Below are 113,706 nucleotides of genomic sequence, written 5' to 3'. Positions count from 1 at the left end.
GCCGGTCGGCACGATCACGACGGCGGACGATCGCGTGTTCGTGCGTCCCACCGGCGCGTTCAAGGACGTGCAGGCGCTCGCGGACATGCCGATCACCGTGAACAACCGCACGTTCCGGCTCGGCGACGTTGCCAAGATCACGCGCGGCTACGACGATCCGCCGGTCACGCAGATGCGGACCAACGGCCACGCCGTGCTCGGCATCGGCGTGACGATGCAAAAGGGCGGCGACGTGATCGATCTCGGCAAGGCGCTCGACGCCAGGACCGCCGAACTCCAGGCAGGCCTGCCGGCCGGCGTGAAGCTGAGCGCGGTGTCGAGCATGCCGCACGCAGTCAAGCACTCGGTGGACGACTTCGTCGAGGCGGTGGGCGAAGCCGTCGCCATCGTGCTCGTGGTCAGCCTCGTGTCGCTCGGCTTGCGCACCGGGATGGTGGTCGTCATCACGATTCCGATCGTGCTGGCCGTGACCGCGCTGTGCATGCATGTGTTCGGCATCGGGCTCGACAAGGTGTCGCTGGGCACGCTGGTGCTCGCGCTCGGGCTGCTGGTGGACGACGCGATCATCGCCGTCGAAATGATGGCGGTGAAGCTCGAGCAAGGCTGGACGCGAACGCGTGCGGCGGCGTTCGCGTACACGAGCACGGCGTTCCCGATGCTCACCGGAACGCTCGTGACGGTATCGGGCTTCCTGCCGATCGCGCTCGCGAAGTCGAGCACCGGCGAATACACGCGCTCGATCTTCGAGGTGTCGGCCATTTCGCTGATCGTGTCGTGGTTTGCAGCCGTCGTGCTGGTGCCGCTGCTCGGCTACCACATGCTGCCCGAGCTCAAGCACGGCGACGGGCATGCGCACGGGCAGGACGTGTACGACACGGGTTTCTACCGGCGCCTGTCCGGCTGGATCTCGGCCTGCATCGAGCGCCGCTGGGTCGTGCTCGGCGTGACCGCGGTGCTGTTCGCGATCGCGATGGCCGCCTTCACGCGCGTGCCGCAGCAGTTCTTCCCGAACTCGGAGCGCCCCGAACTGCTGGTCGACCTGCGCTTGCCGGAAGGCGCGTCGTTCGACGCGACGCTGCGCGAGGCCACGCGGCTCGAGAAGACGCTCGCCGGCCGACCCGAAATCGATCACGTCGTCGACTTCGTCGGCACCGGCGCGCCGCGCTTCTATCTGCCGCTCGATCAACAGCTTCAGCAGCCGAACTTCGCACAGTTCGTCATCACGGCAAAGGACGTCGAAGCGCGCGAGCGGCTGTCGCATTGGCTCGAGTCGACGCTCGCAACCCGTTTCCCGACCCTGCGCACCCGTGTGGCGCGGCTTGAAAACGGGCCGCCAGTCGGCTTCCCGATCAAGTTCCGCGTGAGCGGCGACGACATCGCGACGGCACGCGCTATCGCCGAGAAGGTGGCGGACAAGGTGCGCGCCGACCCGCGCACGCGCAACGTGCAGTTCGACTGGGACGAGCCGGCCGAGCGCTCGGTGTCGTTCGAAATCGATCAGCTCAAGGCGCGCCAGCTCGGCGTGACGTCGGAAGACGTGTCGAGCTTCCTCGCGATGACGCTGTCCGGCTACACGGTCACGCAATATCGCGAGCGCGACAAGCTGATCAACGTCGACCTGCGGGCGCCGAAGAGCGAGCGCGTCGACCCGTCGAAGCTCGCCGGCATCGCGATTCCGACGCCGCACGGCCCGGTGCCGCTCGGCGCGATCGGCCACGTGCGCGACACGCTCGAATACGGCGTGATCTGGGAACGCGACCGCCAGCCGACGATCACCGTGCAGGCCGACGTGCGCGGCGACGCAGCGAGCATCGGCGTCACGCGCGACATCGACGGTGCGCTGGCGACGCTGCGCGCGACGCTCCCGACCGGCTACCGGATCGACATCGGCGGCGCGGCGGAGGAAAGCATGAAGGGCCAGACGTCCATCAACGCCCAGATGCCGCTGATGATCATCGCGGTGCTGACGCTGCTGATGATTCAGCTCAAGCGCTTCTCGCGCACCTTCATCGTCGTGCTGACCGCGCCGCTCGGCCTGATCGGCGTGGTCGCCGCGCTGCTGCTGTTCGGCAAGCCGTTCGGCTTCGTCGCGCTGCTCGGCGTGATCGCGATGTTCGGGATCATCATGCGCAACTCCGTGATCCTGGTCGATCAGATCGACCAGGACATCGCAGCCGGACAGCCGCGCTTCACGGCGATCGTCGGCGCGACGGTGCGGCGCTTCCGGCCGATCATGCTGACCGCCGCCGCCGCCGTGCTCGCCCTGATCCCGCTGCTGCGCTCGGGCTTCTTCGGCCCGATGGCCACGGCGCTGATGGGCGGCATCACGGTCGCGACGGGACTGACCATCTTCTTCCTGCCCGCCCTTTATGCGACGTGCTTCAAGGTGCGACGCGACGAACGCGAGTCGACCGCCACGGCCGTCGCGTCCCCGGAGACATGTCAATGAAACTTACCCGTATGACCGCGGCGCTCGCCGCGAGCGCGGCGCTCGGCCTGTCCGGCTGCGCGATGGCCCCGAGCAGCACACCGCCCGCGATGCCGTCGCCGGCTCACTACGGCGAGACGCCGCAGCCGCCGCGGACCGCCGAAGCGGCGGGCGTCGCGCAGCAATTCGACGTCGGCGCCGCGCCGGTTCCGCAGTGGTGGCGGCTCTATCGCTCCGGCGCGCTCGACGCGCTGGTCGACGAAGGGCTGAGCGCGAATCCGACGCTTGCCGCGACCGAAAAGACGCTCGCCGCCGCGCAGCAGGAACTGCGCGCGCAGGTCGGCGCATCGACGCTGCCGTCGCTCGACGCGAATGCGCAGGTGGCCCGCACCCGCACGCCGGACATCTCCGGCACGGGCGCGCAGACCCTGCGCTACAACGTGTTCGTCGGTCAGTTGCAGGCGCATTACATGTTCGATCTGTTCGGCGCCACGCGCTATGCGAACGCGGCAAGCGCCGCGCGCGTCGACGTGCGCGCTTGCGAGCTCGAGGCGGCGCGGCGCGCGCTGGCAGCCAACATCGTCGGCACCGCCATCTCCGCTGCGGCGCTCGACCGACAGATCCTGCTGACCGAGCGGCTCGTCACCATCGCGGCATCGTCCGCGCACGACGATGCGCAGCGCTACGCGCTCGGCGCGATCTCGCACGCGCAGGCGCTGGCGTCGACGCAGAACGCGGCATCGCTCGCCGCGACGCTGCCGGCGCTACGCCAGCAGCGCGCGACAACCGTTCACGCGCTCGCGATCCTGCTCGGCCGCACGCCCGACGCCGTGCCACCGATCCCCACATTCGACAGCCTGTCCCTGCCGGAGCACGTGCCGGTCGTCGTGCCGTCCGACCTGCTGAAGGCGCGCCCCGACATCCGCGCGGCCGAAGCCGCGGTAAAAGCCGCCGCGGCGGATGCGGGCGAAGCGACCGCGCAGCTGTTCCCGAGTTTATCGCTCACGGCGACGTTGGGACGCGGCGGCTTCAGCTGGCCGGCGCTGCTGTCGGGGGCGGGCGGGCTGTGGGCAGTCGGCGCAGGCCTGTCGCAGCCGCTCTTCCACGGCGGCGCGCTGCTGGCCCATCGGCGTGCGACGCTCGATTCGTACGACGCGGCGGTGCTGCAGTACAAGTCGGCGGTGCTGTCCGCGTTCGGCGACGTCGCGGATTCGCTCGCCGCACTCGACAACGACGCGCAGACGCTGGCCGCGAACGAAATCGCGGCGCGGGCGGCTGGCGCGGCCTTCGACGAAACGGCGCAGCGCCGCACACTGGGCGCCGTTCCGGTGTCCGCGCAGCAGGCGAGCGAGCGGCAATATCTGACCGCGGAGCTCGACGCGGTCCGTGCCGCGAGCCGGCGAATGACCGATACGGCGGCACTGCTGCAGGCAATGGGCGAGTTGCCGCCCGACGCCCGCACGGCAGTCGCGGCCCGGCAATAACGGCTGCTTGCGTCGACGGGTCGGCTGCGCGTGCCGCCGGCCCGGACCTCGGCGCCCGACGCCCGGCGCCGGACGCCCGACGCACCGCGAGTACCGCGGCGCCGAGCACTCCTTTACTCCGCATGATCGATTCCCGATGAAACCCGAAAACCTGGTCGCCTGCCACGAATGCGACCTGCTGTTTTGGCGGCCGCCGCGCCTGCGCGCGCTGGCCGCGCACTGCCCGAGGTGCCGTGCCCGCGTGGGCGGCAGCGCGCACGGCCGTCCGGCGCTGGACCGGCGGTGCGCGGTCGCGCTCGCCGCGCTGTTCACGTTGTTCATCGCGCAGGCCTTTCCCATCGTCGGCCTCGACGCAGCCGGCATCGCATCGCACGCGACGCTGGCCGACGCGGTGGCCGCGTTGCACTTGCACGGGCAACCGGCCGTGGCGGCGATCGTGTTCTGCACGACGATGTTGTTCCCGCTGCTGGAACTCGCCGCGTGGCTGTACGTGCTCGTACCGTTGCGCGCGGGCCGCGTACCGCCCTGCTTCGCGCCGGTCCTGCGCAACATGCAGCGGCTGCGTCCATGGAGCATGGTCGAGGTGTTCCTGCTCGGCATCCTGGTCACGATCGTCAAGATGACGAGCGTCGCGCACGTGATACCGGGCCCCGCGCTGTTTGCGTTCGGCGCCCTCACCGTGATGCTCGGCGTTCTCGCGTCGTTCGACCCGGGCGGCCTGTGGGAAGCACGCGACGAAATCAACGCGCTGCGCGACGGCGGTATGTCTGCCGCGGTGTCGCGCCGGCGGCACACGCCGCGACGCGCTGCACCGGTGGCGCCCGACACAGCAGACGCAATGGACGCTACGGACGCGACCAGCGCGACCGGGCACCACCGCCCGGCAAGCGTCACGGCCCGCGCCGCGGGGCTGCTCGCATGTCATACCTGCACACGCGTGCAGCAGCCGCATATCGAGGCCGCCGGCGCGCGCTGCACGCGCTGCGGGTCGACGCTGCACGAACGCCGCCCGCGCAGCGCCGCACGCACGGGCGCGCTCGTGATCGCGGCCGCGCTTCTCTACATTCCGGCGAACCTGCTGCCCATCATGCACGCGACATCGCTCGGCCGCACCGAGGACGACACCATTCTCGCCGGCGTCGCGTACTTCTGGACGTCCGGCGACTGGCCGCTCGCCGTCGTCGTGTTCGTCGCGAGCGTGCTCGTGCCGATGCTCAAGCTCGCGATTCTCGCGTTGCAGGCCATTGCCGCACATCGCGGCACGCCATGGCGCCCGCTGGAACGCGCGCGGCTCCATCGACTGGTGGAGCGCGTGGGCCGCTGGTCGATGCTCGACGTGTTCGTCGTCGCGCTGACGATCGCGCTCGTGCATTTCGGGTCGTTCGCCGAGATCACGCCCGGCCCCGGCGCGCTGGCGTTCGGCGCCGTGGTCGTACTCACCATGTGCGCGTCGATGCAGTTCGATCCGCGACTCATCTGGGACGGCGTGCACCGCCCAGCCGCCAGCCCTCGATCCTGAACGAGCGCAAGCCCGTCGCAACTCTACGACTATTCATACGATGCTTCCCCTCGATTTGCCTGAACCCGGGATCCGGCCGCGCAGCCGCTGGATCCCGTCCCTCGTCTGGATCGTTCCGCTCGTGTGCGCGTTGATCGGGCTGTCGCTCGTGTACCGCAACATTGCCGCGACCGGCCCGACGATCACCGTCACGTTCGCGAACGCAGAAGGCCTCGAAGCCGGAAAGACCAAGGTCCGTTACAAGGACGTCGATATCGGCTCGGTGCAGGCCATCACGCTCACGCCCGACTTCAAGCGCGTGGTCGTGCGCATCCAGCTCACCAAGGAAGCCGCGCGGTTCGCGAACCGCGATACGCGATTCTGGGTCGTTCGGCCGCGTGTCGGCGCCACCGGAATCTCCGGGCTCGGCACGCTGCTCTCCGGCGCGTACATCGGCGCGGACCTCGGCCGCTCGCCGCATGAGCAGACCGACTTCGCCGGCCTCGAGACGCCGCCCGCCGTCACCGCGGACCAGCAGGGCCGCCGCTACCTGCTGCACGGCGATTCGCTCGGCTCGATCGATATCGGCTCGCCGGTGTTCTACCGGCACCTGCAGGTCGGCCAGGTGGTTGGCTTCTCGCTCGACAAGGATGGCACGGGCGTCGACGTGCAAGCGTTCGTGACGGCGCCGTACGACAAATACGTCGGCACCAACACGCGCTGGTGGCATGCAAGCGGCGTGGATCTGCGGCTCGATTCGAACGGCCTGAAGCTGAACACGCAGTCGCTCGCGACGGTGGTCGTCGGCGGTCTCGCGTTTCAGTCGCCGCCCGAGCAAGCCGATGCACCGCCAGCGGCCGACAACGCGTCGTTCCGGCTCGCGCCGGACCAAGCCGAGGCGATGCGCGACCCCGACGGCACGCCGCTGATGGTCGTCATGCGCTTCGACCAATCGCTGCGCGGGCTGTCCGTCGGCGCGCCGGTCGATTTGCGCGGCATTGCGCTCGGTCAGGTCACGAACATCGGGATCGAATACAACGAGCACTCGCGCACGTTCAGCATGAAGGTCACGATGGCGCTGTATCCGTCGAGACTGAGCCGGCACAGCGACACCGCGCTACCGGCCCCCGATACGGCCGGCGGCCACGACCTCCTCGAGCACCTGGTGCTGCAGGGGCTGCGCGGGCAACTGCGCACCGGCAGCCTGCTCACTGGCCAGTTGTACGTGGCGCTCGACATGTTCCCGAAGGCGCCGCGTGCGAGCGTGGACGTGCACCGTACGCCGGTCGAGCTGCCGACCGTTCCGAACACGCTCGACGAACTGCAGGTTCAGCTCGCCGACATCGCACGGAAGCTCGACAAGGTTCCGTTCGACCAGATCGGCAACAGTCTGAACGGTGCGCTCGAGCATGCGAACCAGCTGTTCGGACACCTCGACGAGCAGGTCGTGCCGCAGGCGCGCGACACGCTGGCGGCGGCGCAGCGCACGTTCGACGCCGCACAGGCGACGCTGCGGCAGGATTCGCCGATGCAATCGGACGTTCATGACGCGATGCAATCGCTCACGCATACGCTCCAGTCGCTCAATACGCTGGCCGACTATCTCGAGCGGCATCCGGAAGCGCTGCTCTTCGGCAAGAAAGGAGAACCGAAATGACGCAGCATTCGTTTCGCACGATCCGGATGCCGATCCGCATCGCAACGTGCGTCGCGCTGGCCGTGCTCAGCGCCTGTGCGTCGCCGCCCGTACGGTTCCATACGCTCGGGATCGCGGAAGGCGCGGGCGGCGAAACCGGCGCCTCGCGTTCCGCATGGCTGATCGACATTCAGAGCGTGCACGTCGCGGCGCCAGCGGACGGCAACCGGCTCGCGGTGCAGCGCGGCCCCGAACGGGTCGACATTCTGGAACAGGAGCGCTGGGTTTCGCCGCTCGGCGACGAGATGCGCGGCGGACTGTCGACGCGCGTCACGTCCCGGCTGAACACGATCGACGTTCACCGCGTCGCCCATCCGGATGGCACGCCGGTCTATCGGGTCGCCGTGGACGTCCAGCGTGTCGAATCGTGGCCGGCGTCGCACGTGCTGCTCGATGCGACATGGACGGTGGACGCCGGCTCCGGACAGCCGGCACTGACGTGCCGCAGCATCGTTCGGGCCGGTGCGTCGGCGGGCTACGACGCGCTCGTCGACGCGCATCGCCATGCGCTCGACACGCTCGCGCTCGGCATCGCCGCGGGCATTCGCGCGGCGGCCACGCACGCGCCGCCGCCCGCCGGATGCCGCGCGGGAATACTCGACCGACGGATCGCGCCACCCGTCGCCGCGCGCGGCGCGCCGGATCTGCTCGACGATTGAATCAGGCCGCGAACACGCACGCGGTCGGGTTGGGTTGGGCGATCGGCATCGCGCCGTGCCCTGCACGATCTAGCGACATCGTCAGGCGAAATCATCCCGACGAAAAACGAATCGGCGCTCCGGCGTTCCCGCATCGATCCCGCGTTTCGTGCGGCGCGGTGTTGCGCCGCTTCGATCATTTCCACCTGCATGGACAACCCACGATGAAACCCGCCCGACTCACGCGCGAGCAACGCAGGCTCGACACCCGCGAACGGCTCATCGCCACCGCCCGCGCGCTATTCATCGCGAAAGGCTTTGCCGAGACGAGCGTCGAACATATCGCCGAGGGCGCCGGGTACACGCGCGGCGCGTTCTATGCGCACTTCGAACACAAGCGCGAACTGTTGATCGAGATCCTTCGCCGCGACCATGATCGAATGATCACGAAAATTCCGGCGGCGACGCCGGAGCGCGGAGGTTCCTGCACCGCAGCCGACTACGCGAACATTACCGCCGGGTGGGAATGCTTCCCGCTATGGGTCGAGGTCCATCTGTACGCGCTGCGCGATGCCACGTTTCGGCACATCGTCGACGGCCTGCACGCCGAACCGGCTGCGCTACCAGAGATGGCAAGCGGTGCGGCGGGCGCCGCCGATCGGATGCCGTCCGCGACCAGCTGGGCGGCCGCGCTAGGCGTCGCGCTGCTGAGCGTCAGCGCGCAGAATGCCCGGCGCGACGATTCAACATAGCGTCAGAAAGAGCCACTCGGCAGGGATTCACCAAAAAGCCGCCACATCCCGGCCCCAACTGCCGTGTCACCGTTCATCCGCAATTGACCCACCCGGGGGCCTGGCAGCGGGCGACGGCACTACATCACTGCGCCGTCTCGACCGCTTCCACCACCGGCAGCGGCCGGCTTGCGATCTTCTCGGCTTCCGCGCGCTTGAGCCCCAACGTATGCAGAAGCGTCGCCGCCGTGCGTTCCGGGAAATGCTCTCCGTTGAAGCCGAGTTCCTTCAGCACATCGGCCGCCGGCGCGCCCGGCGCGACGAAGTTGAGCTCGGCCGCAATCGCGGTCAGCACCGTACCGCCAACCGAGAGGAAGCCGATGAACGGGTCGGCGACCACGAAGCGTTTCTCGGCGATGCCGCGCTCGATGTCCCGCAGCAGGCGCTGGCCCAGCCCGAGCGTCAGGACCCGCGCCGAAAAACCCTCGCGTATCAGGAAGTGTCCCCACACCGGCTCGCGCCGCGCACGCATCAGCGTATGCCGCACCGACACGGAAACGATTTCCGCCGGATCGGACAAGCCGCTGGCCACGCGATCGAGCGAATCCGCGAATTCCTCGAATACCGATTCCACGAGGGTCGCGTAGATCGCCTCCTTCGATTCGAAGTGGTTGTAGAACGAGCCGAAGCCGACGTCCGCGGCCTCGGTGATTTCGTTGATGGCGACGCCTTCCATGCCCTTTTGCGCCATCAGCCTGAGCGCGGCGTCCAGCAGGCGGGCCCGGGTCTCGCGCTTGCGGCGCGCGCCGCGCGGCTCGCGCTCTTCGGCGACCGCGACCTCGGATTTGGCTGGTTCCGGCGCGTTGGCGGCTTCCGGAGCGGAGCGCTTCGGTGTCCGGCGATTCGGTGTATTCGGCATGACGTTTCCGATCCTTGTTCGTGCGCCCAAGTATAGATTCAAATGTCTACATTGACAAAGTTATCATTCATGACTTTAATGTCACAAAGGACGGCTGAACACGGCCGCGAGAACCGATCGACAAACGAATGGAGAAACGGTGGAGACACATCTGCACACGGGCGCCAGCGCGTCCATCCACATCAATTCGGGCTCCTCGCCGGTAGGCGGGTTGCCGCCGACGCTCGAAGGACCGATCGAAGAATTCGGGCCAGTCGGCACCGCAACGTGCCATGTGCGGGCCAGTCATGGCACCCGCGACGACGACGCGCATCGCCCCCATCCGCGATCGACGGTCGACCTCGCGACATTCACGGGCCGGTCAGACATGTCGCGCGACGGTGCGATTGCCTGCCTGCCGTTGCGCGGACAGCCCCTCGATGCGACGGCGCCCGCCTTCGCGATTGCCGTTCGACCTGCCTGACTGCCATCCGCCATGAAACTGACCACCACCCAGCCGGCCCGACATCCCCACCCGACGACGAAGGCATCGGCGCTCGCCTATCTGATCTTCGATCGTCCGGACCTCGACGAGGCCGAGCACTTTCTCAACGACTTCGGTCTTCGAACGGTGCGGCGGGACGACACGCAATTGCTCCTGCGCGGAACGGGCACCGCACACTTCTGTTATGTCGTTCGCCAGGCGCCGAAGGCTCGCTTCGTCGGCTTCGGATTGCGGGTCGACAGTCGGGCCGATCTGGAGGCGCTCGCCAGCGTCCCCGGCGCGTCGAAGGTCGAAGCATCGGATTGGCCCGGCGGCGGCAACCGCGTGCGCCTCACCGATCCGTCAGGTTTTCGGGTCGACGCGATTGCGGGCCAGACACGGGCCGACACGCTGCCGCATCGCGCGCCCCTGCCGTTCAACTCGGTCGACGCGCCCGTGCGAATCAACGACACGCAGCGGCCGCCGACGAGCGCACCTGAAGTCATTCGGCTCGGGCATGTCGTGCTCGAGCTTGCCGACTTCCAGGCAACCTGCGCGTGGTACACGCAGCATTTCGGGTTCATCCCCAGCGATGTCCAGGTGCTGCCGGACGGCTCCCCGGCGGTCGCATTCATGCGGCTCGATCTGGGCGACAGGCCGGCCGATCACCATACGCTCGCGCTCGCCCAGGGATTCGTGCCGACTTATAGCCATAGCGCGTACGAACTGATCGACGCGGATGCCGTTGGCATGGGCCAGCGCATGCTCCGCGACAGCGGGTGGACGCATGCGTGGGGCATCGGCCGACACATTCTCGGCAGCCAGATCTTCGACTACTGGCAGGACCCTTGGGGCGACAAGCACGAACACTATTGCGACGGTGACTTGTTCACGGCCAACGAGCCGACGGGCGTGCATGCGGTCAGCCGCGAAGCGATGGCGCAGTGGGGCCCGACGATGCCGCGCAGTTTCACGAAGCCCCGGTTCACGCCGTCGAGCCTCGCGGCGCTGTTTCGCAACCTGCGCTGCAGTCCCGATCTGACGCTGAGCAAGCTGCTGACCTTGGCGAAGCTGTTCGCCTGACCCCAACCGCCCATTCGACTCACGAGAGATCCATCCATGTCACTGCTTGTCCTGCACTTCCGGCATAACGGCCGCGCCCAATGGGGGGTGGCCGCCAACGGCGCCGTCACGCCGATTCCCGGCGACTTCGAAACCACCGCGAGCTTTCTCGCGGCGAATCCGGTCGAACGACTCGCCGCGCTCGACGGATCGACGATTCCGGAGACAGAGGTGGAGTGGCTGCCCCCGGTGACAGCCAACCAGCAATTCGTTTGCCAGGGCGCGAATTATCGTCAGCACATGATCGAATCGGGCATGGATCCGGACGCGAAGAAGTTCAACATGATTTTCACGAAGGCGACGAGCTGCATCGTCGCCGCCGACTCACAGGTCGTGAAACCGCGACACGTCCGGTTTCTCGACTACGAAATCGAGCTCGGCCTCATCCTCAAACGCGACATCACGTCCCACCGGCAGATCACGGACGAGAACCTGCACGATTACGTCGCCGGCAGCGTGATCGTCAACGACTATTCCGCGCGCGATGTCCAGATCCCGCAGATGCAGTTCTACAAGGGCAAGAGTTTCCGGACGTTTGGGCCGGTCGGCCCCTATCTGTGCCTGCTCGAACGGCGTGACTTTCCGAAGCTGAAGGCGCTCGACCTGACGTTGACCGTCAACGGCGTGGTGCGTCAGCGGGACTCGACCTCGAACCTCGTCTATGGTCCGGCGGAAACGTTGACCGAGTTGTCGGGCGTGCACGACCTTCGCGCCGGCGACCTGCTCGCGACCGGCACGCCGGCCGGCTGCGCACTCAGCATCCCGTCGCCGCTCAAGCAGCGGGCCGTGGCGCTATTTCCCGAATCCGTCAAATGGAAGATGTTCATGAAGGTGCAGGCGGGACGCGCGCAGTACCTGAAGGCCGGAGATATCGTCGAAGCCCGGATCGCGAGCCGCGACGGAACGATCGATCTGGGCGTGCAGCGTAACAAGATCGTGGACGAAGCAGCATGAACGGCATCGCGACCCGGTACGACGTGCTGGCGATCGAAGCGCAGGGCCTTGCGCCAGACCTCCCTGCCAGCACATACGAGATGATTTGCGCCGGCGCGGCCATCGATCCGTCCGCCCCCGCGCTGTCCTTTTTTCTGACCGCCGACTCGCATCGCGACGCAGAGCGCTGGACCTATCGCGAGCTGGTTCGTGACATCACGCGCACGGCCAACCTGTTCACGCGCCTCGGCGTGAGTTCGCGTTCCGTGATCGCTTATGTGCTGCCCAATCTTCCCGAAACGCATTTCGTGATCTGGGGCGGGCAGGCGGCCGGCATCGTATGTGCGATCAATCCGTTGCTCGAAGGCGAAGCGATCGGCAATCTGCTCAAATCGGCCGGCGCCAGCGTACTCGTGACGCTCGCGCCATTTCCCGGGACCGATCTCTGGCAGAAAGTCGCGGAGATCCTTCACCAGGTCGAGTCGCTGCGGCATCTCGTGCTGGTCGATCCGGCCGATCGTGTGCGGGGCACCGCGCAAGCAGCGGCCCGCATGCTCCAGCGTGACGCGCGCCATAAGCTGCACGGCGACGATGGTTTGCGCGGCGCGGTGCCTGCGCATATCCAGATCCACGACTTCGGTACGGAAATGGCCCGGGAATCCGGTACGGTGCTCGACAACGTGCGCCGCATTCAACCTGGCGACATGTCGTCGTTCTTCTGTACCGGGGGCACCACGGGGTTGCCGAAAATCGCGATGCGCAGCCACGGCAACGAAGTGGCGAATGCATGGAGCGCCGGCCGGTTCTTCGGCGACAGCATCGGCCCCGGCAAAACGACGTTCTGCGGATTGCCGCTCTTTCACGTCAATGCCGCGATGGTGACCGGCCTGCTGCCTTTTTCTCGCGGCGCCCATGTCGTGCTCGGCACGCCGCAAGGTTACCGAGGTGACGGTGTCGTCAAACGTTTCTGGGAAATCGTCGAACATCATCACATCAATTTCTTCAGTGGCGTCCCGACACTCTACGCGTCGCTGCTCGACATTCCTGCCGACGGTCATGTTATCGACTCGCTCGAATACGGCCTGTGCGGTGCGGCGCCGATGCCGGTCGGCGTCTTCAGGGCCTTCCAGGAAAAAACGGGCATCCGGATTCTCGAAGGCTACGGTCTGACCGAGGGCACCTGCGTGAGCAGCGTCAACCCGCCGACCGGCGAGCGCCGGCTGGGATCGATCGGGCTTCGCATCCCGTTCCAGGCGATGAAAGCTGTCGTCGTGGACGACGCGGGACGGTATCTGCGCGATTGCGCGGTGAACGAAGAGGGGCTGCTCGCCATCTCCGGCCCGAACGTTTTCACCGGCTACCTGCGTGCCGATCAGAACAGGGCGCTGTGGCTCGATCTCGGCGACGGCAAGCGCTGGCTCAACACCGGCGACCTCGGCCGCTGCGACGTCGACGGTTACTTTTGGCTGACCGGCCGCAAGAAGGAACTGATCATTCGCGGCGGGCACAACATCGACCCCGCGGCGATCGAGGAACCGCTTCATCGACATCCGGCGGTCCAGCTCGCCGCGGCAATCGGGCGTCCCGATGCGCATGCCGGCGAGCTGCCGGTTGCGTATGTTCAGCTCAAGCCGGGGATGAGCGCGACCGAGCACGATCTGACGGCGTTCATGCAACAGGAGATCGCCGAACGCGCCGCACTGCCCAAGCACGTCCGAATCGTGGAAGCGATCCCGCTCACGGGCGTCGGCAAGATCTTCAAACCGGAACTCAAGCGCCGCGAGACGCGTGACGCGCTGCGCGCGGCATTGGCCCAGGGCGGCGCCCCCGGTGCATCGATCGACGTCACGACCGATCAATCGGGCGGAATGTCCGTGTCGGTCGAGCTGAGCGAGCCCGGGCTCGAGCCTGCGGCGCGCGTGGTGCTGGGGCGTTTTCCGTTTGCGTTCTCGATCTCGATCGCCGCGCAGCCGACACGGTCATCGTGACCGACAGAAACAGATCCGCGGCGATGGAGGAGCGCGGCTAGCCTGGATGGCAGCAACGTCTCAAGCAGATCGCCTCATTCAATAAGGTATCCAAATTAGTTGTTATTCATAGAGACGGATCGAGACAGAGGAGACACAAGATGAATTTCAGGTGGACGACGAGTTTCGCAGGCGTGGCGATTTGTATCTGCTCGCCTTTGCTTGGCGACGATGTGCAGGCACAGACGGCCGGAAGCATTACGACATCGGTAGGATGGCTACACATCGCCCCGCAGGGCAGCGCAACGCCCCTGGTCGTGCAAAGTGTCGGCGGCGTCACGGTGAATCAGGAACTGACCGGTAGCAGCGCACATGCCAGTTCGACAGATACGCTCGGCATTACCAACGAGTACTACGTCACCGACAACTTCGGCGTCGCGATGCTTTTTGGCATGCCGCTGAAGGTCAATCTGATTGGCGACGGGACGTTGCAGAAGTACGGCACGCTCGGCACGACACGGCCGATGCCGCCCGCGATCGAACTTCGATACCACCTGTTTTCTGCCACATCAAAATTCCGGCCGTTCCTGGGCATTGGCGCGAACTATACGTGGTTCACCCAGGTTCGAGCCACCAACAGCCAGTTCGTCTCCGACAGCTTCGGGCCGGGCGGCTCGGCGCACGCGACACTCAGCGCTTCGTGGAACCCCGTGTTCGAGATCGGCGCGAATTACGCGGTGACAAGACACTGGTCTGTCGGAACCTCCGTCAGCTACATGCCGGTGAAGACCCACCTCACGTTATACGGACAGACCGCCACCGGCACGCAGATCGTTTCCAAATCGACGCTCCGGCTCAATCCCGTCAGCGTTTTCTTGAACGTCGCCTATACGTTCTGACGAGCACGCCCGGATGCCAGCCCCCCTCATCAAAGCAACACATAGGATCGAACGATGAAACGACAGGTTCTCAAGACCATTCTGTTTGCCTTGCCGAAGGTTCTGGACCTGACGGCACGCCGCTTTCCCGCCTACCGGGAACGTCTGAAGGAGCGCAATCTCGTCGCGTGGATCGGGCTCATGGATCAAAGCATGGGTCGCGTCATCGAGTTCAGGAATGGCCGCATTCGGTCGCGCGCCGGCAAGCACCCGCGGCCCGACGTGCGCATGGCCTTCAAGGATGTCGCCACCGCGCTGAAGTTTCTTTCCCCCAGCCCGGACCAGGGCGAAATCATCCACGCCGCCAAGAACTTCAAGGTCGTCACGGAGGGCGAGGACGAACTTCTGGTCTGGCTCATGCAAACCCTGAGCATGATGCGCACCGTCGGCCTGCCGATGGGCACGCCCATGCGCGACGGCACCCGACGCTACACCACCTGTACCAATGGCGGGCCGCTGTTCGTCTACGTCAAGGATGACCGCATCGTCCGCGTGACCCCGATCGAGCTGGACGATACGGATGCGTCGAGCTGGGTGATCGACGCACGTGGGCGCCGCTTCAGCCCGCCACGGCGTGGCTTGGTCGCGCCGCACGCGTTGACGCTCAAGTCGCTGGTCTACTCCGACAAGCGCATCCTTCACCCGATGAAACGGGTCGACTTCGACCCCGACGGCGAGCGCAATCCGCAGAACCGCGGCAAGTCCGGATACGTGCGCATCAGCTGGGACGAGGCCCTGGACATCGTCGCCAAGGAGATCAACCGGCAGAAGCGCGTTCACGGCCCCGGTTCCATCACCTTCCCGATGTCGTCTCACCATCAGTGGGGCAACGTGGGCTACTACCTCAGCGCGCTGACGCGCTTCGCCAACCTGATCGGCTTCACGCGGGTCGCCGCGAATCCGGACAGTTGGGAAGGCTGGTACTGGGGCGCCATGCACCATTTCGGCAACTCGATGCGCGTCGGCGTGCCCTCCGGCTATGGCGGCCTCGAGGACGCGCTCAAGGAAGCCGAAATGATCGTCTTCTGGTCGTGCGACCCGGAAAGTACCAACGGGGCCTACGCGGGATTCGAGGGAACGCCGCGCCGCCTGTGGGCCAAGGAGCTCGGCATCGAGTTCGTTCATATCGACCCGCACTGCAATCCGACCGCGCAGCTGCTGGGCGGCCGCTGGATCCCGGTCCGGCCGCAAACCGATGCCGCGCTGGCTACCGCCATCATGTACGTGTGGGCCGTGGAGGGCCTGTACGACAAGGACTACGTCGCGACGCGCACGACCGGTTTCGACGATTGGAAGGCCTACTTGCTGGGCGAAACCGACGGCACGCCCAAGACGCCCGAGTGGCAGGAGAGCGAGACCGGCGTGCCGGCCAAGGACGTCCGCGCGCTGGCGCGCCTGTGGGGAAACAGGAAAGTTCATCTCGCCGTCGGGATGACCGGCGCGGGATTCGGTGGCGCGGGCCGCGGGGCGACCGGCGCGCAATGGGCGCGCTGCATGATCATGATGATGGCCATGCAGGGCTGGGGCAAACCGGGGGTGAATTTCGGCTGCCTCGAAATCGGCGTCCCGCACGATCTCCAGTTCTACTTCCCCGGCTACGCGGACGGCGGCATTTCAGGCGACCTGGCGTGGACCGCCAACGCGGTGGACAACTACCAGCGCATGCCGCACATCCTCACCATGAATCCAGTCAAGCAGATGGTGCCGCGACAGCAGATGCCCGATGCGATTCTCAACGGTCATGCCACTGGGTATCTCTGGGACGGCATGTCCCAGGAAGCGCAGTTCGCGCCGTTCACCTACCCGATGCCCGGCTATTCGCCGATCCACATGATCTATCGCTATGGCGGATCGTCGTTCAGTACCGTGACGAATTCCGGACGCTGGACCGAGGCCTACCGGCACTCGAGTATCGAGTTCGTGGTCAATCAGTCGATCTGGATGGAAGGCGAGGCACAGTTCGCCGACATCATCCTGCCCGCGTGCACGTCGCTGGAGCGCTGGGACATCGGGGAATGGGCGAATTCGGGCGGCTACGCGCACCACGGGTACGGCACGGTCAACCATCGCGTGCTGACGATGCAGCACAAGTGCATCGAGCCTTTGGGCGAGTCCCGCTCCGACTACGACATCTTCACCGCCATCCTGATCCGGTTGGGCCTCGGTGGCATTTTCACCGAAGGCTGCAGTGATCTCGACTGGGTCAAGCGCGTGTTCGACTCGTCGGATCTGCCCGATCACATTTCGTGGCGCGAATTCTGCCGCAAGGGCTACTTCGTCGTGCCGCCCGAAAAACCCGAGCTTCGCCATCCCGTGGACATGCGTTGGTATGCGGACGACCGGAAGAAGGACCTGCCGGAACCTCATCCGCTGCCGTCGCAGTTCTCGGAAAAGTTCGGCAAGGGCCTGCAGACGCCAAGCGGCAAGCTGGAGTTCGTGCCCGAATTGCTGAAGCGGCACACGGCTGACAATCCCGAGCGGCCGCCGCTCAACCGATATATCCCCTCCTGGGAGGGTCTGCGCTCGGACCTGGCTCGACGCTATCCGCTGCAATTGATCGCCACCCACAGCCGCTACAGCTTTCATACCCATTGTGACGGCAAGAACTCCGCGGTGAACGGCATCGCCGATCATCGCGCGCTGATCGCGGGGCACCGATTCTGGCTGCTGAGACTCAATCCGGCCGACGCCGCCGCTCGACGCATTGCCCATCGCGATCTCGTCAAGGTGCACAACGATCGCGGCGCCGTGATCTGCGCGGCCGATGTCTCGCCGCTCGTGAACGCCGGCGTGGTGAAGTCCTACGAGGCGAGCGCCGAATTTCAGTTGATCGAAATCGACGGCGAGCAAGTCGAGATTGGCGGTTGCATGAACATGCTCACCCCTGACCGGCCGCAGACCGCCGGCACCAGCAGCATGAGCCCGAATTCCTGCCTGGTGCAGGTCGAGAAATGGCGCGGTGCCGAAGCGTTCATGCTCGGTCGCGCAGCGTGAGGAATGTCAAATGAGCAAGTGGAACCTGATTATCAAGGTCGGGCGTTGCGAGAACTGCCAGAACTGCGTGATCGCCGCGCAGGACGAGCACGTCGGCAACGACTTTCCCGGCTACGCCGCGCCCGCCTCGGCCAATGCCGAGAGCCCGATCCGCATCCTGCGTCGCGTACAGGGCGCCGCGCATATGGTCCAGACCACCTATTTGCCGGTCATGTGCAATCACTGCGACGACGCGCCCTGCATGCGTGTCGGCGGCGGCGCCGTTCGCAAGCGTGCCGACGGCATCGTCATCATTGATCCGGACAAGGCACGAGGCCGCAAGGACATCGTCAAGGCCTGCCCTTACAAGGCAATCGTCTGGAACGAAGAGTTGCAACTGCCCCAGATCTGGATCTTCGATGCGCATTTGCTCGACCAGGGTTGGCCCCGCCCGCGTTGTCAGCAGTCGTGCCCCACCGATGTCTTCGAGACGGTCAAGCTCGATGACACGGCGATGGCCCAGAAGGCCCGACGGGAGGGACTCAAGGTATTGCGACCCGACCTGAGCACGAAGCCCCGCGTGTGGTACAGCGGCCTCGAGCGCTGGGAAACGTGCTTCGTCGGCGGAAGTGTCAGTGTCCACGCAGGAGACGTGGTCGAGTGCGTCACGGATGCGGTCGTCGCGTTGTACTACGGTAATCTGCAGGTCGCCGAAACGGTGTCGGACGGTTTCGGTGATTTCCGCTTCGATGGCCTCGCCAAGGGCAGCGGCGCCTACAAAGTCAAAATCCGGCATGCGCTCGGCACCGCGTGGCGCGAGTGCGAATTGGGCGAGAGCGTGTACCTCGGAGAAATCAGGCTCAGTCGGTCGAAAAGCGCCGTGGCGATCGAGTGCTGATGATCCCCGGAAGGCTGAATGCGGTACTCGCTCGCACCGATTGATTTTTGAGACGAACGGTCTATTATTCGCCCATGGACGTTCGAACTGATCCGCCTCGCCGTCGCGGCAGGCCACCGAAGCAGCATGAAGACCTCGTCGCGACGCGCGACATGCTGTTGCGCTCCGGGCTGGAAGTGCTCACCGAGAAGGGCTTTTCGGCCACCGGGCTCGACGAGATCCTCGGGCGCGCCGGCGTGCCCAAGGGCTCGTTCTATCACTACTTCGACAGCAAGGAGGCGTTCGGCCTCGAACTGATCGATCGCTACGCGGACTTCTTCGCCCGCAAGCTCGACCGTCATTTCAGCCAGCCCGAGCCGTCGCCGCTGGCACGCGTGCGCGCGTTCGTCGACGATGCACGCGACGGCATGGCGCGCCATGAATACAGCCGCGGCTGCCTGATCGGCAACCTCGGCCAGGAAATGGGCGCACTGCCGGAGAGTTTCCGTGCGCGTCTGCGCGCGACGTTCGAGGACTGGCAACGCCGGCTGGCCGCGTGCCTCACCGCCGCCCAGCAAGCCGGCGAGCTCGCCGATTCGGCGGACCCCGCGGAGCTGGCCGCGTGCTTCTGGATCGGCTGGGAAGGCGCCGTGCTGCGCGCGAAGCTCGAACGCAGCGACGCGCCGCTTGCGCTGTTCGCGCAGTTTTTCTTCAATGGATTGCCTCGCCGCTGAATTTTTTTGCCATTAACTAGACGATCGGTCTAAAAAGGAGGACGCATGTTCCAGGGCATCGTGATCGACAAGGACGACACCGGCCAGCACGCGCGGCTGCAAACGCTGGACGACGCGCAGTTGCCCGCGGGCAACGTGACGATCCGGGTCGGTTATTCGACGTTGAACTACAAGGACGGGCTGGCGATCACCGGCAAGAGCCCGGTGGTCCGCAAGTTCCCGATGGTGCCGGGCATCGATCTGGTCGGCGAGGTCGAACACAGCACGCATCCGGATTACCGCGCGGGCGATCGCGTCGTGCTCAACGGCTGGGGCGTCGGCGAAACGCACTGGGGCGGCCTGGCCCAGAAAGCGCGCGTCGACGGCGACTGGCTGGTGCCGCTGCCGTCCGCGTTTTCGCCGCAACAGGCGATGGCCATCGGCACGGCGGGCTACACCGCGATGCTGTGCGTGATGGCGCTGGAACGGCATGGCGTGCGCCCGGACGATGGCGAGATCGTCGTGACCGGCGCGGCAGGCGGCGTCGGCAGCGTCGCCATCGCGCTGCTCGCGCGGCTCGGCTATCGCGTCGTCGCCGTGACCGGCCGCCCGGCCGATGCCGACTACCTGCGGCAACTCGGCGCGGCGGAGATTCTCGACCGGTCGCAATTCGGCGCACCGGGCAAGCCGCTCGGCAAGGAACGCTGGGCCGGCGCGGTCGACGTCGCGGGCAGTCACGTGCTCGCCAACGTGTGCGCGACCACGCGCTATCGTGGCGTGGTGACGGCCTGCGGCCTGGCCGCCGGCATGGACTTTCCCGCCACCGTCGCGCCGTTCATCCTGCGCGGCGTGACGCTCGTCGGCATCGACAGCGTGATGTGCCCGCGCGCCGAGCGGCTGGAGGCCTGGCGCCGGCTCGGGTCCGATCTCGATGTCGAGAAGCTGGGCGCGATCGGTCATCAGGTCGGCCTGGGCGACGCCATACCGCTTGCAGAGGAACTGATCGCCGGCAAGATACGCGGCCGCATCGTCGTGGATGTCAACGCATGACGCCGGCAACCCGTCGTTTCATGTCCGGGCGGCGGCTCGCGCGTCGCGTTCGCCCGTGTCACTTTATCCAGGAGACCTCATGACCGCTGCCAACCACGCGCCCGTCAGCCGCTTTCCGGTGCCGGCGCTCGACGACCTGCCCGACGACATTCGCGAACGGATTACTGCGGTCCAGGAAAAGTCGGGCTTCATCCCGAACGTATTCCTCACGCTCGCGCATCGCCCGGACGAGTTTCGCGCGTTCATGGCGTACCACGACGCGCTGATGGACAAGCCGGGCAACCTCACCAAGGCCGAACGGGAAATGATCGTCGTGGCCACCAGCGCCGTGAACCAGTGCCAATACTGCGTGATCGCGCACGGCGCGATCCTGCGCATTCGTGCGAAGGATCCGCTGATCGCCGACCAGGTCGCGACCAACTACCGCAAGGCCGACATCACCGTCCGGCAGAAGGCGATGCTCGACTTCGCGATGAAGGTTTCGCAAACCGCACACCTGGTGGGCGAAGCGGACTTCGACACGCTGAAGTCGCATGGCTTCACCGAAGAGGACATCTGGGACATCGCGGCGATCGCGGCGTTCTTCGGGATGTCGAATCGCATCGCGAACGTGACGAACATGCGGCCCAACGCGGAGTTCTACGCGCTGGGGCGTTGAGGGCGCGTGCCGGCCGCGGTCGGCGCAGCGCGATCCGCCGAGCCGGACGCGGGAACATCACGACACCGAACCGGATGTCGCGGTTCCGACATGCCAGCTCACGGCAAGCAGAGCAGGAGCAGGACGGGGGTCAGCGCTCGCTCCACTCCTTCAACGCCTCCAACCCGTCCGGCAGCGGCGCGTCCGGGAACATCGTCGACAGCGTCGCGTCCCGCCACCGTGCCGCCTCCTCCGCGCGCTGCGTTTCCGCCTGCTCGCACACGAACAGCGCATCGCTGCCGAGCAGCAGGCGCATCGGCACGTCGTCGCGACGCGACAGCTCGACGATCAGCGCCGCGATCCGTGCGGGATCGCCGACCTCGTGGCCGCCATACGAACCGAGCAGTTCGAGAACCTTCCCGACCGACGGCTCATAGTCGGGCAGCAGGCCGTCGACGTGGCGCTTCGCCTGCGCGGCCCATTCGGTGCGCATCCCGCCCGGCTCGAGCGTGCACACGCGCACGCCGAACGGCGCGACTTCCTTCGACAGCACGTCGCTGAACCCGCCGACCGCCCACTTCGCGGCCTGATATGCGGACAGGCCGGCCGTCGCCGTGCGCCCGCCAACCGACGACACCTGGAAGATGTGGCCCGCGCGTTGGGCTCGCATCGTCGGCAGCACCGCGCGCGTCAGGTTGACCACGCCGAACAGGTTCGTTTCGATCTGGTCGCGGAAGTCGTCGGCGCCCATCTGCTCGAACGGCGCCGTATGACCGTAGCCCGCGTTGTTCACCAGCACGTCGATGCGCCCGAACGCGTCGCGGGCGGCGGCCACCGCATGCGCGGCCGCCGCTGCGTCGGTCACGTCGAGCTCGATCGGCAGCAGCCGGTCGCCGTACCGCGCTTCCAGATCGGCGAGCCGCGCCGGATCGCGCGCGCCGGCCACCAGCCGGTCGCCCGCCGCCAGCACCGCTTCCGAGATTGCACGCCCCAGGCCGCGTGCGGCCCCTGTCACCAGCCAGACTTTCGACATTTCCATTTCTCCGTAAAGTTGAAACCGCCAAAATGAATGATTACTCACTCATTAATACGGGCGCTGAACCGGTCGTTTTGACCGTGCATCGCCCTGCCTGAAACCGCCTTCCATCGTCGCGGCGGCGCCCGGACCGAACGCGCCGCCCCTCATCTCTCTGCAACGTGCCGCTATCACACCGCGTGCAGCACGGCCCACAGCGCGCGAAACCCGGCTTCCCGGTACGCATCGGCCCGCGCCGGATCGCGTGCGATCGACTCCATCGCCGTTTCCGCGATCGACGTGAACAGCGCCGTGCAGAACGCATGCGCGTTGTCGGCGTCGAGCCCGCCCGCGGCGGCACTCTGCGCGCGCAGCAGCGCGGTGATCGCGCCGAAGCCTTCGGTGCCGGCCGCGCGATGCGCGTCGTCGATGCGGCCGCTCACCTCGAGCTGCCGCAGCGCGCGCTGCCCGTGCGGATCCGCGACGCCCCACGACACATAGCTGTTCCACACATGCCGCATGGCCTGCTCGGCCGGCGCGTGCTCGGGAAACCCGGTGATCATCGCGTCGCGCAAGTCGGCCTTCAGGCTCAGGTACAGCGCGTTCAGCAGCGCATCCTTGGTGTCGAAATAGGTGAACACCGTGCCTTCCGCGACGCCGGCGAGCCGCGCGATGCGCGCGGTGGTCGCACTCGCGCCATCCTCCGCGAGCGCGCGGGCGGCCGCGGTGAGGATGGCGTCGTGCTTGTCGGGACTGCGCGGTCGGGCCACGTTCGATTCCTTTAATGAGTGAGCGCTCAATCATAATCGCGCCGACGGCTGGAGCGCAAGCCCTGTTACATACGGGGGAACCCATCCGCAATCGGTCAAAAGCGTGCACTATTAGCGTTTCCACGTACTGGCGCGCCAACGCACCGGCGGCCGGCGCTTCGACGTTCGTTCCACGCTCACCCGTTTCAGACCGCGATCCACTCATGACGAATCAGCCCAACCAGACGGAAGCCGACCAGCCCGTCGACATGATCATCTTCGGCGGCGGCGGCGACCTGGCCGCCCGCAAGCTGTTGCCCGCGCTCTACATGGCGCACCTGCACTGCAACCTGCCGCCGCAGACGCGCATCATCGCGGTCGGCAGGCGCGACTGGGGCATCGACGGCTACCGCAAGTTCATGGACGAGCAGTCGCGCCCGTTCATCGACGAGAAGGCGTTCGACGCCGATGCATGGGCCCGCTTCCTCGACCTGTTCAAGTACGTGCTGATCGACGTGAACGCGCCGGAAGACTATGCGCGCCTCGCCGAAGCGGCGCGCCCCGACGCGATCCACGTGTTCTACCTGTCGACGTCGCCGGAGCTGTTCACGACGATCTGCGACAACCTGTCGGCCGCGCACCTCGTCGATGCGCGCTCGCGCGTCGTGCTCGAAAAGCCGCTCGGCCACGATCTCGCGTCGGCGCAGGCGATCAACGATGCGGTCGGCCGGCATTTCGCGGAATCGCAGATCTACCGGATCGATCATTACCTCGGCAAGGAAACCGTGCAGAACCTGATGGTGCTGCGCTTCGGCAACCCGATCTTCGGGCCGCTGTGGCAGGCGCCGAGCATCCGCAGCGTGCAGATCACGGTGGCGGAGACGGTCGGTGTCGGCAGCCGCGCGGGCTTCTACGACCATACCGGCGCGCTGCGCGACATGGTGCAGAACCACCTGCTGCAACTGCTGTGCATCGTCGCGATGGAGCCGCCGGTGTCGCTCGACCCGGACGCGGTGCGCGACGAGAAGCTGAAGGTGCTGCGCTCGCTGCGGCCGATGGCGCTGTCGGATGTCGCGCGCGATACCGTGCGCGGCCAGTACACGGCCGGCGCGGTCGACGGCCAGCCGGTCAAGGGCTATCTCGAGGAAGACAACGTGCCGGCTGACAGCCACGCGGAAACCTTCGTCGCGCTGCGCGCGCACATCAACAACTGGCGCTGGGCGAACGTGCCGTTCTTCCTGCGCACCGGCAAGCGGCTGCAGCGCCGCCAGTCGGAAATCGTGATCGAGTTCGCGGACATGCCGTTCTCGATCATCCCGACCGGCCCGCGCCACTACAGCAACCGCCTCGTGATCCAGCTGCAGCCGGAAGAATCAATCCAGCTGCAGATGCTCGCGAAGGAGCCGGGCAGCGGGATGAAGATGGTGCCCGTGAGCCTGAACCTCGACCTGCAGCAGGCGATTCCGGAACGGCGCGCGGAAGCCTACGAGCGGCTGCTGATCGACGTGATCCGCGGGCGTCTCACGCACTTCATGCGCCGCGACGAGCTCGAGGCCGCGTGGTCGTGGGTCGAGCCGATCCTCAACGGCTGGAAGCAGCTCGGCGATCGTCCGCGCCTCTACACGGCCGGCACGTTCGGGCCGGCGGCATCGTCGGCGCTGCTGGCGCGCGACAACATGTCGTGGTCCGAGGAAGCCTGACCACGGGATGACGGCAGGCCCGCGGCGCAAGCGCCGTGCGGCATGCCGGATCACACCGGGCGCCCGATCGGGTGCCCGCAGTCAGCCCCCGCCGCCTATCGCCCCTCCAGCGCTCCGCCGTTACAGCTGCTCCAGCCACGCAGCCTTCCGCCGCGCCGGCGCACCGCTGCCGCCGCTGCCGCCGCCCAGCACCTCGATCATGTAATCGACGAACGACGCGATCCGCGACGAAATCGCGGTGTTCCGGTAATACACCGCGTTGATCGGCTGTTCGACGTCGAGCGTCTGCCGCGCGAGCACCTGCACGAGCCGGCCGGCCTCGCGATCCTGCGCGGTCATGAAATCCGACAGGCACACGACGCCCGCGCCCTCCAACGCGAGCTGCCGCAGCGTCTCGCCGCTCGACGACCAGATGCCGGGCTCGATGCGGCACGGCTCGCCGTCCGCGCCGAGGATCGGCCAGACGTTCAGCGATTCGGGCTGCGTGAAGCCGAGCAGCGTGTGCCTGGCGAGATCCTCGACCTTGCGCGGCTGGCCGTGCGCTTCGAGGTATGCGGGGCTCGCGAGGATGCGCAGCCGGCTGTTGCCGATGCGCCGGCTGTGCAGCGTCGAATCCTTGAGCCGGCCGATGCGGATCGCGACGTCGGTGCGCCGCTCCAGCAGGTCGATGATCCCCTCGTTGCTGTTCAGCTCCAGTTCGACCTTCGGGAACCGTTCGCGGTAGCCATGCACGAGCGGCACGATCACGTGCAGCATGAACGGCGTCGCGGCATCGACGCGCAAGCGCCCCGACGGCATCTCGCGCCGCGCGAGCATCTGCTCCTCCGCGTTCTCGACCGATTCGATGATGGCGCGCGCATCCTGCAGGAACGCACGTCCTTCCTCGGTCAATTCGAGCCGGCGCGTGGTCCGGCGCAGCAGCGTGGTCTTGAGCTTCTCCTCGAGCCGCGCGAGCGTGCGGCTCGTGGCCGACACGGTGAGGTCGAGCTGCTGCGCGGCGGCGGTGATCGAACCGGAGTCGACCACGGCGGCAAAGGCCTGGAGTTCGTCGAGCGTGATCTTCATTGCTGGATTATTGATCCAAAATCAAAACAATTTGGTTTATAGACCCATTTTTCCGCAAAAGTAAAGACGGCACACTGCGCTCCATCGTCACCGGACCCTGGAGCACCGTCATGCCACTTGCCCTGCTTGCGCTGACCATCAGCGCGTTTGCCATCGGCACCACCGAATTCGTGATTGTCGGGCTGATCCCGACGATCGGCGCCGACCTCGGCGTCAGCCTGCCGTCGGCCGGCCTGCTCGTCAGCCTCTATGCGCTGAGCGTCGCGATCGGCGCGCCGCTCCTCACCGCGCTCACCGGCCGCGTGCCGCGCAAGACGCTGCTCGCCGCGCTGATGGCGCTGTTCACCATCGGCAACCTCGTGGCCTGGCAGGCGCCGGGCTACGAATCGCTGATCGTCGCGCGCGTGCTCACCGGCCTCGCCCACGGCGTGTTCTTCTCGGTCGGCTCGATCATCGCGACCACGCTCGTGCCGAAGGACAAGGCCGCCAGCGCAATCGCCACGATGTTCAGCGGGATGACCGTCGCGTTCGTCGCCGGCATTCCGCTCGGCACCTTCATCGGCCAGCACTTCGGCTGGCGCGCGACGTTCCTGATCGTCGCGCTGTTCGGCCTCGTCGCGTTCGTCGGCGCGGTCGCGTTCGTGCCGCGCGGCCTCCCGCGCACGCCGCCGGCGCCGCTCGCCCGCCAGTTCCGCGTGCTCGCCCAGCCGCGCCTGCTGCTCGTCTACGCGATGACGGCGGTCGGCTACGGCGGCTCGCTGATCGCGTTCACCTACATGGCGCCGCTGCTCGAACAGATCGCCGGCTTCACGCCGTCGCAGGTCAGTCTGGTGCTGGTCGGCTACGGCGTGTCGGTCGCGTTCGGCAACGTATGGGGCGGCAAGCTCGCCGACCGCGTCGGCCCCGTGAAGGCGCTCAAGCGGATCTTCCTGTTGCTCGCGATCGTGCTGCTCGCGCTGACCTTCACGGTGCACGTGAAGTGGCTCGCGGTGCTGACGATGCTCGCATGGGGCGCAGTCGCATTCGGCAACGTGCCGGGCCTGCAGGTGTACGTCGTCAAGCAGGCGCGCCACTTCGCACCGGACGCCACCGACGTCGCGTCGGGCTTCAACATCGCCGCGTTCAACCTCGGCGTCGCGGGCGGCTCGTCGCTCGGCGGCCTGATCGTCGCGAACGTCGGCCTCGGCCATACGCCGTGGATCGCCGCCGCCGTCACGCTCGGCGCCTTCGCGCTGACCGCGTTGAGCGGCCGCCTCGACCGCGGCCAGGGGCTGCCCGAGCGCACGGCCGAACCCGTCGAACTCGCCCATTGAACGTCACTTTCCCGCAGGAGCGCATCAGCATGAACGCATCGACCCAACGTCCGCCGTTCGCCGGCAGGACTTTCGAAGTTCGTTACGACGGCCTCACCGCCCTCAACGCGTATGACGAGGACGGCCTCCACATGCGCTACGAGATAACCGAAGGCGCGTACGCCGGCGCGAAGGGCGAAGTCGCGTACACGTGGCGGCACGTCGCCGGCGAGACCTACGCAATCTCGTGGCAGGAAGCCGACCGCGCAACCGTCGTGCACCTCGACGATTTCGCCGCCGGCACGTCGCACGCGTTCTTCACCGCGGCTTCGCTCGATTTCCACCGGCTCGAAGGCAGCCTGCGCGCACGCTGAACGGAGCGACCCGACCATGCCTACTTCACTCGACAAGCTCGCCAGCGGCGGCTTCAGCATCGGCATCGAACTGCCGCTCGACAACGACTGGTCGCTGGCGGGCGCCGCGAAGCGCCAGCACGACGGCCGCCGTCCCGGCGTGCCCGACCTGGAACTTCATGCAACGCTCGCGCGACTGGCCGACACGCTCGGCTTCCGCGCGCTCTGGGTGCGCGACGTGCCGGTGTACGACCCGTCGTTCGGCGATGCCGCGCAAGTGTTCGAGACCTTCTCGTATCTCGGCTACCTCGCCGGCATCACGCGCGACATCCTGCTCGGCACGGCAGCCGTCGTGCTGCCGCTGCGCGAACCGCTGCTGACGCTGAAATCGGCCGCGACGATCCAGGAGCTGAGCGACGGACGCCTACTGCTCGGCGTCGCGAGCGGCGACCGGCCGGTCGAATATCCGCTGTTCGGCCGCGACTTCGCGTCACGCGGCGCGAATTTCCGCGACCAGATCGCGCTGCTGCGCGACGGCGCGCGCGGGCACCTGCCGCCGGGCCTGGACGTGTTGCCGGCCGCGCGTTCGCCGGTGCCGCTGCTCGTCGCGGGCCTCGCGCAGCAGACGCCCGCATGGATCGGCGAACACATGGACGGCTGCCTCGCCTATCCGGGCACGCCGGCCGACCACCTGCAACGCGCCGCGAACTGGCGCGCGGTGGCCGGCGACAAGCCGTACGTGAGCTTCATCCACCTCGACCTCGCGGAAGATCCGCACGAACCGCTTCAGCGGCACCGCTTCGGCGCGCGCGCCGGGCGCGTCGCGCTGACGGAAGAGCTCGCGGCAATGCGCGACGCGGGCGTGCGGCACATCGGTCTGCATCTGCGCCGCAATGGCCGGCCGCTCGACGAGACGATGGCCGAGATTGCCGCGGACGTGCTGCCGGCGTTCCATCCGGCTAGCAACCCGCACACGTGCGTCGCATGAGGCCGGCCACGGCCCGTCGCGCGCCACGGCGGGCAACCGATCCTTGAATTTGAATCAAATATTTTTGACCTCTGAAGGCGTTTATCTCATCAGTCCCGAACGCCAGAATGACTTCCATACCGAACCCGTTCCACTTTCCCAGGAGCCCACGATGAGCAACGTTCCCGCATTCGGCCTCGGCACCTTCCGCCTGCAGGGCCAGGTCGTCATCGACTCGGTCCGCAATGGCCTCGACGTCGGCTACCGTGCGATCGACACCGCGCAGATCTACGGCAACGAAGCCGAAATCGGCGAAGCGATCGCCGCATCGGGCGTGCGCCGCGAAGACCTGTTCCTCACGACCAAGATCTGGGTCGACAACTACGCGCCCGAAAAACTGGCAGCCAGCCTCGAGGAAAGCCTGCGCAAGCTGCGCACCGACATCGTCGACCTGACGCTGATCCACTGGCCGGCGCCGGACAACGGCGTGTCGATCCAGGCGTTCATGACCGCGCTCGCCGACGCGAAGGCGAAGGGCCTCACGCGCCAGATCGGCATCTCGAACTTCAACATCGAACTGACGAAGGAAGCGATCGCGGCCGTCGGCAAGGATGCGATCGCGACGAACCAGATCGAACTGAGCCCGTACCTGCAGAACCGCAAGCTGGTCGAGTTCCTGAACGGCGAAGGCATCCACGTGACGTCGTACATGACGCTCGCCTACGGCAAAGTGCTCGGCGACCCGGTGATCGGCGCGATCGCGCAACGTCACGACGCGACGCCGGCGCAAGTCGCGCTCGCGTGGGCGCTGCAGCTCGGCTACTCGGTGATCCCGTCGTCGACGAAGCGCGAGAACCTCGCGAGCAACCTGCTCGCGCAGACGCTGCGCCTGACCGACGAAGACATGGCGCAGATCGCCGCGCTCGAGCGCAACGGCCGCGAAGTCGACCCGGCCGGCCTCGCGCCGAAGTGGGACTAACCGCACCGCACCCGTAATCGATTTGTCCGCGGCCAGTCGGCCGCGGCACCCGACAGGATCTGACCATGACCCACGACCCGCTTTTTCAACCGCTGCGATTCGGCGCGCTGACGCTGCCGAACCGTATCGTGATGCCGCCGATGACGCGTTCGCGCGCCAGCCAGCCCGGCGACGAAGCCAACGAACTGATGGCCGCGTATTACGCGCAGCGCGCGAGCGCCGGCCTGATCGTCAGCGAAGGCACCTACATCGCGCCACTCGGCAAGGGCTACGCGTGGACGCCCGGCATCCACACGCCGTCGCAGGTCGCCGGCTGGCGCCGCGTGACGGACGCCGTGCACGCCGCGCACGGCCGCATCTTCGCGCAGCTGTGGCACGTCGGCCGGTTGAGCCACACGAGCCTGCTCGACGGCGCGCAACCGGTGTCGTCGTCGCCGATCCAGGCGAAAGGCGTGAACGTGTTCATCGCCGGCGAGGACGGCAGCACGCCGGGCTTCGTGCAGGCGTCCGAGCCGCGCGCGCTGTCCGTCGACGAGATCCGCGGGATCGTCGATCAATACCGCGCCGCCGCCCGCCACGCGATCGAGGCCGGCTTCGACGGCGTCGAGCTGCACGGCGCGAACGGCTATCTCGTGAACCAGTTCATCGACTCGAACGCGAACACCCGCACCGACGCGTACGGCGGCTCGCTGGACAACCGGCTGCGCTTCCTGCGCGAAGTCGTGCAGGCGCTGATCGAAGGCACCGGCGACGCGTCGCGCGTCGGCGTCCGCCTCGCGCCGCTGACCACGCTGAACGGCTGCGCCGACGACGATCCGGAAACGACCTACCTCGCCGCCGCGAAGCTGCTCGGCGAACTCGGCATCGGCTACCTGCACATCGCGGAAGCCGACTGGGACGACGCGCCGCTGATGCCGGTCGAATTCAAGCGGCAACTGCGCGCCGTGTTCCCGGGCGTGCTGATCTACGCCGGCGCGTACACGGCCGAACGCGCGCGCGAAGCGATCGCCGCCGGCTGGGCCGACCTGATCGCATTCGGCCGCCCGTTCGTCGCGAACCCCGACCTGCCCGAGCGCCTGCGCACCGGCGCCGCGCTCGCGCCGCACGATCGCAACACGCTGTTCGGCGGTGGTGCGAAAGGCCTGACCGACTATCCGACGCTCACGCAGGCCGCGGCCTGAGCGGGCGGCCGCAACGACTCCGAGACTGCTCATGAGAATCACGCTTCCTTCCCGCCTGGGTTTCGGCACCGCGCCGCTGGGCAACATGTACCGGGACATCCCGCACGAAGAAGCGCTGGCCACCGTCGATGCCGCGTGGCGTGGCGGCATCCGCTACTTCGACGCCGCGCCGCTGTATGGCGCCGGCCTCGCCGAGCTGCGTCTCGGTGAAGCGCTCGCCGGACGGCCGCGCGACGAATATTCGCTTGGCACCAAGGTCGGCCGGCTCGTCCTCGACGAACACGAGGACGCGTCGCAACGCGATCTCGGCGAAAAAGGCGGGCTGTTCCGTCACGGGCTGCCGAACCGGATCGTCTACGACTACACCGCGGACGGCACGCTGCGCTCGATCGAGGCCAGCCTCGCACGGCTGCGCACCGACCGGCTCGACACCGTGTGGATTCACGATCCGGCCGTCGATTTTCACGGCGACGCATGGCGCGACGTGTTCGACGTCGCGATGTCGGGCGCGGCGAAGGCGCTCACGCGGCTGCGCGACGAGAAGGTCATCAAGGGCTGGGGGCTCGGCGTGAACCGCGTCGAGCCGTGCGAACTCGCACTCGAACGTTCGGATCCGGACGGCTTCCTGCTCGCCGGACGCTATACGCTGCTCGATCACGCGGGCGCGCTCGAACGGCTGATGCCGGAAAGCGCCGCGCGCGGGCTCGGGATCATCGTCGGCGGCCCGTACAACTCGGGCGTGCTGGCGGGCGGCACGCATTTCGAGTACCAGCCGGCCACGCAGGCGATGCTCGAGCGCGTCGCGCGGATTCGCGGGCTCTGCGAACGGTTCGGTGTCGACGTTCGCGCGGTGGCCTTGCAATTTTCGCTCGCGCATCCGGCCGTCGCGGCCGCGATCCCCGGCGCGAGCCGGCCCGAGCGCATCGACGAGAACCTGCGTCTCGCGGCGGCGCCGATCCCGGCCGCACTGTGGGCGGCGTTGAAGGCCGACCACCTGATCGCCGAGCACGCACCGACGCCGGCCGGCGCGGTTTGAAGCGGTTTGAAGCGGTCTGAAGCGGCGGACGCGGCCGTGGCGGCGCGCGGCCGTGGCGATTGCGCGCCGGCAATCGCGGCGGCTATCGTCGCGATTGCCATTTCCGAATTGCAGCCTGCGCAATCGGCGTCTAGCGTTTACGGGTTCGACTCCGCACGATCGTCACCCGACCTGAAAGGACGCGCCGCCATGCCAAGCCCTTCCCCGACACGCGACATGTTGCTGGCCTTCGCGGCCGGTCTTTCATTCGCGGCCTGCGCCGCGCCGGCCTATGCCGACGATGCCACCGGCCTCGCACCGCCCGCTCCCGCGACACCCGTGCTGTCGACGACCGCGACCGGCGTGCAGATCTACGCATGCGAATACGATGCCGACCACCGGCTCGCGTGGGCATTCCAGCGCCCGGAAGCAATGCTGTTCGATGCCGGCGGCACGCTCGTCGTGCGGCACGGCGCGGGGCCGTCATGGGAAGCGCTCGATGGCAGCCGCATCACCGGCAAGAAGCTCGTGGAAGCGCCGAGCGCGCGCGTCGGCAGCGTTCCTCAATTGCTGCTCGCCGCGACGCCGGCCGCAACGGGCACGAAGGCCACGACCGGAACGCTCGCCGGCGTGCGCTTCGTGCAGCGGCTCGACACCGCGGGCGGCACGCCGCCGGAAACCGCGTGCTCGACCGAACATGCGGTCGGCCGCTTTCCGTATTTCGCGCGCTACGTGTTCCTGAAGTAACGCACGACGACGGCGGCTACCCGAACCGGGGCGCCGCCGTAACATGCAACTTGATCAGTTATCCTGCATTTTTACGCTATCGCTTCGGCTGCCGCGCGATGCCTCAACCTCAGCGAATCCGCATCGACAGTTCGACATCGCCGCCGAACGGCACCGACAGATAGCCGTTCTGCGGCGTACGCACGTAGGCGAGGTAGTCGGGGCTGTATTCGGCATTGTCGGCGACGACGAACGCGCCGGCCCGCAGCCGCGGCTCGACCCGTTCGAGAATCTCCGGATACAACGCCTTCGCGCCGTCGAGCAGCAGCAGGTCGACCGTATCCGGCAGATCGCTGGCCAGCGTGCGCAACGCATCGCCTTCCCGAATCTCCACCAGATCGGCCAGCCCGGCCGCGGCCAGATTGGCGCGCGCCCGCGCGACCTTCGACGCTTCGAACTCGCTGGTGATCACGCGGCCGCCGCCGTTGTCGCGCAGCGCGGCGGCGAGGTGCAGCGTCGAGATGCCGAACGACGTGCCGAACTCGACGATCGAACGTGCGCCGCAGGCGCGCGCGAGCATGTACAGCAGCGTGCCCGTCTCGCGCGACACCGCGAGCGGATAGTCCTTCAGGCGTGCATAGAAGTCGGCGTAATCGGTCTTGCTGCGCATCAGCCGCATTTGCTCGTCGTGCGACACGTTGGCGAAGTCCGGGTTCGATGCGGGCGACGAGGCTTCGGCTTCGTCGAACAGGCGCGCGAGCAGCGACGCCAACGGGTCGTGAATCAGGGTGGTCATGCGAATCTCCGAAGTCAGGTTGAGTGCGTCAGTACGCCCGACTAGAATATGACGAATCATTCAGGTTTTACTATTCGCATTGGCAGACCCGTCATGACCGACCGCCGCAACGCCCCGATCGCCTCGCGCAAGCAGCCCAAGCAGGCCCGCTCGACCCGTCTCGTCGACGACGTGCTGCAGGCCGCTATTCAGGTTTTGGCGACCGAAGGGGCGCAGCGCTTCACGATGGCGCGCGTAGCCGAGCGCGCCGGCGTGAGTGTCGGCTCGCTGTACCAGTACTTCCCGAACAAGGCGGCCGTGCTGTTCCGGCTCCAGCACGACGAATGGCGGCAAACCTCCGAGATGCTGTGCGGGATGCTGCAGGACACGCGCCAGACGCCGCCCGAGCGGCTGCGTACGGCCGTCCACGCGTTCATCCGTTCGGAATGCGACGAGGCGTCGATGCGCATCGCACTCGACGACGCCGCGCCCCTCTATCGCGACGCCCCCGAGGCGCGGGAAGTGAAGACCGAAGGCAACCGGGTCTTCAGCGCATTCATGCGCGAAATGCTGCCCGACGTGCCCGACGCCACGCATGCGCTCGCGTGCGAGCTGGTCATGACGACGCTCACGACGGGCGGCAAGGCGTTCTCCGAAACGGAACGCACGCCTGAGGAAATCGACGCCTATTCGAACGCGATGGCCGACATGTTCTGTGTGTACCTCGCGCATCTCGCGCGGGGTTGACGGACAAGGAGCCGGGACAACGAGCCAGAACCGGCGCGGCATGCGCGCGGCGCCGGCATCATCAGGATGCGGGTTCCGCGCGGCCGCTTTTACGCGCCTGCCCGGCCTCGACGAAAGACATCCGTAAGCCTCGACGCATCCCCCGCCCCGCCGCCCGCGCATTCAAATAATCGCCTTAACGGATTCGAACTAGGCGTATACACGCGTTCCGCGACGACGAAGCCCCGTTGCACGCCGATATAAGCGCTGCGACATGCGCTGCATGCTCTTCTCCCAATGGGACGTGATGGGCCGTTCGCCTAACCTTCGCTACGGCAAAGCACACGTGACGAGGTCGACCGCACCACGCGTCGTACGACGCGACGCACTCGCGCCCGCTTCGAAGCGCGTCCGACGACACGGCTCACGCGTCATGCGTCCCCACGACGTTGCCGACAATTTCAACCAGATACGAGACACCCTGACGACGGTCCGCTACAGGCCGTTTCAGCATGCTGATAAAGGAGCAAGCTCATGAGTGATACCCCGGTGCAGCCGACGGTCGGCGTCGGTGCGGAACAACCCGACTTCGGCGTCAAGGGAGCCATCGACCGGTACTTCGACATTTCGTCGCGCGGCAGCACGCAGCGTCGCGAAATCGTCGCGGGCGTGACCACCTTCCTCGCGATGGTCTATTCCGTGTTCGTCGTGCCCGGGATGTTCGGCAAGGCCGGCTTCGACACGAGCGCGGTATTCGTCGCGGTCTGTCTGACCACCGCCTTCGGTTCGCTGCTGATGGGCCTGTGGGCGAAGCTGCCGATCGCGATCGGCTGCGCGATTTCGCTGACGGCGTTCACCGCGTTCGGTCTCGTGCTCGGCAAGGGCCTGCCGCCCACCGTCGCGCTTGGCGCCGTGTTCCTGATGGGCCTCGTGTTCACCGGCATCTCGGTCACCGGCGTGCGTTCGTGGATCCTGCGCAACCTGCCCGCGGGCGTCGCGCACGGCACGGGGATCGGCATCGGCCTGTTCCTGCTGCTGATCGCGTCGAACGACGTCGGCCTCGTGATCAAGAACCCGGGCGCCGGCCTGCCGGTCTCGCTCGGCCAGATCACCGCGTTCCCGGTCATCATGTCGGTCGTCGGCCTCGCGGCGATCTTCGGGCTCGAGAAGCGCCGCGTGCCGGGCGGCATCCTGCTCGTCGTGGTCGCGATCTCGCTGATCGGCCTCGTGTTCGACCCGGCCGTCAAATACCGCGGCATCTTCGCGCTGCCGTCGCTGAGCGCGCCGGGCCACGCATCGCTGATCGGCGCGATGGACATCAAGGGCGCGCTGTCGATGGCCGTGCTGCCGAGCGTGCTGGCGCTCGTGATGACCGCCGTGTTCGACGCGACCGGCACGATCCGCGCGGTCGCCGGCCAGGCGGGCCAGCTCGACGAGAACGGCCGCATCATCAACGGCGGCCGCGCGCTGACCGCCGATTCGATCAGCTCGATCTTCTCGGGCTTCCTCGGCGGTGCGCCGGCCGCGGCCTACATCGAGTCGAGCGTCGGCGTGGCCGCCGGCGCGAAGACGGGCCTCGCGGCCGCGGTGGTCGGCCTGCTGTTCCTGGTCGTGATGTTCTTCTCGCCGCTCGCGGGCCTCGTGCCGTCGTACGCCACCGCACCCGCGCTGATGTACGTCGGCCTGCTGATGCTCGGCAGCGTGAGCAAGCTGCACATGGACGACATGGTCGACGCGATGTCGGGCCTCGTGTGCGCGGTGTTTATCGTGCTGACCGCGAACATCGTGACGGGCATCATGCTCGGCTTCTCGACGCTCGTGATCGGCCGCATCGCCAGCGGCGAATTCCGCAAGCTCAACGTCGGCACCGTGCTCATCGCGGCCGTGCTCGTCACGTTCTACCTCGGCGGCTGGGCGATCTGAGCGCGGCTCATGCGCGACGTCGCTTGCGAAAAGGACGGCGCGCAGCGGGACGACACCGTCTCCTCCCACCATCGTCGTCGATGGTCTCCCGGCCTGGAAACGCCAGTTTCCGGGCTTTTTTTGCGGGTGCGCCACGGAGCTCCGGCGCCTCGCTCGGCCGGCACGGGGCGGCATGCGTCGCGTCCGTTCACGAATCCGCACGCGGTGCTACGATCGCGCTTTGTCCTCCGGAACCGTCTTGACGTCCTCACCCGCCTAAAGGCAGGTGATTCCCACACCTGGCGATGCACGTCCGCATCGGAGAATGTTCAGCGCAGCGTTGATATCTCGATCATGCTCGACACCACATTCACTACAGGCCCACTCCCTCATTCGCAGTCCCGCGATACCTTTCGGCCGCGTCGTGCTGTCTTTCGATCCGCACGACGAACAGGACTGGGTAGAACCGCTTTCGTCGACTTCCTCGAACGTGGCCCCGTGCGCCATCGCCTTGTAACGGAGCTTGTTTCGGAAGGACGACCAGGACGCGTCGTAGACGCTCTTCGCCATCCTGGTTCTGGCGAGCTTCGCGGCCGACACGTTGCCGACCGCGATGTAATCGAAACGCCGCACCAGATCGAGCGCGAGCTTATGCTGGAAATCGGCACGGGCATTCGCGACCTTGGCGTGCAGCTTCGCGATATGCCGCTTGTGCTTTCGCGCCCGTTGCGCTTTCGCCAGCTTTTCCGTCGCTCGTCGACCGAACTGGTCATTGGGCAGCTTCTCGCCGGTCGAAAGTGTGGCGAAGTCTTTCAGGCCAAGATCGATGCCGACACCAGAACGGATCGGGCGGGCCTGAACATCGGGCATCTCGATCACGATATTCAAGAACCAGTTGCCGCGCGCATCCTGCGCGAAGTTGGTCCCATCCTTGATCTTGCCTTCGGGAAGCGGTCGGCTGTTGAACACGCGAAACGTGTTGCCGGCGAAACGGAACGCGTCACCCTCGCGCTTCAGGTCACGGCCCTTCAGCGGCACCCAGCCCAGCGATTTCCTGCCGCGATAGCGCAGGTAGGGCCGACGGTGCTGACTGCGCGACTTCGCATATTGCTCGCACGTCGCGTTGACCGTGCCGGAGTGGATGCCGAGCGCCTTGCTGCTCCCCGTCGTCAGCACGTTCAGATCGAATCCCGTCGGCCACTTCTTGCTCCACTTGAGCGCGTGCTTCTGCGTGTCATTGCAGAAGTTCCAGACGTAATTCACCGCACGGCTCTGCTTGTTGAGCAGTCCGTTGAGCGACTTCACGCGGTAGCGGTAGACAAGAATCATGCCGGTGATCCTAACCCGTGGAAGAAGCTGCCTGTCAACCGCACGCCTTTCCTTCCCGCCATCCGCCCCGAAGGAAGTCCCCTTGGGGGAAATGGCGGGGTTTCTCGGAGCAAATTCTGATGAATCCGTTCGGCATCGTCTCCGAATCAGACACGCGGACCGCGGCGCACAAGCCGCCTTTCATCCCGTCGTTCGGCTTCGTCGAGGTTCATGAATCGCGGCCGATCGACGCGCCGCCGTCGCGCATCATCGACGCCGTGGCCACGCTCGACATGCGGGCCGATCCGGTCATCGACGCGCTGCTGGCCGTGCGCGAAACCCCGGCGGCTGTCGCCCGCGTGCTGCGCAATCGTGCGCCCCAAGCCCCGCGCGAGCGCTTCGGTTTCGACTCCTTCACGCTGCTGCATCGCGACGACACGTCGCTGTCGCTCGGCCTCGTCGGACGCTTCTGGCACCCGACGCCCGACGTGCGGACGATCGCCGACGCCGCGGCCTTCGTGCGGCACGACGATCCGCACGACGCCAAGCTGGTGCTGCGCTTCGAGGTGATCGGACTGCGCTCCGGCATGCGCCTGCTGCGCACCGAAACCTTCGTGCATTGTCCGAGCGCGCGCACGCGGCTGCTGTTCCTGCCGTACTGGCTCGCGATTCGGCTGGGAAGCGGCTGGATCCGGCGGCGCACGCTGGCGGCGGTCGAGACGGCGCTCGCCTGACGCCTGACAAAACCGGCGCGCCGTCCAGGCGCGCTACCCTATCGATCTTCGCGCCGGCGCCCCGGCCCACCGCCAGATCCGAGCCGCTCGATGACCCGCATCCGCAACCACCTGAACACCGCGCAGCTCCACGCGTTCGTCTCCGCCGCGCATCACAAGAGCCTGCGCGCCGCCGCGCGCGAGCTCGGCGTCACGCAGCCCGCGATCACGCATACGATCCGCGAACTCGAAACGGCGCTGAACGCGGAACTGCTCGTGCGCAGCGTGCGCGGCGTCGAGCTGACCGCGTGCGGCCATGCGCTGCTGCCGCGCGCCGAGCAATTGCTCGGCGACATGCGCCGCACCGTCGAGGCCGTCGAGCAGGTGAAAGGGGAAATGTCCGGGCGCGTCGCGGTCGGCACGATGCCGTCGATCGCGCTGACCGCGCTGCCGCACGCGGTCACCGCATTCCGCCGGTCGATGCCGAACGTCAGCCTGCATCTCGAGGAAGTGACGGTGCCCGACGCGCTCGCGCAGCTGCGCAACGGCACGCTCGATATCGCTGCAATGCACCATGTGCCCGCGCTCGACCGCGATTTCACGCAGGTGCCGCTGCTGTCGACCGAATTCACCGTCGTGATGCGCGAAGGCCACCCGCTCGCGCACGCGCGCCGGTTAGAGGAATTGCTCGACGCCGAGTGGATCGTGACGGTCGGCGCCGAGCAGTTCCCACACAGCGTGATGAGCGCGATGTTCGACGCGCGCGGGCTGCCGCTGCCGAAGCGCCTGCTGCGCTCGCCGATGTCGTTCGCGGTGACGCTCGGGCTGGTCGCGCGCTCCGACGTGATCGGCTGTTTCACACGCCCGCTGGCCGCGATGGTGGCGCCGCTCGGCATCCGCACGGCCGAGCTCGACGAAAGCATGCCGCGCTTCGACCTGTCGATCATCGCGCGCCGCGACCTGCTGCCGACGCCCGCCGTCTCGGAATTCGTCGGTTGCCTGCAGCGCGCGGTCAACGAAACGCTCGGCTGAACCGTTCCTAGGTCTGAAACGGTCGCGCGCCGCATGCGCGGGCGTCGGGTCCGGTATCGGGGCTTGTCCTAGGCGCCCTCCGGGTATTTTGTCTTGATAATCTTGCGCACGTCGCGCGCCCGCATCGGGCAGGCGAAACGGACAGTCCGATGCGAAACCGCGCCGGACCGAAGGCTTACGGCGCGGCACAACCGCGCACCCATCGAACAAAACGAGGAGTGACCGAGTGAAAAAGATTCTTGCGGCTGTGACCGTGGCCGTGCTCGCCGTTTCGGCCGGCACCGCGTACGCGAAGGACTGGACGACCGTGCGCTTCGGCGTCGACGCAAGCTACCCGCCTTTCGAATCGAAAGACGCGAGCGGCAAGGTGGTCGGTTTCGACGTCGATCTCGGCAACGAGATCTGCCGCCGCATGAACGCGAAGTGCGTGTGGATCGAAAACGACTTCGACGGGATGATCCCGGCACTGAAGGCACGCAAGTTCGACGGCGTCCTGTCGTCGATGTCGATGACGCCGGCGCGCCAGGAACAGATCGCGTTCTCCGAGAAGCTGTTCAACACGCCGACGCGCCTCGTCGCGAAGAAGGGCTCGGGCCTGATGCCGACCGCCGAATCGCTGAAGGGCAAGTCGGTCGGTGTCGAGCAGGGCACGATCCAGGAAACCTATGCGAAGACGTACTGGGCCGCGAAGGGCGTGAAGGTCGTGCCTTACCAGAACCAGGACCAGGTCTACGCCGACCTGATCGCGGGCCGTCTGGACGGCGCGCTGCAGGATGCGGTGCAGGCCGAGATCGGCTTCCTGAAGACCCCGCGCGGCGCGAACTTCGATTTCGCCGGCAAGGACATCGACGATCCGAAGACGCTCGGCAACGGCGCGGGCATCGGCCTGCGCAAGGAAGACACCGACCTGAAGGCGAAGATCGACAGCGCGATCACGGGCATGCGCAAGGACGGCACGTACCAGAAGATCGCGAAGAAGTACTTCGATTTCGACGTGTACGGCAAGTAATACCGCGTAAAAGCGCGCTTCTCATCCGCGCAGACGGGCTCCGCAAGGAGCCCGTTTTTTTTGCCCGCGTGTGACCAAACGCTGCGGGCGACGCGGGTGCGCAGGCCCGCCGGGCCGTTATTTTTTACGCGCCAACCCGATGATTCGCAAAGGGAAACGACGCGCCGCTCGCGTGGTTTGATAGGTTCGCGGAAGGCAACGTACAATCGATCTTCCACGCATACGGATCACTCGCGGCTGCGCCGCCCTCCCCTCATCATGCAAACGCAGACCCATCCGCTGATTTCCCCCGCCGTCGGCACCGAACGCCAGATCACGAGCTTCCACTACGGCCCGCGCGGCGGCAAGAAGGTCTACATCCAGTCGTCGCTGCACGCGGACGAACTGCCCGGCATGCTGGTCGCCGCGCTGCTGCGCCGCAAGATCGCCGCGCTCGAGACGGCCGGCAAGCTGCGCGGCGAAGTGGTCATTGTCCCGGTACCGAACCCGATCGGCCTGTCGCAGCACGTGTTCGGCGATCACCTCGGCCGCTTCGAGCTCGGCTCGATGCAGAACTTCAACCGCAATTTCTACGATCTCGCGGCGCTCGTGCTGCCGCGCATCGAAGGCCGCCTGACGAACGACGCGCAGCGCAACCTCGCCGCGGTACGCGCCGCGATGCGCGAGGCGCTCGACGAGCAGAAGCCGCGCACCGAACTGGACTCGCAGCGCCTCGCGCTGCAGAAGCTGTCGTTCGACGCCGACATCGTGCTCGACCTGCATTGCGACAGCGACGCGGTACTGCACCTCTACACGAACCCCGATCTGTGGGAAGACGTCGAGCCGCTGGCGCGCTACCTGGATGCGCAGGCGTCGCTGCTCGCGCTGAATTCGGTCGGCAATCCGTTCGACGAGATCCACAGCTTTTGCTGGTCGGATCTGCGCAACCGCTTCGGCGATCGTTTCCCGATCCCGAACGGCGCGATTTCCGTCACGGTCGAACTGCGCAGCGAGCGCGACGTGTCGTACGAGTTCGCCGAGAAGGACGCACTGGGGATCGTCGAATACCTGACGGAACGCGGCGTCATCGACGGCACGCCCGCGCCGCTGCCGCCGCTCTCGCATCCGGCCACGCCGCTCGCGGGCACCGATCCGCTCGTGGCCCCCGTGTCGGGCGTGATCGTGTTCCGCACGCCGGTCGGCGCGTGGATCGAGGCCGGCCAGGAAGTGGCCGACATCGTCGATCCGCTGACCGATCGCGTGATCACGCTGAAGAGCAGCGTGTCGGGCGTGCTGTACGCGCGCCAGATCGTGCGCTTCGCGACGGCCGGGATGGAAGTCGCGCGGATCGCCGGCGCGACGCCGATCCGCACCGGGTCGCTGCTGTCGGCCTGAGCGGCGGGGGCGGCCTGAGCCGCGAGCGCCCACGCGCCGCCTCGCGGCCCGCGCCAACGACATCGCCCGCTTGCGCGGGCGATGTGCTTTGGGGCCCGGCGGGAGGCCCGGCGCGGCAGCCGGGCGGCGGCTGGCTTGCGTCGGCGTTCAGAACGCCGGCACGATCGCGCCGCCGAACTTCTGGTCGATGAACTTGCGCACGTCGTCCGACTCATAGGCCGCGACGAGCTTCTTCACCCACGGCTTGTCCTTGTCCTGCGCGCGCACCGCGATCAGGTTCGCGTACGGCCCGCGCAGATCCTCGATCGCGATCGCATCCTTCGCCGGCGTGAGCCCGGCCTTCACCGCGTAGTCGGTGTTGATCGACGCGGCGTCGAGGTCGGGCAGCGCGCGCGGCAGTTGCGCGGCGTCGAGCTCGACGATCCTGATCTTCTTCGGATTCTCCGCGACGTCGAGCGGCGTCGCGTTCACGCCGTTCGAGCCGGCGCCCGCCTTCAGCTTGATCACCCCGTATTTCTGCAGCAGCAGCAGCGCGCGGTTGCCGTTCGACGGATCGTTCTGGATCCCGACCTTCGCGCCGGCCGGCAAGTCCTTCAGCGACTTGAGCTTCTTCGAATAGAAGCCCATCGGCGCCGTGTAGGTCAGCCCGACATTGACGATGCGGTAGCCGCGCTGCTTGATCTGGCTGTCGAGAAACGGCTGGTGCTGGAAGCCGTTCGCATCGAGGTCGCCCGCGTCGAGCGCGGCGTTCGGCTGCACGTAATCGTTGAATTCGATGACCTTGATCGCGAGGCCCTCGCGTGCGGCGACTTTCGTCACCTCGGTCCAGATCTGCGCGTCGGGGCCGCTCATCGTGCCGATCTTCAGCGTCTGCGGATCGGCGTGCGCGCCGGGCGCGGCAAAGGCCAGCGCCGCGGCAAGCGCGCCGAGGCCGGTCAGGATCGAACGTCGCATGGTGTCCTCTTGTCCCGTGTGGTTGTTCAAGCGCGCATCGTGGCACGGGGCCGGAACAGCACCAACCAAGCTTATTTCATGTGCATATTCCGGATCCCGATGGAATCTCAGGCGGAATCGGTATAACTCCCTGCTGTACAACCGGGCAGAATCCAGTGTCGCATCGGCGCCACACATTGGTCATATGACAGTCGCTGTCATATTCATTACGTGGCCCGCCGATAAAGTTGCCGCCGGTCCGTGAAAGCGCCCGCAGAGAGCGCCGGAACCGCAACTGGACACGCCATTCATTCGCTCGGAGAATCCTTTGAACAAGAAACTGTTGACCATCGCCATCCTCGCAGCAACGGCCGGCACGGCACACGCGCAAAGCAGCGTGACCCTGTACGGCGTGATCGACGCCGGTATCAGCTACGTGAACCACAGCAAGACCGCAAACGGCGGCAGCGGCAAGTTGTTCAAGTACGACGACGGCGTGGCCCAGGGCAGCCGTTGGGGCCTGCGCGGCACCGAAGACCTCGGTGGCGGCCTGAAGGCGATCTTCGTGCTCGAAAACGGCTTCAACAGCGGCAACGGCACGATCGGCCAAGGTGGCGCGATCTTCGGCCGCCAGGCTTACGTTGGCCTGAGCCAGTCGCAATTCGGTACGGTCACGCTCGGCCGTCAGTACTCGTTCTCGACCGACATCCTCGGTTCGAACTACTCGACGGGCGGCAACACGGTCGCGGGCAACTACGCGTACCACGTGAACGACGTCGACCAGCTCACGTCGAGCCGCATCAACAACTCGGTGAAGTTCCAGAGCGCAAACTACGCCGGCTTCACGTTCGGCGCGTTGTACGGCTTCTCGAACTCGACCGACTTCGCTGGCGCAGCGGGCACGGGCGCGACGAACACGGGCGGCTCGTCGCGTGCATACAGCTTCGGCGTGAACTACGCGAACGGCCCGTTCGCACTCGGCGCGGCCTACACGGACATCCGCTTCCCGAGCCAGTCGTCGCCGGCATTCTCGACGACGATCGCGAACATCAGCACGGGTAACATCCGCGACCTGCGCACGTACGGCGTCGGCGGCCGCTACATCTTCGGCCCGGCAACGGCATGGGCCCTGTGGACGCGCACGCAGTTCACCCCGGTCGCAGCCGGCGCATCGGGCACGTTCTACAACGCATACGAAGCGGGCCTGAAGTACGCGTTCACGCCGGCCCTGTCGGCAGCAGCGGGCTACACGTACACGAACGCCACGCAAAACGGCGGCTCGGCACACTGGAACCAGGGCAACCTGGGCCTGGACTACGCGCTCAGCAAGCGTACGGACGTGTACGGCCTGGTCGTCTACCAGAAGGCGTCGGGCAACAACGTGCAAGCGCAGATCGGCTCGAGCACGAGCTACTTCAACACGTCGGGCACGGGTTCGTCGAACCAGCTGGCCGCTCGCGTCGGCATCCGTCACAAGTTCTAAAGCATCCGCTTAACTCGCGGATCACGACGGCAAGAAGCGCCCCGCTCCACGCGGGGCGCTTTTTTATGGGCTTTTAAGTTTCGCTTAATTCTGGGCTGAGAGGATGCTTCCACCCCCCCTGTTGGCCGCCTGAGCATCGGCGGCTTTTTTTTTGAGAACCGCTACGGCACCGCCATCAACTGCCCACAAGACAGGATCGGAGGCCAAGATGATCGAAGATACCGTTTACAGCCATCTGCACGCGCTTCTGACGCGCCAGCATTCGCTACCGGTCCAGAGCTGCCGCGTGTCGGTGGAAATGCAGCGCCCGTGGGGCCGGCCGTACCGGCTCGTCGAATGGACGATGCATCTCGACGCGCCCGCGCGGCGCCAGATCGTGCCGGCCGAATCGACCGACGAAGAGATCGCCGAGGTCGTCGCTTCGCATGTGCCGGGCCGCCTGTACGGCGACGGCCGGCTGCAGTTCTGATTCCCTCTCCATACGCGTCGCTGTCCGCGTCGCAACCGGCCCGCACGCATCGTGCGGCACTCGGTCTCGTTTGACGCGGCAACGAAGTCTGCTACGCTGCGCGTTTTCGTCCACGCAACACACGATGGAAAACGCATTCAACGAACGCGGCGTGACGATCACGCGCAACGGCCTGTCGGCCGCGGGCCAAGTCTTTCCGCTGCGTGACATCCGCAACGTCGACGTCGTCAAGATCCCGAAGAATCGCCTCGTGCCGTGGCTGATCTCGCTGATCGGCGTGGCCGCCGCCATCGCCGGCGGCATCGGCGGATCGAGCGGCGCGCTGGTCGTCGGCGTGATGCTCGCCGTCGTCGGCTATCTCGCCTGGACCACGCAGGACATCACGTACCGGCTGATGGTCGAGATGCCCGACGGCAAGCGCGAAGCGCTGTCGAGCGTCGACCCCGAGTTCGTCGAGCGCGTCGCGCAGATCGTGCGCGAGGCACGCGCCGCGACGGCCGCCGGCTGATTTCCGCTGCGCGCGCCCACCACCTACTATGAAATGAGCGGCACGCCGCCGCATCGTTCGAGGAGGTGGGCATGAACCCCCAATCGCTGTCCGGCATGCTGCGCGCGCAGGAGTTGCTGCTCGTCTCGATGATTCGCACGCTGCCGCCCGACACACGCCGCGCGCTCGTCGACCTCTACGCCGAACAGCTCGCGTTCGCCGAACAGACCGGCTTCGAAGGCCACGGCGATCGCGCGACGCACGATGCGTTCCTTGCGCATGCGCGCAACCTGCTGATTCGCATCGAAGCGCTGGCCTAGCGCCTGTCTTTCCCGAATTCATCCCCGCGCGGCTCGCCCGACTCGCGCCGACGGCGCGTGTCCGCACTCGCCGTTTTCCGTTCTTGTATTGATAATGATTCTCATTTACACTGGGAGAACCATTAGTTTCCTTTCAATTCGCCGTTCGGCGCCTGTCGCGCGCGAACGGGCCAGCCAGGTGAACCCGTCACCCAGCCAGCCTTCGGGCTCGTTATCGTCAATGGGAGACCACCTGTGCATTGCTATCCGCTGGCGCGGCGGCCGATTTGTGCCGCGCTGTTCGGCCTATTCGGCCTGTCCGCCGCCCCCGCTTACGCCGATTCCACCGCTAACGCCGCTAATGCCACTTATGTCGATTCGTCATCGAAAGGCGCCAACCCGCGGTCTGCCGTCCTCGTCGCCGGATCCGCGCGCGGCGATGCGGCGCTGCTCGACCCCGTCACCGTCACGGCCACCCGTACCGCCACTGCCGCGAGCCGCACGGCCGCGTCCGTGTCGGTGATCACCGACGACGATCTCGAGGAACAGCAGGCCACCAACATCAAGGACGCGCTGCGCTACGAGCCGGGCGTCACGGTGCGCCGCACCGCGTATCGCCCCGGCAGCGCCGCGCTCGGCGGCGGCCGCGACGGCGATTCGAGCATCAACATTCGCGGCCTCGAAGGCAATCGCGTGCTGCTGATGGAAGACGGCATCCGCCTGCCGAACGCGTTCTCGTTCGGACCGCTCGAAGCCGGGCGCGGCGACTATTCGGATCTCGACACGCTCAAGCGCATCGAGATCCTGCGCGGGCCGGCATCGGCGCTGTACGGCAGCGACGGGTTGACCGGCGCGGTGAACTTCATCACGAAGGATCCGCGCGACCTGCTGTCGATCTACGGCAAGCCCACCTACTTCTCGTTCCGGCCGAGCTACGACTCGGCCGATCGCAGCGTCGGCGCGACGGTGTCGGCCGCGGCCGGCAACGACCGCGTGCAGGGAATGATCATTGCCGACGGCCGGCGCGGCCACGAAGTCGACACGCGCGGCAGCAACAATTCGGCGAGCACGCTGCGCACGACGTCGAACCCGCAGGACGTCTATTCGGAATCACTGCTCGGCAAACTCGTGCTGACGCCCACCGCGCGCGACACGATCAAGTTCACGGCCGAAACCGTGCAACGCCGCGTGAGCACCGACGTGCTGTCCGCGATCAACCGGCCGGACACGCTCGGCCTCTCGACCCACGACCGGCTCGAGCGCAACCGCTTCAGCGTCGACTATGACTTCCGCGACGATGCGTTGCGCTGGTTCCAGACCGCGCACGTGCAGTTCTACTACCAGGACGCGAAGCAGGATCAGTACGCGTTCGAGACGCGCGGCAGGCAGCCTTCGCGCTCCCGCGACAACGAGTACCAGGAGCGCACGTTCGGCGGTTCGGCGTTCGCCGAAAGCGGCTTCTCGACCGGCCCGCTCGCGCACAAGTTGCTGTATGGCGTCGACGGCAGCCTGTCGCGCGTGACGAACCTGCGCGACGGCACGGTGCCGGGCGTCGGCGAGTCGTTCCCGAACAAGGCGTTTCCTGATACCGACTACACGCTGTTCGGCGCGTTCGTGCAGGACCGGATCGGTTACGGCCGCCTGCTCGTCACGCCGGGGCTGCGCTTCGATACGTACCGGCTGAGCGCGTCGCAGAACGATCCGTTGTTCACCGGCACCGCGGTGTCGACGAGCGCGAACGAAGTGTCGCCGCGCGTCGCGGTGCTCTACGAGATCACCCCCGCGCTGATTCCATATGCGCAATACGCGCACGGCTTTCGCGCACCGACACCCGACCAGGTGAACAGCAGCTTCTCGAACCCGGTGTACGGCTACACGTCGATCGGCAATCCGAACCTGAAGCCGGAGACCAGCGACACGTTCGAAGCGGGCCTGCGCGGCAAGGCCGGCACCGGCTACGGCATCGTGCGCTACAGCGCGGCCGCGTTCACCGGCCGCTACCGCGACTTCATCTCGCGCACGACGATCTCGGGCAGCGGCCGCCCGGTCGACCCGTTCGTGTTCCAGTACGTGAACTTCGCCGACGCGCGCATCCACGGCCTCGAAGGCCGCGCCGAATGGGTCATGCCCAACGGCATCACACTGAAGACGGCGATGGCGTTCACCCGCGGCTCGACCCGAAACGACGGCGCGGCGAGCCAGCCGCTGAACACGATCGATCCGTTCTCGGCGGTGTTCGGCGTGCGCTACGAGCCCGGCGAGCGCTGGTTCGTGCAGACCGACCTGCTGTTCCAGGCCGCGAAACGCGACAACGACATCGACAAGTCCGACTGCTCGAACAAGGCGTGTTTCGCGCCGCCGTCGTCGTTCGTCGTCGACCTGCGCGGCGGCTATCGCTTCAACAAGCACGTGAGCGCGACGATCGGCATCCGCAACCTGTTCGACCGCAAATACTGGAACTGGTCGGACGTGCGCGGCATCGCGGCCGATTCGCAGGTGCTCGACGCGTACACGTCGTCCGGACGCACCGTCGCCGTCAGCATGAAGGTGGATTTCTGAAGCGCGCCACCGCGCGTTCCTGCCCAACCGTTACTTGAAGGAGTCCGACATGATGCATTCCGCCCTTCCCGGTCACCCGGCCACGCCGGCCCGCGCGGTCGCCGCATTGCGCGACGCGTTCATCAAGCTCAAGACCGAGCGCCAGCTGCGCAACCGCGACGTCGCACAGGCGCTCGGCGTCAGCGAAGGCGAGGCGCTCGCCGCGTTCGTCGGCGAACACGTGGTGCGGCTCGACGCGCGCTTTCCGGCGATGTTCGAGGAAATGCCGCGCCTCGGCCGCGTGATGGCGCTCACGCGCAACGACACGGCCGTCCACGAGAAGGACGGCGAATATGCGCAGATGAGCCACGACGGCCCGGTCGGCCTCGCGCTCGGCGACATCGACCTGCGCATCTTCTACCGTCACTGGGCGTCGGCGTTCGCGGTACGCGACCAGACCGCGCACGGTCCGCTGAAGAGCCTGCAGTTCTTCGACGCACAGGGTCATGCGATCCACAAGGTCTACCTGCGCGCGCACAGCGATCACGCGGCGTACGACGCATTCGTCGAACGCTGGCGCGCGCCGACGCAGGAGCCAGGGCTCGACGTCGTACCCGCCGCGCCGAAAACGCCCGAGCGCGCCGACACCGAGATCGACGTCGCGGGTTTTCGTGCGGCGTGGGACGCGATGACCGACACGCACCAGTTCTTCGGCATCACGCAGCGCTTCGGCGTGAGCCGCTTGCAGGCGCTGCGTCTCGCCGATCCGCACTACGCGTATCCGGTCGAAGCGGAGCGCGCGCTGCGTCATGTGCTCGAACGGGCGGCGCTAAGCGGTCAGCCGATCATGGTGTTCGTCGGCAACGCGGGAATGATCCAGATCCACACAGGGCCCATCGCGAACGTGCGCGAGGTCGGCGCATGGATCAACGTGCTCGACCCGGGCTTCAACCTGCACGTGCGCGAGCGTCTGATCGCCGCCGCCTGGGTCGTGAAGAAGCCGACGAGCGACGGCATCGTCACGTCGCTCGAGCTGTTCGACCGGCAGGGCGACCACGTCGCGCTGCTGTTCGGCGAACGCAAGCCCGGCAAGGTCGAACGCGACGACTGGCGCACGCTCGTCGCGACGCTGCCGTCGGCGGCACACGGGGACGCGCGGTGAGCGCGCGAGCCTTCTCGCCGCGACGTCGCGGCGTGCTCGCGAGCGCGGTTGCCGGCGCGCTCGCGGGCGCGCTGCCCGGCCGCGCGCTGCCGCAGGCCGCGCAGAAGCGCGTCGTCGTGATCGGCGGCGCGCTCGCGGAAACCGCGTTCGCGCTCGGCGGTGCCGACGCGCGCGGCTACCGGCTCGTCGGCGCCGACACGACCTGCACGTACCCGGACGCCGCGAAGCGCCTGCCGAAGGTCGGCTACCAGCGCGCGCTGTCGGCCGAGGGGCTGCTGTCGCTGCGCCCCGATCTCGTGCTCGCGTCGGCGGAAGCCGGCCCGCCCACCGCGATCTCGCAGGTGAAAAGCGCGGGCGTCGCGGTGACGACGTTCGACGAGCGCCACGACGTCGAATCCGTGCGCGCGAAGATCACCGGCGTCGCGCAGGCGCTCGACGTGCGCGATGCGGGCAGCACGCTGCTGCAACGCTTCGACCGCGACTGGCAGGCCGCGCGCGATGCAGTCGCCGCGCGCGTGCCCGGCGGCGAGCAGCCGCCGCGCGTGCTGTTCGTGCTGAACCACACCGGCAACCAGGCGCTCGCCGCCGGCCAGCGCACGGCCGCCGACGCGATGATCCGCTACGCGGGCGCGCGCAATGCGATGCAGGGATTCGATCACTACAAGCCACTGACGAGCGAAGCGCTCGCCGCCGCCGCACCCGACATCGTGCTGATCTCCGACGAAGGGCTCGCGGCCGTCGGCGGCCGCGCCGCGCTGCTTGCCGCGCCCGGCTTCGGCGCGACGCCGGCCGGCCGCGCGCAGCGCGTCGTGTCGCTCGATGCGCTGTTCCTGCTCGGCTTCGGCCCGCGCCTGCCGCTCGCCGTCACGACCCTGCACCGACGGCTGTCGGATGCGCTCGCCTGATTCCGGATCGTCCCGATGCCCGTTCATGCTTCGCCTTTCCCCGCGCGGTCATCCACCTCGCCCACCTCGCGCTCCGGCGCCGCGCGCGTCGGCACGTCGCGCCGCTTCGCGCCGTTCGCGCTGGCCGCGCTCGCTTGTCTGGTGTGCGCGATGTCCGTCGTCGCGCTATGCGTCGGCGCCTATCGCATTCCGCTCGCGCAAGCATGGGGCGCGCTGACCGGCGATGCAGCCGCGCAGCAGGCGCGTGCGGTGCTGTTCGACATCCGCGCGCCTCGTGTCGTGCTCGCGCTGCTGGTCGGCGGCGGCTTCGGTGCAGCCGGCGCCGCGATGCAGGCGCTGTTCCGCAATCCGCTCGCCGATCCGGGCCTCGTCGGCGTATCGAGCGGCGCGGCGCTCGGCGCGACGACGATGATCGTCCTCGGCCCCGCGCTGTTCGCCGCGCACGCGAGCGCCGCCGTGCTGCCCGTCGCCGCGTTCGCGGGCGCGCTTGCCGTCGCGGCGCTCGTCTACCGGCTCGCCGCGTCGCGCGGCCGGCTTGCGCTGCCGCTGCTGCTGCTCGCGGGCATCGCGATCAACGCGCTGGTCGGCGCGGCGATCGGGCTGCTCACGTTCGTCGCCGACGACGCGCAGCTGCGCTCGCTGACGTTCTGGAGCCTCGGCAGCCTCGGCGGCGCGCAATGGTCCGCGCTGGCGGCCGTCGCGCCGTGCGTCGCGATCGGCTGCGTGCTGCTCGCGCGCGAACGCGATGCGCTCAACGCATTACAGCTCGGCGAAACCGAGGCGCTGCATCTCGGCGTGCCCGTGCAGCGGCTGAAACGGCGCGTGCTCGTCGCGGTCGCGCTCGCGATCGGCGCACTCGTGTCGTGCGCGGGCATCATCGGCTTCATCGGGCTCGTCGCGCCGCATTGCGTGCGCCTCGCGTGCGGCCCCGACCAGCGCGTCGTGCTGCCCGGCGCCGCGTTGCTCGGCGCATTGCTGACGCTCGCCGCCGATCTTGCCGCACGCACGATTGCCGCGCCCGCCGAAATTCCGCTCGGCGTGCTGACCGCGCTGCTCGGCGCGCCGTTCTTCCTCGTGCTGCTGTGGAAGAACCGCGGTGCGCTCGGCGGGTAATCCTTTCTTCACGACGATCATGCTGACTGCCCACCACCTCGACGTCGCCCGCCGACACAACGTCATTCTGCGCGACCTGTCGCTGTCGATCGAACCCGGCCGCGTGACCGCGCTGCTCGGCCGCAACGGCGCGGGCAAGAGCACGCTGCTGAAAACTTTCGCCGGCGAACTGACCGGCAGCGTCGCGCCGAACGGCGTGCGCGTGACGGGCGACATCACGCTGAACGGCGAACCGCTTGCGCGCATCGACACGCCACGGCTCGCATGCCTGCGCGCGGTGCTGCCGCAGGCCGCGCAGCCGGCGTTTCCGTTCAGCGTCGACGAGATCGTGCTGCTCGGCCGGTATCCGCATGTGCGGCGCGGCGGTGCGCGGCATGTGATCGCACACCGCGATCGCGACATCGCGTGGCAGGCGCTCGAACGCGCGGACGCCGATGCGCTCGTTGGTCGCGACGTGACGACCTTGTCGGGAGGCGAACTTGCCCGCGTGCAGTTCGCGCGCGTGCTCGCGCAGCTGTGGCCGGACGACGATGCGATGGAAGCCGGCCCGCGCTACCTGCTGCTTGACGAACCGACCGCTGCGCTCGATCTCGCGCATCAACACCGGCTGCTCGATACCGTGCGCGCCGTTGCGCGCGAATGGGAACTCGGCGTGCTCGCGATCGTCCACGATCCGAATCTCGCCGCGCGGCACGCGGACACGATCGCGCTGCTCGCCGACGGGACGATCGTCGCGCATGGCGCACCACGCGACGTGATGACACCCGCCCATATCGCGCGGTGCTACGGATTCGCGGTGAAGATGGTTGAAACCGGAGACGGGTCGCCACCGGTGATGGTGCCGGCGTAAAGCCGCTGCGTGCTGTGCGATCGCCGGCCGTCCTGTCGCTCAGTGCCCCACGTCCGCCGCGCCGAACGTCCGCATCTTCCATCCGAGCCGCACGGCAAGCATCCGCATCGAGAATCCAGCCCCGAGCGCGACCACCGTCGCGAAGCCCGCATCGACGCCGAGATACTGCATCCCGACATACAGCGCACCCGTGAAGAATGCGACGCTCGCATACAGCTCCTCGCGCAAAATCAGCGGCATCTCGTTGCACAGCAGGTCGCGCAGCATCCCCCCGCACACGCCGGTGATCACGCCGGCTAGCACGACGATGATCGGCGCGTTACCCGTCGACGCGCCGATGTCGCAGCCGATGATCGTGAACGCCGCGAGGCCGATCGCATCGACGGTGACGAACAGCGCCTTCATGCGCGCGACGTACCGCGCGGCCCACGACGCGACGGTCGCCGCGGCGAGCGTGATCACAAGGTACTCGGGACGCGCGATCCAGCCGAGCGGATAGTGGCCGAGCAGCACGTCGCGCACGGTGCCGCCGCCAAGCGCGGTCACCGCGCCGACGAGCGCGAGCCCGAAGCGGTCCATCCCGCGCCGCATTCCCATCAGCGCGCCCGACATCGCTTCCGCGACGATCGCAATCAGATAAAGCGTATGCATCGCTCGCGTCAGTCGTCGGTACGGAACAGGTCGAGCACGCGTTCGCGCTCGGCCGCATCGACGGCCGCGGGCATCGGCTCGTCGCGCTTGTTGTGTGCGTCCGGCGCGTCCGGCCCATCGGACGCCGGCGCGCCGCCGCACGCGAAGCGGCTGCGGATATACGGCGGCACGTCGGCGGTGCAGGTGCCGCGCGTGTATTCGGCGTAGACGAAATCGCCGTCGACGAGCGCGAGGTCCTGCGGCGGCGTTGCGTCGACCGGCGTACGTCCGGCGACGGCCGTCTTCATGTAGTCGAGCCAGACCGGCAGCGCGAGCGTCGCGCCGGTCGCGCGCCCCATCGGCCGCGGGGTGTCGTAGCCGAGCCACGCGACCGCGACGATGCCCGACGAATAGCCCGCGAACCACACGTCCTTCGAGCCGTTCGACGTGCCGGTCTTGCCGGCCGCGTCGTCGCGGCGCAGCGCGAGCGCGCCGCGCGCGGTGCCGGCCCGCACGACGTCGCGCAACATGCTGTCCATCACGAACGCATTGCGCGCCGACACGACGCGCGAGCCGTCCGGCGGCGGCGCGTCGTACAACGCGCCGCCGTGACGCTGCTTCACCGACAGGATCAGCCGCGGCACCATCCGCCTCCCGCCGTTCGCGAACACGCCGTACGCGCTCGCGAGTTCGAGCGGCGTCACGGCGCCCGCGCCGAGCGCGAGCGGCAGCGACGCCGGATTGCGCTGCGCGTCGAAACCGAAGCCCACCGCGTGCTGCTGCACGTAGCGTGCGTCGGCGGCCTGCATCAGGCTGACCGCGACGAGGTTCTTCGAGCGCACGAGCCCGCGCCGCACCGGGATGAAGCCCTCGTACCGGTTGCCGTAATTGCGCGGACGCCACGGCCGTGCGCCGGTTTCGGCATGCGTGAGCGTGCGCTGCGTATCGTCGACCAGCACGCCCGGGAAATAGCCTTTCTCCAGCGCAGCCGAATAGACGAACGGCTTGAAGCTCGAACCCGGCTGCCGATACGCCTGCAATGCGTGGTCGAACACGTTGGCGTTGAAATCCGCGCCGCCGACGAGGGCCAGCATGTCGCCGGTGGCCGCATCGAGCGACACGAGCGCACCTTCGAGCCCGTTGCGCGCATCGCGCTTCGCGCGGGGCTGCCGGCTCAGCGTGCGATCGAGCGCGGCTTCGGCCGCGCGCTGGTCGCGCATCGAAATCGTCGTCGTCACGTCGAGACCCAGCGTGTAGGCGTCGTCATGGAATCGCTCGACCATCATCCGGCGCGCGCGCTCCGCGACGTAAGGCGCCGCGATGATGCCGGGTGGCGGCGTGGTCGCGAGCGCGATCGGCGCGTCGACGGCCGCGCGATACGCCGCATCGTCGAGCTCGCCGAGCGCGTGCATGCGGCCGAGCACGTAGTTGCGACGCGCGGTCGAGCGCGCCGGATTGACGACCGGGTTGAACGCTGACGGCGCCTTCGGCAGCCCGGCGAGCACGGCCGCCTCGCCCACGCTCAGCGCGTCGAGCGGCTTGCCGAAATAGACGTTCGCGGCCGCCGCGAAACCGTACGCGCGCTCGCCGAGATAGATCTGGTTCATGTACAGCTCGAGCAGCTTGTCCTTGCCGTATTCGCGCTCGAGCTTGATCGCCATCAGGATCTCGGCGAGCTTGCGGCTCAGCACCTTGTCGCGCGTCAGGTAGAAGTTGCGCGCGACCTGCATCGTGATCGTGCTGCCGCCCTGCCCCGGCTGCCCCGTCACGAGGTTCGCGAACGTCGCGCGCGCGAGGCCGCCGACATCGATCGCGCCGTGCTGGTAGAACTTCGCGTCCTCAGCCGCGAGCAGCGCGTGGCGCATCAGCGGCGGAATGCGTTCGAGCGGCACGAACTCGCGGCGCTCGACGCCGTACTCGGCCAGCAGCTCGCCGTCACGCGAGAAAATCCGCAGCGGCAGCGCGGGACGGTAGGCGGCCAGATGTTCGACGGACGGCAATTGGGTCCAGATGCGGTCGATCGTCCATGCGCCGATGCCCGCGCACGCGAGCGTCAGGCCGAGCAGCGCGCCGGCGAGGATGCGCCATGCACGGCGGCGCGGCGATGCGGGAGGCTGCGCCGATGGCGGCGGAGGGTTGGCGGTGTGGTCGGTCATGCGGGCTCCTTCTTCGATGCGGCGACCGCGGGCGCTCGAGTGGCGCCCGTCGATCACGGAAGGCGCGCATTGTCGAAGGGATGCCGGAATACCGGAACATTCTTTAGCCAAAGTTTGGTTGGCTAAATTTTATTAAGGAAAGGATGCGCATGGCCGGCGGCGGCGGCGTCGGTCGAACCGCGCTGCGCACGGGCCGGTTCGCTTGTACCATCGTCTGCATGTTCGACACGTACCTGCGCCTGTGGGACCTCGTTCCCGACGGCGGCCCGATCCTGACCGCGAGCGGCGGCGTGCTGCCCGTCGTCTGGAACGCGCGGCCCGCGATGTTGAAAGTCGCCACCTGCGACGAAGAGCGCCGCGGCAATGCGCTGATGACCTGGTGGAACGGGGACGGCGCCGCACGCGTGTGGCTGCACGACAGCGACGCGGTGCTGCTCGAGCGCGCGCAGCCGGCGCCGACGCTCGCCGGCTTGTCCGCCGCGGGCCACGACGACGATGCGATCCGGATCGCGTGCGCTGCCGTCGCGCGCCTGCATGCGCATCGCGCACCGGCGCCGCCCGCGGTCGTGCCGCTGCACGACTGGTTCTACGCGCTGCTGTCGCACGACACGGACGACGACGTGCTGCGCCGTTCAGCCGCGACGGCGCATCGGCTGCTGGCCGTGCAATCCGTCGACGAAGTCGTGCTGCACGGCGACATCCATCACGGCAACGTGCTGCACTTCGGCGACCGCGGCTGGCTCGCGATTGACCCGAAGGGATTGCGCGGCGATCGCGCGTTCGACTACGCGAACCTGTTTTGCAATCCCGCGCACGACATCGCGGTCGATCCCGCGCGCTTCGCGCGTCGCGTCATGCTTGTCGCTGAAGTGGCGCGGATCGACCGGCGCCGGCTGCTGGAGTGGATCCTCGCATGGGCCGGGTTGTCGGCGGTCTGGATGATGGAAGATACGCTGCCGGCGGATACGCGGGTGGAGGTCGGGAGGCTGGCGGCGGCCGTGCTCGGCCGATAGCAATACGCATCGCCCACGGGAACGGGTTCGCCGGGAATTTGTGGCGACCGTGGCGAAGGCTGGCGGCTCGCGGCCAAGTTCGGCCGTCCACTTACCAGACGTCACCGGACGTCTGAGCGCCTAGTGCGCCCCGGTAGCCGACATTTGCCCGTGCCAAATGTCGGCCGGATCTGTATGCACTTCTGCCCTGCAGCAACTGAGGAGCCGTGGCGCGAAGGCGGCTTTCAAAAGGTCGCATCTGCATGAAGGCCAGGCCAACGGACTTGGATACTAAAAACGAGATTGGACTACCGTTAAGCAGGACCCGACAGTTACTATCTGCAGTGGCGCAATTGCAACGGGGGATAGGGCGATGCATACAAACATGGACGATGCCAAAACCAAATTCGATGCTCTGTGTTCTGCTTGGGCGGGCAAGGCACCGAATATTGAGAACGAAGCCAATACTCGATTCAACTTAATCGATACCATACTGACTGAGGTGCTTGGATGGGACAAGCTGGGCGATTTTGACTTGGAGGCCTACGGCGAATCCGGCTTTGCCGATTACATCCTGAGCGCTGATAGCCGAGAGCGTATGGTTGTTGAGGCAAAACGCTCTGGTTCGATCCTAGTCGACACGCGCGTGAACCAAGTTCAATACCTGACGGCCAAAAGCAGCGGCCTCAAGTCCGCGCAGCCAGGTCTCTCGCAAGCCCAAGGCTACTGCCTCGACAACGGAGTTCATTTCTCACTATTAACGAATGGGATGGAATGGATTGCATATTGGGCAATTCGAAAAGGAGTGAAGCCGACCGAGGGAAAGGTTATCGTTTTTCCTACACTAGACTCTATATCGGGCGCTTTTCCAACATTTTGGGATCTTTTTTCCAGAGACGCAGTTCTGGAGGAGCGCTATCAAATTCTCATAAAAGAGGCTGAAGGACTAACTATACAGTCAGCCGAAACTCTAAAACCGATACTCCGGGATGGAGACTACAAGCTTCTCGCTCGGTCTAAATTGGCACACGATCTCGATGGAATGTTCAAGCAGTTTTTTAGCTCAATGTCCGGTGACGCCGACCGAGAGATGGTGGAAAATTGCTTTGTAGAATCAAAAGAAAGCCGCGAAGCTGATATAAGTCTTGAAAAAATATCGAACACGCTAATAAACCGTCTAGAATTGATGTCATCCGAGTCGGGCGAGGAGTTGGTCGAGCGCCTAGAAAATGCGGTTGATTCGCAAAATGGCGAATTCGTTCTTATCATTGGAAATAAGGGCGCCGGAAAATCAACTTTCATTAGTCGGTTTTTTAATCAAATTCTGTCAAAAACATTGCTTGAGCGATGCGTCGTATTAACCATAGATGTGGGAACATCACCAGGTCACAAGGACAATATAGTTCCGTGGATCGATAAGCAACTGCTTGATGCCTTGGAATCTTCTTTGTTCTCCAATGGGCGAGCGACATACGAACAGCTGCAGGGTGTATTTTATAGCGAATATCAGAGGTGGCGTGATGGGCCGCATAAAGTACTATACGGATCAAACAAAGTAGCGTTTAAGGAAAAATTCGGCGATCATCTTGAGAAGATGCGAAAAGATGATCCTCATTCGTATATTCTTGCCCTACTTTCCGACGTCGTTGCAAACAGAAGGAAAATGCCATGCTTGATATTTGATAATACCGACCACTTCGACGAGCAGTTTCAAGAGAAGGTGTTTCAGTATGCGCAATCGATATATCGGCGGATTTTCAGTTTCATCATATGTCCGATCACTGATCGGACGATATGGCAACTATCGAAACACGGCCCACTACAGTCATACGAGACAACGTCTTTTTTCTTGCCAGTGCAGGCAATGAAAGAGGTGCTAGCAAAGCGTGTAAATTTCATCAAGGTCAAAGCCGGCGATGACGACGCAGCTGAGCGGAAAGAATACTTCTTGAACAGGGGAATTCGCTTAAGCATAAAAGACATTAAAGCTTTTGCTGCTTGCATAGAGGAAGTCTTCATCGGCAACGAAGGCCAATCAAGGATTATTGGCGGCCTGGCGAATTTCGATGTTCGAAGAAGCTTACAATTATCCAAGCGGATAATGACATCTCCGCACATAAAAATCGAGGAGCTGATAAAGCTTTATCTGACGGATGGTGCAGTTCAAATCCATCAACGGCAGATAAACTACGCCATTATGTGTGGCGATTCAAATCATTTTAGCTCCGATTCTAGCGAATTTGTGCTAGGCATCTATCAAGTTAGCGGCGATAAAATCACCAGCCCGCTTCTTAGGCTTTCCATTCTTAGATTGATGCTTGACATCGAGCAGCGTGCTGATGCTGATAATTCACACATCTCACTTGAGAAAATATTTGAGTACTTCGACTCGATGGGATTTGCGCGCTCTGCAGTTAAAGCTCACGCGCAAGCATTGTCGGACGCGCGGTTAGTTGACCCTTATAGTCCGATCGAGGCAAATCTGAATGAATCCAGTAGACTTCGAATTACACCCTCGGGAAAAATTCATCTTGAATGGGGGAGCCACAACATGAACTATATTATTGAGAACGCCATTGCCACCCCATTGCGAATTGGTGCGAACAAAGATCGCATCCAATCTCTTTGGGAGGCGAAGGGCAAGATGACTGGCGACTCGTGGCGTGAGTTGGCCGCGGCGTTTATCACGTATTGCTTAGACGAAGATGCCGCGTTTTGCTTCGTCCCGTCTACGAATTCATACGATAGTCAAAGGGACCTTCGAAGCGCTTTGCGTAATCGGTGGATCGTTAATTCGCCTAACCCGCTCTCTACTAAATAACGCAACCTGCGAAAGACTGCACAACGGGATAGTCAGGCCAGACCTTCTTAGTCGGGGATATCTGTCGCTGCGGTACTATCCGCAACATTCGATTCGCAGGCAGTGATTCGGCTACACGAACGACCGGTGCACTATCGAAACAAGCCATTGAACTTGCGTCGAGCCGACCGGTCGTTCTGGGTCGACAAGCAACCTCCCCGAAAATCCACAAACACCTGAAACGAAAAAAACCCGCCGGCTTCCCCCGGCGGGCTTTCCTATCCGACTTTGCGCGACGTTCACCGCCCCGGATTCAGCGTCAGGTTCATGTGACGGTTCACATCCTTGTACAGCAGATATCGGAAACGCCCAGGGCCACCCGAATAGCACGCCTGCGGGCAGAACGCGCGCAGCCACATGAAGTCGCCCGCTTCCACCTCGACCCAGTCCTGGTTCAGGCGATAGACCGCCTTGCCTTCGAGCACGTACAAGCCGTGCTCCATCACGTGCGTCTCGGCGAACGGAATCACGCCGCCCGGCTCGAACGTCACGATGTTCACGTGCATGTCGTGACGCATGTCGCTCATGTCGACGAAGCGCGTCGTCACCCATGCGCCGTTGGTGCCCGGCATCGGGATCGGCTCGACGTCCTGCTCGTTGGTCACGAACGCGTCGGGCAGCGCAATGCCGTCGACGGCCTGGTAGTGCTTGCGCACCCAGTGGAAACGCACGGCGGCATCGCTGACGTTGTGCAGCGTCCAGTCGGCGCCCGGCGGAATGAACGCGTAGCCGCCCGGCTTCAGCGTGTGCTTGGTGCCCTGCAGCGTCAGCTCGGCCTCGCCTTCGACGACGAACAGCACGGCCTCGGCGTTCTTGTCCTGCTCGGGCTTGTCGCTGCCGCCGCCCGGGTTCACTTCGACGATGTACTGCGAGAAGGTTTCGGCGAAACCCGACAGCGGACGCGCGATCACCCACAGGCGCGTGTTCGTCCAGAACGGCAGCCAGCTCGTGACGATGTCGCGCATCACGCCCTTCGGAATGACCGCGTACGCCTCGGTGAACATCGCGCGATCGGTCAGCAGATCGGTCTGCGGCGGGTGGCCGCCATGCGGCGCGTAATACGTTGTCTTAGACATAAAGCATCCAGGCAATGGGTTGGTCCGGCCCCGGGTCGCAACGGCCAAGCGCGGCACGCGCGTGGGGCACGCATGCGGCGGCGGGACATCGTTGCCGGGGTGGCTTGAAAGCGCGGGCGCCTTCGTTCGGTCGGCCAGGCTTCGCGACGGGTCCGCACGGTTCAGCGGGCGGGGCGACCCATGCTTGTGGGTCCGGCGGCCGGGCCGCGGACACTGGGCATCACGCGGCGGGGCACGGGGACGGCACGGTTCGCTTCCGTACGCGAGCAGCGTTGACGATAGCGAAGTCGATTCCGATCGACCAATTAAATGTTGCGATGACATCCATTCGATTTCGCACTACCCGATAGCGCCCGCGAGGCCCGGTGCACGCGTGTCGCGCACGTTCGGTGCGTCAGGGAAATCCTGATCACGGACGGCAACGCGTCGATCTGCGATATCGAATGACGTTGGCCGAAACTTACCGATTGCATGTCAATGCAACTGGCGATGTCGTCTATCAGCGGGAAAGGTACAGCGGGAGGAAATGTGCCAACCCGTCGAGCGGGGCTGGGCATGAACTACGGAGGGGATGAAGCGCCGGTCTTGCCGGCGACGGCGGCCCGGCTGAGGCCGCCGGGCCGACTGTCGGAGCGGGTGCCGACGCGTCGGGCGTGCCGGTGCGCAAGTCGCGCACCGTGCCGCGCCCGCGGCGATCAGTCCCAGTCGCGGTGATGGCGATGCTTGCGGTGACGATAGCCGCGATCGCCGTGATCGCGCTCGTACGAGCTGCGCGACATGTTGCCGCCCAACGCCGCGCCCGCGCCACCGCCGACGGCCGCGCCCAGCAGGCCGCCCGTGCGGCCGCCCATTGCGTTGCCGGCTGCGGTACCCGCGCCGCCGCCGAGGGCGCCACCGATGATTGCGCCGGTGCGCTCGCGACGGTTCGACGTCACTGCGCCGCCTGCGCCGCCGCCGATCGCGCCGCCGATGACGGAGCCGGTGCTGCCACCGACCGCGCCGCCGACCGCTGCGCCGGCAACCCCGCCGAGCGCGCCGCCAAGGGCATTGTTCAGGTCACCGGCCATTGCCGGCAATGCGGTCGCGCCGGTCAGCACGGCGACGACGAGAGTGGGGGCAATTTTCTTCCACATTCCCGTATTCTTCCTTGTTCGCAATCTGGTTATTGAAGGTCCGCTCGATACGACGATCTGAATCGATCGACGTGGAGACCAGCATTGTGCCGAATCCCGGACCAATTCATTTCAATGAGCTTGCGGCGAAGAATAGCACCGGTCGAGCCCCGTTGCAGTCGACATTCTCGTAACAAGTTGTTTACCGAAACAGGACTCGGAAAGGCTTGCCGAAATCGCCGCCAAGGCCCGCCGGTAAAGGCTCCGGCAAAGGTCGACCGGCCGAGGTGACGGTGCGGGAAGCTTCGGCGTAGGCGGTTCAGACACAGGTGGCAACACATCGGCGCGCGCCGCGGGGCGCCAGCCGGTTTTCCGATGGTGAACGAGGGTCAATACACGCCCGGAAGCAGCCGCCAGGTATGCGCGCAATACGCGTCGTATTCGGCGCCGAACTGCGCGCGCAGCAGCGCTTCCTCGGAACGGATGCGAGCGACGAGCGGCACCATCGTCAGCGCGACGAGCAGCAGCCCGACGCCCGACCGGAACGCGAACGCCCAACCCAGCGCATTGACGATCAGGCCGAGATAGCTCGGGTTGCGGATCCTGCGATAGATGCCGTCCGTGACCAGCGTGTGGCCCGGCTGGATCGCGACGAGCCCGCTGAAGCGCTTGCCGAGCACGAACACGGGCCAGAGGCGCAGTACGCCGCCGGCGACATACAGCACGACGCCGATCCAGCGCACCGTATCGCCGCCGAAGGTCCATACGTCGAGCCGGTCGGTCAGCGCGGGCAGATAGGCGAGCAGGAACCCGCTGGCCGCGAAGGCTGGAAGCACCCAGCGGTTGTCGCGGTCCTCACGTTCGCCGGCGCTCAGGTTGCCTTCGGTCAACAACGCGGCGGCGGCCAGCGCGAGCGTCGCGACGGCGATGACGATCAGTTGCGGATGCGAAAAGAAGGCGGCGAACCCGCCGATGCCGAGCACGGCGAGCCCGAGGTAGACGAGCGCGGACACGCTCGACACGATTGCGACCTTGCGCGTAACGGCCATGGCTGCCTCGCCGGAGGGGGTTTTCCTGTGAAGTATAGGAACCCGGGCGGCCGATGCGCACGCGCGCCGTCATGCGGCGCGCGAAGTGTTGTTGCGAGAAGCGGCGGCGCGGCGTCGGCCGACGCGGCCGATCGACGTGGTCGACGTGCGGGGCAGCCGCCCCGCGCCCCGCCGGCTGGTCAGCGAATGCGGAAGTGGCCGCCAATCCCGACGCTGACGGGCGGTGCGTAATACGCGGGCGCATAGCCGTAGTAGACCGGCGCGGGTGCGTAGCCGTAAGGCGGCGCGACGTAGCAGCCGGACAGGCCGGCGATCAGCGCAAACGTGATGAGAACTTTGTACATGGCTCGATTCCCGGCGAAGAGGACACATTGCATCTCGCGACGGCCGGCACGACGGGGCGGTCGGGCCCTGCTGCCGCTCGATGCGGTAATGCGCGGGAGTCTAGCGCCGGGGCCGGCGCAACGAGTTTCGCGACCGGTTACACGTGTTACGTCGCGTGACCGCTGAAACAGGTGCGTGCGGCGCGACGGCCCACGGGCACTGGCGCCGCCCCGCGTGACGAGCCCGACACGCGTTACACGAAACGTTCGCGGATGCGCTGCGCGACCGATTCGAGCGCGGCCGCGTCGGCGATGTCGCGCGCGTGCAGCCGCAACTCGACACCTTCCCAGCGCGGGATCACGTGGAAATGCACGTGCGGAACCGTCTGGCCCGCCGCCGCGCCGTTGAACTGGCCGATGAACACGCCGTCCGGCCCGAGCGCCGCGCGCACGGCCGCCGCGACGCGCTGCGTCATGCGGATGCCGGCCGCGGCCGCATCGCCGGACAGCTCGAAGATCTGCGCGGCCGGCTCCTTGGGGATCACGAGCACGTGACCGTCGGCCTGCGGCATGAGATCCATGATCGCGAGGGTTGCGTCGTCTTCGGCGACCTTCACGCACGGCAGTTCGCCGCGCAGGATTCTGGCGAACGGGTTGTTGTTGTCGTAGGACATGGCGTTTTCCGATTTTTCGATGGGCGGTTTGACTGGGAACGATGCCGGACGATTATCGGCCGACGGCCGGTCGGATTTCAACTTGCCGGCGCGAAACCGCGCGATCGACACATGCGATTCGCATACGCCCGGCAGCATATCGCCCGAGCGACGCTGCCCTCGGCGTCGTCACTCCCCCGCGATTGCCACCGCTTGCCCGAACCTGCGACACTGCCGGATCGTTGCCGGCCGGCACGCCACCGAGGATGCTCGCGCATGACGATCCCCTTCAAATCGCTGATCCTGCGCGGCGTCGCGGTCGCGCTCGTCGCCGCGCTCGGCTACACCGGCTACATGCTGTCGCGGCTCGCCCCGATCGCGACGGGCTATGCCGCGAAGGCGCTGTGTTCCGGCGTGTTCGTGTCTGGCCGTCCGGCCGCATCGGTGATCGACGTCGACATCATGGCCGGCGTGCATCCGCTGCTGAAACTGGTGCGCCCGTCGCTCGATCCCGAGCATCGTCGCGCGGTCGCGACGTTCGCCGGTTTCGCGCGGCGCGAAGCGGAGTTCCGGCCCGGGCTCGGCTGCACGCTCGCGCTCGGGCCGTCGCCCGGCGTGCTGCCGGCCGCGCTGCCGGCCGTCGCCGATCCACCATCCGCGAACGATGCGGCGCCGGCCGCACCGCCCGCCGGCATCGACGCACGCAAGCTGCACGCCGCGCTCGAGCGCGCGTTCGACGAACCCGATCCGGCCCGGCCGCGGCGCACCCGCGCGGTCGTCGTGATGTGGCGCGGCCACGTAATCGCCGAACGCTATGCACCCGGCTTCACGGCCGACACGCCGCTGCCCGGCTGGTCGATGACGAAGACCGTGACGGCCGCGCTGGCCGGCGTGCTGGTCGCGCAGCACAAGCTGTCGCCGAATGCGTCGGCGCTGCTGCCCGAATGGCGCGGCAGCGGCGATGCGCGCGCGGCGATCACGCTAGACGAACTGCTGCGGATGACGAGCGGCCTGGAATTCAACGAAGACTACGACGACCCGCTGTCCGACGTCGCCGTGATGCTGTTCACGCAGCCCGACACCGCGCGCTTCGCGTCGGCCAAGCCGCTCGCCGCGCAGCCCGGCACGCAGTGGTACTACTCGAGCGGCACGAGCGCGATCGTCGCGCGCGTGATGCGCGAAGCGCTGGGCGGCACCGAGGCCGACTACCTCGCGTTTCCGCGCCGTGCGCTGTTCGAGCCGCTCGGGATGCACAGCGCCGTGTTCGAGCCCGATGCGGCCGGCACGCTCGGCAGCCCGTCTTATCTGTATGCGAGTGCGCACGACTGGGCGCGCTTCGGGCAGCTTCTGCTGCAGGACGGGGTGTGGAACGGGCAGCGGCTGCTGCCGGAAGGCTGGGTGCGCTACCTGACGCGCGCGACGCCGCAATCGACGAACCAGGAATTCGGCGCGCATCTGTGGGTGAAGGTGCCGGAGCCGTTCAACGATCGCGATCCGCATGCGAGCGCGATGCCCGCCGACGCGTTTCACGCGGTCGGTCATGAAGGCCAGTTCGTGAGCGTGGTGCCGAGCCGCGAGCTGGTGGTCGTGCGGCTCGGGTTGTCGCGGCCGGAATCCGCGTGGAACCACGAGGCGTTTCTCGCGCGCGTGCTCGACGCCGTGCCGGCGTCCGGCTCGTGACGTGCCGTGCCGCGGCGCGGCTGCGGCAGTCGCACCACCCCCGCCCGCCCCGCGCGCGACTTGCGAGGCGTTACGGGTTCGCGCTGCCCGCGTACTGCTTGAAGCCCTCGCGCGTCGCCAGACGCTCGATGTAGCGCTTCGCCGCCGGGAAGTCCGGATGCTCGAACGGCGTGCCGAACCAGCGGTTTACCGACAGGCCGATCGGAATGTCGGCGAGCGTGAAGTGGTCGCCGGCCACGAACGCGCCCGTCGCTTCGAGCTGCGCGTTCAGCACCTGCATATGCTTGGTCCAGCCCGCGATCGACTGCGCGATCGCCGCCGGGTCCTGGTGGTCGGGCGACTTGCGCACGAGGCCGAGGAACGCGCCGACCCACGAACGGTTCAGGTCCGAGCCCTGCCAGTCGATCCACTGATCGACCCGCGCGCGCGCCTGCGGCTCGGCCGGATAGAGCGCGTCGCCGCCATAGCGGTTCGCGAGATAGCGGATGATCGTGTTCGACTCCCACAGCACGAAGCCGTCGTCCTTGATGACGGGCACGAGGCCGTTCGGATTCAGCGCGAGATAGGTCGGGTCGTTGGTCGTGCGAAAGCCCGCGCCCCAGTCTTCCTGCTCGAACGGCAGGTTGAGTTCGGTGCACAGCCACAGCACCTTGCGCACGTTGATGGACGGAATCTTGCCGAGGATGTGCAGCATGCAGGCTCCTTGTGAGGTCGAATGCGAAGCGTCCGGGATGCCCGAAACGGCCCGAACGCGCTCCCGTCGAATTTATACACGAGCGCGCGTAAATCGACAGGGGCGCACGCGAAATCGGCATTGGCGGCCCGCCGCCCCGCTTACATCGGCTTGAGCACCATCAGGAAATAGACCGTCAGCATCGCAAAGAACGCCGGATAGCCGAGCAGCTCCCAGCGCTTCGCATAGCGCCAGTAGCGCGCCGGCAGCGTGGCCTCGCCGTTCGCATGCGCGAGGTTCGCCAACGCGGCCAGCTCGATCTGCAGCCACACGACCGGCAGCCAGCACGCGCCCGCGATCGCATACAGCACGATCGACGCGACGAGCCACGGCGTATGCCACGGCCAGCCGGCCGTATGCGCGAGCCACAGCCCGGACGCCGGCTGGAAGATCACGGCCGGTGTCGTGAACCACCAGTCCGCGCGCACCACGAGCCGCGACACGGCCGCGATCGCGGGCACCGACCGCGTGCGGTTCGCGAAGAACAGGTAAAACGCGGTGCCGAAGCCCGTGCCGACCATCAGCACGGAGGACAGGATGTGAAGCGCCTTGATAATGAGATAGGTATTCATGGCTGTTCTTCTTCTGAAAACAGGATCAGCAGGATCGCGAGAATCGGCACGTTCTTGATCACCGGGCCGAACGGTTCGGCCAGCAGGCCGGGCATCGTGACCGCGATGACGGCCGAGTACGCGACGATCAGCGCGGCTTGCGCCACCCACAGACGGCGCGACGGCGCGGCGACGGTCGCCACTCCGAACGCGAAGTCCAGCGCGCAGGCGGCGTAGAGGGCGATCAGCGCGGGCAGCCCGGTGAGGTGCGCGCGGGCGAGCATCGCAAGGCTGTCGCTCTGCGGGTGGACGAACGCGCTCACGATGGCCGTCCAGATCCAGACGATCGCAAGCGCGCCGAGCAGCAGCGGCCGCCGCCACATCGCGAGGGCGTCGCGGCGCAGCGCGAGCGCGTCCGCGCCGATGAAACTGCGCAGGCCGCGCGGCGGCCGGCCGAGCACGGCCGCCAACGCTGCGGGATCGCCGGTGTTGCCACCGCGCAGCATCGTCCACGTATCGCGGGTCAGCATCGCGCCCGGCAGCGTGCCGACCAGCGCGGCCGCCGCCCCGACCAGCGGGCCCGGCAACGCGATGCGGGCTGCCGGCGGGAAGCCCAGCGCGGCGCGATAGCCGCTCAGCATCTCGCGGTATTCGACTTCATCAGCGCCGACCGCGTCGATGACCGAATGGCCGGCAGCCGGCGAAACGACGAGCCGCGCGACGAGTTCGGCGAGATCGTCGACGTGCACGGGGCGCAGCCGTTGGTGGCCGCCCGCCGGCAACGCGTGCACGGGCAGGCTCGCGAGCATCCGGAAGAACCGTGCCGACGTGCCGGCCGCGCCGTAGACGAGCGCGGGCCGCACGATCCGGTAATCGAGCGGCAGCGTCTGCAGGAAGGTGTCGGCTGCGTACTTGCTGGCGAAATACGGCGTGTCGCCGCGCTCGACGCCCAGCGCCGAGATCTGGATCACACGCCGCACGCGGACCCGGCTGCATGCCGTGAAGAGCGCGCAGGGCGCCGCACGATGCACGGTGTCGAGCGTCGCATCGCGCCGGTCGGCGAGGATCCCGACCGCGTTGATCACGACGTCGACGCCCGCCAGCCGGGCCAGCCACGCGTCGGGGTCGACGTCCGTCGCGAAGTCGATCGCGACATCGTGCGGGCCGACTGCGTGCCGCACGCCGCGCAGCACGCGATGGCCGCCGGCTTCCAGCCGCGCGCACAACGCCCGCCCGATGAACCCGTTCGCGCCGCAGACGAGGATGTTCATGTCGCACTCCGGGGTGCGGCATGCCGGCGGATCGACAGCAGGGCTTCGTTCATCGTCATCCTCTATTTACTGTTGTTTCTGTAATGGCAGAAACAACGCCTTCAAAAAAAGCGGGCTGCGCGCCCGCACTTCCGATTTCCGGTTACTTCGACGACTTGCGCCTGACCGTCTGGCTGATCTTCGCGCCGATCCCGAGCGCCTTCATCAGCGTGTCGGGCTTGAGCCGCAGCATCTCGTCCGACCAGGTCGTGAGCGTCTCGACGAACTGCAGCGTGTCGCGGATGCGCTGTTCGGTCTCGCGGCTTTCATCGGCGATCTCGGGGCTCGTCAGGCAATCGCGCAGCACCGTGAGCGTCGGTTCGATCTCGCGCTGCCGCCGCCCTTCGACGATCAGCTTGAACAGTTCCCAGATGTCGGTCGACGTCTCGAAATGGTCGCGGCGGTCGCCCAGCACGTGCACGACCTTCGCGAGCCGCCACGCCTGCAGCTCCTTCAGGCTCGTGCTGACATTTGAGCGCGCGACGTTGAGCGTCTCGGCGATCTCGTCGGCGGCCACCGGCCGCCCGGCCAGGTACAGCAGCGCGTGAATCTGCGAGACGGTGCGGTTGACGCCCCATCGCGAGCCCATTTCGCCCCAGTGGAGAATGAATCGTTCGGCAATCGGTGTGAGTTCCATGTCGGGAAATTTAGTTTTTTCAGTTATTTCTGTCAAGAGAGAAATAACCGGCGGCGACGCGAATCGACATGCTGGTGGCTCGACCGCCAGGCGATTGCGACCGCGGTCACCGCCCGCCTTTCCCGCCGTGCCCGCCCGCTTCCATTACAATGCGCGGGATTTTTCCGATTTCAGGCCGTCCGCGCCTTTCTGACTAGAGGTTCCCATGATCATCAAACCGCGCGTGCGTGGCTTCATCTGCGTGACGACTCATCCGGTCGGCTGCGAAGCCAACGTCAAGGAACAGATCGACTACGTGACTTCGCATGGCCCGATCGCCAACGGCCCGAAGAAGGTGCTCGTGATCGGCGCGTCGACCGGCTACGGCCTCGCCGCCCGGATCTCGGCCGCATTCGGCTCGGGCGCGGACACGCTGGGCGTGTTCCTCGAGCGCGCCGGCAGCGAAACGAAGCCGGGCACCGCCGGCTGGTACAACAGCGCCGCGTTCGAGAAATTCGCCGCCGAAAAGGGGCGCTATGCGCGCAGCATCAACGGCGACGCATTCTCCGACAAGGTGAAGCAGGTCACGATCGACACCATCAAGCAGGATCTCGGCAAGGTCGACCTGGTCGTCTACAGCCTCGCGGCACCGCGCCGCACGCATCCGAAGACGGGCGAAACGATCAGCTCGACGCTGAAGCCGGTCGGCAAGGCGGTCACGTTCCGCGGCCTCGACACCGACAAGGAAGTGATCCGCGAAGTCTCGCTCGAGCCGGCGACGCAGGAAGAGATCGACGGCACCGTCGCCGTGATGGGCGGCGAGGACTGGCAGATGTGGATCGACGCGCTCGATGAGGCCGGCGTGCTGGCCGACGGCGCGAAGACGACCGCGTTCACGTATCTCGGCGAACAGATCACGCACGACATCTACTGGAACGGCTCGATCGGCGAAGCGAAGAAGGATCTCGACAAGAAGGTGCTGTCGATCCGCGACAAGCTGGCCGCGCACGGCGGCGATGCGCGCGTGTCGGTGCTGAAGGCCGTCGTCACGCAGGCGAGTTCGGCGATTCCGATGATGCCGCTCTACCTGTCGCTGCTGTTCAAGGTGATGAAGGAACAGGGCACGCACGAAGGCTGCATCGAGCAGGTGTACGGGCTCCTGAAGGACAGCCTGTACGGCGCGACGCCGCACGTCGACGAAGAAGGCCGTCTGCGCGCGGACTACAAGGAGCTCGATCCGCAAGTGCAGGGCAAGGTCGTCGCGATGTGGGACAAGGTCACGAACGAGAACCTGTACGAGATGACCGACTTCGCCGGCTACAAGACCGAATTCCTGCGTCTGTTCGGCTTCGAGATCGCCGGCGTCGACTACGACGCGGACGTGAACCCCGACGTGAAGATCCCCGGCATCATCGACACCACGGTCTGACGACCGCGCCCGCCGCGCGCATGGGCGCACGGCGGGCTGCCTTTGCAGGCGACGTCAGACCGGCGCCGCCTCGTCCAGATAGACACCGGCCGACAGCGTGGCCTTCACCTGCCGCGTGAAGTCGTCGGTGGCCACCTCCTCCGCTCCGGATTCGATCGCGTCGTATGCCTGACGCACGACGTCGGCCGGCGTCGCCTTCGGCACGTCGAGGCCGCGTGTCAGGTCCGTATCGATGAAGCCGGCGTGCAGCCCCACCACCTGCGTGCGCTGCTCGCGCAGCGAATGCCGCAGCCCGTTGGTCAGCGCCCACGCGGCCGACTTCGACACGCCGTAGCCCGACAGGATCGGCCGGTTCACCCAGCTCGCGACGGACAGCACGTTCAGGATCGCGCCGCCGCCGTGGCCGGCGAGCGTGGCCGCGAATGCGCGCGACATCGCCAGCATCCCGAACACGTTGGTTTCGAGGTGATCGCGCAGCGCGTCGACCGCGCCGTCGTCGGTCAGGCTGCCGAGCCGCGCGATGCCCGCGTTGTTGATCAGCAACGTGACGTCGCGCGCGGCGTCGGCGGCCGCGGCGACCGCCGCCGGATCGGTCACGTCGAGCTTCACGGGCACCACGCCCGGCAGCGTCACGCTGGCCGGATCGCGCGCGCCCGCATAGACCTTCCGCGCCCCGCGTTCCAGCGCCTGCTTCGCGAATTCGAGGCCAAGCCCGCGGTTCGCGCCCGTGACGAAAACGACTGCACCTTCGATCTTCATGATCCTTCCTTTCATCGTGTGAATGAAACCATGCCGCCATCGCGTACCGCGCCGTTGCACCGCCGGTACCGGAGCGCGGGCGCGTCCCGCCGCCCGCGCCCCGCTGCACCCAGACCAGACCGACCTCCATCCGTGCCGCCGGAGTCGCCTTCGCTTCATTTGCGAAGTCGGCTACACTGAACGTCAATGTCGATCACCATTGTCTTTGCGATGCATTGTGTCAGCGCATCCTGGCCGCGTCAATGGTGATCACCATTGTGTTTTTCAATCGATGTAATGGCCGGAATGAGGGAGGGATCGATGGGCGTCTCGAGACAACAGGCCGCCGACAACCGCAACGCGATCGTCGCGGCCGCCGAGCGGCTGTTCCGGGTGCGCGGTGTCGACGCGGTCGGTTTGACCGAACTGATGAAGGAAGCCGGTTTTACGCAGGGCGGCTTCTACAACCACTTCAAATCGAAGGACGCGCTGGTCGCCGCGGTAATGGAAAAGGCGATGCAGGACGGCGCGGATTCGCCGCGCGCCGGCAGCATCGCGCAACAGGTGACGTCGTACCTGTCGACCGCGCATCGCGACAATGTCGAAGCCGGCTGCCCGCTGTCCGCCTTCGCGGGCGACGCGCCACGCCTGACCGACGCGGCACGCGCCTGCTACGCGCACGGCGTCGCCGGCTATCTCGAGCGGCTGGAACGGATGGTCGCTATGGAAGGCGCGGCTGCGGCGGACACGCGCCGTGACGCGATCGCGGTGTTCAGCCAGATGGTCGGCGCGCTCGTGCTGTCGCGCGCGATCGCCCGCACCGATCCGGCGCTGGCCGATGAAATTCTCGACGCGGGGCGGCGCGCGCTCGCCGGCCAGCCCGACGATCCGGCCGTGCCGGCCGCGTAGCGGCGCGGCGGCACGACGGGGGCAAGCCGCGCGTGATCGCTATTCCACGGCCCGTGCGGCGTCCCACAGCGGCTGCCGGCCCAGCGCGGCATGCCACGCAGCGAAGCGCGCGCGCCACGACTCGAACGGTTCCGTCAGCGGATGACGCGGATCGTCGCTGAGCGCATACGCCATCCCTTCGATCAGCCAGCGCGGCTTGGTGGCGACCGCGAGGTTGCCGAGCACTTCGGCCTGGCGGTGGTGGATCAGTTCGTGCGCGAGAAAGTAGGTCTGCCAGCCGCGCGGCGCGATGACCACGCCGAAATCTCCAAGAGTGAGCGCCGCGCGTTCGCCGAGGCCGAACTTGTCCGCACATTCGCGCGTCGAGCAGAACACGACGCGCGGTGCGTCGCGAAACGGGCCCACGGCCGCCGCCGCGCGCGCGTAACCGTCGCGATAGAGCTGCTTCGCTGCGTCGAACTTCGCGGCATCGTCCGTGCAGATGTCCGCGCTCGGGCATGACACGCCGGGAAGCAGCGCGGGCGCGACGACGCGCAGCGGCTTGACGAGCGCGTAGGCGGCGATCGGCAGCGCGACGAGCAGGCCCGTGAGGGTGAAGGCGACGTGGGAGCGTTTCATCGAGGCGACGATTCCGTGAGTGTGCTGGTGGATTTTCCTGCACGAATATATCGGAGCCGCGGCGCCGCCGGCCGGCTTTTCCGTTCCGCTCGGCGTCCGGCCCACGGCCGCGCGCCGTCGGGCATCAGCGCATAGTTCCTCGGAGCAAATTCTGATGAAAATTCCCGTTGCATCGCCTATGCTTAGCCGCCACCAGGAGGAGCAAGCGCATGTCAACCAGCCCCGTCGACCCCGCCGAAACCCATGACCTCGTCATCACCCGCACGCTGCGCGCGCCGCGCCAGGCGCTCTGGCGGGCGTGGACCGACCCTGAGCTGCTGAAGGAATGGTGGTGCCCGAAACCGTGGACCACCGACGTGCGCGCGTTCGACCTGCGCCCGGGCGGCGCCTTCCACACGTTCATGCGCGGCCCCGACGGCGGCACGAGCGACAACCCCGGCTGCTTCCTCGAAATCGTGCCTGAAGCGCGGATCGCGTTCACGTCGATGCTCGCCGGCGGCTGGCGGCCGCAGGTGCCGTGGCTGGGCTTCACGGCCATCGTCACGATGGCCGACGACGACGCCGGCTGCCGCTACGACGCGCGCGTGATGCATCCCGACGCCGCGACGCGCGAGCGCCACGAGGCACTCGGGTTCTTCGAAGGCTGGAACATCTGCATCACGCAGCTCGACGAATTCGCGGCCGCGCTGCGCTGAAGGCGGGTGAGCGTACGGTCCGATTGCATGCCGTCGCGCGCGCGCCTAGGATTCCTGAAGGAAGCACGACGACACGCCGGCATCCGGCGTGCACCGTCGCGCGCATTCCGCGGGAGGCGACATGCTGCACATGCACACGCATTCGACCCGGGTCAGCCGGCACCTGAACGCACCGCGCGGGCGCGTCTACCGCGCGCTGCTCGACCCGCACGCGGTCGAACAATGGAAGGTGCCCGACGGCATGACATGCCGCGTCCACGCCTATGACGCACGCGAAGGCGGCGCGCTGCGCGTGTCGCTGAGCTACGACGAACCGTCGGACGGCGCCGGCAAGACCACCGCGCACACCGACACCTATCACGGCCGCTTCGTGACGCTCGTGCCCGACGAGCGGATCGTCGAAATCGATGTGTTCGAAACCGACGACCCGATGCTGCGCGGCGCCATGACGATCACGATCACGCTGTCCGACGAGGCAGGCGGCACGCGCGTCGAGGCCGTGCACGACGGTGTGCCGCCCGGTGTGCCGGTCACCGACAACGAAGCCGGCTGGCGCATGGCGCTCGCCCGGCTCGCGGCGCTGGTCGAGACGGGCTGAGCGCCAAGGCGGCGCGCGATACGCGTCAGCCGAGCCGATAGACCTGCGAAACGGTCCCGCGGAACAGCGCGTCGCGCTCGTTCGGGCTCGCGTGCGCGGTGAGCCGCTTGAATGCATTCCAGCCGTTCACGTAGGAATACGAGCCCTTGTCGACCGGGAAATTGCTCTCGAACATGCAGCGCTCGGCGCCGAACGCTTCGATGCAGGTGAGCATCCACGGCTTCCAGGCGTCCGCGAGCTGTTCGGACGACGGCGGCCGCGCACCCTTTTCGAAATCGAAACCGTTGATCCGCATCCCGAGGCCGCCCACCTTCACGAATACGTTCGGCAACCGCGCGAGCTCGCGCATCGACGCCGACCAGCGCTGGAAGACTTCCGGCCGCTTGTCCGCATAGCTCGCGATCCGTACGACGCCGCCGCAGTGATTAATGATGATGCGCGTGTCGGGGTTCGTCTTCGCCAGATCGAACAGCTCGGGCAATTGAGGAAAGAACAGCCACGCGTCGTACGAAAGCCCGAGCGGCGCGAGCTGCGCGACGCCGGCCCGGTACGCGGGATCGAGCAGCAAACCGCGCGGCACCGCCGACAACGGATTCGCGAGCGACGGATCGGCATCCCACGTGCTCAGGTGCCGAACGCCGCGAAAGCGTCCGCGCCCCGCGTCGAGATGCGCTTCGAGCACGTCGCGCACGCGCGCGCCGAGCCGCAGGTCCGCATGCCCGACGATGCCTTTCGCGACGGCCGGGCCGCGTTGCTGAAGCGGCTCGGTCACGCCGGCGATGTAAGCCGTTTCGCCCACGGGCTTCAGTTCGGCCGGCCCCGCATCGCGATAGCGCGTCAGCGCCTGCATGTAGACCGATGCCTGGATGTTGTGGCCGGAGCGCGCATCCTGCAGATAGTCGTCGAGCATATAGATCCAGCCCGGCCGCTCGTAGAAGTGGTGATGCGCATCGACGATCGGCAGATCCGGCTCGAGTGCGGGTTCGAGCGCGGACGCGAGCCAGTCGTTTCGCACCGCGAGATAGTTGCCTTGCGTCGTCATGCGGGAAGCTCCGTTGTCAGCCGGCGTGCGCGTATCGGCCCATGCAGGGACGGCGAGCGAGGCGGCGGCCGCGCCGAGCAGCCGGCGTCGTTTGATCGAAAGGGTCATGTCATTCGCTCCGGTCGAACGCGTACAGCGACAGCGTCAGCAGCGTCGTGATCGCCAGGACGATCGCGAGGCCGAGCATCCCGGCCGTGAAGGTGCCGAAGCTGTCCTTCAGGTAGCCGACGAGATACGGGCCCGCGAATCCGCCGAGCGCGCCGATCGAATTGATCAGCGCGAGGCCGCCGGCCGCCGCCTGGCCCGACAGGAAACGCGAAGGCAGCGTGTAGAAGATCGTACGTCCGGCAATCGTGCCGATCAGCGCGAGCGTGATGCCGACGAGCGCGGGCCCGAGCGTCAGGAAATGCGTCGACACGCCAAGCGCCACCGCGCCGATGCACAGCCCGATCGCGAGGTTCGCGACCGGTGCGCCGCGCCGGTCGACCCGCTTCGCCCACCCCAGCAGCGCGATCGTCGCGAAGAAGTACGGCAGCGCGGACAGCCAGCCCGTCTGCATCGCCGACATGCCGTGCGCCTTCAGCATTTGCGGCAGCCAGATGCCGATTCCGTACGAGCCCATCGTGAAGCCGAACGAGATCAGCGCGAGCAGGTACACGCGCACGTCTCGCAGCGCGACGCCGAAGCCCTTCTTGCGGCCGGCGGCGGCGCCTTCGCGCTCGAACGCGCGCTGCAGCGCGCTACGCTCGTCGTCCGACAGCCACGCAGCCGTGGCCGGCGAGTCGGACAGGTGCTTCAGGACGAGAAAGCCGAGCGCGCACGCGGGCAGCCCTTCGACGATGAACATCCACTTCCAGCCTGCGAGGCCGAGCGCGCCGTCGAGCTGCAGCAGCCACGTCGACAGCGGACCGCCGATCAGCGACGACAGCGGCGTCGACACGGTGAACCACGCGAGCACGCGCGTGCGGTAGCTCGCGGGAAACCACACGGCGAGGAAGAAGATCACGCCGGGGAAAAAGCCGGCCTCGCCGATGCCGAGCAGCAGCCGGATCGCATAGAAGCTGGTGGGCCCCGTCGCGAGTGCGGTCGCCGCCGCCATGAGCCCCCACGTGATCATGATGCGCGCGAGCCAGCGCCGCGCACCGAAGCGGTACAGCGCGAGATTGCTCGGCACCTCGAACACGCAATAGCCGGCGAACATGATCCCCGCGCCCCAGCCGAACTGCGTCGCGGTCAGGCCGAGATCGCGGTTCATCGTCAGCGCCGCGAACCCGACGCTCGTGCGGTCGAGATAGTTGAAGAAGTACGCGAGCGCGAGCAGCGGAATGAAGCGCCATGCTGCCTTGCGCACGGCCCGTTGCTCGATCGACGCGTCGGTCTCGCGATCGGCGGCCAGCGCCGGGGAAGCGGATGTCATGATTGTCTCCGTGGATGTGGCGCTCCGCGCCCGCGCGAGCGCGCGGCCGGGATGCCTTTTGTTGGTTCGATGGATTGCAGCGGCGCTACGCGCTCGCCGCCTCGTTCGGCGAAGGCATGTCGCTTGGTACGTCCGGTACGCTTGGTACGCCCGGCGGCAGCCCGTTCGCACCGTGTCCGTGCCGCCCCGCGACGACGCCCGCGTCGATCAGCGCGCGTGCCTCGTCCGGCGTATAACCCAGCTCGCCGAGCAGCGCGCACGTGTCCTGGCCGAGCGCGGGCGGCGCCGAGCGCAGCCTCAGGCGCTCCCCGCCAAGCGTGAGCGGCAGCAGCGCGGTGCGCGTGTCGACCGGCCGGCCGGCGCTGCTCGCGTCGGCCGGCAGCGTCACGGCTTCGAGGCCCCCGGTCGCGAGCAGATGCGGATCGTCGAACAGGTCCTGCGGCTTCGTGATCGGCGCATACGGCAGGCCGATCGATTCGAAGATCGCGCCGATCTCCGCGGCCGAATGCGCGGCAAGCCGCGCACGCAGTTCGGGCAGCAGCCACTCGCGGGCCTGCACGCGGAGGTTGTTCGTCGCAAGGCGCGCATCGTCCTTCAGCGCGGCCAGGCCGAACGCGTCGCAGAACAGCGCCCATTGCGTGTCCGACACGACCGCGAGAAAGATCTGCTCGCCGTCCCGCACCGAAAACACGTCGTAGACCGCCCATGCGGAAATCCGGCTCGGCATCGGCGACGCGGCCTGCCCCGTCACCGCGAACTGCATCATGTGCTGCGCGACCAGGAACACGTTGTTCTCGAACAGCGAACTCTGCACCTGTTGGCCGCAGCCGGTGCGTTCGCGCTGCGCGAGCGCGGCCATCGCGCCGATCGCGCCGAACATCCCGCCCATGATGTCGTTGACGCTCGAGCCCGCACGCAACGGCCGGCCTTCGGGGCCCGTCATGTACGCGAGGCCGCCCATCATCTGCACGACTTCGTCGAGCGCGGTGCGATGTTCGTACGGCCCCGGCAGAAAGCCCTTGTGCGACACGTACACCAGGCGGGGATTCAGCGAGGACAGCGCGGCATGACCGAGGCCGAGCCGGTCCATCGTGCCGCTCTTGAAGTTCTCGCTGAACACATCGGCCGTCGCGACGAGCCGCCGCACGATCTCGAGCCCGCGCGGATCCTTCACGTCGACCGCCAGGCTCTTCTTGTTGCGGTTGAACATCCCGAAGAAGCCCGCGCCGGAACCGCGCAGCGCACGCGTGCCGTCACCCGCGATCGGTTCGATCTTGATGACTTCCGCACCGAGATCCGCGAGCAGCATCCCGCAGGTCGGGCCCATGACCATGTGCGTCATCTCGATCACGCGCACGCCTTCGTACGGCAGCGCCGAAGCCGGTTGGCGGTCGTTCATTGCGCGACTCCCGTCACGCATCCTTCGGGCTGGGTCGTGCTCGGCGCGCGGCCGTCCGCATAGCGGAACCCCTTCGGCAGCCCCGCGTCGGGCACGTGGCCGTACAGCGCCTCGGCTGGGAGCGCCGCGTGCAGGATCGCGCGCGCGGCGAGCAGCGCGTCCACGTCGACGCCCGTGTCGTACCCCATCGACTCCAGCAGGAACACGAGATCCTCGGTGACGATGTTGCCGGTCGCACCCGGCGCATACGGGCAGCCGCCCAGGCCGCCCTGGCTCGCGTCGAGCGTCGTCACGCCGGCGTCGAGTGCCGCGACGACGTTGGCGAGCCCCTGCCCGCGCGTGTTGTGGAAGTGCGCGCCGCCGGCCTTGTCGCCGACTTCTCGCCGCAGGCGCATGAACAGCCGGCGCACCTGCGCCGGGTTCGCGTAGCCGCTCGTATCGGAGAGCCCGATCTCGTCGACGCCGCATTCGGCCATCGCAGCCGCCATCGCGATCGTCTCGTCGTCGGAGACCGCGCCGGCGAGCGTGCAACCGAACGCCACCGAGACACCCGCCTCGATCTGCACCGACGGAAACCGCGCATCGCGCAGCGCGACGATCGTGCGCACCTCGTCGATCATCTGCGCCGGGGTCTTGCGGATGTTCGCCAAGGAGTGCGCTTCGGTCACGGATACCGGCAACGTCAGCTTGTGGACGCCCGCCTCGAACGCGTTTTCGGCGCCGCGCAGGTTCGGCGCGAGCGCGGCGACGCGCAGCCCCGGAATCGCCAGCGCATACGCGACGACTTCCCGGACGTCGGCCATCTGCGGCAACAGTCGCGCGGGCACGAACGATCCGACCTCGATTTCGCGCAGGCCGGCCGCGGCGAGCGCGTTGATCCAGCGCAACTTGCCGGCCGTCGGCATTACGGCCTTGATGCTCTGCAGGCCGTCACGCGGCCCCACCTCGCTCACCAGCACCTGCGGATATTCGGAAACACTCATTCGACACCTCAAAGTTCTATCGGAAAGAACATCGTTCTGTTTGACGGAACTTTAGAGGCGCGCCGAATTGGCCGTAAGCGGGGTATACCCGTGAAAATGCCATTTTCTGGAACTTGAGTTCTGTCAGACAGAACGCTATAGTCGATCGACCGTCACCCAAAGGAACAGCCAGCCGTGCCCCCGACCTCGACTCCCGCAGACCCCACCGGCGACGCGCCCGATTCATCGGCCGAAGCCTCCAGCGGCGTCGCCGTCCTCGATCGCGCGTTCGCGATCCTCCACGCGTTCGGACCCACCGACGACCGGCTGTCGCTCGCGGAACTGTCGCGCCGCACCGGGCTGTACAAGAGCACGATCCTGCGCCTGCTCGCCGCGCTCGAGCACGGCGGCTTCGTGCGCAAGCTCGACGACGGCCAGTACGCGGTCGGACACGAGCCGTTGCGGCTGGCCGCGCTGTATCAACGCTCGTTCCGGGTCGGTCCGGTCGTCGAACCGTTGCTCGAGACGCTGAGCCGCGAACTAGGTGAAACGGCATCGTTCTACGTGCGGCATGGCGACATGCGCTCGGTGCTCTACCGCGTCGAGCCCGCGCGCACGGTGCGTGTGTCGATCCGGGTCGGCGAGGAGTTTCCGGTTCGCCAGGGGGCATCCGGGAAAGTGCTGCTCGCGTTCACCGACCCGCACGATGCACAGTGGAACGAGGTGCGCGAACGGTTGTGGGCCGCGTCGTACGGCGAGCGCGACCCGGAGACGGCGTCGGCGTCCGTGCCGGTCTTCGGCGCGGCCGGCGATTGCGTCGGCGCGCTGACGGTGTCCGGTCCGAAATCGCGGCTTGCCGCCGCGCCGGCCATGGCCGCGGCGCTCGCGATGCTGTTGCCGCTCGCACAGAAGGCGACCGTCGCGCTCGGCGGCGCAGGCGCGCGCTACGACGCGCAAACGGTGCGCGACAGTCTCGCGCGCTTCGCGGCGGCGGCGCACGACACCGCGAAGCCGTAGCCGCAGCCATAGCGGGCCATCCGCGTGCGGCGCCGCGACTGCGCAAACGGCGGCCGCATGCGACACTGGCCGCCCGCGCACGCACCGCGTCGCCCGTCGGCGCGGAACACGCAACCGCCGTCCGGACACGTACAAGGGCCCTCACCATGAACGCCGCGCGCACCGCCACCTGGTATTTCGATTTCGTTTCGCCGTTCGCGTACCTGCAGCAGGAACGGTTCGACCAACTGCCGCCCGCCGCCGCATACGAGCCGAAGCCGATCGTGCTCGGCGCGCTGCTCGCGCACTGGGGCCAGAAAGCGCCGGCCGAGATCGCGGCGAAGCGCGTCTTCACCTATCGCCACGCGCAATACCGCGCGGACAAGCTCGGCATTCCGTTCCGGATGCCGCCCGCGCATCCGTTCAACCCGATCCGGCCGCTGCGCCTCGCGATCGCGATGGGCGGCACGCCCGATGCGATCCGGCGGATCTTCCGACACATCTGGCGCGACGGCCAGGACGTGTCGACGCCGGACGGCTTCGCCGCGCTGTGCGAAGCGGTCGGCTTTCCCGAAGGCGTGACGGCCGTCGACGCGCAACCGGTGAAGGACGCGCTACGCGCGAACACCGACCAAGCGATCGCACACGGCGTGTTCGGCGTGCCGACCTTCGAATTCGGCGGCGACCTGTTCTGGGGCGAGGATGCGACCGACATGTTCGTCGACTGCGCGACGTCCCGCGCATGGCTCGACTCGCCCGAAGTGCGCCGCATCAGCGCGCTGCCCGAAGGCATCCGGCGCGGCTGACGGCACGCGCGACGGCGCCTACCCGTCGCGCCCTTCGACGAGCGGCGGCACGGCCTCGCGCATCATCGCAACGAAGCGCACAAGCCGCGACGGATAGAACTGCGCGTGCGGGTAGGTGATGTAGACCGGCAACGGAGCGGCATACCAGTCGGGCGCGAGATGCACGAGTTCGCCGCGCGCGAGATGGCCCGCCAGCATCCACGACGAACCGACGCACGCGCCGACACCGAGCAGCGCCGCGCTGCGTAGCGCGTAGAGATTTGCGGTCGTGATGCGCGGCCGCATCGCGATGCGGCGCGTATCGCCCGTGACGGTATGCGTCAGCGTCAGCTCGGTCCGGTAATACGTGCGCAGCGCGAGCCACGGCAATGCGGCCAGCGCGTCGGGATCGGCGGGCACGTCGGCGCCGTTCAGCACGGACGGCGCGGCCACCACGAAGCGCGGCACCTTGCTCAGTCGGATCGCGACGACGGACGGATCGGTCGGCTCGCCGACCTGGATCGCGCAGTCGATCCCGCTGCCGACAAAATCGCGCACCTCGTCCTGCAGCAGCCATTCCACCGAGACGCGCGGGTAGTCACGCAGGAATCGCGCGAGCGGCTCGACGAAGCGCTCCTGCCCGAACGCATGCGGGACCGCGACCCGCAGCAGGCCGTCGGGTTCCTCCTGCGCGCCGCGCAGGTCGGCCTCGAACGCCGCCCAGTTCGTGAGCAGCTCCTTCGCGCGCGTGAAGCAGCGCTCGCCGTCGACGGTCAGCCGCATCGCGTGGGTCGTCCGCTGCAGCAGCCGCATCCCGAGTGAGCGTTCGAGCGCCTGCAGCCGCCGGCTGATGGTCGGCTGCGTCGTGTGGAGTTGCGCGGCGGCCGCCGACAGGCTGCCGGCCTCGACTATGCGCACAAAGGTTTCCATCAGCTCGAAACGATAGCCGGCGCCGTCGACGGGCACGGCCTGAACGCGCGCAGACCCGCCTGCGGCGGGCAAATCGGGGGTTTTCTCGGTCATTCGCCAAGCGTATAACAAATCTGCGCCGGACGGCACTACCGTGGTCGGCCGCCGGCCGGCACACTCGCGTCCATTCGATACCCGAACAAGGATGTACGCGATGTCCACTCCGACCCGTCTCGACGCCGCGCCCCGCGCGGCGCATGCACCGGCCCCCGCGGCCACTTCCTCGCTGCTCGATCGCCGGCTCGTGCTGCTGCTGGCCGCGGCCGCCGGTCTCGGCGTCGCGCCGCTCTACTATGCGCAGCCGATGCTCGCCGCGCTGGGGCCAGATCTCGGCGCGTCGGCGCGCGCGATCGGCTTCGTGCCCACGCTCACGCAGCTCGGCTATGCGCTCGGCATCCTGCTGCTCGCGCCGCTCGGCGACCGCTTCGACCGGCGCCGCGTGATCGTGACGAAAGCCGCCGCGCTGGTCGTCGCGCTGCTGCTCGCGGCGGTCGCGCCGTCGCTCGGGCTGCTGCTGGCCGCGAGCTTCGCGATCGGCCTGACCGCGACGATGGCGCAGGACGTCGTGCCGGCCGCCGCGACGCTCGCGCACGACGCGCATCGCGGCCGCATCGTCGGCACGGTGATGACGGGGTTGCTGCTCGGCATCCTGCTGTCGCGCGTCGTCGCCGGCTTCATCGCGGAAACGGCCGGCTGGCGCGCGATGTTCGGGCTCGCGGCGGCCAGCGTCGCCGCCATCGGCATCGTGGCCGCACGCGGGCTGCCGCGCTTCGAGCCCACCACGCAGCTGTCGTACCGCGCGCTGATCGGGTCGCTCGGCGAACTGTGGCGCCGTCATCCCGCGCTGCGCCGCGCCGCGCTCGCGCAAGGGCTGCTGGCCGTCGGGTTCAGCGCGTTCTGGTCAACGCTCGCGGTGATGCTGCACGGCGCGCCGTTCCATCTCGGCAGCGCAGCCGCCGGCGCATTCGGCCTCGCGGGCGCCGCCGGCGCGCTGGCCGCACCCGTGGCCGGACGCCTGGCCGATCACCACGGTCCCGAGCGTGTCACGCGGCTCGGCATCGGGATCGCGACCGTGTCGTTCGCCGCGATGGCCGCCGCGCCGCTGCTGACGCCGCATGCGCAACTCGCGCTGCTCGCCGCCGCGACGATCGGCTTCGATCTCGGCGTGCAGGCCACGCTGATCGCGCATCAGGCAATCGTCTACCGAATCGACCCGGCGTCGCGCAGCCGTCTCAACGCGGTGCTGTTCGTCGGCATGTTCATCGGGATGGCCACCGGTGCCGCGCTCGGCAGTTCGTTGCTCGCGCAACTGGGCTGGAATGCGGTGATCGTGCTGGCCGTGGCGACGTCGCTGGCTGCGCTGGCCGTGCGCGTGTGGCGCCGGTAATCCCGGTGTCGTGAATGGGGGACGGGCACGCCGCAGGGCTTGCCCGCCTTTTCTTTTATTTTCTTTCGGTGCTGCGCGGCCGGGCGCGGCGCGGCAGATCCGGGATGGAGGCGGAACGCTTTCGCGTCATCCGGTGCAAGTCCCGCGACGGCTCATCAAATTATCCAGTTCAACCGATTATTTTTCGCCGGCACGCAGGGATCCGGGCGCAACCGTCAGATGATTCTGCATCACCGCGCCGCACGGCCCGCTCCAACCCGGCCCCACCAGAAATTCGCGTTTTCTCAGGGGATTCCCGGTATTTTTTCCCATTTTCTTCGAAATTACCGATGACATACTTGCCCCCCGTTGCGCTCCGATGCGAGCGCGCTTCCTGATCCTGCCGGCCGCGCGTCATGTGTCGTGCGTCCGCCGGGGTCGCAGAACATGAACAATTTCGACACCACGATCCAGACCTTCCTCACCCACATCACGTTCGGACCGCTGATGAACCACGCGATCCGCGTGATCGCCGGCCTCTATACGTTCAAGGGCTTCGTGCTCATCCCCGTGCTGTGCTGGCTATGGTTCCAGCCGGGCCCCCAACGTGAACGGCAACGCGAGCTGGTCATCGCGACCGTCGCGAGCGGGCTCGTCGCGCTCGCGTTCGGCCGATTGCTCGCGAAAACCCTGCCGTTCCGCGTGCGACCGATCTACAACCCCGACCTGCACCTGCACTTCCCGTCAGAGGAACTGCGCGCGGCCACGCTGCAGGCATGGAGCTCGTTTCCGAGCGACCACGCGATGTTGTGGATGGCGATCGCGACCGGGATCTTCATCATCGCGCGCCGCGTCGGCGTGCTCGCGCTGCTGTATGCGGTCGTGTTCATCTGCGTGCCGCGTGCGTATCTCGGCTTTCACTACCCGACCGACCTGATCGCCGGCGCGGCGATCGGCATCGCGATCGCGTGGCTGCTGACGCGCGATGCGATTCGATCGCGCTTCGCGCCGCAGGTGCTGGACGCGATCCGACGCTTCCCCGCGCCGGCCTATACGCTCGCGTTCCTGCTGTGCTTCGAGCTCATCACGCAGTTCGACGAACTGCTGACGCTCGCGCAGTCGGTCAAGCACACGACGATGTAACGGGACGGCGCCGCGATGCATCCGCTGCTGTCGTCACGACGTCCGGGCACGCGTTGCCGGCCCTGCGCGGCGGCGTCGCGTCCTGCGCATGCCGCCGCCCGCGTCGCTTTCGCCGCAGCGATCGCGGCCGCCAACGTCAGTCGCGATCGGGTGCGCCGAGCGGGAAGAACGCGCGGTACGGCCGCGCTTCGTCGACTGCACGCGCGAACGACGGCCGCGCCAGCAGCCGCTTGCGATACGCGATCACGTTCGCGAACGACGGATCGATCCGGTGCGTCCAGTCCGCGTAGAACAGGAACGGCGCCGCGCCGCAGTCGGCGAGGCTGAAGCGGTCGCCGGCCGCCCATTCGCGATCGGCCATCGTTCGATCCAGCCACGCGTACGACGTTTCGAGCATCGCACGCGCATCGGCGACACCCCGCGCATCGCGCTCGTGCTCCGGCCGCAGCGCGTCGTGCACGACCTTCTGCTGCGGCGTCGATACATAGTTGTCGAAGAAACGATCCATCGTCCGCACTTCCAGCGCCGCGCGCCGGTCGTCGGGCACCAGCCGAACGGGGCCCGGATGGTAGAGGTCGAGGTACTCGATGATGATCGTCGCCTCGATCACGGGGCGGCCCGCGTCCACGAGCACGGGGAACCGCTTCAGCGGCCACAGCGCAGCCAGTTCCTGCATCGGCTTCGGATCGTCGTGCGCGAGCACGCGATAGTCGAAGGGCGTGCCGTTCTCGTACAGCGCGGTCAGCACCTTCTGGCAGTAGGACGAAAACGGATGGGCGTAAAGCGTCGGTGTCATCGCGGGGTCTCTCAGGGTGTCGGCACCGCGTCATGCGGCGCCATGTGATCGGATAACTGGACGACGAACGGCGCCACGCCGATTCGACATCGATCCGGATTTTTTTCGTTGCGCGGCTTCGCACCGCTACGACCGGCCGTCCATCACGACGCGGCCTTCGCCACGCCACCGCAGCATCCCGCCGCCGAGGTTCGCGACGGCGTCGAACCCGGCCTTCAGCAGAATCACCGTCGCCTGCGCCGAGCGGCCGCCCGCGCGGCACACGGTCACGATCGGCCGGTCGCGCGCCAGTTCGCCGGTGCGCGCGGCCAGTTCGCCGAGCGGGATCGGTGTCGCGCCGGGCAGGTGGCCGAGCGGGCCGGTGAATTCGTCGGGCTCGCGCACGTCGACGACCTGCACCGCCGGCAGGTGATCCTCGAGCCACTGCGGATCGATTTCCCAGAAACCGGCGAACGTGTAGACGAGCGGCGCCCAGTCGGGTGCCGCATGCGTATCGGGCGCGTTCGCGGCGACGCCGCACTGCAGGTTCGCGGGCACCGCGACGTCGATCTGGCGCGGGTGGGCGAGCCCGAGGTTGCGCATGTAGCCGGCGAAATCGTCTTCGCTGAGATCACCGCCGAGGCGCGGATTGAAGCGCCGCTCCTCGCCGACGCTCGTCACCGTCAGCCCGCGATAGTCGTGCGCGGGATACAGCAGGCAGGCGGCCGGCAGCGTGAAGAGCCGGCCATGCACCGCGCGATACAGCGCGCGCGGGTCGCCTTGCTGAAAGTCGGTGCGGCCGGTGCCGCGAATCAGCAGGCAGTCGCCGGTGAACGCCATCGATTCGTCGTCGAGCACGAGGCTGATGCAGCCGCTCGTATGGCCCGGCGTCGCGCGCACGGTCAGGTAGCGCGTGCCGAATGCGCAGCGGTCGCCGTCGTTCAGGTAGCGGTCGGCGCCCAGCGCGCCGCTGGCGGCCGAAATCGCGATCGTGCTTCCAGTGCGCTGCTTCAGCAGCCATGCACCCGTCACGTGATCGGCGTGCACGTGGGTGTCGACGGTCGCGACGAGCCGCAGCCCGAGCTCGTCGAGCAGCGCCGCGTCGCGGCGCACCTGCTCGAACACGGGATCGATCAGCAGCGCTTCGCGCGACGCGGGATCGGCGAGCAGATAGGTGTAGGTCGACGATTGCGGGTCGAAAAGTTGCCGGAAGATCATTGGGAAGTTGCTCCGTCGGCTGGGGGTGTGGGTTGTGTGGGTTGTGTGGGTTGTGTGGGTTGTGTGGGTTGTGTGGGTTGTGTGGGTTGTGTGGGTGGCGTGGATGGTGCGGATGGTGCGGATGGTGCGAGCCGGCTCGCATGCGTCGCCGGCGCGCGGGGCGCGCGTTCCTACAGCGTAGTTCAAAACACACGTGCCGCCCCCATCGTTGCGTGCGGGGGGGACGCCATGCCGCGCCCGGACCGTCGCGGGCACTGCCTTACACTACCGCCTGTTCTCGTCTTACGTTCACAGGAATTGCGTCGATATGTCTCTGACGATCGATCCGAAGCAAGCCGCCGCGCTGCTGGCCGTCGCCGACACCGGCAGCTTCGAGCAGGCCGCCGTGCGCCTGCACGTGACCGCGTCCGCCGTCACGCAGCGGGTCCGCGCGCTGGAGGCGAGCCTCGGCACGCCGCTCGTGCTGCGTACGCGGCCGTGCCGCCCGACGGTGGCCGGGCAGCGCGTGCTGCAGCACCTGCGCCGCGTCGCGCTGCTGCAGGCCGACCTGCAAAGCACGCTCGCGGCCGAGCGCGAATCGCCGATCTCCGTCACGATCGCGCTGAATTCCGACAGCCTCGGCACCTGGTTCCTGCCCGCACTGACTTCGGTGCTAGCGGGCGAGCGCATCCTGTTCGAGCTGATCGTCGAGGACCAGGATCACACGTTCGCGCTGCTCGAAAGCGGGATGGCCGTCGGCTGCGTGACGACCGAGCCGAAACCGATGCGCGGCTGCGTCGCGACGCCGCTCGGCACGATGCGCTACCGCCTGCTCGCAGCCGCCGCGTTCGCGGGGCGCTGGTTTCCGCGCGGCCTGAACCGCACGAGCGCGCGCGATGCGCCGGTCGTCGCGTATTCGCGGCGCGACACGCTGCAGTCCACGTTCCTGAAGGAGAAGTTCGGGTTGCCCGAAGGCGCGTATCCGTGCCACTACGTGCCGGGCACGCACGCGCATTTCGCGGCGGTGCGGCACGGGCTCGGCTACGCGATGGTGCCGGAGCCGCTGCTCGGCGGCGCACCGCTCGATGCACAGGGGCTCGTCGATCTCGCGCCCGCGCATCCGACCGACGTGACGCTGTACTGGCACGCGTGGACGGTGCAGTCGCCGACGATGGCGTCGCTGTCCGCACGGGTGGTCGAAGCGGCGCGCCGGTTGCTCGCGCCGCTGCCGTGACGAGCGGGTCATCGACAGCGTCGGCGCGGCACGTGGTGCGGTATACACGGCGGCGAGGAACCCCGCCGCGCCGCCTATACTTTTTCCATCGGCCTCGCGAACGCGCCGCGCGGCCGGTCAGGCCAATCCGGCCGCCCGCTTTCCCGTGAGGAGAACATCATGTCCCGCCGCTATATCGATTGCCGCGACTTTCCCAGCGCGATGAACTGCTCGGTCGCGATTTCCGCCGACTCCGACAACGAACTGCTGGAGGCCGCCGTCCAACATGCGGTCTCGGTGCACCAGCACGCCGACAGCCCCGAACTGCGCACGCAGTTGAAAGCGCTGTTCCGCGACGGCACGCCGCCCGTCGATGCGCCCCGGCAAGCGTAATCCGCCGGCACGACACATTCGACGCACAGCCAGCAACATCATCCCCTGCTTCGCGCCACATCGCGCCGGCGCTCCCCGCCGGCCGGCGCATTCCACTTTACGCGCGACGCTGCGCGAAATACGCGCCAACCGCGTCGATGAAGGTGTCGATGTCCGCGCGCGACACGTCGCAGTGCGTGACGAAGCGCGACGCGTACAGCATCTGCGTGAGGATCCCGCGCGTCTTGAGCCACGCCTCGAGCGGCGCGCAATCGGCTTCGGGAAATTGCGCGAACACCATGTTCGTCGCATGCGACAGCACCTTCACTTGCTCGATGCGGGCGAGCCCTGCCGCGAGATGCGCGGCGTTCGCGTGATCATCCGCCAGCCGTTCGACGTTGTGCTCGAGCGCATACAGGCAGGCCGCCGCGAGGATGCCCGACTGCCGCATTCCGCCGCCGAGCACCTTGCGCCAGCGCTGCGCGCGCTCGATCAGCGTGCGACTGCCGACCAGCACCGAACCGACCGGCGCGCCGAGCCCTTTCGAGAAGCAGATCGACACGGTATCGAACGGTGCGCACAGTTCGGCGATCGGACGACCCGATGCGACAGCGGCATTGCACACGCGCGCACCGTCGAGGTGCGCGGCCAGCCCGCGGCTGCGCGCGAACGCGACGGCTTCCTGGACATAGCCTTCCGGCAACACGAGGCCGCCGATCGTGTTTTCGAGCGCGAGCAGGCGCGTGCGGGCGAAGTGATTGTCGAGCGGCTTGATCGCCGCGGCGATCTTCGCGAGCGGCAGCGTGCCGTCCGGTGCGTTCTCGATCGGCTGCGGCTGGATGCTGCCGAGCACGGCCGCGCCGCCGCCTTCGTACTTGTAGGTATGTGCGAGCTGGCCGACGATGTATTCGTCGCCGCGTTCGCAATGGGCCATCAGCGCGGCAAGGTTGCTCTGCGTGCCGCTCGGGAAGAACAGGCCGGCTTCCTTGCCGGCCCGCTCGGCCGTGACGGCCTGCAGGCGCAGCACGGTCGGGTCGTCGCCCCATACGTCGTCGCCCACTTCGGCGGCAGTCATCGCGGCCAGCATCGCCTGGCTCGGACGTGTCACGGTATCGCTGCGTAAATCGATCATTGTCGTGCCCTGAGTGAACGCGGACCGGAACCGATGCGCCCGGCCCTGCCGAAACGAGACTCAGAGTGTACGCAATTCACCCAGCGGCTGCCGACGGCAAGCGCACCGCGATCCCGCATGCACGCAGTCGTTCCGATGATGCGACGCGCCATATTGACGCACGTGCGGCAGACCGCCACGCCGCGACCGCCCGCGGCGCGAACGACGTTCTTGATACGAATCAACGATTTATGTCGAATTCGCGCGCGGCGGGCTGGACATCTGCGACGAGTTGGCGCATTTCGCGGCGCAACATCGCAATCCATACTCCAGCCAACCCCGACGCCGGTTCGGCCGGGGTCCGCCGGCACCCGCCGGCGGGTATCGTCAGCCTCGGTCAACTGGTATGGACTCCGCTCTTTCGGCCCTCGATCTGGCCCGCCTGCAATTCGCGTTCACCGTCTCCTTTCACATCGTCTTCCCGGCGCTGAGCATCGGCCTCGCCAGCTTCATCGCCGTGCTCGAATATCGCTGGCTCAGGACCGGCAAGCAGTACTACAAGACACTCTGCCTGTTCTGGTCGAAGATCTTCGCGGTCGCGTTCGGGATGGGCGTCGTCTCCGGCGTCGTCATGAGCTATCAGTTCGGCACCAACTGGTCGGGCTTCTCGAGCTTCGCCGGCGCCGTCACCGGCCCGCTGCTGATGTACGAGGTGATGACCGCGTTCTTCCTCGAAGCCGGCTTCCTCGGCATCATGCTGTTCGGCTGGAATCGCGTAAGCCCGCGCGCGCACTTCGGCGCGACGCTGATGGTCGCGATCGGCACGCTGATCTCGACGTTCTGGATCCTCGCGTCGAACAGCTGGATGCAGACGCCGCAGGGCTTCGAGATCGTCGACGGCCGCGTCGTGCCGACCGACTGGTTCGCGATCATCTTCAATCCGTCGTTCCCGTACCGCCTGTTCCACATGGCGATCGCCGCGTTCATCGTCGCCGCGCTGGTCGTCGCCGCGACGGGCGCATGGCACCTGCTGAAGGGCCGCCGCGACAAGGGCGTGAAAAAGATGTTCTCGATGGCGCTGTGGCTGCTGCTGGTGCTCGCGCCGCTGCAGGCCGTGATCGGCGACCAGCACGGCATCAACACGCTGAAGCACCAGCCCGCGAAGATCGCCGCGATCGAAGGGCTGTGGGAAACCGAAAAGGGCGGCACCGCGCTCAACCTGTTCGGCATTCCGGACATGAAGGCCGAAACGACCCGCTACGCGGTGAAGGTGCCGCACCTCGGCAGCCTGATCCTCACGCACAGCTGGGACGGCGAGATCCGCGGGCTGAAGGATTTCCCGCCTGAAGACCGCCCGAATTCGACGGTCGTGTTCTGGAGCTTCCGGATCATGGTCGGTCTCGGCTTCGCAATGATCGGCCTCGCCGCGCTCGCGTGGCTGCTGCGCCGCCGCGGCACCCTGTATGAATCGAAGTGGTTCCAGCGCTTCGCGCTCGTGATGGGCCCGACCGGTTTCGTGTCGCTGCTCGCGGGCTGGGTGACGACCGAAGCAGGCCGCCAGCCGTGGGTCGTGTATGGCGTGATGCGCACCGCGAAGGCCGTGTCGCCGCTGTCGGTGCAGCAGGTCAGCCTGTCGATGATGACGTTCGTGATCGTGTACTTCCTCGTGTTCGGCACCGGCGTGTACTACATGCTGAAGCTGATGAAGGCCGGCCCCGCGCTGCCCGATGCCCCGCATGACGCGGATCACGACAGGCCCGACACGCGCCTCGATCACACCGCGCGCCGCCCGATGTCGGCTGTCGACGAGCTGATCGAGACCGTCTGAGCCCACCCCTTTCGCAAACGAGAAAACCTATGGACGTCACCGTAATCTGGGCCGCGATCATCGCGTTGGGGCTCTTCATGTACGTCGTGCTCGACGGCTTCGACCTCGGCATCGGCATCGTCTTCCCGTTCTTCCCGGACGAGAAGGAACGCGACCTGATGATGAACACCGTCGCGCCCGTATGGGACGGCAACGAGACGTGGCTCGTGCTCGGCGGCGCCGGGCTGTTCGCGGTGTTTCCGATCGTCTATTCGACGGTGCTGTCGGCGCTGTACCTGCCGCTGATCTTCATGCTGGTGTGCCTGATCTTCCGCGGCGTGTCGTTCGAGATCCGCGCGAAGGCGCGGCGCACGAAGCAGCTGTGGGATCTCGCGTTCATCGGCGGCTCGGCCGGCGCCACGCTGTTCCAGGGGATCGCGCTCGGCGCGTTCCTGCAGGGCATCAACGTGAAGGACGGCGTGTTCGCGGGCGACGCGTTCGACTGGCTCACGCCGTTCAGCCTGCTGACGGGCCTCGGCCTGATCGTCACGTACGCGCTGCTCGGCTGCTGCTGGCTCGTCGCGAAAACGGAGGGCGATCTGCAACGGCGCCTGCATCGCGTCGTGTGGCCGCTGACCGTCGTGCTGCTCGGCTTCATCGCCGTTATCAGCCTGTGGACGCCGCTGCAGGATCCGGCCATCGCGCAGCGCTGGTTCGATTCGGGGCTGTTCTGGCGGCTGCTGCCGGTGCCGTTCCTGGTCGCCGGGTGCGCGGTGTGGATGCGTCGCGCGGTGCGCGCGCGGCACGACATGACGCCGTTCATGCTCGCGCTGGCGCTCGTGCTGCTCGGCTATGTCGGCCTGCTCGTCACGATGTTCCCGTATGCGATTCCTCAGACGATGACGATCTGGGAAGCGGCGGCGCCGCGTTCGAGCCAGACCTTCACGCTGGTCGGCGCAGCGGTTATCCTCCCGATCATCATCGCCTACACGACGATGGGTTATTGGGTATTCCGAGGCAAGGTACGTCATGAAGACCAGCATTACTACCACCACTGATTCCGCCGCTCATTCCGCCGCGCGGCAGCCCGACGCGCCGCGTCCGCGGATGCGCGGCTGGATGTGGTTCGTCGTTCTGTGGGCGGGCGGCGTGATCGGCGCCGTCACGCTCGGCTATGCGTTCAAGATCTTCATGAACCTGACGCTGTTTGCGGTGAAATGAAGCCCGGGAGGCCGGCTGACCAGGCGATCGCCCCCCGATCGCACCCGTTACGCCGGCCGCGCGCATCGATACGCGATGCGCTTGCTCTGCCGGACGCGTTATTGCGGCGCCCGCCGCACCACGCCTAGCTTCAATCCCAGCATCCCGAATATGCGGTTCATCGTCTGCACCGTCCCGTCGCTGCGGCCCTGCTCGATATCCTGAATCGTCTTCGTCGACACGCCGGCGAGCTTCGCCATTTCGGTGCTCGTCAGCCGCATCGTCTTCTTCAGATGGCGCACCGATTCGCGCAGCGACCACTCGGGATGCGCGAGAACGTCCTCGATCGCCTTGCGCCGCAGCGCAAGCTGTTCGGGGAGCGACATCGCGTTATAGCGTTTGTCCATTGTGTCGCTCGCGCCCTAGCGCAGCCCATCCAGTTCTTGAGCGAGTCGCTCGAGGCCGGGTTTCAGAAAAGCATGCACATCGTGCTCCAGGCCAAGAGCGGCGCCATGGTCCGCGATCTCCTGCAAGCGCGGCGCCATTGCGCGCAGCCGCACCTGCAAGGCGTCACGATCCAGCGCGGCATGCGGGTCTCCCGCCTGCGGCTCGCTCGACGAGACGACCGCATCGAGTACCCGCGCCCAGTCCGGCTGACCACCGTCATTTCCTTCCCAGCGTATGCGCCGTGCAATGCCGTCGGGGTGCAGATACATCGGTGCAAAGTCGTAAAGCGGCGTCAGGGCAACGCGTCCATCGAAGTCGCGTTGCAATGCGGTGTTTCGCGCATGATTGTCCTTGTTGCCCAACGCAAGATTCGCGACATCGCGGCACAGATACTCGGCCACCTCGGTTTGAGGATCCGTGCATTGATGCACGAGATGCCGGCACACCTCGTCGTGACTCGGCACGACACCGAAGCCGGCTTTGCCCGTCAGCGACGCGATGCTTTCCTGAGCGAACCGGACGACACGATCGCCGACGCGTGCGCGATCGAACCGCGGAATGAATAGCGACCGGTCGCGTAACGTCAGCGGCGCATGCACGCGCAAGCCAAGGCGCTGAGCCAATGCCATGTAGGGCGCTTCGTGACGCAGGATCTGGGCAAGACGCTCGTTCGCGCCGCGTCCGAACTTGACGATGTAGTGCTCGACCGCGTGCGCGTCAGGCAGCGTGTGATCGAGATAGAGCAACCCGTCGTGTGCACGGGTCAGCAACAGCTTCGGCCAATCGCCCTGCACACCCGACGAGCCCGCGACGAAGAATCCGTGTTCGGCGAGATATTCGCTGAATGCGTCTCCCCGGGCGGCAACGTCATCGTCCGTAAAACCTTGGTGCGACCCTTGGCGCTCGGCAAGCCACTGTGCGGCTTCCTTGACGCGCAGATTGCCGATCGAGTTACCGGCTCCCGCCAACAGCAACGGCCAGTCTGCACGCTCCTCCGCCGTTTCCGGCAAATCGAGGCGGCGCAACAGTTCCTGGCGGCCGAAGCCTTGCGGCAACAAATCGATCAGGAAAACCGGCCAGTGGGGCGTCACCAGCGGCTCCAGGTCAACCGGGAAACCGCACGTCATCGCGTACGCGTCGCGGGCGAATTGATGCTCGACAATCCATTCGACGTCGTAACCCGTATAGGCGCGACCACGCCAGCCCTCGTCAGGCTCACCAAACAGGGTGACAACGCCGACGTCGTGCCAGATACCCTCGGCGTGGAGCTGGATCGTGCAGGAGGCAGTCATTTCAGTAGAAATCTATACAAATCATGCTGTTTACCATAGCTGAATTATATAAATTTCTACCGAAATAGATATCCTGCTGTTGAATACTAAACGGTCGGGGTGCTCCCCGCATCTTACCGCCGCTCGCCCAACACCGCTTCGATCTTGCGGTCGGTCTTGTACAGGCTCAGCGCATACACCGACCAGATCGCGGCCGGAAGCCAGCCGATGATCGTGAGTTGCAGGATCAGGCAGATCACGCCGGCGATCGGGCGGCCGATCGTGAAAAACTGGAACCACGGCAACAACAGGGCAAGCAGCAGGCGCATCGGGAATCCTCTAAAGACGTCGTTGAAAGTGCATGCTTCGCCAATATGGCGCGTCGCGCACCCCATTTCAAGTCCGGCCCCACGCCAGGAAAAAGCCCCCGCAATGCGCGAGGGCCGAAGCGAATCCGCTTGCGCGGCAATCAGAACGTATGCCGCACGCCAATCCGCACGAGCGTCTGCGTGTCGCCGGCCGACGAGATGCCGTTGCCGACGTCGCCGACCGACGCCGTCGCATCGACCACGTTGCCGAATGCGTCGAGCGTCTTGCCGCTCGCCTTCTGGTAGCCGACGAGGCCGTACAGCGCGGTCCGCTTCGACAGGTTGTAGTACGACGCGAGGTTCAGCTGGTGGTACTTCGGCGCGGACTGCCCGCCGATCGAACTGCCTCGCGTGAAGTCGTACCCGGCCGCGACGCGCAGCGTCGGCGACGCCTGCCACGACACCGTGCCGCCCGCCGAGTTGTAGTTCGCCGTGCCGCGGAACGTCGAGAACGCGCCCGCGCGGTACTGCGTATTGCTGTACGACAGGCCGAGCGTGACCGCGCCGATCTGGTAGGTCGACGCCGCCGCGACGATCTGCATGCTCTTCGACGACGCAAAGCCTTCGTTGATCGACGACGCGAACGTGCCGTCATACGAACCCGTCCATGCGCCCGCGTTCGCGCCGAATGCGTTGGTCGCATACAGATAGGCCGCGCCGAGCGCGAACGGGCCGTTCACGTACTGGCCGCCGACGCTCCACGTGTTCTGGTTCTTCGCGCTGCCGGCCTGGTTGCCGAAGCCGTACAGCGCGCCGAACGTGAATCCGGCGAATTTCGGGCTCACGTACTTGACCGAGTTGTTCTCGCGCGCCTGGTTGTCGATGTTGTCGAGGTCGCCCGGGTGCGCACCCATGCCGGTCAGGAACGAGCCGGGCCCGATCGTGCCGACGAAGTCGACGATCGGATCGTACTGCCGGCCCATCGTCAGCGTGCCGAAGCGCGTGCTCGACAGGCCCATCCACGCCTGCCGGCCGAACATCCGGCCGCCCTGGCCGAGCTGCCCGTTGCCGATGTTGAAGCCGTTCTCGAGCTGGAAGATTGCGGCGAGCCCGTCGCCGAGGTCTTCCTTGCCCTTCAGGCCCCAGCGGCTGCCGGACCACGTGCCGCTCGCGAAGCTGTAGCTCGACGCTCCGCGATAGGCGACCGGCGTGCCGAGCGCGCCCTTGTTCGTCGCGACCCGCTGGTTGCTCGTGTAGCCCAGCCCCGCATCGACGATCCCGTATAGCGTGACGGTGCCTTGCGCATGGGCGGTCACGGACACGCACCCCGCCGCGCACACGATCATGGTTAACTTCTTCATTGGTAGGATTCCTATTTATATGAATGACATCAAGCGATACCGCACATCTCCAGACCCGAGACGCTGACCTACGCCGATTCGGAGAGCCACCGCGCGACACGCGCGACGAGCGGATCCGCTTCGTCGAAGCACTCGACGCCCGCCACCTGCGGTGCGTCGCAAATCGTGAACACCGGTTTGCCCCATTGCAGCCCGAGCGCGATCTCGGACAACGTGCCGAGGCCGCCGCCTACTGCTATCAGGCACAGCGACGCACGCGCGATCAATGCGTTGCGCGTGATGCCGAGCCCGGTCGGCAGGGCAACCGTCAGATACGGATTCGCGTGCTCCGCATCGTCCTCGGGCAGCAGCCCGATCGCGCACCCGCCGGCCGCATGCGCGCCGCGCGCGGCGGCCTCCATCACGCCCTGCTTGCCGCCGCCGACGAGCGCGATGCCCGTCGCCGCCAGTGCATGCGCGATCCGTTCGGCGACCCGCATCTGTTCATCCGTCGCTTCGCGCGGCCCGATCACGCCCACCGGCATCCGATGCCGCTGCCCGCCGCGTTGCCGCTCCGCCAGTTGCGCGAGCGCGCCGCGCGCCGCTTCCGACCACTCAATGACGTCGTTGCCGAACAAGGCCTTCCCCCAATGCAAGAACACAGGTGCAGATTGCCGTCAGCACGATCGACAGCACGGCCGCCTGCGAGAAATCGGTTTGCCCGTCCGACAGCTTCAGGTACATCAGCAGCGGCAGGATGTTGATCTGCGTGCCGGCCAGCGCGAGCGCCGTGCCGTAGGTGCCGAGCGCGATCGCCGTCACAAGGCACCACGCGGACGCGACCGACGGCCACAGTTCGCGCCATGCGACGTCGAGCCACGCGCGCCACGGCCGCGCGCCGAGCGTCAGCGCCGCCTCGAGCGGCCGCCGGTCGAGATTCGCGAACGCCGGATAGATCATCAGCGCGACGCGCGGGATCAGGTAGTACGCGTATGCGACAGCCAGCCCCGGCATCGTGTAGATTGCGCCGCCGAGCACGTTCGCGTTCGCGCCCAGCGACGCGAGCAGCGTCGTGACGAAGCCGGCGCGGCCGAACGCAAGGATGAAGCCGTACGCGATCACCAGCCCGGAAAACGCGAGCGGCACGCCGAGCAGCACGAGCGACCAGCGGCGGCGGGCCGGCGACTGCCCGGCCAGCGCGAAGGCAACCGGCACGCCGACGCCGACCGACAGCGTGCCGGCGAACACGGCGAGCGCCAGCGAGCGCACGATCGCGTCGCCGACGAGCGGATCGCCGAACACTGCGGCGAACGCGCGGCCGCTGTCCGTGAATGCCGCGGCGACGAGCGCGGCGAGCGGCAGCGCGAAGAACACCGCGAGCAGCGCGGCCGCGGGCACCGCACCGAAGCGGCGCATCGCACCGTGTTCGATTGACGAGGCGTGCATCGTCCGCTCCTTATTTGCCGAGCGTCGCCTGCGACCAGAGCTGGTCGACCTCGGCCTTGCGCGCCGCCGCCTTCACGACGTCGAGCGGGCGCACCTGCGGCGCATTCGGCAGCTTCGCCGCGACATCCGGCGCAACCGGCGTGCCGGGCACGGCCGGCCGCACGAAGCCCTGCGCGAACAGCGCCTGCCCGACGTCGCTCATCACCAGGTTGAGCCAGAGTTGCGCGGCGGACGGGTTCGGGCCGTTCTTCACGAGGCTCATCGCATACGGCGCCGACACGCTGCCGTCCTGCGGAATCACGACGTCGGCCGCGTCGCCCATGCCATCCACATACTTCGCCTTCAGGCCGTCGTTCTCGTAGCCGATCAGGATCGGGATCTCGCCCTTCACGAACTTCGCGTACGGCGTCGTGCCCTCGACGCGCAGCACGTTGCCTGAGCTCTTCAGCTTGCCGAAGAATTCCGCGCCGGGTTTCGGGTTCTCGACGCTCCCGCCATTCGCATACGCGGCCGCGAACACCGCGACCTGACCCTGCCCCGTCGAACGCGGGTCGAGATAGACCACCGCGTTGCGATACTCGGGTTTCAGCAGGTCCGACCACCGTTGCGGCGCGTTCTTGACGAGCTTCTTGTTGACGAGGAACGCGATGTTCAGCGAATGCACCGCGAACCAGCGGCCGTCGGCCGCGCGGAAGACGTTCGGCAGCTTGTCGAAGTTGACCGGCTTGAACGGCGCGACGACATCCTTGCCCTCGGCGTCGAGCGCCGACGCGGCGAAGTAGTACGCGGTATCGGCCTGCGGACGGCGGCGCGACTTGTCGAGCGCGACGACGGTGGCCGCCGAGCCGATGTCGTTGTACGTGATCTCGACCTTCGGATAGCGCTTGCGGAATTCAGCGAACAGCGCCTTCCAGTTCGCCCATTCGGGGCCCGTGTCGAACGACACGACGAGCCCTTCGTCGGCGGCCTTCGCATACAGCGCGTCTTCTCCGGGGTACAGCGGCGCGGCGTGGGCCGACGCACAAGCGAGCGTCGCGAGCGCGCAAAGCGCCAGCACGCGGACGCGCAAGGCTTTCACAAGAGGATGGCCAGCAAACATCGTGAATCTCCGTTGAATGAAATGGGTCATCGCGCGCCCGGCGCCGCCGGCAGCACGAGCAGATGGTGGGGCTCGATGGCGATGCTTTGCATGGCGGGCTCGCGCCCTTCGCACAACAGCGTGTCGGTCGAGCCGGCGGGAATGAAGTCGTAGCGTTGCGTCGCGCCGAAATAGCGCACTTGGCCGGGACGTCCGTCGATGCGGTTCACGCTGTCGGCCGGCGGATCGGCCTGCACGAGTTCGGGCCGCACCAGTACGTCGATTTCGGCACCCGGCCGATGCTCGCCCGTCTCCGCCCGGAGCATCGCGAAACGCACGTCGACCGTGCCGTGCGCGAGCACGCGCCCGCGCAGCAGCGTCGAATGCCCGACGAAGCGCGCGACCTGCGCGCTGGCCGGACGCTCGTACAGCTCGCGCGGCGTGCCCACCTGCAGCACGCGCCCCGCGTCGACGATCGCGACACGGTCGGCCATGCTCAGCGCCTCGTCCTGGTCGTGCGTGACGAGCAGCGTCGTCGCACCGTATGCGCGCTGCAGCGCACGGATCTCGTCGCGCAGCTGATGGCGGATGCCGGCATCGAGCGCCGCCAGCGGCTCGTCGAGCAGCAGCAGCTTGGGCTCGATCACCAGCGCGCGCGCCAGCGCGACACGCTGCTGCTGCCCGCCGGACAGCATCGCGATGCCACGCTCCGCATGCGCCGCCAGACCGACGCGCTCGAGCATCGCGTGCGCGCGCCGCCGTCTCGCGCCCGCCGCGACGCCGCGCATCCGCAGCCCGTATGCGACGTTGTCGGCCACCGACAGGTTCGGAAACAGCGCGTAGTGCTGGAACACCATGCCCACCTCGCGCCGCCATACGGGCACGCCCGCCATGTCGTCGCCGCCGATCGCGATACGGCCGCTGCCACCTTCGAGCAGGCCGGCCGCGAGCCGCAGCAGCGTGGACTTGCCGGACCCGCTGCGGCCCATCACCGCGAGCAGTTCGCCCTGCGCGGCGGCCAGCGTGACGTCGTCGACGCCATGCCGCGCGCCGGGATACTGGAAACTGACGTGTTCGAACTCGAGGCTCATGACGGACTCATTTCATGCGTTGTACGGTGCCGACCGACACGAGCGTCGCGAGCACGGCGAGGACGAGCAGCACGACGGTGGCCGCGCACGCCATCCCCGACGCGCCGTAGAACGCCTGCAGCAGCACGATCGGATAGTTGCGGTAGCGAAAGCCGGCGATCAGGTTCGAAATCTGGAATTCGCCGATCGACAGCGCGGCCACCATCACGAGCCCGGAAAACAGGCTGTGCCGCAGGTTCGGCAGCACGATCGTGAAGAACTGGCGCAGCGGCGTCGCGCCAAGCGTCGCCGCGCAGGCCTCGAGACGCGCGAGGCCAAGGTGGCGCAGATCGCTGAGCAGCGTCTGCAGCAGGTAGGGCAGCGTCAGCACCGCGTGCGCCGCGATCATCAGCGGCAGCGTGCCGAGCCACGGCAGCGTGTCGCCGCTGAAGATCGCGATGTAGCCGAAGCCGAGCGTCAGCGCGGGCACGCCGACCGGCATCAACATCACGATGCGCGTCGCCATTCCGCGCCCGGCCTGTGCGCGGTGATGCAGCGCATAGGCGAGCGGCAGGCCGACCACCGCGTTGAGCGCGCAGCACGCCAGCGCGACCGTCAGGCTCACGCCGAATGCGCGGGTGAAGCTGCGGTTCTCGGCCAGGTCGGCGAACCAGTGCCCGGTGAAGCCGGTGGGCAGCAGCGTGTTCGTCCATGACTGGCCCACCGAACCGATCAGCAACAGTGCGATCGGCAGCAGCAGATAAAGCCCGAACACGGCGACGAGCGCGTGCAGCAGCAGGCGCCCGGCGCTCGGACGCACGGGCCGGTTACGCGGAACCGGAACACCATCGGCCAGTGCCGGGGCAGGAGACGCAGCCATGGAAATACTCGCGAGCAAGAGACAAGGACACCGCACGACGCCCGCCGGGCGGGGCTGTCACGCGTTTTCCGAACGGCTGCAGTGTGCGGCGCCGACATGGCATCGTCATGAAAAAAACGTACAAAGCGCGCATCGATCTGTGCAAGGACGGAACAGCCGCCGATGAAACACCTGTATCCGAACGTGGCGGAGCTGCACGCATTCGCCACTTCCGCGAAGTACCTGAATTTCTCCTACGCGGCCCGGGAACTGGGCCTGACGCCGAGCGCGGTCAGCCGGCAGATCGCGAACCTCGAGGCACTGTTCGGCGTGAAGCTGTTCGTGCGCGAGGGGCGCGGTCTCGCGCTCACCCGCGCGGGCCAGGTGTACCACGCCCGCGTCGTCGGGCCGCTGCGCGAAATCGGCAACGCGTCGATCGAACTGCTGAGCGCGCGCGAGAACAGCGACCTGCTGACGATCGCGAGCGTGCCAACGTTCACGACCAAGTGGCTCTTGCCGCGGCTCACGCGCTTTCTCGCCACCGCGCCGAGCGTCACGCTGAGCTTTCGCCGCCATCTCGCGCCCGGCGACGTGTTTCCGTTCGGACTCGACGCGGCGATCCGCTACGGCGACGGCGCATGGGAAGGCGTACGAAGCGACTATCTGGGCGGGCGGACCTTCGTGCCGGTCTGTTCGCGCGAATTCGCCGAGCGGCATGCGCTGCACGTGCCCGCCGACGCGGTGGCGGCGCCGCGTCTCGTGCACGAGCAGGCCGAGATTGCGTGGTCCGAATGGGCCGAGCGGTATCGCGCGACGCAGATGAACGCGCTTGCCGGACCGCGCTTCGAACAGTATTCGGTGCTGATCCAGGCGGCGCAGGCCGGGCTCGGAATCGCCCTCGTGCCGCGTTTCCTGATTCTCGACAATCTCGCGGCCGGCACGCTGATCGAGCCGTTCGACGCACCGGTCGACGTGCACGTGCAGGGCCACTACCTGTGCTACGCGCCGGAGCGCCTCGACACGAGCGATGCGTTGCGGCGCTTCAGGGAATGGATGCTGGACGAATCCGCGCGCGGGTGACGCGGGCCGCGACTACGCGCATCGCCATGGGGAAGGCGCCGCGCGCCACCGCACGGCAGCGCGCGCTCCGCGCCGGACGCCGCCCGCGGGCGGGCGGCATCCGGCATGCCTCATCAACGCCCGATGCCCAGCCCCGGCAGCACGTGCGTGTTCTCGGCCACGACTGCGTTCAGCAGACGCGGTTCGGCGCCGAGCAGCCCGAGGATCGTCGGCGCGACCTGCTTCGTGCCCACCTGGTCGGCCACCGTGCGTGCGCGATGCAGGCCCGGATACGACACGAGCAGCCCGAGGTGGCTGTCGTCCGGCGCGTTGCCGCCGTGCTCCTCGTCCTTCTTCGTGCTCGACGTGTAGATCACGCCCGGATTCGGCTGGACGATGATGTCCGGCGTACGGCCGTTGGCTGGATCGCCGAACCGGTCGGCCAGCGCCGCGCCGTACAGGATGGTCGCCTGGGCGCCGTCGGCACAGATCCCCGGCGCGTTGCAGCCGAGGTTCGCCTTCAGCGTCTGCACCACGGCCGTGCGCTGGCCGCGGTCGCGCAACCAGATCAGGCCGACGTCGTCGGTCTGCACCAGGCCCGTGCCGACCAGGCCCGAACCGTCGTTCAGGTTGCCCGTCGTCGTGTTGTTCTGGCCGAAGTTGCCGTTCGGGTCGATGTAGTCGTTCGCTTCGAGCAGCTTCGTCAGCGTGTCGCCGTTCTTCACGAGCTTCGTGTGATCGGTCGGCGACTGGCCGTGCTTCGCCGTGACGATCACCGCCGTCGACGAATACAGGTTGGCCTGCTTCAGCGCCGCGACGACATGGCCGATCGAGTTGTCGACGTACGTGATCGCGTTCGCGACCTGCCCGTTCGGCGTGAAGTTCGCATCGAGGTAGCCGCCGCCCTTCGTCACCGGCGCCTTCTGCGCGACGCTCAGCGTCTGGAAGTCGGCGCCGAACAGCGTCGGCACCGGCGCGCTTTTCGTGCCCGTCGAGTCACGGCCGTTGATCTGGTTGATGAGCGCCTGCACGTGCAGGTTGTCGAATTGCGCGGTATGCGAATAGACGTCCGTATAGGCCGTTTGCGTCGCCGGATCGATCGAGTTGATCTCGGTGCGCATCAGATCGTCGACGCCCTTGCCCGACGGCCCGTTCACCCAGTCGTAGCCCCACGCATGCTTGTCGGCCCACGCGGTGTACGCGTTCGGCACGCCGGCCTTCACGGCTTCGAACACCGTGTTGGTCTTCACGTAGTTGTGCGGGTACACCGGCACGCACTTGCCGTCGACCTTCGCATTCGGGATCGCCTGCGGGTTGAACGCGCCGCCACCGTCGAGGTGCACGAGCGCGCCGCCGTTGAATGCATCGATGCCGGTCGTCTCGTCGAACACGACGTTCCAGCCCTGCTTGCCCGAGCAGGTCGTGTCGGCCGGCGCATACAGGTTCCGGTCGTACGACACGTCGTAGAACAGGCCGGCCGTCTTCGGCGAGCCGCCCGTCACGAGCGCCGCGAGGCCCGGGAACGAGTCCGACAGGCCCGGCGTATACGCGTTCGTGTACGTGACGCCGCTTTGCGCGAGCACCGCGATGTTCGGGCACGTATTCGCGCCGACGCAGCGCGCGAGATCCTGCTCGTGCAGGCCGTCGACGCTGATCAGCAGCACGTGCTTCACGACCCGGCGCGCGTGGCCGCCGTTCTCGCGCTGGCTGTTGCCGTCCTGCTGCGCCGCGTAGGCACCCGCGCTTGCGAGCGCCAGCGCGCCCGCCACCATCAGCGCCATGTTTCGTTGTTTAGCGAATCTGGAAATCATCACCCCACCTCATCGATTGACGTTGAACCGCATGACTTGCCAACAAGCGCGCCAAATATCGGCGCGTCGTGCGGCGGTCGCATGAAGCGGGGCTTTCTGTTTTCTATCAAACGTAACCAATCGCAATTGACATCGCGCAGTCGCAATGCGGTGCGTGCCCGGCCGCGGCCGGTTGGGGCCGGTTGCGACCGTATTTTTTTCCCGGTTGGCGCACGACTATTGGCGTGCGATAAAGGGTTTTCCCCTAGCCCGGAGCACGCGTATGTCGACCCTGGAAGCTCTCCGGTTCGTGCTGGACGATGCACGTACCCCCGAAATCATTCGCCACCACGTCGTTGACGCGCTGCAGTACGCGTTGCGCAACTACGGACAGGTGTTCACCGCGAAGGAAATCGAATGGCTCGCGCAATGGGACGATGCCCGCCTGCCGCTGGCCGCGAAGAAGGAACTGGACAAGCGCGAACCGGCGATCGCCGCGCGCTGACGGGAAGCGCGCCGCCGCGCCCGATTACAGGCCGGACGCGGCGGCGGATGAGGGAATGACGCGCGTTACTGCAGGCCGAAGTCGACGCGCGTCGTCGCGCCCTTGTCCTCGATGCCCTTCGCATCGAGCTTCGACGCCACGACGAACATCCGGCTAGAATCGATCTTGCCGTCGAGATACTGGCGCACGGCCTGCGCGCGCTGCTGCGCGAGCGCACGCAGCGCGTTGTCGTCCGCCGGCGCATGATCGGCCAGCGCCTGCTTCATGTCCGCCTCGGGCAGCGTCTTCTGCAGGCCGACCAGGTTGCGCGGCTTCTTGAAGTCGGCCGCCTTGTACGCACGCGTCAGGTACTTCTCGTACTCGGCCTGGTCGACCTTCACCGACATCGGATCGACGCTCTCGCCCTGGCCGATCACATCCTTCAGCTTCTGCTGGCGCACCAGCCGGTCGACGTACGCATCGCGCAATCCCGGCGTGTCCTTCGCCGGATCGACGCGGCCGATCAGGTCGAGGCGGATCGACGGCTTCTCGGTCAGCATCTTCACGACAGTGTCGAGCTTCTTCTGCTGCGCATCGGTCAGCTGGTACGAGCCCGGTGCGAACTCGACGTAGCCGAGATCCTCGCCGCCGCTGCCGCCGAATGCATTCGCGAGCAGCGAGAACGGCGACGTGACGGCCTTCGCGATCAGGTTCAGCACCGCGCGCCAGATCAGCCCGCCGACGCTGAACTCCGGATTCGACAGCGAACCCGACACCGGCAGGTTCACGTCGATCTGGCCGCGCGTGTTCTTCAGGAGCGAAATCGCGAGCTTCACCGGCAGCTTCGTCGCCGTGTCGTTGTCGACGTGGTCGCCGAACGTGAGCTGGTCGATGAAGATGTGGTTGTTCGCCTGCAGCTGATCGTTCGCGAGCTGGTAGTGCAGATCGACGTTGAGCTTGCCCTTCGTGATCGGATAGCCCGCGTACTTCGCGGAATACGGCGTCAGGTTGGTCAGCTCGATGTCGTGCGCGGTCGCCGTCAGGTCCAGCGCCGGCTTCTCGATCAGCGGATTCACCGAACCCTTGATCGAGATCGGCCCGTTGCCCTCGAGGTTCGCGGCGACGTCGACCGGCGCGGACGTCGTCGAATCCGTGCCGAACGCGCCGACCGTGCCCTTGATCGCGACGAGGTGCGCCGTGTAGTTCGGCTTGATGAAGTTGTCCGTGTACGTGACGCGGCCGTTCTGCAGCAGCAGCTCGCCGAAATGCATCCGCACCGGGTTCTGCGGCGGCGGCGCGGCCTTCACGACGACCGTCGCCGATGCGGCGGCCGGCGCGGACGCCTGCTGCGCAACCGCGGCCGAGGCCGCAGATGCGGCCGGTGCGGCGCCCGGCGACAGCGGCACGGGCTCGCCCTTGCTCGCATCGCGCGTGAGCGACTGCGCGGGGCCCGTCTCCTTCGCGACGACGTCCTTCAAATTCAGCCGCCCCTGCGCATCGAGCAGCACGCGACCGTAGAAGTTCGTGAACGTCACGCGCGCGGCGTCGACGTCGGTGCCCTTCTCGTCGTGGTTCACCTTCAGGTTCGACAGCGCGAGCGAGCGCCAGCCCGCGAACGGATCGGACGTCGCCTTGTCGAGCATCCGCACGTCGACCAGCGCGGCATCCCCTCGATAAGTCGCGCGCGGCGCGTCCTTCACCTGCGCGAACGTCAGGTTGCCTTGCGCGTTGAGCAGCGCGCTCGCGATGGTCGCGTTCAGCGCGCTGCCGAAGTACGGCTCGAACGCGGCCGCGTCGAGGCGGTTGCCGTTGATCTTCAGGCCGAGCTTCAGCGGCTGCGCGGTCACGTCGCCCGACACGCTCAGCGCGCCCTTGCGGTTCAGCGTCGCCTTCAGCTGCACCGGGAGCGGCTTCGTCATGTCGTCGCTGATCTTCTGCACCGACAGGTCGAGCGGCTTGATCGCGAGCTTCACCGGGCGCGGCGTCGACAGGTCCGTGAAGTTGGCGGCAGAGTCCTTCACGTTCAGCGCGTCGATCCGGTAATGCCACGACGGCGCGGCCGCCTCGGCCTTGCGCGCGACCGTGCGCTGGGGCACCGCCGCCTGCGCGGGTTCGGCCAGCGCCGCGAGGTCGATCTTGCCGTCCTTCAGGCGTTTGACGTCGAGCGCGAGCCCGGTCGCGTCGACGCTCGCGATTTCCGCGGTGCGCGCGGCGACATCGACCTTCGCGATCTTCGCGCTCGCGTCGGGCAGCACGATCGCGGGCGCCTTCGCGTCCGGCGTCGCGAGCTTCAGCGACTTCAGGCTCACGGTGCTGTCGGCGATCTGCGCGTCGAGCGGCGTCTTGCCCCAGTCGGCCTTTGCGTTGACGGTCGCGCCGAGCGTGCCGTCGAGCACGCGCGCACGGGTCGCCTCGCCGAGATACGGCTGCAGCGCCGGCAGCGCGAGCGCGTCGACCGTCAGCTTCGTGTCGGCCTGCTTCGCCGCGACGCTGAACGCGCCTTCGGCCTTCACGTCGCCGCCATGCGACAGCGACGTCGACAGCGTGTACTTCGCCGGCGTCTTGCCCTGCAGCGTGAAGCCGTCGAGCGTCGCGGCGAGCTTGGTCAGCGACATCGCGGTCGGCGTCGCGGGCACGCGGTCGTCGACGTTGATCGTGCCGCCGTCGATCGCGAAATGACGGATCGTCAGGTCGAGCGGCGGTGCTTCCTTCGCGGCGGTTTCGGCCTTCGCACCGCTCGCGCCGTTCGCAGCGGCGGTGGCGGTGGCGGCGGCCGTCGATGCGGCGGCGCCCGACGCGGCCGGCTTGCCCGCGGCAGCCTTCGGCGCGGCGGCCGGCTGGCCGGCGAGCTTCTCGACGTTCAGCACGCCCTGCTTGTCGCGCGCCAGGTCGACGACCGGCTGGTCGAGCCGGATCTCGTCGAAATGCAGCACGTTGCGCAGCGGCTCGAGGCCGGCGGCCGCCACGTGCACGCCGCGCGCGGCGAACAGCGGCTCGGACGCGCGGCCGGTGACCTTCGCGTCGTTCAGGTCGATGGTGCCCGCCACGCGCAGCGTGGGCGTGTCGCCGCTCATCACGAAGTTCAGCGTGAGGTCGCTGCTCAACAGGCCGCTCGTGACGATCACCGGCAGCTTCGCCGGCGCGTACGAAATCAGTTTCGGCACGTCGAGCCGGTCGAACTTCAGCGCGACTTCCGACTCGCGCGACTGCGCGAACGGCTTCGTCTTGCCGTCGATCGCGATCGGGCTGCCGTCGAACCGCGCGCGCAGCTTCGGCTGCACGAAGATGTCGGTCTTCGACGCCAGCGTCGCGATGAACGGAATGCCGAGCGTCCAGTTGTCGACCACGTGCTTTTCGTTCAGCAGGCGATCGTCGAAGTCGATCCGGCCGTCGTTGACCTGGATGTTCGACACCGAGAACTGCGTCGGCTTGCTTTCGGGCTTGGGGGACGGCTTCGAGAACTTCTCGATCAGGTCGGTGAAGTTGAAGCGCTGCGCGTCGTAGCGGACGATATGGAAGCGCGGCGAGTCGACGCGCACTTCGTTGACGATCGGCGCGCCGCGAAACAGCGACGACCACGACGGCCGCACGACGAGCTTGTCGATGTCGATGAAGCCGCCCTGGCCGCCGCGCTCGCCGACGTGCACGCCGTCGGCTTCGAGATTCAGCGTGTACGGGTTCAGCGCGATGCGCTGGATCGTGGACGGCCGGTCGAGTTGCTGGCTCAGTTGCTGTTCGGCGATGTGGCGGATCAGCGGCGGCGCCGCGAAGAATCCGAGCAATCCGAACAAAACGATGAAGATCAGCACGCCAAGGCCGATACGCCGGGCCCGGCGCGAGCGTGCAACGCCGCCGAGGGTTTGAAGGGTCGAGGGTACGGTTTCTTTCTCTGCGCTTGCCATGCTTAATATCTCGGAAATGGATGCCGGCCACACCGGAAAACCGGCACGGCCGTACACGCAATCCCGAAAGTATAGGCTCAGGAGGCGACGGAACGGCGTTCGGGCGCGAGCGCCGCGCCCGCGCATCGGACAGCGGCGGCGCCTATCCGTTCATTTCCGGACCACGGCGGGCGGCATCCACGAGCCATCGGTCGCTTGCGGCTTCGGTGCGTAGAGGCGCAACGCGAGCGCGAAATCGGTGCGCGGCGCCGGCAGCCAGTTCGCCGCATGCGCGCCGCCCGACGACGCCGACACGACCACGTCGATCGAGCCGTCGTGATTGCGGCGCAGCCGGTCGCGGTCGCCGAGCGAGCGGCGCGCCGAGCCGACGTCGGGCAGCGCGCCGTTGGTGGAGTACGGTGTCAGCGTCCAGAATCCGCGCACCGGCGGTAGCGCGCCCGGCGCGAAGTGCAGCACGTAGCGGTTCGCGCCGTTCAGCGGATGACCATCGCTGTCGACGCGCACGAGCGCGAGCGTCTCGTCGTCGCGCGTCGCGGTGCCGAACTGCGTGTAGGCCGCGTATGCGCGCAGCGCGTAGTCCTGGCCGTACTTGCCGGCCGCGTCGCCGATCCAGCTCCAGCCGTTCGCGTTCAGCAGGTTCGGCGGCGGCGCCGCGAGCCGCGCGCGCGCTTCGGCGACGCCGGCCGTCGCGGCGCTCAGGCGATCGCCCGTCCACAGCACCGGGTAGCCGGCCGACACGCCGATGTCGTTCAGGAGTTCCTGCGCGTGCGCGTCGTCGGCGGGTGCCGGGTTGTCCTGCAGCACCTGCGCGAAACGCGTGAAGAACGCCTTCGGGTCGAGCGCGGCGACCTGCTCGGCCGGCGTGCCGCCGCTCGCCGCTTCCGACGGCGCGCTGCCCGCATGGACCGCGACCGACGCGCCGCGCGCGCTGCCCGTATAGACGGACAGCGGCACCACGCGGATCGCCCGCTGCAGTTTCTTCACGTTCGTGAGATCGCGCCCGCCGCTCGTCTGCAGCCGCACTTCGAGCCATGCGTTGGCCGACGGCACGTCGACACGCAATGCGCCCTTCGGCAGCGTGCCCTGCCACTCCTTCGCGGCAAAGGCAATCGTTTGCGATCGCGCGGCGCCGCGCGCGCCCCGCGCCGCGACACTCGACGACGACCACAGCACGTTCGTCCACATGTCGAGCGCGCGGGCATCCCAGTAGCGGCCGCGGGTATCGGGCAGCGTGACGATCACCGGCTCGGCGCCGACGTCGAGCCAGCCGGTCGAGTCCAGCGTGTCGACGCCCGGCAGCGGCGGGTTGAGCGCGCCGACGGGCGGCAGCGCCTGCGCGTGACGCAGCGTGTTGAGCGGCGCCTGGCCCGGCTGCGCGCCGTCGCCGCCTGTCGCGGCTTCCTTCGCGACGTCCATCAGCACGAGCGGATACGCATATATATAGGAATCGGCTACTTCGGCGCGCATCCAGCCGGTTTTCCGCTGGATCGCATCCGGTTGCGACGCGCAGCCCGCCAGCAGCGCCGCCAGGACCAGCGACGCGCCTGCCGCGCGCCGCAGCGAAATTGATTCTCGTAGGTTTTCAATCATTGTGTACTGGCCGAATATCGTTCTTGTCAGTCAACGCCTTGTTCGACCCACGAACGGCGAAAGCAAGGCACCCCAGCCTGCCCGGTCGCCGCTTCGCTAGGCGGGCGCTGATGTCAGGCCGGTATCATAGCGCCTAAGGGCATCCCCCAATATGCCGAATAACGGGCGGAGCGGTAGTTGCCGCGTCGACAGTCCCCAGGCGGCGGAAGGCAAGGCCGTCCGGACGCAATGCATTGGCCGCCCGGGCTCCGGCATATAAGGGTGACGGATCGGCGGCCCCGGGCCGGTACACACGTCCGTGCGTTGCATCGTCGCCCCCTTGACCTTCCCATCATGGGAATGTTGATACTGGGGTCATTCGCGGCACGAACCGCGCTTTTGGGGAATCCGACATGACTGAATCACTCGCGTCCGCGGGCTTGCAAACGATCGAACTGACTATCGACGGCATGCATTGCGGCGGCTGCACGGGCCGCGTGGAGCGGGCACTCGCCGCCGTGCCGGGCGTCGTCGAGGCCGCGGTCGATCTCGACGCGCAGGCGGCGACGGTCACCGCGCAGGATACGGTCGAGCCCGCGCAGCTCGTCGATGCGGTCGGCGCGGCGGGCTATCGCGCGACCGTGCGCGAAGCGGCGTTCGAAGCCGTCGCTGCCGCGCAGGCGGAGCCCGCGCCCCGTGTCGAAGCGCTGCATGCCGCGCCGGCGGCACCGCCCGCGCCCGCGGCCACGATCGAACTCGAGATCGACGGCATGACCTGCGCGTCGTGCGTGTCACGCGTCGAAAAGGCGCTGGCGAAGGTGCCGGGCGTCACGCGTGCGTCGGTCAACCTCGCGACCGAACGCGCGACCATCGACGCGGCCCCGGACGTTTCCGCGTCGCGACTGGCCGAAGCCGTGCAGCAAGCCGGCTACGGCGCGACAGCGGTCGCAGCGACGCCGCCGCCGGCCGCTTCCCGCGATCTCGAATTCGACATCGGCGGCATGACGTGCGCATCCTGCGCCGGCCGCGTCGAAAAAGCACTGGCCGCGGTGCCGGGCGTCGCGCGCGCATCGGTCAATCTCGCGACCGAACGCGCATCGGTGCATGGCGCCGGCGCGCTCGACGCCGCCGCGCTGATTGCGGCGGTCACGACGGCCGGCTACCGCGCATCGCTCGCCGCCGCGTCGAACGCCGGCACCGGCGCCGCAGCTGAAGTTCCCGCCGGCGACGCGGCGCAAGCCCCCGAGGCCCGCAAGCGCCGCGAAGCGATCCGCGAACGCAATCTGGTGATCGGCTCGGCCGTGCTGAGCGCACCGCTCATCGTGCCGATGCTCGTCGCGCCGTTCGGCATCGACGCGATGCTGCCCGGCTGGCTGCAACTCGTGCTCGCGTCGATCGTCCAGTTCGGCTTCGGCGCGCGCTTCTACCGCGCCGCCTGGCACGCGGTGAAGGCGCGCACCGGCAACATGGACCTGCTCGTCGCGCTCGGCACATCGGCCGCGTTCGGCCTGAGCCTGTGGATGCTGGTGCGCGACCCCGTCGACCCGGGCCACCTGTATTTCGAGGCATCGGCCGTCATTGTCACGCTGGTGCGCTTCGGCAAATGGCTCGAAGCCCGCGCGAAACGCCAGACGACCGAGGCGATCCGCGCGCTGAACGCGCTGCGTCCCGACCGCGCGCGCGTCGTCGAGCACGGCGTCGAACGCGACGTGCCGCTCGCGCAGGTGCGCGTCGGCACGACCGTCAGCATTCGTCCCGGCGAGCGCGTGCCCGTCGACGGGCGGATCGTGTCGGGCCGCTCGCACGTCGACGAATCGCTGATCACCGGAGAAAGCCTGCCGGTGCCGAAGGACGACGGCGATCCGGTCACGGCCGGCTCGATCAACGGTGAAGGCGCACTCGTCGTCGCAACCACCGCGATCGGCGCGGAGACGACGCTCGCGCGCATCATCCGCCTCGTCGAATCCGCGCAGGCGGAAAAGGCGCCGATCCAGCGGCTCGTCGATCGCGTGAGCGAAGTGTTCGTGCCGGCAATCCTCGGCATCGCCGTGCTGACGCTGATCGGCTGGCTGATCGCCGGCGCCGGCACCGAAACGGCGATCCTCAACGCGGTCGCGGTGCTCGTCATCGCGTGCCCGTGCGCGCTCGGCCTCGCGACGCCCGCGGCGATCATGGCCGGCACCGGCGTCGCGGCGCGCCACGGCGTGCTGATCAAGGACGCGCAGGCGCTCGAACTCGCGCAGCGCACGACCGTGATCGCGTTCGACAAGACCGGCACGCTGACCGAAGGCAAGCCGTCCGTGACGGCGTTCGACGCCGTCGGCGTCCCACGTGAGCAAGCGCTCGCTCTCGCGGCCGCGGTCCAGCGGCAAAGCGACCATCCGCTCGCGCGCGCCGTGGTCGCCGCGCACGAAGCGGACGTCGTGGCCCGCGGCGTCGCCGCAGGCTCGGCCGATATCGTCGCGGCCGATGCGCGCGCGGTGGCCGGACGCGGCGTTCAAGCGCACGTCGACGGGCAGCTTCTCGCGCTCGGCAGCACCCGCTGGCGCGATGAACTCGGCATCGACGTGCCGCCGGAACTCGACGCGCGTGCCGCGGAGCTTGAACACGCGGGCAACACGATTTCGTGGCTGATGCGCGCCGATGCGCCGCGCGCGTTGCTCGCGCTGATCGCGTTCGGCGACACCGTGAAGCCCGGCGCGCGCGACGCGATCGCCGCACTGTCGGCGCGCGGCGTCGCGAGCGTGCTCGTGACGGGCGACAACCGCGGCAGCGCGGCGGCCGTCGCGGCAGCGCTCGGGATCGGCGAAGTGCATGCGCAGGTGCTACCCGACGACAAGGCGCGCGTGGTGGCCGAACTGAAGCGCACCCACGGCGGCGTCGTCGCAATGGTCGGCGACGGGATCAACGACGCGCCCGCGCTCGCCGCGGCCGACGTCGGCATCGCGATGGCGACCGGCACCGACGTCGCGATGCATACGGCCGGCATCACGCTGATGCGCGGTGATCCGGCGCTCGTCGCCGATGCGATCGACATCTCGAAGCGGACGTACCGGAAGATCCAGCAGAACCTGTTCTGGGCGTTCGTCTACAACCTGATCGGCGTGCCGCTCGCGGCGCTCGGCTGGCTGAACCCGGTGATCGCGGGGGCGGCGATGGCGTTCTCCAGCGTCAGCGTCGTGACGAACGCGTTGCTGCTGCGGAGGTGGAAAGGACGGGCAAGGTGACGAGAGGAGGCGCGAACACGGGCGGAACGGCAGTCCGCCCGCTGTTTGGAGGTTTTATCGGCTTCGACGGATCCACAAGCAATACGCACCGATCGCGACCAGCATCGCTCCGTCGATGACACCGAGAAACGGAAGCGGGCTCGTCCATTTATCCATATTGGTCGTGCGGGAGTAGTAGGGTGGACCGTCGCCGTATGCCTCGTTCAGATTGATCGCGTTGAACGCCGCAACGAACAGAATTGACATCAGCAGTGCCACACCGATCACTATGCGCAACAGGCGTTTTCGCATGTCAGTATTGAACCGTCAGTGGAACATAACACTCGGGCATGCCCTTTGTTGCGGCTTCGATCTCGCGAACGAAATTTTCCATTCCCGAATGGAGATTGATGCATCCGGCGGAGCCGGCATGCGTGCCCCGTGGATAAAAAATCCACCGCGCCCGAACGTCCGGGTCCCGGGCATGACGTGGATAGTCAGTCGATAATCCCCCCAGGCCGCGCGCGAAGCAAGGTTGTACCAGCGATTCTTCCACATTTGGGAAGGCTGAATCCAGTATCGACCTGATGGTATAGGGCCAACATTTTCCATCTGGTGGCGAGCGCTCGAATAATCGAAACTGCCGCGATTATCGGGACGGCCGGAAACTGCAAGATAGACGCCCGTTGTATTCCCCGTCATGACCAAAAAACGCCCATCGAATCGGAGCGAAATGGAAGCGCGTGCGCAAGCGGGTACGGTCGGAATACCGCGTTCGGCAGCATACCTGTTCTCCAGCGTTCGTTATCCTCGTTTATTGACGATTTGAGTGCGCCTACTTATCGGCCACCCATCATAAAAGGACAACGCTGGATTTCAGTCGCGGCACGGAATGACGCACACCGTGTTCAATGTGTTAAATCGGCCTGACGGGCCCTCTAGAGTGCCTCGCGACCCGCGCGCGCTCCCATGTGAAAACATGTCGAACTGCAAACAGTGAGCGCCGATACTCGAATCTTCGCGGCTAGCCCGGGACGACCGGCTTGATCAGCGTCGTCGTGATCGGCGCGAAACCGCACGCCCGATAGAGCGCTCGTGCGGCCGTGTTGTGATTGAACACCGACAGCCCGATTTCGGTGACGCCGTGACGGCGTGCCTCGGCCTCGAGTGCATCGAGCGTGCGCGTGGCCCAGCCCTGGCGGCGCCGGGACGGGACGATGTCGAGGTCATAGATGAACAGCGTGCGGTTCGGCCCTTCGGGCACGATCGCGTACCAGAGGTCGCCGACCGTGTCGCCGGTGGCGGCGTCGATCAGCTGGACGAGTGTCTGGCCGGAGGTGAGCAGGCCGTCGGGCAGCAGCGTATCGAAGCAGGCGCGGGCGCGGCCCGCCGCTTCGTCGCTCGCGTTCTGCCCGGAGGACACGAGATCGCGCGCGTAGCCGCCGATGGCGCGCGTGCGGTATGCGTGGAATTCGCCGGCCGTCATCGGCCGCATCTGCAGCATGGCCCGGGTGTCGCGAAGGAAGTCGAACTTCCAGTGTAGCGGGACGGTCGCACCGGCGCGCGATGCGGCGGTGAAAAACGGGCAGGCAATGGCGGCGAGCGCCGCGCCGGATCGGCGAATCAGCGAATCAGCGAATCAGCGAATCAGCGACGGTACACGACGATCGGCGCGAAGTTCGCACGACGCATGCGATCGGCTTCGGCGCTACGCGCAGCGTACGAGTATTCCGCGTCAAGCGGCAGGTGCGGAGAGACGAACAGATCGTCGATCTTTTGCAGTAGGGCAAGAATGAAGCTCATGTGAGACTCCTGAGATAGATCTAGGGTTTTCCCTTAGATTGACTCCATTCTAAGGGTTTTCCCTGAACTCCGCCAGCTCACCGCATCAGTTTGCCGCACTCGAGCCACGCGCTCCCCTGTCCGGCCCGTGGCGCCAAGGGTTGCAGGTAGGGTCGGAAGATTTAGTGCGTTCGACGCACACGCTTCGCGGCCGCCGCCTCACGGTTTGCGTTGCGCTGAAGCCGGTCGACCTGCGACAGCATGGCTTCGTGGTGTTCCGCGAGTGTCATCAGCGTGGCCTGCTGCGTCGACAAATCGGCAGCCAGCCGGTCGATCCGCTGTTGCCGGACTTCCAGATCCTGCTTCAGGTGCGCGATCTGCCGCGTTTGCAGCACCAGTGCGACCAGCCCGGCGAGCACGACGACCGCCAGCGCTAGCAGCAGCCGGTTGACACGACGCATCTCGCGATCGGCAGCCTGCTTCAAGCCGGCGGTCTCGGCCTGCAGCGTGGCAAGCCGGTCCGACAGCGGGCGCAGATGGATGTCGGGATCGAAGTCCGACGCACCCGGTTGCGCGCGATCCGCCGACGGCTTCGTCACGAACGATGCGGCGGAAGCCACCGGCTGCACGACCGGCGAGGCCGGCGCTGCGGTCGCTCGCGCGGCGTCGCGGGGGCTCGCGGCAATCGCGGTCACAGCGGCAATTGCGGGCTCGGCCGGTTCGGCCGTCGTCTGCGGTTCAGCAGATGGCGTGCCGTGCGCGGGCGTCGATTCCGGCCCGGCGCCGTCAGTGGCCGCTTCCCGCGCGGAGGCCACCGCGGCCGGGTCGCGTCTACCAGCGGCCGCACGTCGCCTGCCGCCGGAGGATGCGCGGCGCCCCTTCGTGATCTCGCCGGGCGTCCGCGCTGCTTCATCGTGCGTGACCGGCGCAGCGACACCTTCCGCCTCGCCGTCCGCTTTAACGGGACGGTCGCCGAGCACCGCGTCGAGCGCACCGTCCACCGCCGCGGCATTCGCCGTCGCACGATCCGCGTTCGTCCCGGCCGCGTCGTCGGCTTTGGGCACACTACCTTTCTTCACCTGGCCGTCGCCGGTTACCGGCTCACCGGCCGCGGCCATCGCAACGCCATCGGCATGCCACGCATCGGCGCGCTTCGTTGCGTCGGCATCGGCCGCGCGCGCGGCGTTGGCGTCGGCACCAGCACCACCATCAGCACCAGCCACATCACCGTTTCCACGCGTCGCCACAGACGCTGCCGTCGTCACGACATCGGCAGCCTGCTCCACCACATCGACAGCGTCGCCGTCCGCATCCGCAGCGTGACCGTGCGCGGCAAATCCGTCCAGCATCGCCTGACGACCGGCGTCCTCGCCGGCCGCAGCAGCGTCCGTGTCGGCATCCGCCATCGCGTCATCGCGCGCGACGACTGGCGCACGCGCCGCCGGCTCGAGCACCGGATCGCCGAACAGGTCGAGCGTGCGATCGTCCCGCGGCGCATCGCCGCCCGCCGCGTGACCGGACCGCGCGGTGGCCTTGGCGGCGGTGTCTGCCGCGGCCGCGACGGAGCGCGGGCGCGAACGGGCCGACGAGCGGTCGGAGCGGGAACGGGAGCGAGGCAGGGAAACGGATTCGGTCATGGAGTCGGATTACAAGCCCGCGAACGCGGAATCGGAGGTCGAACGGAATCAGCGACGGCCATTGTCGCATGACCGATCGCCGATCCGGCCGATCGGATGCCGTCTATTCGTCGCCCGACAACCCGTTGCCTTCGTCGAATCGCGTCACGCACGACAGCGCGCGCAGCTTGTCGCAGATCGCGCGGTATTCGAGATCCGACACGCGGCCGAGCGCGATGCGCACCTCGTCGTGCTCGCCGGTGTCGTCGGCGCGCTGCACGATGAATTGCTTCACGCGCGCGCTGTCGGGGCCGAGCGCCGCGTGCAGCGAATCGAACGTCAGCGCGCCGCTTACGACCGTCACCGTGAACTGGCGGCGCTGCCGCACCGTGAAGTAGCGCCGCTCGAGCGGCTTGATGCCGGCCAGGATGATCAGGATGATGATCGTCGCGGAGATCGACGCGACGTACAGGCCGCCGCCCACCGCCAGGCCGATCGCGGCGACCGACCACAGGCTCGCGGCCGTCGTCAGCCCGCGCACGATCTCGCCGCGCAGCAGAATCGAGCCCGCGCCGAGGAAACCGATGCCCGACACCACCTGCGCGGCGATCCGCGACGGGTCGAGCACGATGTGGTCGCTGGTGCCGAGCACGTCGGCGAAACCGAACGCCGACACGATCATGATGAGCGTCGAGCCGACACAGACGAGCATGTGCGTGCGCAGGCCGGCCGCCCACGAAAGGCGCTCACGCTCGAAGCCGATGACGCTGCCAAGCGCCGCCGCGAGAACCAGCCGCATCACGAGTTCCA

Annotated in this window: 103 protein-coding genes (2 of these 103 only partly in view); 58 read left to right on the top strand and 45 right to left on the bottom strand. The window is 67.2% G+C overall.

The features are described from left to right. From FFI87_RS18115 to FFI87_RS18090, 6 genes are all read left to right on the top strand, one after another. A protein-coding gene (locus FFI87_RS18115; RefSeq protein WP_138849599.1) for an efflux RND transporter permease subunit crosses the window boundary here: on the top strand, positions 1-2,449 show its 3' portion. 713 nt of this gene lie to the left of the window's left edge; 2,449 of the gene's 3,162 nt are visible here — the last part of the coding sequence; its start codon lies beyond the left edge, outside the window; it ends in the stop codon at positions 2,447-2,449. After that, positions 2,446-3,912: an efflux transporter outer membrane subunit gene (locus FFI87_RS18110; protein ID WP_138849600.1), complete on the top strand. Its 1,467-nt coding sequence runs from the start codon at positions 2,446-2,448 to the stop codon at positions 3,910-3,912. The genes FFI87_RS18115 and FFI87_RS18110 overlap by 4 nt, the downstream gene beginning before the upstream one ends. A 136-nt stretch (positions 3,913-4,048) precedes the next feature. Beyond that, positions 4,049-5,431, top strand: coding sequence for a paraquat-inducible protein A (locus tag FFI87_RS18105; protein ID WP_138849601.1), 1,383 nt, complete (start codon positions 4,049-4,051; stop codon positions 5,429-5,431). A 40-nt stretch (positions 5,432-5,471) separates the two neighbouring features. Next, positions 5,472-7,067: an intermembrane transport protein PqiB gene (locus FFI87_RS18100; RefSeq protein WP_138849602.1), complete on the top strand. Its 1,596-nt coding sequence runs from the start codon at positions 5,472-5,474 to the stop codon at positions 7,065-7,067. Further along, the gene (locus tag FFI87_RS18095; protein ID WP_138849603.1) at positions 7,064-7,765 is read left to right on the top strand and encodes a membrane integrity-associated transporter subunit PqiC; all 702 of its coding nucleotides are present in this window, start codon (positions 7,064-7,066) and stop codon (positions 7,763-7,765) included. Before FFI87_RS18100 ends, FFI87_RS18095 begins: the two co-directional genes overlap by 4 nt. Beyond that, on the top strand, positions 7,762-8,496 hold the full coding sequence (locus FFI87_RS18090) for a TetR/AcrR family transcriptional regulator (RefSeq protein WP_261378606.1): 735 nt from the start codon (positions 7,762-7,764) through the stop codon (positions 8,494-8,496). The genes FFI87_RS18095 and FFI87_RS18090 overlap by 4 nt, the downstream gene beginning before the upstream one ends. A gap of 124 nt (positions 8,497-8,620) precedes the next feature. On the opposite strand, the gene FFI87_RS18085 is transcribed toward FFI87_RS18090, so the two are convergent. After that, the gene (locus tag FFI87_RS18085; RefSeq protein WP_138849604.1) at positions 8,621-9,394 is read right to left on the bottom strand and encodes a TetR/AcrR family transcriptional regulator; all 774 of its coding nucleotides are present in this window, start codon (positions 9,392-9,394) and stop codon (positions 8,621-8,623) included. 139 nt (positions 9,395-9,533) lie between these two features. Here FFI87_RS18085 and FFI87_RS18080 point away from each other — a divergent pair, with 139 nt between their 5' ends. The 10 genes from FFI87_RS18080 (at position 9,534) to FFI87_RS18035 (ending at position 21,088) form a co-directional block, all read left to right on the top strand. Further along, positions 9,534-9,857, top strand: a complete 324-nt coding sequence (locus FFI87_RS18080) for a hypothetical protein (protein ID WP_244100639.1) — start codon at positions 9,534-9,536, stop codon at positions 9,855-9,857. 12 nt (positions 9,858-9,869) lie between these two features. Further along, a complete protein-coding gene (locus tag FFI87_RS18075) occupies positions 9,870-10,940 on the top strand; it encodes a VOC family protein (RefSeq protein ID WP_138849605.1) in 1,071 nt (356 codons plus the stop codon). 36 nt (positions 10,941-10,976) lie between these two features. Then, positions 10,977-11,933, top strand: coding sequence for a fumarylacetoacetate hydrolase family protein (locus FFI87_RS18070; protein WP_138849606.1), 957 nt, complete (start codon positions 10,977-10,979; stop codon positions 11,931-11,933). Beyond that, positions 11,930-13,900, top strand: a complete 1,971-nt coding sequence (locus tag FFI87_RS18065) for an acyl-CoA synthetase (protein WP_138849607.1) — start codon at positions 11,930-11,932, stop codon at positions 13,898-13,900. The genes FFI87_RS18070 and FFI87_RS18065 overlap by 4 nt, the downstream gene beginning before the upstream one ends. A 140-nt stretch (positions 13,901-14,040) precedes the next feature. Next, positions 14,041-14,778, top strand: coding sequence for an OmpW/AlkL family protein (locus tag FFI87_RS18060; protein ID WP_138849608.1), 738 nt, complete (start codon positions 14,041-14,043; stop codon positions 14,776-14,778). 54 nt (positions 14,779-14,832) lie between these two features. After that, positions 14,833-17,811: a molybdopterin-dependent oxidoreductase gene (locus FFI87_RS18055; RefSeq protein WP_138849609.1), complete on the top strand. Its 2,979-nt coding sequence runs from the start codon at positions 14,833-14,835 to the stop codon at positions 17,809-17,811. 10 nt (positions 17,812-17,821) lie between these two features. After that, positions 17,822-18,688: a 4Fe-4S dicluster domain-containing protein gene (locus FFI87_RS18050; protein WP_012366964.1), complete on the top strand. Its 867-nt coding sequence runs from the start codon at positions 17,822-17,824 to the stop codon at positions 18,686-18,688. Between the two features lie 74 nt (positions 18,689-18,762). Next, positions 18,763-19,401, top strand: a complete 639-nt coding sequence (locus tag FFI87_RS18045) for a TetR/AcrR family transcriptional regulator (RefSeq protein ID WP_138849610.1) — start codon at positions 18,763-18,765, stop codon at positions 19,399-19,401. A gap of 45 nt (positions 19,402-19,446) precedes the next feature. Further along, positions 19,447-20,430 (top strand): MDR family oxidoreductase, encoded by a 984-nt coding sequence (locus FFI87_RS18040; protein WP_138849611.1) that lies wholly within the window; start codon positions 19,447-19,449, stop codon positions 20,428-20,430. 79 nt (positions 20,431-20,509) lie between these two features. Then, the gene (locus tag FFI87_RS18035; RefSeq protein ID WP_138849612.1) at positions 20,510-21,088 is read left to right on the top strand and encodes a peroxidase-related enzyme; all 579 of its coding nucleotides are present in this window, start codon (positions 20,510-20,512) and stop codon (positions 21,086-21,088) included. 130 nt (positions 21,089-21,218) lie between these two features. Here the strand turns inward: FFI87_RS18035 and FFI87_RS18030 are convergent, their stop codons facing one another. Continuing rightward, on the bottom strand, positions 21,219-22,100 hold the full coding sequence (locus tag FFI87_RS18030; RefSeq protein ID WP_012366968.1) for an SDR family NAD(P)-dependent oxidoreductase: 882 nt from the start codon (positions 22,098-22,100) through the stop codon (positions 21,219-21,221). A gap of 173 nt (positions 22,101-22,273) precedes the next feature. Continuing rightward, positions 22,274-22,852, bottom strand: coding sequence for a TetR/AcrR family transcriptional regulator (locus tag FFI87_RS18025; RefSeq protein WP_138849613.1), 579 nt, complete (start codon positions 22,850-22,852; stop codon positions 22,274-22,276). Between the two features lie 203 nt (positions 22,853-23,055). On the opposite strand from FFI87_RS18025, the gene zwf reads away from it, so the two are divergent. Continuing rightward, positions 23,056-24,531, top strand: a complete 1,476-nt coding sequence (gene zwf / locus FFI87_RS18020) for a glucose-6-phosphate dehydrogenase (RefSeq protein WP_011659703.1) — start codon at positions 23,056-23,058, stop codon at positions 24,529-24,531. Between the two features lie 120 nt (positions 24,532-24,651). Here zwf and FFI87_RS18015 read toward each other — a convergent pair whose 3' ends face one another. After that, complete coding sequence (locus FFI87_RS18015; RefSeq protein WP_138849614.1) at positions 24,652-25,596, bottom strand: LysR family transcriptional regulator; 945 nt, start codon at positions 25,594-25,596, stop codon at positions 24,652-24,654. Between the two features lie 110 nt (positions 25,597-25,706). On the opposite strand from FFI87_RS18015, the gene FFI87_RS18010 reads away from it, so the two are divergent. From FFI87_RS18010 to FFI87_RS17980, 7 genes are all read left to right on the top strand, one after another. Further along, positions 25,707-26,909 (top strand): MFS transporter, encoded by a 1,203-nt coding sequence (locus tag FFI87_RS18010; protein ID WP_138849615.1) that lies wholly within the window; start codon positions 25,707-25,709, stop codon positions 26,907-26,909. 29 nt (positions 26,910-26,938) lie between these two features. Further along, entirely contained in the window at positions 26,939-27,262 is a 324-nt protein-coding gene (locus FFI87_RS18005; protein WP_012366973.1) for a MoaF-related domain-containing protein, read from the top strand. A 16-nt stretch (positions 27,263-27,278) separates the two neighbouring features. Further along, positions 27,279-28,229, top strand: coding sequence for an LLM class oxidoreductase (locus tag FFI87_RS18000; RefSeq protein WP_138849616.1), 951 nt, complete (start codon positions 27,279-27,281; stop codon positions 28,227-28,229). A 151-nt stretch (positions 28,230-28,380) separates the two neighbouring features. After that, entirely contained in the window at positions 28,381-29,187 is an 807-nt protein-coding gene (dkgB, locus tag FFI87_RS17995) for a 2,5-didehydrogluconate reductase DkgB (protein WP_138849617.1), read from the top strand. 65 nt (positions 29,188-29,252) lie between these two features. Continuing rightward, positions 29,253-30,368, top strand: a complete 1,116-nt coding sequence (locus FFI87_RS17990; protein WP_138849618.1) for an alkene reductase — start codon at positions 29,253-29,255, stop codon at positions 30,366-30,368. Between the two features lie 31 nt (positions 30,369-30,399). Continuing rightward, the gene (locus FFI87_RS17985) at positions 30,400-31,404 is read left to right on the top strand and encodes an aldo/keto reductase (protein WP_138849619.1); all 1,005 of its coding nucleotides are present in this window, start codon (positions 30,400-30,402) and stop codon (positions 31,402-31,404) included. Between the two features lie 189 nt (positions 31,405-31,593). After that, positions 31,594-32,130, top strand: a complete 537-nt coding sequence (locus FFI87_RS17980) for a DUF3455 domain-containing protein (RefSeq protein WP_138849620.1) — start codon at positions 31,594-31,596, stop codon at positions 32,128-32,130. 109 nt (positions 32,131-32,239) lie between these two features. On the opposite strand, the gene FFI87_RS17975 is transcribed toward FFI87_RS17980, so the two are convergent. Further along, a complete protein-coding gene (locus FFI87_RS17975; protein WP_138849621.1) occupies positions 32,240-32,905 on the bottom strand; it encodes an O-methyltransferase in 666 nt (221 codons plus the stop codon). 93 nt (positions 32,906-32,998) lie between these two features. Between FFI87_RS17975 and FFI87_RS17970 the strand changes: the two genes are divergently transcribed. Continuing rightward, on the top strand, positions 32,999-33,631 hold the full coding sequence (locus FFI87_RS17970) for a TetR family transcriptional regulator (RefSeq protein WP_261378605.1): 633 nt from the start codon (positions 32,999-33,001) through the stop codon (positions 33,629-33,631). Between the two features lie 513 nt (positions 33,632-34,144). Continuing rightward, a complete protein-coding gene (locus tag FFI87_RS17965; RefSeq protein ID WP_138849623.1) occupies positions 34,145-35,533 on the top strand; it encodes an NCS2 family permease in 1,389 nt (462 codons plus the stop codon). A gap of 255 nt (positions 35,534-35,788) precedes the next feature. Here the strand turns inward: FFI87_RS17965 and FFI87_RS17960 are convergent, their stop codons facing one another. Then, complete coding sequence (locus FFI87_RS17960; protein ID WP_138849624.1) at positions 35,789-36,841, bottom strand: RNA-guided endonuclease InsQ/TnpB family protein; 1,053 nt, start codon at positions 36,839-36,841, stop codon at positions 35,789-35,791. 119 nt (positions 36,842-36,960) lie between these two features. Here FFI87_RS17960 and FFI87_RS17955 point away from each other — a divergent pair, with 119 nt between their 5' ends. From FFI87_RS17955 to FFI87_RS17940, 4 genes are all read left to right on the top strand, one after another. Next, the gene (locus FFI87_RS17955) at positions 36,961-37,554 is read left to right on the top strand and encodes a hypothetical protein (RefSeq protein WP_012366983.1); all 594 of its coding nucleotides are present in this window, start codon (positions 36,961-36,963) and stop codon (positions 37,552-37,554) included. 90 nt (positions 37,555-37,644) lie between these two features. Then, a complete protein-coding gene (locus FFI87_RS17950; RefSeq protein WP_175656710.1) occupies positions 37,645-38,565 on the top strand; it encodes a LysR substrate-binding domain-containing protein in 921 nt (306 codons plus the stop codon). A 226-nt stretch (positions 38,566-38,791) separates the two neighbouring features. Beyond that, a complete protein-coding gene (locus tag FFI87_RS17945; RefSeq protein WP_138849625.1) occupies positions 38,792-39,574 on the top strand; it encodes an ABC transporter substrate-binding protein in 783 nt (260 codons plus the stop codon). Between the two features lie 258 nt (positions 39,575-39,832). Further along, the gene (locus tag FFI87_RS17940) at positions 39,833-40,948 is read left to right on the top strand and encodes a succinylglutamate desuccinylase/aspartoacylase family protein (RefSeq protein ID WP_138849626.1); all 1,116 of its coding nucleotides are present in this window, start codon (positions 39,833-39,835) and stop codon (positions 40,946-40,948) included. Positions 40,949-41,095: 147 nt separating this feature from the next. Here FFI87_RS17940 and FFI87_RS17935 read toward each other — a convergent pair whose 3' ends face one another. Next, on the bottom strand, positions 41,096-41,902 hold the full coding sequence (locus FFI87_RS17935) for a MetQ/NlpA family ABC transporter substrate-binding protein (RefSeq protein ID WP_138849627.1): 807 nt from the start codon (positions 41,900-41,902) through the stop codon (positions 41,096-41,098). Positions 41,903-42,209: 307 nt separating this feature from the next. Between FFI87_RS17935 and FFI87_RS17930 the strand changes: the two genes are divergently transcribed. The 9 genes from FFI87_RS17930 (at position 42,210) to FFI87_RS17890 (ending at position 51,187) form a co-directional block, all read left to right on the top strand. Further along, complete coding sequence (locus FFI87_RS17930; RefSeq protein ID WP_138849628.1) at positions 42,210-43,364, top strand: porin; 1,155 nt, start codon at positions 42,210-42,212, stop codon at positions 43,362-43,364. Positions 43,365-43,572: 208 nt separating this feature from the next. Next, positions 43,573-43,833 carry a DUF2866 domain-containing protein gene (locus FFI87_RS17925; protein WP_006754283.1) on the top strand — a complete coding sequence of 87 codons (261 nt, stop codon included), beginning with the start codon at positions 43,573-43,575 and terminating at the stop codon, positions 43,831-43,833. 124 nt (positions 43,834-43,957) lie between these two features. Then, the gene (locus tag FFI87_RS17920) at positions 43,958-44,341 is read left to right on the top strand and encodes a DUF6232 family protein (protein WP_138849629.1); all 384 of its coding nucleotides are present in this window, start codon (positions 43,958-43,960) and stop codon (positions 44,339-44,341) included. Between the two features lie 71 nt (positions 44,342-44,412). Continuing rightward, positions 44,413-44,640, top strand: coding sequence for a hypothetical protein (locus FFI87_RS17915; RefSeq protein ID WP_012366988.1), 228 nt, complete (start codon positions 44,413-44,415; stop codon positions 44,638-44,640). Positions 44,641-44,874: 234 nt separating this feature from the next. After that, positions 44,875-47,178: a TonB-dependent hemoglobin/transferrin/lactoferrin family receptor gene (locus FFI87_RS17910; protein WP_138849630.1), complete on the top strand. Its 2,304-nt coding sequence runs from the start codon at positions 44,875-44,877 to the stop codon at positions 47,176-47,178. A 49-nt stretch (positions 47,179-47,227) separates the two neighbouring features. Beyond that, on the top strand, positions 47,228-48,319 hold the full coding sequence (locus FFI87_RS17905) for a hemin-degrading factor (protein ID WP_012366990.1): 1,092 nt from the start codon (positions 47,228-47,230) through the stop codon (positions 48,317-48,319). Further along, positions 48,316-49,224 (top strand): hemin ABC transporter substrate-binding protein, encoded by a 909-nt coding sequence (locus tag FFI87_RS17900; protein ID WP_138849631.1) that lies wholly within the window; start codon positions 48,316-48,318, stop codon positions 49,222-49,224. Before FFI87_RS17905 ends, FFI87_RS17900 begins: the two co-directional genes overlap by 4 nt. 15 nt (positions 49,225-49,239) lie before the next feature. Beyond that, positions 49,240-50,337, top strand: coding sequence for a FecCD family ABC transporter permease (locus FFI87_RS17895; RefSeq protein ID WP_138849632.1), 1,098 nt, complete (start codon positions 49,240-49,242; stop codon positions 50,335-50,337). Between the two features lie 19 nt (positions 50,338-50,356). Continuing rightward, on the top strand, positions 50,357-51,187 hold the full coding sequence (locus FFI87_RS17890; RefSeq protein ID WP_138849633.1) for a heme ABC transporter ATP-binding protein: 831 nt from the start codon (positions 50,357-50,359) through the stop codon (positions 51,185-51,187). 39 nt (positions 51,188-51,226) lie between these two features. On the opposite strand, the gene FFI87_RS17885 is transcribed toward FFI87_RS17890, so the two are convergent. Together FFI87_RS17885 and FFI87_RS17880 are read right to left on the bottom strand one after the other, a co-directional pair. Further along, positions 51,227-51,838, bottom strand: coding sequence for a trimeric intracellular cation channel family protein (locus FFI87_RS17885; protein WP_138849634.1), 612 nt, complete (start codon positions 51,836-51,838; stop codon positions 51,227-51,229). Between the two features lie 8 nt (positions 51,839-51,846). Further along, a complete protein-coding gene (locus FFI87_RS17880) occupies positions 51,847-53,973 on the bottom strand; it encodes a penicillin-binding protein 1A (RefSeq protein WP_138849635.1) in 2,127 nt (708 codons plus the stop codon). A 218-nt stretch (positions 53,974-54,191) separates the two neighbouring features. Here FFI87_RS17880 and FFI87_RS17875 point away from each other — a divergent pair, with 218 nt between their 5' ends. Together FFI87_RS17875 and FFI87_RS17870 are read left to right on the top strand one after the other, a co-directional pair. Beyond that, positions 54,192-54,986 (top strand): aminoglycoside phosphotransferase family protein, encoded by a 795-nt coding sequence (locus FFI87_RS17875; protein ID WP_138850239.1) that lies wholly within the window; start codon positions 54,192-54,194, stop codon positions 54,984-54,986. Between the two features lie 364 nt (positions 54,987-55,350). Then, positions 55,351-57,786 carry an AAA family ATPase gene (locus FFI87_RS17870; protein WP_138849636.1) on the top strand — a complete coding sequence of 812 codons (2,436 nt, stop codon included), beginning with the start codon at positions 55,351-55,353 and terminating at the stop codon, positions 57,784-57,786. 278 nt (positions 57,787-58,064) lie between these two features. Here the strand turns inward: FFI87_RS17870 and FFI87_RS17865 are convergent, their stop codons facing one another. From FFI87_RS17865 to FFI87_RS17850, 5 genes are all read right to left on the bottom strand, one after another. Beyond that, entirely contained in the window at positions 58,065-58,901 is an 837-nt protein-coding gene (locus FFI87_RS17865; RefSeq protein WP_012367003.1) for a bifunctional allantoicase/(S)-ureidoglycine aminohydrolase, read from the bottom strand. A 695-nt stretch (positions 58,902-59,596) separates the two neighbouring features. Beyond that, the gene (locus FFI87_RS17860; protein WP_011659738.1) at positions 59,597-60,034 is read right to left on the bottom strand and encodes a hypothetical protein; all 438 of its coding nucleotides are present in this window, start codon (positions 60,032-60,034) and stop codon (positions 59,597-59,599) included. Positions 60,035-60,402: 368 nt separating this feature from the next. Next, positions 60,403-61,062 carry a methyltransferase family protein gene (locus tag FFI87_RS17855; RefSeq protein ID WP_138849637.1) on the bottom strand — a complete coding sequence of 220 codons (660 nt, stop codon included), beginning with the start codon at positions 61,060-61,062 and terminating at the stop codon, positions 60,403-60,405. A gap of 179 nt (positions 61,063-61,241) precedes the next feature. Then, positions 61,242-61,406 (bottom strand): hypothetical protein, encoded by a 165-nt coding sequence (locus FFI87_RS34510; RefSeq protein WP_164714766.1) that lies wholly within the window; start codon positions 61,404-61,406, stop codon positions 61,242-61,244. 233 nt (positions 61,407-61,639) lie between these two features. Then, positions 61,640-62,059, bottom strand: coding sequence for an HIT family protein (locus FFI87_RS17850; RefSeq protein ID WP_006760790.1), 420 nt, complete (start codon positions 62,057-62,059; stop codon positions 61,640-61,642). Between the two features lie 255 nt (positions 62,060-62,314). Here FFI87_RS17850 and FFI87_RS17845 point away from each other — a divergent pair, with 255 nt between their 5' ends. Then, complete coding sequence (locus FFI87_RS17845) at positions 62,315-63,718, top strand: serine hydrolase domain-containing protein (RefSeq protein WP_138849638.1); 1,404 nt, start codon at positions 62,315-62,317, stop codon at positions 63,716-63,718. A gap of 70 nt (positions 63,719-63,788) precedes the next feature. On the opposite strand, the gene FFI87_RS17840 is transcribed toward FFI87_RS17845, so the two are convergent. From FFI87_RS17840 to FFI87_RS17825, 4 genes are all read right to left on the bottom strand, one after another. After that, positions 63,789-64,412 (bottom strand): glutathione S-transferase family protein, encoded by a 624-nt coding sequence (locus tag FFI87_RS17840; RefSeq protein ID WP_138849639.1) that lies wholly within the window; start codon positions 64,410-64,412, stop codon positions 63,789-63,791. Positions 64,413-64,552: 140 nt separating this feature from the next. Beyond that, entirely contained in the window at positions 64,553-65,023 is a 471-nt protein-coding gene (locus FFI87_RS17835; RefSeq protein ID WP_138849640.1) for a DUF2269 family protein, read from the bottom strand. Next, a complete protein-coding gene (locus FFI87_RS17830) occupies positions 65,020-66,273 on the bottom strand; it encodes an SDR family oxidoreductase (RefSeq protein WP_138849641.1) in 1,254 nt (417 codons plus the stop codon). Before FFI87_RS17830 ends, FFI87_RS17835 begins: the two co-directional genes overlap by 4 nt. 142 nt (positions 66,274-66,415) lie before the next feature. After that, positions 66,416-66,949: a GbsR/MarR family transcriptional regulator gene (locus tag FFI87_RS17825; protein ID WP_006760784.1), complete on the bottom strand. Its 534-nt coding sequence runs from the start codon at positions 66,947-66,949 to the stop codon at positions 66,416-66,418. Positions 66,950-67,154: 205 nt separating this feature from the next. Here FFI87_RS17825 and fabV point away from each other — a divergent pair, with 205 nt between their 5' ends. After that, positions 67,155-68,357, top strand: a complete 1,203-nt coding sequence (gene fabV, locus FFI87_RS17820; protein WP_138849642.1) for an enoyl-ACP reductase FabV — start codon at positions 67,155-67,157, stop codon at positions 68,355-68,357. Between the two features lie 54 nt (positions 68,358-68,411). Here fabV and FFI87_RS17815 read toward each other — a convergent pair whose 3' ends face one another. Further along, positions 68,412-69,116 carry an SDR family oxidoreductase gene (locus FFI87_RS17815; RefSeq protein WP_138849643.1) on the bottom strand — a complete coding sequence of 235 codons (705 nt, stop codon included), beginning with the start codon at positions 69,114-69,116 and terminating at the stop codon, positions 68,412-68,414. Between the two features lie 300 nt (positions 69,117-69,416). Here FFI87_RS17815 and FFI87_RS17810 point away from each other — a divergent pair, with 300 nt between their 5' ends. Continuing rightward, positions 69,417-70,004, top strand: a complete 588-nt coding sequence (locus tag FFI87_RS17810) for a TetR/AcrR family transcriptional regulator (protein WP_138849644.1) — start codon at positions 69,417-69,419, stop codon at positions 70,002-70,004. Between the two features lie 39 nt (positions 70,005-70,043). Here the strand turns inward: FFI87_RS17810 and FFI87_RS17805 are convergent, their stop codons facing one another. Next, positions 70,044-70,622, bottom strand: coding sequence for a hypothetical protein (locus FFI87_RS17805; RefSeq protein ID WP_138849645.1), 579 nt, complete (start codon positions 70,620-70,622; stop codon positions 70,044-70,046). Between the two features lie 209 nt (positions 70,623-70,831). Between FFI87_RS17805 and FFI87_RS17800 the strand changes: the two genes are divergently transcribed. Together FFI87_RS17800 and FFI87_RS17795 are read left to right on the top strand one after the other, a co-directional pair. Continuing rightward, positions 70,832-71,317, top strand: coding sequence for an SRPBCC family protein (locus tag FFI87_RS17800; protein WP_138849646.1), 486 nt, complete (start codon positions 70,832-70,834; stop codon positions 71,315-71,317). A 121-nt stretch (positions 71,318-71,438) separates the two neighbouring features. Then, positions 71,439-71,915 carry an SRPBCC family protein gene (locus FFI87_RS17795; RefSeq protein ID WP_012367013.1) on the top strand — a complete coding sequence of 159 codons (477 nt, stop codon included), beginning with the start codon at positions 71,439-71,441 and terminating at the stop codon, positions 71,913-71,915. 25 nt (positions 71,916-71,940) lie between these two features. Here the strand turns inward: FFI87_RS17795 and FFI87_RS17790 are convergent, their stop codons facing one another. From FFI87_RS17790 to FFI87_RS17775, 4 genes are all read right to left on the bottom strand, one after another. After that, complete coding sequence (locus tag FFI87_RS17790) at positions 71,941-73,065, bottom strand: amidohydrolase family protein (RefSeq protein WP_138849647.1); 1,125 nt, start codon at positions 73,063-73,065, stop codon at positions 71,941-71,943. A gap of 1 nt (position 73,066) precedes the next feature. Then, entirely contained in the window at positions 73,067-74,374 is a 1,308-nt protein-coding gene (locus FFI87_RS17785) for an MFS transporter (protein ID WP_012367015.1), read from the bottom strand. Positions 74,375-74,459: 85 nt separating this feature from the next. Continuing rightward, positions 74,460-75,773 (bottom strand): CaiB/BaiF CoA transferase family protein, encoded by a 1,314-nt coding sequence (locus FFI87_RS17780; RefSeq protein WP_138849648.1) that lies wholly within the window; start codon positions 75,771-75,773, stop codon positions 74,460-74,462. Continuing rightward, entirely contained in the window at positions 75,770-76,756 is a 987-nt protein-coding gene (locus tag FFI87_RS17775; protein ID WP_138849649.1) for a hydroxymethylglutaryl-CoA lyase, read from the bottom strand. The genes FFI87_RS17780 and FFI87_RS17775 overlap by 4 nt, the downstream gene beginning before the upstream one ends. A 174-nt stretch (positions 76,757-76,930) precedes the next feature. Here FFI87_RS17775 and FFI87_RS17770 point away from each other — a divergent pair, with 174 nt between their 5' ends. Both FFI87_RS17770 and FFI87_RS17765 read left to right on the top strand, forming a co-directional pair. Next, entirely contained in the window at positions 76,931-77,752 is an 822-nt protein-coding gene (locus tag FFI87_RS17770) for an IclR family transcriptional regulator (RefSeq protein ID WP_138849650.1), read from the top strand. 146 nt (positions 77,753-77,898) lie between these two features. After that, the gene (locus FFI87_RS17765; RefSeq protein ID WP_138849651.1) at positions 77,899-78,537 is read left to right on the top strand and encodes a 2-hydroxychromene-2-carboxylate isomerase; all 639 of its coding nucleotides are present in this window, start codon (positions 77,899-77,901) and stop codon (positions 78,535-78,537) included. Between the two features lie 18 nt (positions 78,538-78,555). Here the strand turns inward: FFI87_RS17765 and FFI87_RS17760 are convergent, their stop codons facing one another. Continuing rightward, positions 78,556-79,539 (bottom strand): LysR family transcriptional regulator, encoded by a 984-nt coding sequence (locus FFI87_RS17760; RefSeq protein WP_138849652.1) that lies wholly within the window; start codon positions 79,537-79,539, stop codon positions 78,556-78,558. 100 nt (positions 79,540-79,639) lie between these two features. On the opposite strand from FFI87_RS17760, the gene FFI87_RS17755 reads away from it, so the two are divergent. Together FFI87_RS17755 and FFI87_RS17750 are read left to right on the top strand one after the other, a co-directional pair. Then, a complete protein-coding gene (locus tag FFI87_RS17755) occupies positions 79,640-80,872 on the top strand; it encodes an MFS transporter (RefSeq protein ID WP_138849653.1) in 1,233 nt (410 codons plus the stop codon). A gap of 426 nt (positions 80,873-81,298) precedes the next feature. Further along, on the top strand, positions 81,299-81,994 hold the full coding sequence (locus FFI87_RS17750) for a phosphatase PAP2 family protein (protein ID WP_138849654.1): 696 nt from the start codon (positions 81,299-81,301) through the stop codon (positions 81,992-81,994). A 136-nt stretch (positions 81,995-82,130) separates the two neighbouring features. On the opposite strand, the gene FFI87_RS17745 is transcribed toward FFI87_RS17750, so the two are convergent. Both FFI87_RS17745 and FFI87_RS17740 read right to left on the bottom strand, forming a co-directional pair. Next, complete coding sequence (locus tag FFI87_RS17745; protein ID WP_006750644.1) at positions 82,131-82,790, bottom strand: glutathione S-transferase family protein; 660 nt, start codon at positions 82,788-82,790, stop codon at positions 82,131-82,133. A gap of 126 nt (positions 82,791-82,916) precedes the next feature. After that, a complete protein-coding gene (locus tag FFI87_RS17740; protein ID WP_138849655.1) occupies positions 82,917-83,987 on the bottom strand; it encodes an MBL fold metallo-hydrolase in 1,071 nt (356 codons plus the stop codon). A 307-nt stretch (positions 83,988-84,294) separates the two neighbouring features. Here FFI87_RS17740 and FFI87_RS17735 point away from each other — a divergent pair, with 307 nt between their 5' ends. Further along, positions 84,295-85,200 (top strand): HTH-type transcriptional regulator ArgP, encoded by a 906-nt coding sequence (locus tag FFI87_RS17735; RefSeq protein WP_138849656.1) that lies wholly within the window; start codon positions 84,295-84,297, stop codon positions 85,198-85,200. A gap of 159 nt (positions 85,201-85,359) precedes the next feature. Beyond that, complete coding sequence (locus FFI87_RS17730; protein ID WP_006750651.1) at positions 85,360-85,572, top strand: DUF1059 domain-containing protein; 213 nt, start codon at positions 85,360-85,362, stop codon at positions 85,570-85,572. Between the two features lie 97 nt (positions 85,573-85,669). Here FFI87_RS17730 and ltaE read toward each other — a convergent pair whose 3' ends face one another. After that, positions 85,670-86,683 (bottom strand): low-specificity L-threonine aldolase, encoded by a 1,014-nt coding sequence (gene ltaE / locus FFI87_RS17725; protein ID WP_138849657.1) that lies wholly within the window; start codon positions 86,681-86,683, stop codon positions 85,670-85,672. A 385-nt stretch (positions 86,684-87,068) separates the two neighbouring features. On the opposite strand from ltaE, the gene FFI87_RS17720 reads away from it, so the two are divergent. The 3 genes from FFI87_RS17720 to FFI87_RS17710 are packed head-to-tail and all read left to right on the top strand — an operon-like array spanning position 87,069 to position 89,690. Further along, the gene (locus FFI87_RS17720; RefSeq protein WP_011659764.1) at positions 87,069-88,490 is read left to right on the top strand and encodes a cytochrome ubiquinol oxidase subunit I; all 1,422 of its coding nucleotides are present in this window, start codon (positions 87,069-87,071) and stop codon (positions 88,488-88,490) included. Positions 88,491-88,519: 29 nt separating this feature from the next. Next, complete coding sequence (gene cydB, locus FFI87_RS17715; RefSeq protein WP_105830580.1) at positions 88,520-89,527, top strand: cytochrome d ubiquinol oxidase subunit II; 1,008 nt, start codon at positions 88,520-88,522, stop codon at positions 89,525-89,527. After that, positions 89,499-89,690 carry a hypothetical protein gene (locus FFI87_RS17710; protein ID WP_138849658.1) on the top strand — a complete coding sequence of 64 codons (192 nt, stop codon included), beginning with the start codon at positions 89,499-89,501 and terminating at the stop codon, positions 89,688-89,690. The genes cydB and FFI87_RS17710 overlap by 29 nt, the downstream gene beginning before the upstream one ends. Before the next feature lie 98 nt (positions 89,691-89,788). Here the strand turns inward: FFI87_RS17710 and FFI87_RS17705 are convergent, their stop codons facing one another. From FFI87_RS17705 to FFI87_RS17665, 9 genes are all read right to left on the bottom strand, one after another. After that, positions 89,789-90,076, bottom strand: coding sequence for a helix-turn-helix domain-containing protein (locus FFI87_RS17705; protein WP_138849659.1), 288 nt, complete (start codon positions 90,074-90,076; stop codon positions 89,789-89,791). 15 nt (positions 90,077-90,091) lie between these two features. Beyond that, the gene (locus FFI87_RS17700; RefSeq protein WP_138849660.1) at positions 90,092-91,408 is read right to left on the bottom strand and encodes a type II toxin-antitoxin system HipA family toxin; all 1,317 of its coding nucleotides are present in this window, start codon (positions 91,406-91,408) and stop codon (positions 90,092-90,094) included. Positions 91,409-91,521: 113 nt separating this feature from the next. Continuing rightward, positions 91,522-91,716, bottom strand: coding sequence for a YqaE/Pmp3 family membrane protein (locus FFI87_RS17695; RefSeq protein WP_138849661.1), 195 nt, complete (start codon positions 91,714-91,716; stop codon positions 91,522-91,524). Positions 91,717-91,856: 140 nt separating this feature from the next. Continuing rightward, positions 91,857-93,056: a porin gene (locus FFI87_RS17690; protein WP_138849662.1), complete on the bottom strand. Its 1,200-nt coding sequence runs from the start codon at positions 93,054-93,056 to the stop codon at positions 91,857-91,859. Between the two features lie 68 nt (positions 93,057-93,124). Then, a complete protein-coding gene (locus tag FFI87_RS17685; RefSeq protein WP_138850240.1) occupies positions 93,125-93,580 on the bottom strand; it encodes a TIGR00725 family protein in 456 nt (151 codons plus the stop codon). A gap of 70 nt (positions 93,581-93,650) precedes the next feature. Next, the gene (locus FFI87_RS17680) at positions 93,651-94,481 is read right to left on the bottom strand and encodes an ABC transporter permease (RefSeq protein WP_138849663.1); all 831 of its coding nucleotides are present in this window, start codon (positions 94,479-94,481) and stop codon (positions 93,651-93,653) included. 10 nt (positions 94,482-94,491) lie between these two features. Next, positions 94,492-95,580, bottom strand: coding sequence for an extracellular solute-binding protein (locus FFI87_RS17675; RefSeq protein ID WP_138849664.1), 1,089 nt, complete (start codon positions 95,578-95,580; stop codon positions 94,492-94,494). A 26-nt stretch (positions 95,581-95,606) separates the two neighbouring features. Beyond that, positions 95,607-96,650 (bottom strand): ABC transporter ATP-binding protein, encoded by a 1,044-nt coding sequence (locus FFI87_RS17670; protein ID WP_138849665.1) that lies wholly within the window; start codon positions 96,648-96,650, stop codon positions 95,607-95,609. A gap of 7 nt (positions 96,651-96,657) precedes the next feature. Continuing rightward, positions 96,658-97,509: an ABC transporter permease gene (locus tag FFI87_RS17665; RefSeq protein WP_138849666.1), complete on the bottom strand. Its 852-nt coding sequence runs from the start codon at positions 97,507-97,509 to the stop codon at positions 96,658-96,660. Positions 97,510-97,671: 162 nt separating this feature from the next. Between FFI87_RS17665 and FFI87_RS17660 the strand changes: the two genes are divergently transcribed. Next, complete coding sequence (locus FFI87_RS17660; RefSeq protein ID WP_138849667.1) at positions 97,672-98,568, top strand: LysR substrate-binding domain-containing protein; 897 nt, start codon at positions 97,672-97,674, stop codon at positions 98,566-98,568. Between the two features lie 113 nt (positions 98,569-98,681). Here the strand turns inward: FFI87_RS17660 and FFI87_RS17655 are convergent, their stop codons facing one another. Continuing rightward, positions 98,682-100,358 (bottom strand): alkaline phosphatase family protein, encoded by a 1,677-nt coding sequence (locus FFI87_RS17655; RefSeq protein WP_138849668.1) that lies wholly within the window; start codon positions 100,356-100,358, stop codon positions 98,682-98,684. A 262-nt stretch (positions 100,359-100,620) separates the two neighbouring features. On the opposite strand from FFI87_RS17655, the gene FFI87_RS17650 reads away from it, so the two are divergent. Then, positions 100,621-100,842, top strand: coding sequence for a hypothetical protein (locus tag FFI87_RS17650; protein WP_011659770.1), 222 nt, complete (start codon positions 100,621-100,623; stop codon positions 100,840-100,842). 65 nt (positions 100,843-100,907) lie between these two features. Here the strand turns inward: FFI87_RS17650 and FFI87_RS17645 are convergent, their stop codons facing one another. Both FFI87_RS17645 and FFI87_RS17640 read right to left on the bottom strand, forming a co-directional pair. Then, positions 100,908-104,723 carry a DUF748 domain-containing protein gene (locus FFI87_RS17645; RefSeq protein WP_138849669.1) on the bottom strand — a complete coding sequence of 1,272 codons (3,816 nt, stop codon included), beginning with the start codon at positions 104,721-104,723 and terminating at the stop codon, positions 100,908-100,910. Between the two features lie 150 nt (positions 104,724-104,873). After that, entirely contained in the window at positions 104,874-106,313 is a 1,440-nt protein-coding gene (locus FFI87_RS17640) for a DUF1254 domain-containing protein (protein WP_138849670.1), read from the bottom strand. 392 nt (positions 106,314-106,705) lie between these two features. Between FFI87_RS17640 and FFI87_RS17635 the strand changes: the two genes are divergently transcribed. Beyond that, on the top strand, positions 106,706-109,519 hold the full coding sequence (locus FFI87_RS17635) for a heavy metal translocating P-type ATPase (RefSeq protein WP_138849671.1): 2,814 nt from the start codon (positions 106,706-106,708) through the stop codon (positions 109,517-109,519). 54 nt (positions 109,520-109,573) lie between these two features. Here the strand turns inward: FFI87_RS17635 and FFI87_RS17630 are convergent, their stop codons facing one another. The 5 genes from FFI87_RS17630 to FFI87_RS17610 form a co-directional block, all read right to left on the bottom strand. After that, entirely contained in the window at positions 109,574-109,810 is a 237-nt protein-coding gene (locus FFI87_RS17630) for a hypothetical protein (RefSeq protein WP_012367038.1), read from the bottom strand. Between the two features lie 712 nt (positions 109,811-110,522). Then, complete coding sequence (locus FFI87_RS17620; RefSeq protein ID WP_138849672.1) at positions 110,523-111,002, bottom strand: GNAT family N-acetyltransferase; 480 nt, start codon at positions 111,000-111,002, stop codon at positions 110,523-110,525. A gap of 143 nt (positions 111,003-111,145) precedes the next feature. Beyond that, on the bottom strand, positions 111,146-111,301 hold the full coding sequence (locus FFI87_RS34505; protein WP_006761860.1) for a hypothetical protein: 156 nt from the start codon (positions 111,299-111,301) through the stop codon (positions 111,146-111,148). Between the two features lie 161 nt (positions 111,302-111,462). Beyond that, the gene (locus FFI87_RS17615; protein ID WP_138849673.1) at positions 111,463-112,917 is read right to left on the bottom strand and encodes a flagellar hook-length control protein FliK; all 1,455 of its coding nucleotides are present in this window, start codon (positions 112,915-112,917) and stop codon (positions 111,463-111,465) included. Between the two features lie 103 nt (positions 112,918-113,020). Beyond that, positions 113,021-113,706, bottom strand: partial view of an MgtC/SapB family protein gene (locus tag FFI87_RS17610; RefSeq protein WP_126226210.1) — the 3' portion only. Its footprint extends 13 nt past the window's final position; only the last 686 of its 699 coding nucleotides appear in the window; its start codon lies off the right edge, out of view; it ends in the stop codon at positions 113,021-113,023.

Origin of the sequence: Burkholderia sp. KBS0801, from assembly GCF_005937855.2 — a bacterium.
Lineage (GTDB): Bacteria > Pseudomonadota > Gammaproteobacteria > Burkholderiales > Burkholderiaceae > Burkholderia > Burkholderia ambifaria.
The sequence above is the reverse complement of the archived record's forward strand: the minus strand, read 5'-3'. Positions and strand labels throughout refer to the sequence as shown.

Bases quoted from the DNA above. Each gene is read 5' to 3' on its own strand.
- FFI87_RS18110 (WP_138849600.1), top strand. From the start codon at position 2,446: ATGAAACTTACCCGTATGACCGCGGCGCTCGCCGCGAGCGCGGCGCTC.
- FFI87_RS18105 (WP_138849601.1), top strand. From the start codon at position 4,049: ATGAAACCCGAAAACCTGGTCGCCTGCCACGAATGCGACCTGCTGTTT.
- FFI87_RS18100 (WP_138849602.1), top strand. From the start codon at position 5,472: ATGCTTCCCCTCGATTTGCCTGAACCCGGGATCCGGCCGCGCAGCCGC.
- FFI87_RS18095 (WP_138849603.1), top strand. From the start codon at position 7,064: ATGACGCAGCATTCGTTTCGCACGATCCGGATGCCGATCCGCATCGCA.
- FFI87_RS18085 (WP_138849604.1), bottom strand. From the start codon at position 9,394: ATGCCGAATACACCGAATCGCCGGACACCGAAGCGCTCCGCTCCGGAA.
- FFI87_RS18075 (WP_138849605.1), top strand. From the start codon at position 9,870: ATGAAACTGACCACCACCCAGCCGGCCCGACATCCCCACCCGACGACG.
- FFI87_RS18070 (WP_138849606.1), top strand. From the start codon at position 10,977: ATGTCACTGCTTGTCCTGCACTTCCGGCATAACGGCCGCGCCCAATGG.
- FFI87_RS18065 (WP_138849607.1), top strand. From the start codon at position 11,930: ATGAACGGCATCGCGACCCGGTACGACGTGCTGGCGATCGAAGCGCAG.
- FFI87_RS18060 (WP_138849608.1), top strand. From the start codon at position 14,041: ATGAATTTCAGGTGGACGACGAGTTTCGCAGGCGTGGCGATTTGTATC.
- FFI87_RS18055 (WP_138849609.1), top strand. From the start codon at position 14,833: ATGAAACGACAGGTTCTCAAGACCATTCTGTTTGCCTTGCCGAAGGTT.
- FFI87_RS18050 (WP_012366964.1), top strand. From the start codon at position 17,822: ATGAGCAAGTGGAACCTGATTATCAAGGTCGGGCGTTGCGAGAACTGC.
- FFI87_RS18045 (WP_138849610.1), top strand. From the start codon at position 18,763: ATGGACGTTCGAACTGATCCGCCTCGCCGTCGCGGCAGGCCACCGAAG.
- FFI87_RS18040 (WP_138849611.1), top strand. From the start codon at position 19,447: ATGTTCCAGGGCATCGTGATCGACAAGGACGACACCGGCCAGCACGCG.
- FFI87_RS18035 (WP_138849612.1), top strand. From the start codon at position 20,510: ATGACCGCTGCCAACCACGCGCCCGTCAGCCGCTTTCCGGTGCCGGCG.
- FFI87_RS18030 (WP_012366968.1), bottom strand. From the start codon at position 22,100: ATGTCGAAAGTCTGGCTGGTGACAGGGGCCGCACGCGGCCTGGGGCGT.
- zwf (WP_011659703.1), top strand. From the start codon at position 23,056: ATGACGAATCAGCCCAACCAGACGGAAGCCGACCAGCCCGTCGACATG.
- FFI87_RS18015 (WP_138849614.1), bottom strand. From the start codon at position 25,596: ATGAAGATCACGCTCGACGAACTCCAGGCCTTTGCCGCCGTGGTCGAC.
- FFI87_RS18010 (WP_138849615.1), top strand. From the start codon at position 25,707: ATGCCACTTGCCCTGCTTGCGCTGACCATCAGCGCGTTTGCCATCGGC.
- FFI87_RS18005 (WP_012366973.1), top strand. From the start codon at position 26,939: ATGAACGCATCGACCCAACGTCCGCCGTTCGCCGGCAGGACTTTCGAA.
- FFI87_RS18000 (WP_138849616.1), top strand. From the start codon at position 27,279: ATGCCTACTTCACTCGACAAGCTCGCCAGCGGCGGCTTCAGCATCGGC.
- dkgB (WP_138849617.1), top strand. From the start codon at position 28,381: ATGAGCAACGTTCCCGCATTCGGCCTCGGCACCTTCCGCCTGCAGGGC.
- FFI87_RS17990 (WP_138849618.1), top strand. From the start codon at position 29,253: ATGACCCACGACCCGCTTTTTCAACCGCTGCGATTCGGCGCGCTGACG.
- FFI87_RS17985 (WP_138849619.1), top strand. From the start codon at position 30,400: ATGAGAATCACGCTTCCTTCCCGCCTGGGTTTCGGCACCGCGCCGCTG.
- FFI87_RS17980 (WP_138849620.1), top strand. From the start codon at position 31,594: ATGCCAAGCCCTTCCCCGACACGCGACATGTTGCTGGCCTTCGCGGCC.
- FFI87_RS17975 (WP_138849621.1), bottom strand. From the start codon at position 32,905: ATGACCACCCTGATTCACGACCCGTTGGCGTCGCTGCTCGCGCGCCTG.
- FFI87_RS17970 (WP_261378605.1), top strand. From the start codon at position 32,999: ATGACCGACCGCCGCAACGCCCCGATCGCCTCGCGCAAGCAGCCCAAG.
- FFI87_RS17965 (WP_138849623.1), top strand. From the start codon at position 34,145: ATGAGTGATACCCCGGTGCAGCCGACGGTCGGCGTCGGTGCGGAACAA.
- FFI87_RS17960 (WP_138849624.1), bottom strand. From the start codon at position 36,841: ATGATTCTTGTCTACCGCTACCGCGTGAAGTCGCTCAACGGACTGCTC.
- FFI87_RS17955 (WP_012366983.1), top strand. From the start codon at position 36,961: ATGAATCCGTTCGGCATCGTCTCCGAATCAGACACGCGGACCGCGGCG.
- FFI87_RS17950 (WP_175656710.1), top strand. From the start codon at position 37,645: ATGACCCGCATCCGCAACCACCTGAACACCGCGCAGCTCCACGCGTTC.
- FFI87_RS17940 (WP_138849626.1), top strand. From the start codon at position 39,833: ATGCAAACGCAGACCCATCCGCTGATTTCCCCCGCCGTCGGCACCGAA.
- FFI87_RS17935 (WP_138849627.1), bottom strand. From the start codon at position 41,902: ATGCGACGTTCGATCCTGACCGGCCTCGGCGCGCTTGCCGCGGCGCTG.
- FFI87_RS17925 (WP_006754283.1), top strand. From the start codon at position 43,573: ATGATCGAAGATACCGTTTACAGCCATCTGCACGCGCTTCTGACGCGC.
- FFI87_RS17920 (WP_138849629.1), top strand. From the start codon at position 43,958: ATGGAAAACGCATTCAACGAACGCGGCGTGACGATCACGCGCAACGGC.
- FFI87_RS17915 (WP_012366988.1), top strand. From the start codon at position 44,413: ATGAACCCCCAATCGCTGTCCGGCATGCTGCGCGCGCAGGAGTTGCTG.
- FFI87_RS17905 (WP_012366990.1), top strand. From the start codon at position 47,228: ATGATGCATTCCGCCCTTCCCGGTCACCCGGCCACGCCGGCCCGCGCG.
- FFI87_RS17895 (WP_138849632.1), top strand. From the start codon at position 49,240: ATGCCCGTTCATGCTTCGCCTTTCCCCGCGCGGTCATCCACCTCGCCC.
- FFI87_RS17890 (WP_138849633.1), top strand. From the start codon at position 50,357: ATGCTGACTGCCCACCACCTCGACGTCGCCCGCCGACACAACGTCATT.
- FFI87_RS17885 (WP_138849634.1), bottom strand. From the start codon at position 51,838: ATGCATACGCTTTATCTGATTGCGATCGTCGCGGAAGCGATGTCGGGC.
- FFI87_RS17880 (WP_138849635.1), bottom strand. From the start codon at position 53,973: ATGACCGACCACACCGCCAACCCTCCGCCGCCATCGGCGCAGCCTCCC.
- FFI87_RS17875 (WP_138850239.1), top strand. From the start codon at position 54,192: ATGTTCGACACGTACCTGCGCCTGTGGGACCTCGTTCCCGACGGCGGC.
- FFI87_RS17870 (WP_138849636.1), top strand. From the start codon at position 55,351: ATGGACGATGCCAAAACCAAATTCGATGCTCTGTGTTCTGCTTGGGCG.
- FFI87_RS17865 (WP_012367003.1), bottom strand. From the start codon at position 58,901: ATGTCTAAGACAACGTATTACGCGCCGCATGGCGGCCACCCGCCGCAG.
- FFI87_RS17860 (WP_011659738.1), bottom strand. From the start codon at position 60,034: ATGTGGAAGAAAATTGCCCCCACTCTCGTCGTCGCCGTGCTGACCGGC.
- FFI87_RS17855 (WP_138849637.1), bottom strand. From the start codon at position 61,062: ATGGCCGTTACGCGCAAGGTCGCAATCGTGTCGAGCGTGTCCGCGCTC.
- FFI87_RS34510 (WP_164714766.1), bottom strand. From the start codon at position 61,406: ATGTACAAAGTTCTCATCACGTTTGCGCTGATCGCCGGCCTGTCCGGC.
- FFI87_RS17850 (WP_006760790.1), bottom strand. From the start codon at position 62,059: ATGTCCTACGACAACAACAACCCGTTCGCCAGAATCCTGCGCGGCGAA.
- FFI87_RS17845 (WP_138849638.1), top strand. From the start codon at position 62,315: ATGACGATCCCCTTCAAATCGCTGATCCTGCGCGGCGTCGCGGTCGCG.
- FFI87_RS17840 (WP_138849639.1), bottom strand. From the start codon at position 64,412: ATGCTGCACATCCTCGGCAAGATTCCGTCCATCAACGTGCGCAAGGTG.
- FFI87_RS17835 (WP_138849640.1), bottom strand. From the start codon at position 65,023: ATGAATACCTATCTCATTATCAAGGCGCTTCACATCCTGTCCTCCGTG.
- FFI87_RS17830 (WP_138849641.1), bottom strand. From the start codon at position 66,273: ATGAACATCCTCGTCTGCGGCGCGAACGGGTTCATCGGGCGGGCGTTG.
- FFI87_RS17825 (WP_006760784.1), bottom strand. From the start codon at position 66,949: ATGGAACTCACACCGATTGCCGAACGATTCATTCTCCACTGGGGCGAA.
- fabV (WP_138849642.1), top strand. From the start codon at position 67,155: ATGATCATCAAACCGCGCGTGCGTGGCTTCATCTGCGTGACGACTCAT.
- FFI87_RS17815 (WP_138849643.1), bottom strand. From the start codon at position 69,116: ATGAAGATCGAAGGTGCAGTCGTTTTCGTCACGGGCGCGAACCGCGGG.
- FFI87_RS17810 (WP_138849644.1), top strand. From the start codon at position 69,417: ATGGGCGTCTCGAGACAACAGGCCGCCGACAACCGCAACGCGATCGTC.
- FFI87_RS17805 (WP_138849645.1), bottom strand. From the start codon at position 70,622: ATGAAACGCTCCCACGTCGCCTTCACCCTCACGGGCCTGCTCGTCGCG.
- FFI87_RS17800 (WP_138849646.1), top strand. From the start codon at position 70,832: ATGTCAACCAGCCCCGTCGACCCCGCCGAAACCCATGACCTCGTCATC.
- FFI87_RS17795 (WP_012367013.1), top strand. From the start codon at position 71,439: ATGCTGCACATGCACACGCATTCGACCCGGGTCAGCCGGCACCTGAAC.
- FFI87_RS17790 (WP_138849647.1), bottom strand. From the start codon at position 73,065: ATGACCCTTTCGATCAAACGACGCCGGCTGCTCGGCGCGGCCGCCGCC.
- FFI87_RS17785 (WP_012367015.1), bottom strand. From the start codon at position 74,374: ATGACATCCGCTTCCCCGGCGCTGGCCGCCGATCGCGAGACCGACGCG.
- FFI87_RS17780 (WP_138849648.1), bottom strand. From the start codon at position 75,773: ATGAACGACCGCCAACCGGCTTCGGCGCTGCCGTACGAAGGCGTGCGC.
- FFI87_RS17775 (WP_138849649.1), bottom strand. From the start codon at position 76,756: ATGAGTGTTTCCGAATATCCGCAGGTGCTGGTGAGCGAGGTGGGGCCG.
- FFI87_RS17765 (WP_138849651.1), top strand. From the start codon at position 77,899: ATGAACGCCGCGCGCACCGCCACCTGGTATTTCGATTTCGTTTCGCCG.
- FFI87_RS17760 (WP_138849652.1), bottom strand. From the start codon at position 79,539: ATGACCGAGAAAACCCCCGATTTGCCCGCCGCAGGCGGGTCTGCGCGC.
- FFI87_RS17755 (WP_138849653.1), top strand. From the start codon at position 79,640: ATGTCCACTCCGACCCGTCTCGACGCCGCGCCCCGCGCGGCGCATGCA.
- FFI87_RS17750 (WP_138849654.1), top strand. From the start codon at position 81,299: ATGAACAATTTCGACACCACGATCCAGACCTTCCTCACCCACATCACG.
- FFI87_RS17745 (WP_006750644.1), bottom strand. From the start codon at position 82,790: ATGACACCGACGCTTTACGCCCATCCGTTTTCGTCCTACTGCCAGAAG.
- FFI87_RS17740 (WP_138849655.1), bottom strand. From the start codon at position 83,987: ATGATCTTCCGGCAACTTTTCGACCCGCAATCGTCGACCTACACCTAT.
- FFI87_RS17735 (WP_138849656.1), top strand. From the start codon at position 84,295: ATGTCTCTGACGATCGATCCGAAGCAAGCCGCCGCGCTGCTGGCCGTC.
- FFI87_RS17730 (WP_006750651.1), top strand. From the start codon at position 85,360: ATGTCCCGCCGCTATATCGATTGCCGCGACTTTCCCAGCGCGATGAAC.
- ltaE (WP_138849657.1), bottom strand. From the start codon at position 86,683: ATGATCGATTTACGCAGCGATACCGTGACACGTCCGAGCCAGGCGATG.
- FFI87_RS17720 (WP_011659764.1), top strand. From the start codon at position 87,069: ATGGACTCCGCTCTTTCGGCCCTCGATCTGGCCCGCCTGCAATTCGCG.
- cydB (WP_105830580.1), top strand. From the start codon at position 88,520: ATGGACGTCACCGTAATCTGGGCCGCGATCATCGCGTTGGGGCTCTTC.
- FFI87_RS17710 (WP_138849658.1), top strand. From the start codon at position 89,499: ATGAAGACCAGCATTACTACCACCACTGATTCCGCCGCTCATTCCGCC.
- FFI87_RS17705 (WP_138849659.1), bottom strand. From the start codon at position 90,076: ATGGACAAACGCTATAACGCGATGTCGCTCCCCGAACAGCTTGCGCTG.
- FFI87_RS17700 (WP_138849660.1), bottom strand. From the start codon at position 91,408: ATGACTGCCTCCTGCACGATCCAGCTCCACGCCGAGGGTATCTGGCAC.
- FFI87_RS17695 (WP_138849661.1), bottom strand. From the start codon at position 91,716: ATGCGCCTGCTGCTTGCCCTGTTGTTGCCGTGGTTCCAGTTTTTCACG.
- FFI87_RS17690 (WP_138849662.1), bottom strand. From the start codon at position 93,056: ATGAAGAAGTTAACCATGATCGTGTGCGCGGCGGGGTGCGTGTCCGTG.
- FFI87_RS17685 (WP_138850240.1), bottom strand. From the start codon at position 93,580: ATGCCGGTGGGCGTGATCGGGCCGCGCGAAGCGACGGATGAACAGATG.
- FFI87_RS17680 (WP_138849663.1), bottom strand. From the start codon at position 94,481: ATGCACGCCTCGTCAATCGAACACGGTGCGATGCGCCGCTTCGGTGCG.
- FFI87_RS17675 (WP_138849664.1), bottom strand. From the start codon at position 95,580: ATGTTTGCTGGCCATCCTCTTGTGAAAGCCTTGCGCGTCCGCGTGCTG.
- FFI87_RS17670 (WP_138849665.1), bottom strand. From the start codon at position 96,650: ATGAGCCTCGAGTTCGAACACGTCAGTTTCCAGTATCCCGGCGCGCGG.
- FFI87_RS17665 (WP_138849666.1), bottom strand. From the start codon at position 97,509: ATGGCTGCGTCTCCTGCCCCGGCACTGGCCGATGGTGTTCCGGTTCCG.
- FFI87_RS17660 (WP_138849667.1), top strand. From the start codon at position 97,672: ATGAAACACCTGTATCCGAACGTGGCGGAGCTGCACGCATTCGCCACT.
- FFI87_RS17655 (WP_138849668.1), bottom strand. From the start codon at position 100,358: ATGATTTCCAGATTCGCTAAACAACGAAACATGGCGCTGATGGTGGCG.
- FFI87_RS17650 (WP_011659770.1), top strand. From the start codon at position 100,621: ATGTCGACCCTGGAAGCTCTCCGGTTCGTGCTGGACGATGCACGTACC.
- FFI87_RS17645 (WP_138849669.1), bottom strand. From the start codon at position 104,723: ATGGCAAGCGCAGAGAAAGAAACCGTACCCTCGACCCTTCAAACCCTC.
- FFI87_RS17640 (WP_138849670.1), bottom strand. From the start codon at position 106,313: ATGATTGAAAACCTACGAGAATCAATTTCGCTGCGGCGCGCGGCAGGC.
- FFI87_RS17635 (WP_138849671.1), top strand. From the start codon at position 106,706: ATGACTGAATCACTCGCGTCCGCGGGCTTGCAAACGATCGAACTGACT.
- FFI87_RS17630 (WP_012367038.1), bottom strand. From the start codon at position 109,810: ATGCGAAAACGCCTGTTGCGCATAGTGATCGGTGTGGCACTGCTGATG.
- FFI87_RS17620 (WP_138849672.1), bottom strand. From the start codon at position 111,002: ATGCTGCAGATGCGGCCGATGACGGCCGGCGAATTCCACGCATACCGC.
- FFI87_RS34505 (WP_006761860.1), bottom strand. From the start codon at position 111,301: ATGAGCTTCATTCTTGCCCTACTGCAAAAGATCGACGATCTGTTCGTC.
- FFI87_RS17615 (WP_138849673.1), bottom strand. From the start codon at position 112,917: ATGACCGAATCCGTTTCCCTGCCTCGCTCCCGTTCCCGCTCCGACCGC.